The sequence below is a fragment of the Synechococcus sp. Lug-A genome, from assembly GCF_024345655.1.
Lineage (GTDB): Bacteria > Cyanobacteriota > Cyanobacteriia > PCC-6307 > Cyanobiaceae > MW101C3.
In genome coordinates, this window is record NZ_JAGQBN010000014.1 from 1 (window position 1) to 93,371 (window position 93,371).

A 93,371-nucleotide genomic window follows, 5' to 3' on the forward strand; every position below is an offset into this window, starting at 1 on the left:
GCCAGCAGGCGCTCGCCGGCGCGGTTGGCGGCCACCGACCCCAGCTGCAGCCCCTGGCCCCGCAGCAGCAGGCGGGGCCGCCACCCACGGGCGCGGAAGGCCAGCGCCAGCTCCACCGCCGCAGCGCCACCACCGCGCAGCACGGGGCCTTCCGCCGCTGCATAGCCGTCGGCCCAGGCCAGGAAGGGTTCGAGCGGCTTCACCGCCATGGCGCCGGCGCACGGCGCCGTGACAGCACCCACATCCAGGCTGAGCCGCGCAAAGCGCAGTGCCGGCCGGCCAGCCAGCAGCAGCGCCCGCTCGGCCAGATCCAGCCCGGTGATCTCCGCCTGCACGAAGGTGACGCCGGCCAGCCGGCAGAGGCGGCGCAGATCGATGGCGGCGGCGCCAGCGGGCACCAGACCCGCCACCACAGCGGGCACCAGGCCGGAATAAAGCGCCGTGCTGCCGCGGCTCACCAGTGTGATCAGGGCAGCGGCCGGGCGCTGGGCAGGCCGCATCACCCAGCGGCGCAGCAGCAGGGCATGGCTGTGGCCCCCTCCTGCCAGCACCAGGTGCAGCCGGGGCGGGGCAGAAAGCCCGGGCACGGGCGTCGTCGGGCGCAGATGGCGCCATTGTGGCCGCGCCCGGGCCGTGAACAAATCCCCTGCCGCCGCCTGACGGGTGGCAGGATTCGGCAAGTGGGGCCAGATTCGGTGAAATCACACCGCCATCCAGGATTGTCCTGCCTGCCTCGCCGCCCAGGCGGCCGTTCACAACCCTGCCGTCGCTGGCCGTCGCTGGCGTGGTGCACAGCCGCGTTGCTTGCCGCCTGGGTGTGGCCAGTCAACGCCCACGCCGAAACCGTGCTGGAGCGGGCGGCGCGCACCGGCGTGATCACCATGGGCGGCCGCACCGACCTGGTGCCTTACTCCTTCGTAGACGGCAAGGGCCAGCTGGTGGGCCTGTCGATTGATGTGGCCGAGCGGATCGCCGCCGAAGCCAGCACTTACCTGAACCGTCCGGTGCGGCTGGCGTTCACTGCCGCCCCCGACGCGAACACCCTGTTCAAACAGGTGCACACCGGCGAGACCGACCTGGCCTGCGGCGTCCAGTTCACCTGGGAGCGGGAGATGTTCGTCGACTATTCGATCCCCTTCAGCCTGTCGGGAATCCGCCTGCTCACCCGCAGTGGTGGGCTCGATGGCACGGCCGCCTCGTTGCAAGGCAAGCGGATCGGTGTGCTGGCCGGCTCGCTGGGTGATGCCACGATCAAGAGCTATGCGCCCAAGGCGGTGCGGGTGCCCCTCACCGAGATCGATGCCGCCGTTGCAGCGCTGCAGGCGGGCCGGGTGGAGGCACTGGCTGGCGATTCCATCCTGCTGGCAGGCGCCGTGGCGAAAACGGGCGCCAAGGGTCTGGCACTGGTGCCCGGGGTGGGACTGCAGCGCTATGCGGTGGGGTGCATCATTCCGGAGAACAATTCCACCTTCCGCAACCTGATGAACCTGGCGATAGCCAAGTTGCTTCAGGGCTATATCAATGGCAATCGTGATGCCACCGAGAGCGTGAATCGCTGGTTGGGCCCCAGTGGAATTCTGGAATTGCCGTCGCAAGTGATCAAAGATTATTTTCAGATGGTGCTGCTCACCAATGAGCAGATTCGCGTCCCAGCTGACACCACTCCGGAAGCAAAACCATGAGCATTCACTCCCGAGCCGGCGTGCTGGGTTTCCTGCTGGCGCTGGCGGCGCTCACCCTGCCAGTCGCCACCGCCGCGCCGGTTGCCTCCCATCCTGAGGCGTCAGTTGAGGACCGTCTGCGCCGCATAGCCACCGCCTTCCGCGCCCATGGCGGCCTGGACGCGGGCCTCGTCAGCCATGGGCACGGCACGGAGGATCCCACCCTGCTGGCAGCCGGCTTTGCCAATGGCGGACGGGGCGGCTTTGCCAACGCGGCCAACCGTGGAGGCTTCGTCAATGGGCACCCCTATTACGGCGGCGGCGGCGGCGGCTTCGTTAACGGCGGCGGCGGCTTCGTCAATGCCCGCTATGGCGGCGGCTTCGTCAACGGGGGCGGGGGCGGGGCTTTCCGCAACTGGTGATCGCCTGAACAAAGGATCGCCCTTCACAACTGCCGAACAATCGAAGGCCGCCGCTGCCGCGATTGGGGCCAACCCAGCGTCCTGGCCAATCAGTCCGACCCCAACACAGGCGCGGGAGAAGCCAGGGGAATCCGTTCCCGCTGGAGGCGGTCGAGCAGGCGCCGCTGCAGCTCACGGCTGCAGGCCCACTGCTGACCAGCCTGGGTGGTGAGCAGCATGCTCACGGTGATCCCGAGCGGGCCGGTGCCGGTGACACCGCGCAGGAAGGGGGCCGCCAGCAGCAGCGGCCCCCAGAGCGGATCGCGGCCGAGGGCGTCGAGTTCTTCGGCGATCACCGCCAGCACGGTGTTGATGTCGGCGATGCGATGGGAGAGCAGCACCTCCACCAACTTGCCGGAGCGGATCTTGGTGTGGTTCACCACCCGGTCGAAGGCACCGTTCTGAATCACAGCCACCCGCTGATCGAGGCAGCGCAGCTGGGTGCTCAGCACGCTCAGATCCACCACATCGCCTTCGATGTCGCCGATCTCGATCCAGTCGCCGATGGCGTAGCGATCCTCCAGCAGCACCGCCAGGCCGGCGGCGAAATCCCGCAGCAGCCCCTGGAACACAATCGCCAGGCCGCCCAGCACGGCGCCGCCGGCCAGCAGGAACGACGCAGAGGTTTCGCGCACGCCGGGGATGCCCACCACCACCCAGCCGGCGGCGATGGCGATGCAGGCCAGATCCACCAGCCGGTGGAAGATGCGCTCGAGGCTGTGGTGGCGCTGGTCGCGGCGGGCCAGCTGGTCGGCGGGCACCCGGCCACTGGCGGCCCACTGATCCAGCAGAAACGACACCAGCGCGCGGCCCAGCAGCGCCGTGAACGCGAACACCAGCACCTTGATCGCCACCAGCGCAGGCTGCAGCAGCACCTCCAGGGCCAGCGGCACGCCGCCGGGAATGGCCATCAGGCCCAGCGCCACCACCGTCATCAGTTGCAGCAGCACGAGCACCAGCAGCACGAGGCTCAGCGCCTCGAACAGCTGCAGGCGCAGCCCGCGCGTGGCAGCCGCCGCTGGGGCCGCTGACGCCACCGGAGCCGCCAGCGCGAACGCCGCCGGGGCCGCCACTTGCGCCTTGAGCGTGGCGATGGCCAGGCGGTTGCGGCGCCACAGCCAGAAGGTGCCAGCGGTGAGCAGCAGCACCAGGGCCATGGCCAGCAGGCAGAGCATCAACCGCTGGCGCAGGCTCTGCGGCAGCAGCGCCTGGCGGGCGTAGCGGAGGCGGCTCTGCAGCCGCTCCTGCCAACGCCGGCCCAGTTCCAGCGCAGTGGTGCCGTTCATGGTGGCGTCGGCAAAGGTCACGGTGAGCAGCGGCAGCGGCTGGGGCCGCTCCGGCACCGTGGCTTCGAGGATCACGGCGCCGGTGGGCAGCTGCCGCACCTCCACCGTGAGGTCGTCGGAGGCGGCACGCACGCCATCGGTCAGACCGCCCTCACAGGCGGGATCGTTGGCCCCCAGAGCCCGCAGCAGGCTCCACTCGGCCAGCCGTTCACTGTTGGTGCAGAGGGCGGTGGGGTTGTACAGCAAGCGGAGGTTGCCCTCGATCACCTGGGCGCGGCGCTCCGCATCGGGGCCGGTCTCCGCGTCACTGCCATGGCCGTTGCTGTTGCCAGTTCCGTTGCCGTTTCCCACCACCGGCGACGCCACCATCAGGGTGGGAATGCCGAGGATGCGCACGATCGCCACCTCGTAGCTGCCGGCCGCCACCATCGAGGTGGCGCGATCGAGGGAGGGCGGTGAGGCCGTGAAGGTGGGGCGCGCCGGTGAGGGGATCTGAACGGCCGCCGGGGTGGCCCGCAGCGGCGACCCCATGGCCAGCAGCACCACCACCAATGCCAGCGCCCCGAGCAGCCACGTGCGCGCCGGCTTCGTCAATCCGTCTTCCCTGTCATGTCCATGTTGCCTGCGCCATGCCCACCGGGGGACTTGAACCCCCACGACCGAAGCCACTGGTACCTAAAACCAGCGCGTCTACCAATTCCGCCAGGTGGGCAGCGGACCGACTGTAATCAGCGGCGCAGAATGGGGCCGCCCTGCTGCGACAGCCATGCTTGCCACCCTCGGTGGAACCCTGGCCCTGCTCGCCGGCCTCGCCCTGCTGCTCCTGCCGCTGCTGGTGCCGGAGCTGAGCCGCCCACGCGATGCCTTCTGGGGCGCGGTGGTGCTGCTGCTGGGCCTGGTGCTGGTCACCAGTGCCGAGCGGCTGAGTGGCGCGCCGATGCTGGCGGTGCTCTGCGGCGGGCTGCTGATCGGGCGGCTCAGCACCGAGGTGAGCCAGAGCCGCTGGCGTCAGCTGAGCGAGGAGGAACGCCAGAGCTTCTGGTCTGCAGCGCGGTGGCAGACGAGCCTGAACCAGTTGGGCACCACCGTGATCGCCCTCGGCGGGCTGCTGTTCTCTCGGGCCATGGCGCTGGGCGGCTGGCTCAAGCAACGCAGCGCCGCCGTCTCCGCGAGCCTCTCCAGCAGGACCACCACCGCCAAGCCATCCCAGACCACCAAGCGCTGGGTGCGACCCGAACCTGCCGGCGCAGAGACCCCCACGGCTCCCGCTCCGCCAGCGCCGGCCGCTGACGCCCCCGAAGCGCCGCTGGCGGTGGTGAGCGACTTCGCAGAGGTGGACGCCCGCGTGCGCGCAGCACTCGCCGCCGATCAGGACCCGCCGTCGGGGACGGAAACCGCGGAGACGGCAACGGCGCCGGATCCGGCAGGCACCACAGCGGTGAGTACTGCCGAGCCAAGTGCTGAAGAGCCCAGTGCTGCCCAGGAGAGTCCTGGGCCGGTGAGCCCTGCAGCGGGTGCTCCCGCAGGTTCCGCAGAGCCAGTTGCCGGCAACGAACCTTCAGCCGATCACGACCCAGAGACCACTCACCCCAGCCCAGCCCCGTACCAGTCAGACGCTCAGGGCATCCCCGCCGGCGACCTCAGCCTCAGCGCCACGGCGGCTGCAGACACCGAAACCTGCACCGACCACGAGCGGACGCCGGAGCCCATCGCCGAACCCGAGCCCCCGCATCTGGCTGGCGATCCTCCGACTGGACCCAGCGCCCGCTGAGCCTGCTCGCAGGATCAGAAGCGACCTCCACGCAACCACACCGCTGCCGCCGGGGAATGCCGGGGCCGATAATCCCGGTTGCTGCCCCAGGCGCCGTGACCGCCCCGCCGGTGTCCTACAAGGACACCCTCAACCTGCTGCAGACCCCCTTCGGGATGCGGGCCAACGCCAGGACGCGTGAACCCGAACTGCAGGCGTTCTGGGCCGAGCAGCGCCTCTACGAGCGGCTCAGCAGCAGCAACCCCGGGCTGGTGTTCACCCTGCACGACGGGCCGCCGTATGCCAACGGCGCCCTGCACGTGGGGCATGCGCTCAACAAGATCCTCAAGGACATCATCAACAAGTACGCCCTGCTGAAGGGGCGACGGGCGCGCTTCGTGCCCGGCTGGGACTGCCACGGGCTGCCGATCGAGCTCAAGGTGCTGCAGGGCATGGGCAGCGAGGAGCGTCGCGGGCTCACGCCGATCGAGCTGCGCCGCCGCGCCCACGCCTATGCGCTCGAGCAGGTGGCGGGCCAGAAGGCGGGCTTCCGCCGCTGGGGCATCTGGGCCGACTGGGACCAGCCTTATCTCACCCTGCAGAAGCACTACGAGGCCGCCCAGATCGGTGTCTTCGGCCAGATGGTGCTGGCGGGTCACATCTACCGGGGCCTCAAGCCGGTGCACTGGAGCCCCAGCTCCCGCACCGCCCTGGCTGAAGCGGAGCTGGAATACCCCGACGGCCACACCTCCCCGAGCGTCTACGTGGCGTTTCCGGTGGTGGAGCTGCCGGCGGGGCTGGGCGCACGCCTCACCGCCATCGGCCTCACCAGCGCGGAAGCGGCCACCACACCGGCTGCCGGTGCCCTGGCTGTGGCGATCTGGACCACCACCCCCTGGACCCTGCCCGCCAACCTGGCGGTGTCGGTGAACGGGGCGCTCGATTACGCGGTGTGCCGGGTGGAGCCGGGCCGCCACCTGATCGTGGCCACGGCATTGGTGGAGAGCCTGCGCGAGAGCCTGGCGCTGCCGCTGGAGCCGCTGCTGTCGTTGAAGGGGGCCGAGCTGGAAGGGGTCGTGTATCGCCATCCCCTGATGGAGCGCAGCAGCCCCGTGGTGATCGGCGGCGACTACATCACCACCGAAGCGGGAACGGGCCTGGTGCACACGGCGCCGGGCCATGGCGTCGACGACTTCAACACCGGCCGCAAGGCGGGCCTGCCTGTGCTCTGCCCGGTGGACGAAGGCGGCACGCTCACCGCCGAGGCGGGCCCGTTCGCCGGCCTGAACGTGCTGAAGGACGCCAACCCGGCGATCATCGCGGCCCTGGAGGGGGCCGGCGCCCTGCTCAAGCAGGAGAGCTACGCGCACCGCTACCCCTACGACTGGCGCACCAAGAAACCGACGATCTTCCGGGCCACCGAGCAGTGGTTCGCCTCGGTGGAGGGCTTTCGTGCCGAGGCGCTGGACGCCATCGCCGCCGTCGACTGGCTGCCGGCCAGTGGCCGCAACCGCATCGAGGCGATGGTGCGCGAACGGGGCGACTGGTGCATCTCGCGCCAGCGCACCTGGGGCGTACCGATCCCGGTGTTTTATCACCGCGAAACGGGCGAGGTGCTGCTCGATGCGGCCACCCTCGATCACATCCAGGCACTGATCGCCGCCCACGGCTCGGATGTGTGGTGGGAGAAGGAGGAAGCCGAGTTGCTGCCCCCTGCCCATGCCGCCGAGGCGCATCTGTGGCGCAAGGGCACCGACACCATGGACGTCTGGTTCGACTCCGGCTCTTCCTGGGCGGCGGTGCTGGGCGGCCTGCAGACCGGCGAAACCGCTGAGGCCACTGAAGCCAGCGAAACCGCTGATGGGTCCCAGGAGCCGCCTGCCACCCGCCTCAATTACCCCGCCGACCTGTATCTGGAGGGCTCGGATCAGCACCGCGGCTGGTTCCAGAGCAGCCTGCTCACCTCGGTGGCCGTGAACGGCTGTGCCCCCTACAAGCGGGTGCTCACCCATGGGTTCACCCTCGATGAGAAGGGCCGCAAGATGAGCAAATCGCTGGGCAATGTGGTGGATCCGGCGGTGCTGGTGGAGGGCGGCAAGAATGAGAAGCAGGAGCCGGCCTACGGCGCCGATGTGCTGCGGCTGTGGGTGAGTTCGGTGGATTATTCCGCCGATGTGCCACTGGGTCCGGGGATCGTCAAGCAGCTGGCGGATGTGAGCCGCAAGGTGCGCAACACGGCCCGCTATCTGCTCGGCAACCTGCACGATTTCGACCCACGACCCCGCGCTGAAGGAGGCGACGCGGTGCCGTTGGCGGAGCTTCCCCTGCTCGACCGCTGGATGCTGCACCGCACAGCTGCGCTGATTGAGGCGGTGAGCACCGATTTCGACAACTTCGCCTTCTATCGCTTCTTCCAGGCACTGCAGAATTTCTGCGTGGTGGACCTGTCGAACGTCTACTTCGACATCGCCAAGGACAGGCTGTACGTGAGCGCAGCCGGGTCCTTCCGCCGCCGCAGCTGCCAGACGGTGCTGCAGCTGGTGGTGGAGCGGCTGGCCGGGCTGATCGCCCCGGTGCTGTGCCACATGGCGGAGGACATCTGGCAGAACCTGCCCTATCCCGTGGCCGAAGCCTCGGTGTTCGAGCGTGGCTGGCCCACCGCCCCGGCCGCGTGGAGCGCGCCGGAGCTGCTGGCGCCGATGGAGCGCATCCTGGCCCTGCGGGCCCGGGTGAACCGGCAGCTGGAAAGCTGCCGCAGTGCCGGTGCCCTGGGCGCGTCGCTGGAGGCACAGGTGCAGCTGAGCGGCGTTGATGCCGCTCTGGCCGAGGCCCTGGAGCTGCTGGAGAGCAGCGCCCACCCGGAGGTCGACAACCTGGCCGACTGGCTGCTGGTGTCGGCGGTGCAGCTGGAGGGCGCGGCGCCGGCGGTGGTGCTGGCCGAAGACCATGGCGACACCCCCAGCGACGACAGCAACGACACCGGTGGCGGCTTCAGGCTGCGGCTCGCCCACGCCGACGGCGAGAAGTGCGAGCGTTGCTGGCACTACACCACCGATGTGGAGGAGCACACCCTGGCGCCAGGGGTGAGCGGTCGGATCTGTGGGCGCTGCCGGCAGATCCTTGCTGACTGACCAGTCACAGATGGCGGAATCAGCGGCTCCAGCCGCTAGCTTCACCGGCCGAATGGAGAGTGGGATCGATGGCGCGTCCCGCCGTGGGGCAAGGGGGAATGAAAATCGGGGCATTGGCGTCGCGCAGCGGCGTGCCGGTGAAAACCCTGCGGTATTACGAAGACCTGGGCCTGCTGCCGGCGATCGGCCGCAGCGAGGGTGGCTATCGCCTCTTCGATGAACACAGCCTGCGCCGTCTGGAGTTCATCCGGCGGCTGAAAACCCTGGGGCTCACGCTGGAGGAGATCCAGGCCTGCCTCAACGTCCACGACGCCGGCGCCCTGCCGTGCGACAGCATCCAGGCCCAGCTCCTGCACCAGATCGAGCGGATCGATCACCAGATCCGTGATCTGCGTCACCTCAAGACGGAGCTGAAGGAGCTGCTGGCCCGCTGGCAGCGCCATCCTGTCGACGACGGCAGCGAAATCTGCCCGAACCTGCACATCTGAGCGGCCTGCGGATCAGCCACTTGTGCACTGTGTCGGCGAGCAGCACCGCCACGGGAGCCAGGGCGATCGGGCCGAGGTAGCCAACCGGGAAGCGGGCCAGCTCAAACACAGCGGCGATCGGGGCCACCAGCACCAGGAGGCCCGCCACCACGGGCTCGCTGAAGAAGCCAAGCCACAGCAACGGATTGGGAATGGGCAGAAGGTCCCAGAAGGGGCGCCTGTCGCTGCGGCAGGCCAGCAGCGCGGCCATTTGGCCGGCCACAATCAGTGAGAAGGCCACGGTGGAGGCCTGGTGCTGAATCGCCAGCACCTCAACGGTGGCGCGGTGATGGAGCAGGTCTGGCGCCAGCTGCTGCAGGGCGGCCAGGTCCACGCCGTTGTTGCGCCACACCAGCAGGTACCCCGCCATCGCGCTCAGGCCTTCCACCAGACCCAGCACCAGATAGGCCCGCACCATCAGGGGCCGGTTGAGCAGGGGCAGGTCCCGGGGGCGGGGCGGCTGGCGCATCACCCCCGCCTCGGGGGTCTCGGAGCCCAACCCCAGGGCCGGCAGCAGGTCAGTGCCGAGATCCACCGCCAGGATCTGCAGCACGGTGAGGGCCGCCGGGATCCGCAGCACCACCATTGCCAGGAACGGCGCGACCTCGGGCACGTTCGAGGCCAGGATGTAAGTGATGAACTTGCCGATGTTCGCCACCACCGAGCGGCCGAAGCGGACCGCCTCCACGATCGTGGCGAAGTTGTCATCGAGCAGCACGATGTCGGCCGCCTCGCGGGCCACATCGGTGCCGGTAATGCCCATGGCCAGGCCCACATCAGCGGCACGCAGGGCCGGGGCGTCGTTGACGCCATCGCCGGTGACGGCCACCACCTCACCCAGGGCCTGGTAGGCCTGCACGAGCCGCAGCTTCTGCTCCGGGGCCATGCGGGCGAACACCAGTCGGTGGCGGTACTTGAGCAGCTGGCGCAGATGCACGTCGCTGATCTGGGCCAGGGTGGAGCCCTCGATCACCCGTACCGGGTCGGCGCCGGACAGCCGGTGCTGACCATTGCCCCGGTGGCTGTTGACTCCGCGACCATTGGGGGCGGGCGGCTCCAGCAGACCGATCTGGAGCGCGATCGCCTGGGCTGTGAGTCCGTAGTCACCGGTCACCATGGTCACCCGAATGCCGGCGTCGCGGCAGCGGCGGATGGCATCGGGCACTTCGGGGCGGGGCGGGTCGTACAGGCCCAGCAGGCCGAGCAGCGTCTGGCCCGTTTCCAGCAGGTCTCCTGGCGTCGCCTGCAGTTCTTCCGCCCCGGCGGCCCGCAGGGCAACGCCGATCACCCGAAAGCCCCTGGCGGCCAGGTCGTCGTTGGCGGCCACCACACTGAGGCGCCGACGCGCATCGAGCGGTTCGCTGCCGGCAGGGGTGAGCCAGGCGTCGCAGCGCTCCAGCACCTCCAGCGGCGCTCCCTTGGTGATCACCAGGCTGTCGCCAGTGGCGATGGCCAGGGGTGGGTCAGGCCAGCTCACCAGCACCGTCATGCGCCGCCGGTGCGAATCAAAGGGGATCTCGCGCTGGCGGGGGTGAAGGCGCTGCAGCTCCGCCGGATCGAGGCCCGCGGCCTGCGCCGCCTGCAGCAGCGCCGTCTCGGTGGGATCTCCCACGGCACCGCTGGCATCCAGGCGAGCGTTGCTGCAGAGGGCGGCCCCTTGCAGCAGCAGCTGATGCAGCTCCTCGCCGGGAACCGGCAGCCAGGTTTCCTCCACCGCCATGCGGTTGCAGGTGAGGGTGCCGGTCTTGTCGCTGCAGATCACACTGACGGAACCGAGCGTTTCCACCGCTGAGAGGCGACGCACCAGCGCCTTGCGCCGGCCCATCCGCTGCACGTTCAACGCCAGCGCCAGGGTGACGGTGGGCAGCAGACCCTCGGGCACGTTGGCCACGATGATGCCGATCGCGAAGACCAGGCTTTCGAGGGGCGTCATGCCCACGAACACCAGGCTCAAGGAGAAGGCGAGCAGGCCCATCGTGAGCGCGATCGTGCTGATCGTGTGCACGATGCGGGCCACCTGCTGCTCGAGGGTGCTGACGCTGCGCGGCGTGCCGGCCGTGAGATGGGCCACCTGGCCGAACTCGGTTTCAGAGCCGGTGGCGTACACGAACGCCTCGCCCCGGCCGGAGGCGATCGTGCTGCCCGCCAGCAACAGGTTGGGCCGCTCGCCGGTGGGCAGGCCCAGCTCGGCCTGGTGAGCCGGCAGGTCCATGGCCTGGCGGGCCACGGGCGCCGATTCGCCGGTCAGCACCGAAAGATCGACGCGAAGCTCATGGCTCACACTGATCCGGCAATCGGCCGGCACCCGGTCCCCTTCCTCCAGCAGCAGCCGGTCGCCGGCCACCAGCTCCTCGACGGAGCGGAAACCCAGCGTGCCGTCACGCCACAGCTGCACCTGGCGGGGCAGGGCACGGGTGAGGGCGGCCAGGGTGCGCTCGGCCTGGAACTCCTGCCAGAAGGAAAAGAGGCCGTTGATCAGTACCACCGCCCAGATCGCCCAACCCAGCTGCGGCGTACCCGCCACGAAGGCCAGCACCCCGGCGATCCAGAGAAGCAGGGCCATGAAGTGGACCATCTGGTCGAGCAAGCGCAGGGCCAGGGACCGGCGCTTCAGGGGCGGCAACCTGTTGGCGCCGTAACGCTCCAGCCGCTGCTGCGCCTCCGGCTGGCTGAGACCTTCTGGGGTGGTGCGCAACCCCGGGTACACCTTCTCCAGCGGCAGGGACCAGATCGGCTGTGAAGCAGAAAGCAGCACCGGCGCCAACAGGCTGTGATGCTTTCAGGATGACCCTGGCGAATTGAATGAAGTGTCAGTCCGCCATCAGCCGTTACTGCCGCTCGCAAACGTCGGAGATGGCAGTCGCCACCGCAACCCCAACCTTTCAACACGCCGCCTCAGATCTGGGCATGGCTGTGGCGCCGCCATTCAGTCCATGGCCCGAACCTCGAAACGGCGCCTTAACCACAACGACACATACACAAGTGCCACCAGCACCGGTACCTCGATCAGCGGACCGATCACACCGGCCAAGGCCTGACGGGAGCTGACCCCCCACACGCTGATGCTCACGGCGATGGCCAGCTCGAAGTTATTGCCGGCGGCGGTGAACGCAAGGGTTGCCGTTTTCGGATAGCTGAGCCCGCTGTGCCGGCCCATTGCAAAGGCCACACTCCACATGATCGCGAAGTAGAGCAGCAAAGGCACGGCCACGCCGGCCACTGCGAGCGGGTCGGAGGTGATCGCCTGGCCCTGCAGGGCGAACATCACCACGATCGTGAACAGCAGGCCGTAAAGCGCGAAGGGGCTGATGAACGGGATGAACCGCTGCTCATACCAGCGCGGTCCCTTGAGTCGGAGGCCGATGCGACGGCTGAGGTAGCCCGCCGCCAGCGGCAGCCCCAGAAACACCAGCACCGCCTTGGCAATCTCCGCCATCTGAAACGCCACGTCCTGAGTGGCCAGGCCCAACCAGCCGGGCAGGATCTTCAGGTAAAAGCCACCAAGCAAGGCATAGGCCAGAACCTGCACGATCGAATTGATCGCCACCAGCAGGGCAGCCGCCTCCCGGTCGCCCCTGGCCAGATCGATCCAGATCAAGACCATGGCGATGCAGGGGGCCAGGCCGATCAGGATCAGCCCCGTGCGGAACTCCGGCTGGTTCGGCAAGAACAGCCAGGCGAGCACGAACATCAGTGCCGGCCCCAGACCCCAGACCAACACCAAGGAGAGCCTCAGCAGGCGGCGATCCCGCGCCGCGCTGCCCAACTCCTCGTAGTGCACCTTCGCCAGCACCGGGTACATCATCAGCAGCAGCCCCAGAGCAATCGGCAGGGAGGTGTTGCCGATCCTCACGGCATCGAGCCAACCCTGGATGGCAGGAAAGAAGCGGCCCAGCAGCAGGCCGCCACCCATCGCCAGCAGGATCCAGAGCGGCAGGAAGCGGTCGAGCAACGACAGCTGGGCCAAGACGGCCTTGTCATCGGCAGCCCGTCTGCCATGGTCGTTGGATTCCGGGGCCATGCAAGAAAGGGCGATGGGAAGGACAAGGGAGCTGGCGAGCTGAACGGCCAAAGGACGCTCACGCCATCAAGGCCTGGACGAGCAGAGAGCGGACGACTTCAGCAGTGGATCAGGTCCTGGCGCGACGTCTCACCGATCGATCAGCGCCGATGGCACAAGGTTGATGCACGCCACCCACACACTCAGCCATCGCTCGAAGCTGCCCAGGGATCAGCAGCAGGGGGAAGCGGGAGCGGCGCAGTCTGCAGACAGGTCCGCCAACCAGTGCTGGAGCGCCACGAGGGCTTCGCTGCGCAGGCGGTAGTAGATCCAGCGACCCTCCTGGCGATCGGCGAGCAACCCGGCCTCCTTGAGCACCTTGAGGTGAAACGACAGCTTCGATTGCGCCAGGCCCAGATCCGTGGTGAGATCGCAGACGCAACGCTCGCCATGGCCGAGGGCCTCGATCACCTGCAGACGCAGCGGATCAGCGAGGGCTTTGAGCAGTTGGCGCGCCTGCTCCGTCGGCAGGCCCGTGGTGGCGACGCTCACGGGACCATTCCTGCATAGTTGATCAATTCTAGTTGATGCATTTGTGGCCCAGTGCACCGGCGCTGTTCTCAGGCAACACCCCAGCAGCACGGTCGCATCGTCGTCTCCAGCGCCATTGAGCCGGCCACCACAGAAGGCAAACCAATGGTGAGAACCAGCGATCAGCTCCGAAAGCCCGCATACGCCGCTGCCAGCATGGGCTTGCCGCCGGTTTCAACGATGGCGCCATGGGCAACGATCACGCGATCAAAGTCCCACGCCAACACCGCATCGATCGAGGCACGCACCCTACGCCGATCCGATGAGGCGAGGCGTTCGAGGATTGTGGGCTCCAGGCGATTGAAACCGCCGGCGATGCGGGTCGTGAAACGCGTGAGCCAGGGGAAAGAGGCGTCGAAATTGAACGCGCTGTCGGTGAGAAGAAGGGTCTGGCTGGGAACGTGGCACAAGGCAATTTCATCCAGAGGTACAGGACCGAGGGGGGCCATCGTGTTCAGGCCCTGCAGCTGGCACAGAAGCAGATCCGGCCAGGGGGAGGGCGCTTCAGCAGTCAGCAGCTGATCGATCATCAGGTCAGGACACTTGGCCTTGAGCGCGGCAGACCCCCAGAACCTGGCCTGCGGAAAGCAGAGCTTGAACGCATTGGCATACAGATGGTGGAAGGAATTCGGCGCCACGATATGGCCGATGCGGCCAAGTGTGGTCAGTGCGTCCACAAGCTCAGCCGTGGGCTCGATCGGAGAAAGAACGAGCAGGTTGCCGGTGTCCTGCAGGCGAATCACCGTCATCCTGGCGCCGATGCTCAGGCCGAAATACGTCTGCGCCTGTTCTGCCACCCATAGATCCGTAGCCACGAGGCGAAGCATGGAGGGGTGAGTAAAGATGCTGCAGAATAAGGATGATCGGGCGCAGCGGATGGTGGGGAGCCAGCTTCAGAAGGGCTCCGCCTGGGTCTTTCAGCACACAAACCATTCACTCCGCAGCGCAAACTGAGCACTGCGCCACTCAACGTTACACTCAAGCGCTGAACAAAGACACACAACCCACAACGGGGTACTCACGGCTCAGCCACACCAATCAGAACTCCAATCCTCGTTCTACGCAGCAATCTTCGCGCTACGCAGCAGTCTTCGTCGCTTCTCAGCACTCCTCTCCCTTCTCGGCACCTCTCTTTCCCCTCAACACTCAATCCAGGCCTTCGATTCAGCAGGCTGCGGCTCACACCTCGCCGCTACCATTCACTGCCGGTCCAGCGGGCACCCACTGCATCGATGGCGTCCGCCGCAGCGAAGAGCCCTGCCTGATGGCCATGATGCGCTGGCACCAGGCTCAGAGGGCCACCACCCTGTGGCGGCCGCCTGCTTTGGCGGCGTACATGTTGCGGTCGGCGCGCCTGAGGAACAGGGCCGCATCCTCTCCGGCGCCGTGCAGGGCCACGCCGATGGAGAACGAGGGGGTGATGCTGTGATCCCCCCAGGGGACCGGCCTGGAAATCGCCACTTGCAGCTTCTCTGCCACCGCGATCGCATGCTCCAACGCCCGAATCCCATCAAGGATCACCAGAAACTCATCGCCACCGATGCGGCCAGCATGGTCACGGTGGCGGATCACCTGCTGGATACGCCGCGCCACGCTCTGGAGCACCACATCGCCGCAGGCATGGCCGTAGCTGTCGTTGATGTCCTTGAACCCATCACAGTCACAGAACAGCAGGGCCAGCGGCTGGGCCCTGAGGGTCTTGTCATCCAGCAGGCGTTGCTCCAGCAGGCTGAGGATGGCGTCGCGGCTGTCAAGGCCGGTGAGGGGATCGTGGTTGGCCCGTTGCAGCAGTCGTTGTTCTTCGATCACCTTCTGATCCACAGGCTGCAGGGTGATCACATAGCCCTCGTGCAGATTCAGCGCAGCCGGCGATCCCGCGGGAGCGGCGCTGGACTCACCGCTGCGCCGCCCCTCCTCCTGCAGGCGCCTCACACTCAGATCCACCCAGCTCCAGCCTCCCTTGGGATCCGCCAGCCGCAGGCGTCCCTGGTGAATCGGGCCATGGGGCGTTAGCCAGGCATCGAGCTGCAGGGGCTCTGGCCGACCCTCGGCTGACACAAACAGCTCGCAGAAGGTCTTTCCCTTCCATTGGTCTTCTCGCCAGCCCGTCATCGGCTCCAGGGAAGGAGACACCCACACCACCTCCTCCTGCTGATTGAGCAGCATCACCACCTCCACGATGTTGTCGGTGAGCAAGCGATAGAGGGCTGCAGAATTCGCCAGGGTGCGTGCGGCCCTGAGGCGATCCGTCACGTCGCGCCAGCTCACCACAAGAAAGCCGCGTGTGGGCAGGATCTGTATGTCGTAGCAGCGGTGGGCCTGGATGAGGGTGTCATCCTTGTAGACGAAATCGTTGATGAACGTAGGGGTGCTGCGGGAGGCGGCATCGATGTGGATCTCCAGAAGGCCGTTCTGCTCCATCTGCGGAAAGATGGTCAGTAGGGTCTTGCCCACGATGGCCTCCCGTTCCTGCTGCATCGTGGCGCAGGCCGATTGATTCGCCTCCAGGATCAGAAAGTCGGTGATCGAATCCTCGTCCCCCTGGATCACCTGCAGCAGCATGAAGTAGTCGTCGGCCAGATCGAAGGCGGAACGCAGCAGTTCCAGTTGTTCAAACGTGCTGGGCACGGATGTGCTGTTTCCCTGCCGGTTGGGCTGCAGGCTCACCTGACTCTGCCAACGGCCGGTGTCATCTCCGCTCTTTGGGTTGGCGAGGCGATCACGGAGCAGGGTTTCAAAGGCGTCCAGCTCCAGAGGGCGTCCGCAGAGGTAGCCCTGGTAAAGGTTGCAGCCGAAGTCCTCGAGGATCTGGCGTTGCTCCTCTGTCTCGACCCCCTCAGCAATGCACTCCATCCCCAGGCCTTGCGCCAGGGTGATGGCGGCCTGCACAATCGTGCGATCACCGGCTGAGGCGGTGAGGCTCCTCACGAAGGTGCGGTCGATCTTGAGGCGGTGTGCCGGCAGGTCGCGCAGCAGCTCCAGCGAGGCATAGCCCGTGCCGAAGTCATCGATGGTGATGCGAAAGCCCTGATCGGCCAACACCCGCAGGTGTTCGCGGCAGGCAAGCGGATCCTGCAGCAGGGCCGACTCGGTGATCTCCAGCTCCAGCTGCGCCGGGCTGAGGTTGTGCTCCATCAGCCCATCCATCAGCGAGCTGATGTACTGCCGGCCAGGCAACTCCAGCTCCCGGGGCGAAACATTGAGCGCCAGCCGGGGCACCGGCAGGCCCGCTGCACGCCAGCGCACCAGGTGCTGCAGGGTCTGCTGAAACACCCAGCTGCCCAGCTGCAGGATGAGGCCACTCTGTTCAGCCAGAGGGATGAAATGGCTGGGCGCCACAGGAATCCCCTGGCTGTTGGTCCAACGCAGCAGAATTTCTGCGCCGACCAGGGCGCGGGAGCAGTGCACCTGCGGTTGCACCACCAGCCGGAACTGCTGCCGGTCAATGGCCTGGCCCAGCTCACCGCTCAGGTGGATGCGCTCCTGGATCTGGCGGCTGATCGTGCTGGAGTAGGCGCACACCTGGCTGCGACCCAGGCTCTTGGCCTTCGACAGCGCCGTGTTGGCGCATTGGATGAGCGTCTGCCCGGTCTGGGCGTGCTCGGGATAGGAAGCGAGGCCGATGCAGAGGCTGGGCAGCAAGGGCAGATCAGCCAGCAACTGGTTCTGGCGGCCCCAGCGCTGCTGAAGGTGACGGCAGGCCATCAGGCCATCGCCGAGAGAATGGATCGAATCCTCCAGCACGAGGAGGAAGTCGTCGCTGCTGAGGCGCGCCAGCCAGGCCTCCGATCCCATCAGCTCCTCAAGTCGCCGGGCCACTTCCTGCAGCACCTGATCGCCCACCTCGGAGCCGAACTGGTCGTTGATGTCCTGAAAGCCGTCGATGTCCAGGCTGAGCACGGCCATGGAGTTGTTGTAGCCGCGGCCCTGCAGGCGCCGGTTGAGCTCCTCAAGTGCGGCCAGCTTGTTGGGAAGGCCGGTGACCGGATCGTGGGTACGCTCCCCGATCTGGCGCTGCAGCAGGCTCTGCTCCCGGCTCAGGTCACGCAGGGTGCCCAGAGCGCGCAGGGGCTCCCCGCTGGTGTCGTAAGTGATCTGTGCATCCACCTGCATCAGCCTTTCGCTGCCATCGGCAAAGGCCAGGCGGTGGCGGCTGCACAACGCTTCGCCCAGATTGACCGCCCGCTGCAACTCCTTGTGCCAGCGGTTGCGGTCGGAGGGATGCACCAGGGCGCCATAGGCCAGGATCGTGGTGGCCGTTTCGTGGTCCGCCCACCGGCACAAGCGCCGCATCTGTGGCGACCCGCGCAGGGTGCCATCGGCAAAACGCAGCTCCCAGGAGCCGATGCCGCTGAAAGCCTCCCCGTCACTCAGCAGTTTGCAGGCGCTGGCCACGCTGGTGTCGCGCAGATGCGCCTCAGTGAGGTCGCGCACGGAGCTCAGCACCAGCTGCTCCCCCTGGAGCGTCAACACCCGGTGGCTCACCTCCACATCCAGAATTGTGTGGTTCTTGCAGCGGTGACGGGTCTGAAAACTCCCCCCACCAGCGGCCACCAGTTCCTGGAGCCGGGCCGCCACCCAGGCGACATCGTGGTCAGGGTCCGCCTGGATGGCGGCCGGGGTGAGAGTGAGCAGTTCGGCTCTGCTGTAGCCCAGCCGGGTGTGTGCGGAGTCATTGCAGGCCACGAAGCGGCCGCTGCTCAACGCGAGCACAAGCAGATCAGTGCCGGTGAGGTCGGCGATCAGGCAGAAGTCGGCAATCCGGCTGCGGGCTGCTTCCGAGAGCCCACTCGCCATGCCACTATCCCTCATCCTGAGTGATGCCCATTAAGGCATATCCAATCACACCGAAGCTCCCGGCCGACCACCGAATGACGTGCGTCATTGGGACCCCGCCCGGGCCGCTCTCTCGGCAGCTTCAGGCCCCCATCAGGGCCTGCGGCCTCCACCAACGCGCCGCCTGGAGCTGGGGCGCTGGAGTGCCGGACAGGCACAACGGCACCCGGCGTGTCCCACAACACGCATCCATCAACCAAACTTGATTTAACGTCGATCTGCTTGCGATCGCCTTGCGATGAAGATCGGCATCAACGGCTTTGGCCGGATCGGCCGCCTTGTGTTCCGCGCCCTCTGGGAACGCCCGGCCCACCGCAGTGCGGACGCCGGGGGCTACACGTTGGTCCATGTCAACGATCCTGCCGGTGACGCTGCGTCTGCTGCCCATCTGCTCGAATTCGATTCCGTGCACGGCCACTGGCCTCAGGCGGTGCAGGCCGAAGCCGACGGCTTCCGCATTGGCAATCATGCCGTGAGCTACAGCCGTCACAAGGATCCCACCGCCGTGCCCTGGGCCGACGCCGGCGTGGACCTGGTGCTCGAATGCAGCGGCAAGATCAAGACCCCCGACACCCTTGAGCCCTACTTCACTGTGCCGGGCCTCAGGCGGGTGATCGTGGCCTGCCCGGTGAAAGGCATGGTCGCCGGCGCAGAAGCTCTCAACGTGGTGTTCGGCATCAACCATCACCTCTATGAGCCCAGCCGCCACCGTCTGCTCACCGCCGCTTCCTGCACCACCAACTGCCTGGCGCCGGTGGTGAAGGTGGTGCACGAAAGCTTCGGCATTCGCCACGGCTCGATCACCACCCTGCACAACATCACCAACACCCAGGTGGTGATCGATGCCTTCAAATCCGACCTCCGCCGCGCCCGCTCCGCCGGCAGCTCGCTGATCCCCACCACCACCGGATCGGCCAAGGCAATTGGTCTGATCTTTCCCGAACTGCAGGGCAAGCTCAACGGCCACGCCGTGCGGGTGCCGCTCACGAATGCCTCGATCACCGATGCGGTGTTCGAACTGGAGCGCGCGGTGAGTGTGGAGGAGGTGAATGGGGCCTTTGCCGCCGCCGCCGCCGGCCCACTGCAGGGAATCCTGGGCTACGAAGAGCGGCCGCTGGTGTCGGTGGATTACCTCAACGACAGCCGCAGCTCGATCATCGATGCTCTCTCCACGATGGTGGTGAACGGCACCCAGCTCAAGGTGTTCGCCTGGTACGACAACGAGTGGGGCTACAGCTGCCGCATGGCCGATCTGGCCTGCCACGTGGCGGCGCTCGAAGCCGGTGTCGGGCCAGCGGTCCGCGAGCTTTCCGAATCATGAAGCAGCTCACTGCCCTGCAGCAATACGGCATCGTGACGGCCAACTACTGGGCCTTCACCCTCACCGACGGGGCGCTGCGCATGCTGGTGGTGTTCCACTTTCACCAGCTGGGTTACACCACCCTGGAAATCGCCTTTCTGTTTCTGTTCTACGAATTTTTCGGCATCGTCACCAACCTCTACGGCGGCTGGCTTGGGGCCCGTTTCGGGCTGCGGCTCACCCTCTGGGCCGGCACATTGCTGCAGGTGGGCGCCCTGCTGATGCTGATTCCGGTGGCTGACGACTGGCCCCGCTGGTGGAGCGTGGCCTACGTGATGGTGGCCCAGGCCATCAGCGGCATCGCCAAAGACCTCAACAAGATGAGCGCCAAAAGCGCCATCAAGACCGTGGTGGCGGAAACCCCTGACGACCACAGCCGGGGCGAGAGCCAGCTGTTCCAATGGGTGGCGATCCTCACCGGCTCCAAGAACGCCCTCAAGGGGGTGGGCTTCTTCCTCGGTGGGGTGCTGCTCGCCACGATCGGCTTCAGCGCCGCCGTGGGAGCGATGGCGGCCGGCCTGTTCCTGGCCTTTCTGCTCACCCTGGTGCTGCCCGGTGAGATCGGCCGCATGAAGGAGAAACCGGCGATCACCGCACTGTTCTCGAAATCAAAGGGCATCAATGTGCTCTCAACCGCCCGCTTCTTCCTGTTCGGTGCCCGTGATGTGTGGTTCGTGGTGGCCCTGCCGGTGTTTCTGCAATCGGTGCTGGGCTGGAAATACTGGGAGGCCGGTGGCTTCATGGGCCTGTGGGTGATCGGCTACGGGATCATTCAGGCCTCGGTGCCGGCCCTGCGGCGCAGCTGGGGCAGAAGCGGCCCACCAGGGGTGTCTGCGGTGCAGTTCTGGAGCGCCGTGCTCACCGCCATTCCCGCCCTGATCGCCATCAGCCTGTGGCGCGAGGTGGGCAATCCCAGCGTGGCCCTGGTGGTGGGGCTGGTCGCCTTCGGCGCCGTGTTCGCGATGAATTCCTCGATTCACAGCTACATGGTGCTGGCCTACACCGATGCCGAATCGGTGAGCCTCAACGTGGGCTTCTATTACATGGCCAATGCGGCCGGCCGGCTGGTGGGCACGTTGCTCTCGGGCGCCCTGTTCCTGGTGGGCGGCCTGCAGGCCTGCCTTTGGGCCTCGTGCCTGCTGGTGGCACTCGCCTTTCTCTCCGGGATCAGGCTGCCGCCGCCGCTGCGGCAGCAGCTAGAAGCCGCCTGAGGCTCCAGATGTTCAGCCGGTTCTGCCAGTACGAGTGTTCAATTGCCCGGTTGCGCGACACGATGGTGCCGGTCAGCGTGAAGTGGGTGCCGAGGCGCCGGTGGCGAACGGGCCACCGAACACGAGGAAGGGAGTAGTGATCGTGATGAACGGCTTGACCCGCTCATCCTCCAGCACTTATTGACAACCAACGCGCCGAGACTATCGACTCTTTCAGTGCATCAGTCCGGGCCAGCCGCCAGGGTAGCGCAGGGTTCGCCAGTCGCCGCGGGGTGTGCTCACCTCGATGCCGATCTCGATCGGTTGCTCCACTGCACAGGCCTGCTCTTCCCACCAGCTCAGGGCCGCTTCCCAGGCGGCATCCATCGACTCGAAGTGGTCGTCGAGCACCGGGTGAGGAGCGCACTGGCGGTCGACCAGGCGATACAGCCGCTGCGAACCGGCGGCGGGGGCAGAGCGACGAAAGGGGGAGAACGCCATGAACGTCGTAACGCAGAGGAACAGTGTCGGTCCTGTGCCAGCTGCTGACTGTCACGTCGACTACGTGATGTCGTGTTCGTTACCTGACGGCGGCCCCATCAGGCCTCAACCGAGCACCGCGATGCAGTCGATCTCCACCCGCGCGCCCCGCGGCAGGGCCGCCACTTCCACGCAGGCGCGGGCGGGGGGCACAGGCCCCTGGAAGGTTTCGGCGTAGATCGCGTTCACCCGGGCAAAATCGGCCAGGTCGGCCAGAAACACCGTGGTGCGCACCACCTGGTCCGGGCCGCTGCCTGCCGCCCGCAGCACCGCCACGAGGTTGCTGAGCACCTGTCGGGTCTCAGCCTCCACATCGCCGTCGCCCACCATCGCGCCGCTGACGGGATCCAAGGCGATCTGGCCGGAGCAGAACAGCCAGCCGCCCGCCAGCACGGCCTGGTTGTAGGGGCCCACCGGCTCAGGAGCGGCGGGAGTCTGGATCGCCTCGATGGACTGGCCGGCGCCCATGGCGTTGGAAGATGGGAAAAACGAGCTTAAGGGTGTCCTATCGCCAGCTCCACCGGGGTTTCCGCAGCGGCCGCTGCCCGTGCTGTCGCTGCAGCTGCTGCCAACGCTGCCACCGGGAACCGACCTGCAGCCGCTGAGTCCATGCCGGCCGATCCGGTGCGCCTCGATGGTGTCTGGCACCGCTACGGGCGCGGCGGCGCCCGTGGCGAGGCAAACGACTGGGCGCTGGAAGCGATCGACCTGCACCTGGGCCCGGGGGAACTGGTGGGCCTGCTTGGTCCCTCCGGCTGCGGCAAGACCACACTGCTGCGCCTGATCGCCGGCTTCGAACGGCCGTCGCGGGGGCAGGTGACAGTGCAGGGCCGGCAGGTGGCCGGTCCGGCCGTCTGGGTGCCGCCGGAGCGGCGCGGGGTGGGCATGGTCTTTCAGGACTACGCCCTGTTTCCCCACCTCGATGCCTGGCAGAACACCTGTTTCGGCCTGCGGCCCCGCCAGGACCGCAGCCGGGCCGCCTGGTTGCTGGAGTTGCTGGGGCTGGCGGGTCTGGAGCAGCGCTATCCGCACGAACTCTCCGGCGGCCAGCGGCAACGGCTGGCACTGGCCCGGGCGCTGGCGCCCGCACCGGAGCTGGTGCTGCTCGATGAACCCTTCTCCAACCTGGATGTGGACGTGCGGCTGCGGCTGCGTAGCGAACTGCCTGGCGTGCTCAGCCGCTGCGGCGCCAGCGGCCTGATCGTCACCCACGACCCGGAGGAGGCGCTGGCGATCTGCGACCGCGTGGCGGTACTCAAGGACGGGCGCCTGCACCAGTGCGCGGCGCCGCAGGAGCTGGTGGAGCATCCCGCCACCGCCTTCGTGGGCCACTTCGTGCTGCAACGCAACCTGCTGCCGGCCCAGTGGCGCAACGGCCAGGTGGTCACGCCACTGGGGGCCTTCGCGCCCCTCTCCGGCGCGGCGGCCTCCCCCTGCCCGGACGGGGCACCGGCTGAGGTGCTGCTGCAACCCGATGCCCTGGAGCTGACTCCCGATCCGGCTGGCACTGCCTGGGTGATGGGTCGGGAGTTTCTGGGGCGGGAATGGCTGCTGCAGGTGGAGCTGGAACAGCCCCAGGCGGCCCCGTTCCGCCTGCGGCTGCGCCTGCCGCTGGAGCGCACCTTCCAGCTCTCCGAACGTTGCCGCCTGGGCCTGCGGCCCCAGCAGCCGGCCCTGCTCTTTCCCCAGCGGCTGCCCCTGCTCCCCTGCCTCTGAGCCCCCTGACGCCTCAGCCCTGCCAGCCGTCCTTGTGCCGACGCAGCGCGGCGAGCGTGGCGGCGTTGCCGGCACGCAGGAACAAATTGGTGGCACGCTCCAGAGCAATCGTGCTGGGGATGGTGGCCTGTCCCTGGCTGCGGGCCAGCTCCACGGCCGCCAACCGTGCCGTGATCGCGCCCGCGGCAGCCTCTGGCTCTGCCGCCACCAGCGCAGCAGCCCAGCGAAGGTTAGCGCGGGTGTACTCGTGGGCGCACCACACGCGCGTGCTGTCCGGCAGCTGCGCAAGCTGCTGCAGCGAGTGGTGCATCTGCTCCGCCGAGCCCTCGAACAGCCGCCCGCAGCCGGCGGCGAACAGGGTGTCGCCGCAGAACAGCTCCCCGTGCCCGCCCGGCACCTCGGGCAGCACATAGGCCAGATGGGCGCGGGTGTGCCCCGGCACCTCCAGCACCTCCACGGCCCGGCCCAGCAGGGTCAGGCAGTCACCGCCCCGCACCGAGAGGGTCTGGAGCGGAATGCGGTCGCGATCGGCGGCGGCGGCGATCACCGCAGCGGCTGGCCAGTGCTCCAGCAGGCCGGCGGTGCCACCGATGTGATCGGAGTGGTGGTGGGTCTGCAGCACGGCCACCAGCTCCAGCCGGTGGGCCTCCAGCCAGGCGCGCACCGGCGCCGCCACGGCGGGATCTACCACCACCGCCCGGCCGGATGGCTCCTCCGCCTTGGGGGAATCGTGCAGCACGAACACGTAGTTGTCGTTCAGCACCGGGATCAGCGACACGGCCAGCGCCGGTGGCCGCCCGCCCGTTGCTGCCACGGCCGGCGGCTCGCTGCGGGAGGTCTGCATCGGTAAAGTCCAGGTTGCGGAGCACGCCCATGATCACCGTTGCTCTGGCCAAAGGGGCCCTGCTGAAGGATTCGGTGCGCTGCCTCGCCGCGGCCGGTCTTGATTTCTCCGCCCTGCTCGACAGCGACAACCGCCAGTTGATGGTGCCCAGCCCGTGCGGTATCGCCCGCGCCCTGCTGGTGCGCAACGCCGATGTGCCTGTCTACGTGGCCTACGGCCAGGCCCAGCTCGGCATTGTCGGCGAGGACGTGCTGCGGGAGCACCAGCTGCCGGTGGCCCCCCTGGTCGACCTTGGTTTCGGTGGCTGCCGCATGGCCGTGGCGGTGAAGGCGAGCAGCGGCTACCGCCGGGCCGCCGATCTGCCGGCCCACTGCCGCGTGGCCAGCAAGTTCGTGCGCTGCGCCGAAACCTTCTTCAACCAGCTCGACCTGCCGGTGGAGCTCATTCACCTCACCGGGTCAGTGGAGCTGGGACCGATCACCGGCATGTCTGAGGCGATCGTGGATCTGGTGGCCACCGGCCGCACCCTGCGCGACAACGGGCTGGTGGCCATTGAGGACCTGTTCCACAGCACTGCCCGGCTGATCGGCCATCCCCTGGCCCTGCGACTGGATCAGGGCCAGCTGCAGACGATCATCGACCGGGTGGCGGCGGCCCGTCTGGAGGTGCGCTGATGGCCGCCCGCGACCGTCAGCGGCTGCTCAACCTGATTCCCTACCTGGGCCGCGACCGCCGCCGGCTGCTGCTCACGCTGCTGCTGCTGATTCCCGTCGCCTTCTCGGCGGCCGTGCAGCCGCTGCTGGTGGGCCAGGCGATATCGGTGCTTCGCAACGAGCCCAGGGCCGCCTGGCTGGTGGGCCAGAGCGTGTCGGAGGCGATGCGCACCCTGGTGCTGTGCCTGCTGGCAGCGGTGCTGGTGCGCCTGGCGCTGCAGGGAGTTCAGAGCTACAGCGTGCAGGCCGTGGGGCAGCGCCTCACCGCCCGCATCCGCGACGACCTGTTCCGCCATGCGATGGCCCTGTCGCTGCGCTTCCACGACCGCACCCCGGTGGGCAAGCTGCTCACCCGCCTCACCAGCGATGTCGATGCCCTGGCCGAGGTGTTCGGCAGCGGCGCCATCGGTGTGCTCGCCGACCTGGTGACCCTGGTGGTGATCGCCGTCACCATGCTCTCGATCGAGTTCCGCCTCGGCGCCCTGCTGCTGGTGATCCAGATCCCGGTGGTGGTGGTGATCCTCTGGCTGCAGGGGCGGTACCGCAAGGCCAACTACCGCGTGCGCGAAGAGCTCAGCCAGCTCAACGCCGACCTGCAGGAGAACCTGCAGGGGCTGGATGTGGTGCAGATGTTCCGGCGTGAGGCTGTGAACAGCGCCCGATTCGGCGTCACCACCAACGCTTACCGCAAGGCGGTCGACGGCACGATCTTCTACGAAAGTGCGATCTCCGCCTTCATCGAATGGGTGGCCCTCACGGCCGTGGCGATCGTGCTGGCCCTGGGTGGCTGGATGGTCACCGACGGCACCATCGGCCTGGGCACCCTGACCACCTTCATCCTGTTCTCCCAGCGCCTGTTCGATCCGCTGCGTCAGCTGGCGGAGCGCTTCACCCAGATCCAGGGCGGCCTCACGGCCGTGCAGCGCATCGGTGAGCTGCTGGAGGAGCCGATCGAGATCAGCGATCTGGCCAACGAACAACGCACCGCCGCCGCCCGCCGCTCCGGCCGCGAACGGGCCAGCGAGGGCGAAGTGATCTTCGAGAACGTCTCGTTCGCCTACCGGCCCGACGATCCGATCCTCACCGAGCTCAGCTTCCGCATCGCCCCGGGCGAGCACGTGGCCCTGGTGGGCCCCACCGGCTCCGGCAAGACCACCGTGATCCGCCTGCTCTGCCGTCTCTACGAACCTCAGCAGGGGCGGATCCTGCTCGATGGCATCGACATCCGCGAGCTGCCCAGCCTCACGCTGCGCCAGCGGCTCGGCGTGGTGCTGCAGGACACCTTCCTGTTCAGCGGCAACGTGGCCGACAACCTGCGCCTCGATGCGGCGATCCCCGACGACGAGCTGCAGCGGATCTGCCGCGAGCTCGGTCTCGATGCCCTGCTGCGGCGCCTCCCCGATGGGCTGGCCACCGAACTGCGCGAGCGGGGCGGCAACCTGTCCTCGGGCGAGCGGCAGCTGCTGGCGGTGGCAAGGGTGGCGATCCGCGACCCATCCGTGCTGGTGATGGATGAGGCCACCGCTTTCATGGATCCCTCCACTGAAGCCACCTTGCAACGCGACCTCGACAAACTGCTGCATGCCCGCACCGCGATCGTGATCGCCCACCGCCTGGCCACCGTGGAGGCCGCCGACAGGATCCTGGTGTTGCGGCGCGGCCGCTTGATCGAGCAGGGCACACACCGCGAACTGCGCCAGGCCGGTGGGCTCTACGCCCAGCTGGCCGATCTTCAGGAGCGTGGCCTGGCCAGGCTCTGAACCCAACTCTCGATCACCTCGGCGAGCTGATGGGGCGACTGGCGCATCGGCAGATGGCCGCAGCCCTGCAGTTCGGCCAGCTCGTGGCGATCGGAGTAACCCGCCAGATGGCGTACGTAGCGGGGCTCCATCACCTGGTCACGGCTGCCCGCAATCCAGAGGCTCGGCACCTGGAGGCCGGCCACCAACGCCGGCAGCTGGCGCACGGCGCCGCGGTTGGTGCTGCAGGCCAGCAGGCTGCGGGCCGCCCGCTGCTCGGCGATCAGGGGGCTGCGGATGGCGCCGGTGCCCGGCAGCTCCGCCAGCCAGCTGGGGCGCCACTGCAGGAACAGCCGACCACCATTGCGCAACTGGCTGAAGGCGCGCGGCTGGTACACCCCGCCCCCCGCCGCGATCTGAATCACCCCCAGGAGCCGATCGCCCAGCAGCGGCGCCGCATGCAGCGCCACGCTGCCGCCGAGCGAGTGGCCCACCAGCACCACGCGCCGCTCTTCCAGGCTGAGGCACTGGTCAGCCACCCAACGGCCGTAGCTGGCCAGGGTGGGGTGGAGGGAACGGGGACGGGGCGTGCCACCGAAGCCGGGCAGGTCAGGGGTCCAGAGCCGCTGGCGCCCGTCCAGTGCCAGGCGCAGCGGGTCCCAGAGGCGACCGGCCAGCAGCCAGCCGTGCAGGCACACCAGCAGTGGCCGCTCTTCCCCGGCAGCGGCGGGAGGGGGGGCGACGCCCTGGTCAGCCGGAACGGAACGGGGCAATCCAGGGGCGAAGCAGGCCTCCAGCCTGCAACGGAACCCCCCCGATCGGGCAGGATCGTCCCATTGCGTTGCCTCGGCCCTCAGGATTGGACTCCGACCCCCTTCTCTCCAGCTTCTACGGCGTCGGATTCCGCCTTTGCCCCACGCCCAATCCGCAGCTGCAGCTGGTGTTGAGCGAAGACCGGGACATCGATCTGGTGGAGCTCGAAAAACTCTGTGATGCGGTGGGCTGGAGCCGCCGGCCGCTGCGGCGGGTGCGCAAGGCGCTGCAGCACAGCCTGCTGCGCGTTGGGCTGTGGCGTCACGATCCACGCGTGCCGCGGCTGGTGGGCTTCGCCCGCTGCACCGGTGATGGCGTGCTGGAAGCCACGGTGTGGGATGTGGCGGTGCACCCGCTTTATCAGGGAGCGGGGATGGGGCGGCAGCTGATGGCCTACGTGCTCGATCGCCTGCGCACCATGGAGGTGGAGCGGGTGAGCCTGTTCGCCGACCCCGACGTGGTGGGCTTCTACCAGTCGCAGGGCTGGGAACTGGAGCCGCGTCAGCGGCGCTGCGCCTTCTGGTATTCCCCCTGAACCATCACCCGACCATTCGCTCTCAAAGCTGGTAGTAGCGGCGGGCGAGCTCGCCGGCCTCGGTGCCGTGGCGCCAGGCACGCCTGAGCCGCGCGTTGTGCCAGGTGGTGCGCCACACCCCCAGCCGCCGCCAGCGCCTGCCTTCCACCCACACCACAGGTCCCAGGCAGCGGACCGGCGCCCACCGGCGCAGGCGCAACACCAGATCGAGGTCCTCCATCAGGGGCAGAGGACGCAGCCCACCGGCCCGCTCCAGCAGGCGCCGCGGCAGCAGCAGCCCCTGGTCGCCGTAGGGCGTGCACGCCCAGCGGCTACGCAGCTCCACGGCCGCCTCCATCAGCCGCAGGGCCAGGCCCGGCTCCTGCACCCGCAGACGGAAGTACCAGGCGGCTTCGGCCTGCCCCAGCGCCGCCCGCACCGACTCCCACCAGCGCGGCGGCAGACGCAGATCGCCATGCAGCAGCAGCAGCCAGGGGGCTTCCGTGGCGGCCACCCCCGCCACCAGCTGGGCACCCCGGCCCCCGGCGGCCTGCCGCAGCGCCGCACCGGCCAGCCGCGCCAGCCCGGCGCTGCCATCGGAGCTGCCTCCATCCACCACCAGCAGTTCGCTGATCAGCCCCGGTGGCGCCAGCGACAGATCGGCCAGCAGCAGAGGCAGATGGGCCGCCTCATTGCGTACGGGGATCACCACGGCGATCCCCCCCGGCGGCGCGGCGGCCGTCAGCTGTGCCATGGCGCCAGGTCGCCGACGCGGTCGAGGTCGCTGCGCAGCGGCAGCAGAGTGGGTTCCAGACGGCATTGGCGGGCCAGATGCAGGGTCTGATCCAGTACCGCCGACGAGCCCCAGTCGATGCCACAGAACAGCGCCGGTTCAGGCCGGCGCAGACCGATCAGCCAGTAACCGCCATCGGTGGCGGGGCCCAGCACCAGGGGGCTGTGCTCCAGCGCCACGAAAGCAGCGGCCAGATCCGCGCCCTCCAGCAGGGGCAGGTCTGTGCCGATCAGCACCACCCGGTGGGCCCCGGCGCGAAAGGCGCGGTGAAACTGGCGGGCCATGCGCACGCCCAGGTTGCCCTTCCCCTGCAGCACCACCGCCTCAAGGCCTGCGCCGCGCCCCCAACGCCCTGCCGCCCGCCTGCCCAGCCCCTCCACGGCCAGCAGCTTGGAGCAGCGGCCGGCAGCGGCCAGAGCCCCGGCCACCACGAGGGTGTGGGCGGTGAGTAGGCGCTGGATCCGGGCCGCCGAAACGGCGCCGATGCTGGCCCCCAGGCGCCGCTTGCAGCGGCCCGGGGCGGGCCAGCGCGCCATCACCACCAGAACACGCTGCCCCCTGGGTGAGGGAGCCGGCTCAGCCTCGCTCATCCAGGAGTCTTGAGCTCCGCCGGTCGCATGTTGAGCGTGAGGGTCTGGCTGCCACGGCGCACCCTGATGGTCATGTCGCTGCCGACCCGCACCTGATCCACCGCCACCTGCACCTCGGAAGGACTGCGCACGGCCTTGTCGTCCACCTGTTCGATCAGGTCGCAGGGCTTGAGCCCCCCCTGCTCGGCGGGGCTGCGGGGCAGCACCTCCACCACCACCACACCCTGGACTTCCGGCAGCTCGCACTCGGAGGAGGTGGCGTTGATCTCGCGCGCCAGCTGGGGCGTGAGCGCCTGCAGGCGCACGCCGATGTAGGGGTGAGAGGCCCGTCCCTTCTCCAGGATCTGGGCGGCGATCTGACGGGCCAGGTTGACCGGGATCGCAAAGCTGAGGCCGGCACCGGGCGCCTGGCGGATGGCGGTGTTCACGCCGATCACCTGTCCCCGGTCGTTGATCAGCGGCCCACCGCTGTTGCCGGGGTTCACGGCCGCGTCGGTCTGGATGTAGGGCACCCGCTGGCCTTCGCCGATGGCATTGGTGCGCTGGATGGCGCTGATGATCCCTGCGGTGACGGTGTTGTCGAGCCCGAGCGGGTTGCCGATCGCGATCGCCCACTCCCCGGGCCGCACGCGGGCGGAATCCCCCAGCGGCGCCACAGGCAGACCCTGGGCCACCACCTTCACCACGGCGATGTCGGTGAGCGGATCACTGCCGAGCACCTTGCCGGTGAAGCTGCGCCCGTCGGGCAGCGTGATCGACACCTCGTTGGCCCCCTCCACCACGTGGGCGTTGGTGATGATCACCCCGTCGGAGCGGGTGATGAAGCCCGAGCCCTGCCCCTGCTGCTGCTGAATCGCCGGGCCACGCCCGAACAGGCCACCCAGCGGGTTGATCACCCGCTTGACCGTGTCGATGCGCACGACGGCCGGACCCACCTTTTCGACCGCATTGACGATGAAGCTGTTGCCGGTCTGCAGCGGCCCCGCCGGCGGCGCATCGCTCACCTTCGGCAGGGCGGGAGCACGGTCGCTCCGGGGCAGCTGCGGCAGCCGGGGCAAGCCGGGCAGGTCCGGCAGGCTCACCGCGCAGCCGCTCATGGCGATCCCCAGCAGTCCGGCAGTGAGGCCAGCCCGTGGAAACCGGCGCGGACGGGGGAGGCGGACAGGGGACATCGCGGGCGGGCAAGCCAGGTCAGGATGCGCCTCAACGGAGGCCGCCCGCCTGGAAGGTCTCTGCCTATATTCGGCCCCCGGGCGTTGGGGTGGTGGTGCAGCAGGGTGATCAGCTGTGGCACCGGGTTCAGGATTCGCTTCAGGCCAATCTGAGCAAGCCCACCTTCGAAACCTGGATCCGTCCAGCCCGCTGTGCCGGCTTCAGCAACGGGGTGCTGCAGCTGGAAGCGCCGAACAGCTTCGCCTGCGGCTGGCTGCGCAAGAACTACCTCACCACCATTGCCGCCGTCGCCTCCGAGCTCGCCGGGCACGGTGTCGCCGTAGAGGTATCCACCGCCCAGACGGTCGCTGAACAAAGCCCTGATGGGCTGCCGGAGGCCATGGCCGGCGAAGGGGGGCCGGTGGCGGCCGGTGCCAGGGCGATGGCGGGCCCGTCCTCCGGCGCCCCGGTGCTGGCGGCGACCGCCAGCGGTGAAACACCCAGGCGGCCGGCGCCGGGGCTCAACCCCCGCTATGTGTTCAACCGCTTTGTGGTGGGGCCCAACAGCCGCATGGCCCATGCGGCGTCGCTGGCGGTGGCGGAGGCGCCGGGGCGGGAGTTCAACCCCCTGTTCCTGTGCGGTGGGGTCGGGCTGGGCAAGACCCACCTGATGCAGGCGATCGGCCACTACCGCGTCGAGATCGACCCGGACGCGCGCGTGTTCTACGTATCCACAGAGTCGTTCACCAACGACCTGATCCAGGCGATCCGCAAGGACGGCATGCAGAAATTCCGCGACCGCTACCGGGCCGCCGATCTGATCCTGGTGGACGACATCCAGTTCATCGAAGGCAAGGAGTACACCCAGGAGGAGTTCTTCCACACCTTCAACGCCCTGCATGAGGCGGGGCGCCAGATCGTGATCGCCAGCGATCGCCCCCCCAGCCAGATTCCCCGCCTGCAGGAGCGCCTGATCTCACGCTTCTCGATGGGCCTGATCGCCGACATCCAGACCCCGGACCTGGAGACCCGCATGGCGATCCTGCACAAGAAGGCGGAGCAGGAACGCATGACCCTGCCGCGCGACCTGATCCAGTACCTGGCGGGCCGCTTCACCTCCAACATCCGGGAGCTGGAGGGGGCGCTCACCCGGGCCGTGGCCTTCGCCTCGATCACCGGTCTGCCGATGACGGTGGAATCGGTGGCGCCGATGCTCGATCCGGTGGGCAACGAGGTGGTGGTGACGCCGCAGCAGGTGGTGGAGAAGGTGGCCGAGGTGTTCGGTGTCAGCATCGACGAGATGCGCAGCAGCAGCCGCAAACGGGCCGTGAGCCAGGCGCGCCAGGTGGGCATGTATCTGATGCGCCAGACCACCGATCTGAGCCTGCCCCGCATCGGCGATGTGTTCGGCGGCAAGGACCACAGCACCGTGATGTATGCCGTGGAGCAGGTGGAGAAGAAGCTGGCCAGCGATCCTTCCCTGGCCCGCCAGCTGCAGCAGGTGCGTGATCTCTTGCAGATCGACGGCCGCCGCCGACGCTAGAAGCTGGTGGTGATCTGCAGCCGCCAATCCGCATCCACTGATCGGCCCTTGGCTCAGGTGAGCGGCAGGCTGCGATCGAGGCCTTCGACGCGGCCCTGGAACACACTGCTGGCGGTGATGTCTTCCGCCTCGATCGTGATCAGATCCCGCTTGGTGAGGCCGCGCCCCATGTGGTTGAACAGCCGGTTCGCCTGGCGCATGCGGGCCCGATCGATGGCATTGCGGATCGAGCGGGCATTGGCGAAGAACGGCAGCAACATACGCCGCTGGATATAATCAGAAAAAGCGATGCTGGCCTCATCGCTGAAGCGATAGCTTTCACCGGCAAGAATCAACTTGGCGATGGCCAGCAACTCCGGAGCAGTGTAATCCGGGAAGTCGATATGGTTGGCTACACGGGAAGACAGGCCGGGATTCGATTGATAGAAGACATCCATCTTGTCTTTGTAGCCCGCAAAGATCACCACCAGATCATCACGGTTATTCTCCATCACCTGCAGCAGGATCTCGATCGCCTCAGCGCCATAATCGCGCTCATTCTCAGGGCGGTAGAGGTAGTAGGCCTCATCGATGAACAGCACGCCACCCATGGCCCGCTTGAGCATCTCCCGCGTCTTGGGGGCGGTATGGCCGATGTACTGGCCCACCAGATCATCACGGGTGGCCGTGACCAGATGGCCTTTGCGCACATACCCCAGCCGGTGCAGGATTTCGGAAATCCTCTCGGCCACAGTCGTTTTGCCCGTGCCTGGATGGCCCGTGAACGACATGTGCAAGCTGGGGGCCGCCGTGGCCAGCCCCACCTGCTTGCGGGCCCGCTCCACCACCAGCAGGGCGGCAATCTCACGGATCCGCATCTTCACCGGCTTGAGCCCGATCAGTTCACGGTCGAGCTGATCAAGCACATCACCCACGCCGGTGCCTTCGTAGGCGGCCCGCAGATCCACCGGGGTGTCATCCGCCATCACCGGATCGGAGCTGGGGCCGACGGTGGAGGGGGCCATCAGGGCACGAGACGATCGATGGCCTCGGCGAACGCGGTTTCTGGTTCACCGATCGGGCCGTCCTCTGTTTCGCTGCGCAGGGTGAGATTCACGTAGGTGCGTCCGAAGCTGATGTCCGGAAAGCGGCCGCTCCGCTCGGACAGATCGTTGAGCTGCTCGAGGAAGACGCGGGTGGTTTCGTAGTCGCCGAATTCCAGCCGCCGCTCCAGACGTTCGGGTCGCTGCCGATGGGTCCAGGGTTGCTCCATCTGGGAAACCTACTGCAGGGAAATCATCCAGCCGCGGCGGCCAATCGGTCAGGCAGGCAGTCGATGCGCGCCACCCGCAACCGCTCGATCCAGGCCATCGCATAGGCCCGGTTGGCCTGTTGTTCGCTCGGGTCACTGCTGGAGAGCGGATGGGGAAAGGTGCCGTCGATCGCCGCATTGGTGACGCAGAACATCGCCTTCTGAAAACTGGCGCAGATCTTCACGCGTAGATCACCCTCCCCCCGGCCCCGGCTGCGGTACACCTGCAGCAACGCCGCCGGCAGATGGCGGCTCATGTCCTGCATCAGCAGGCTGGGCGGAATGCCCGCACCCATGGTTGGCAGTGGATCGGCATAGAGCGCGCCGTACTGGAAACAGGCCTGATCGATCGGGATCTGGCGCGCCTGCGCGTTGAACGACACCGTGCCGAGGAACGGACTGCCCCGCAGGAACACCGCCTCCACGTAGGGCACCGCCACATCACTCAGGAAGGTGAGGCCGGCGGCAGGCGGCAGGATCTCGAACGGCACACCATCGAGCTCCACCGTGTAGCAGATGGGCTGGCCGGCAGCTGCCACCAGCCCCTCGCGGATGAAGGCCACCACAGCGGCGATCGTGGCGACCTCACCGCGGCGGTGGGAGGCGGCGAGATCCAGGAACAGATCGCTCATCACCCGCCAGAACTGGCCCAGCGCGCTGGCGGTGGCCGCCGAGCGGATCAGCTCAGGCAGGAACTCCGGGAACAGAGGATCCAGCAGGGCCAGCAGCGGATCACGGCGGCGCTTGTGGCCGATCACCACGGCGCAATGCTGCCGGAAGGCAGGCGAATCGAGGTAGGCATCAAGGCCGCCGGTGCCATGCCAGAGCATCAGGCGCTGGCAATATTCGGCGTATTCGAAGTTGATGCGGTCGTGGATCAGGTGGCGCCAGAGCCGCTGCGGGGTGACCTCCCCGTTGAGGAAGCGCAGCACCGGGAAGGGATTGAGAAACTCGCGCTGGGCCTGGTGGATGAGGTTGCGGCTGTAGGCATCGAGCACCTCCCCATAGCTCTCCAGCACCGCCACCACCTCCAGCAGATGCTCGGCGGAGTGATCGAGCAGCGGCACCCCTGCGAGCAGGCGCTCCAGCATCGCTGCCGCTTCAGGCTGACGGGTCATCGCCCCCTCCCCCCGGCGACCAGGCCATCAGGCACCACCGGGGCAGGCAGAGCCGCAAGGCTGTGCGGCGCCCGGCTCATCGCCGTCGTGGTGGCCGTGGCAAGGGTGCCCAGTCCCTGCGGCGCCACCCCGAGCAGCAGCACCGCCACCGTGAGCGCAAGTGCAGGGATCTGCCGGGCCAGGGGCACCGCCGGCAAGGGCGTGTCGACGTCGTCGGCCGGAGGGGAAAGGCGACCGAAGAACACCCGGTTCACCAGCAGCAGGAAGTAGACCGCCGTGAGGCCCGAGCCCACCATGCACAGGACGGTGGCCAGCGGGAAGGGCACCAGGCTGCCGCGGAACACCAGAAATTCGGAGATGAAGCCCGCCATGCCGGGGATGCCCGCACTGGCCATCACCCCGGCGATCATCAGTGAACCGGTGATCGGCAGACCCCGCTCCGGGTTGAGCAGGCCACGCAGCACGTTCAGGTCGCGGGTGCCGGTGGTGGCGTACACCACCCCCACCAGCAGGAACAGCAGCGCGGAGATCAGGCCGTGGCTCACCATCTGAAAGAGCGCGCCCAGCAGACTCACCGGAGTGGCAGCGGCAGCTGCCAGCAGCACGTAGCCCATGTGGCCCACGGAGCTGTAGGCCACCATCCGTTTCATGTCCTGCTGCTGAATCGCAGCCAGCGAGCCGAACAGAACCGACACCGCCGCCCAGCCCGCCAACCAGGGAGACATCAACTGCCAGGCATCGGGGAAGAGGCCAAGGCAGAAGCGCAACAGTCCATAGGTTCCGAGCTTCAGCAGCACCCCGGCCAGCAGCAGGGACACGGGCGTGGAGGCCTCGGTGTGGGCATCAGGCAGCCAGGTGTGGAACGGAAACAGCGGGATCTTGATGCCGAACCCCACCAGCAGGGCCCCCATCAGCAGCAGCTGAAGGCCCATACCCAGCTGTTGGCCCAGCAGCGGCTGCAGGCTGAAATCGGCCGTGCCGGTGGCCAGCGCCAGTCCGAAGAAGGCGCCAAGGATCAGCACACCGGACACGGCGGTGAACAGCAGGAACTTCGTGGCCGCATAGGCCCTGTTGCTGCCACCCCAGATGGCGATCAGCAACCAGAGCGGAATCAGCTCCAGCTCATAGAAGAGGAAGAACAACAGCAGATTCTGGGCGAGGAAGGCGCCGTTCACCGCCCCGCTGATCAGCAGCAGCAGGGCGTAGTAGAGGCGGGGTCGCGGCGTGGAGGTGGACGTGACCAGCGCCGCTGCCAGCGAGAGCGCCCCATTGATCAGCACCAGAGGCAGCGAAAGGCCGTCGATGCCGAGCCGGTAGTCGAGGCCAAGGCTGCCCACCCAGGGCGCCATCTCCTCGAGCTGCAGGCCGGGAATGGCGGGGTCGAACTGCCACAGCACCCGCAGCGACCAGGCCACCTGCAACACCAGCAGCGCCAGGCAGGTGCGACGCAGACGCTCGCCGCTCACCTCACCGGGCCAGAGCAGCAGGGCGATGGCGCCGAGCAGCGGGATCAGCAGCAGACCGCTCAACATGGCGGCACCTGTTCGGAAGGAAGGGTCATCGCACCACCCAGGAGAGCGAGGTGAGCAACAGCACGATCGCCACGGTCCCGGTAAGCACGTAGGTCTGGGTGTGACCGTTGACGCTCAGCTTGAGGCCTTCGGCACTGGCCAACGACAGGCTGCCCACCCGGTTCACCAGAGCGTTGACCACATCGCGGTCGAAGCGGGCGGCGGCACGCGAGAGCCCCGCCACCAGCGCCACGATCGTGACCCGGTAGATCCGATCGGTGTAGAAGTCGTAGGCGAGCAGATCCTGCAGCAGGCGCAGCGGCCGCAGGATCGTGACCGACCAGCCCTTGCGCAGCGGCAGCAGGCAGCCGGCCACCAGGGCGCCGGCACTGGTAAGCAGCAGCGAGAGCGCCACCGGCAGCGAGAACGAGGCCAGGCCGGGCACCGGGTCGATCACCACCATGATCAGCGGTGTGACCAGCACCAGCACGGTGAGGCTCACCATCGGCAGGGCCATCTGCCAGTTCACCTCAGGGGTGCGGCGCGTCTTGGGCTGGGCCGCGCCGAGGAACACCAGCCGGAACACCCGCGTGAGGTTGAGCACGGTGAGCGCGTTGGCGAGCAGCACGATCGCCGCCAGCCAGGGAGCGCTGCGCAGCATCGCCTGCACATCCAGACCCAGCGCCCAGAAGCAGCCGAGGGGAACCAGGCCGGTGGTACCTGCCGCCCCCACCAGGAACGCGCAGGTGGTGGCGGGCATGCGCCGACCCAGACCGCCCAGTTCGCTGAGGTCCTGGCAGTTGGTGGTGGCGATCACACAACCGATGCTCATGAACAGCAGTGCCTTGCCGACGGCATGGGCGAACAGCAACAGCAGGGCAATACCTGGCTGCTGCATGGCGATGGCAATGAACACCAACCCCATCGAGGCGCTGGTGGAATAGGAGAGCGTGCGCTTGATATCCACCTGAGCGATGGCCACGAGCGAACCGCCGATGGCGGTGACGGAGCCGAGCGCCACCAACGCCGCCAGGCTCAGGGGTGAAAGCTGCAGGATCGGCATCAGGCGCAGCAGCACGAGCGCGCCGCAGGTGACCACCACCGAGTTGCGCAGGATCGAAGCTGGATTCGGCCCCTCCATCGCCTCATCGAGCCACAGGTGCATCGGAAAAAGGGCGCACTTGCCCAGTGGCCCGGAGATCAGCGCCAGGCCGAGCAGATTGCCCGCCAGCGGGCTGATCTGTGCCCCTGCCGCCCAGCTGTAAAGGTCGTCGAAGCGCATCACCCCCGCCCACGCCGACAACGCCACCACCCCCATCAGCAGCAGCACGTCGCCCACCCGTTTGGTGAGGAAGGCATCGCGTGCGGCCGTCACCACCAGCGGCTGGGCATACCAGAAGCCCACCAACAGGTAGGTGGAGAGGGTGAGCATCTCCAGCAGGAAGTAGGTGAGAAACAGCGAACTGCTGAGCACCACCCCCGCCATCGCCCCCTCGAAAAATCCCACCAGGGCGTAGAAGCGCGCCAGCGACCACTCCTTGTCGAGGTAACCGAGCGCGAAGAACTGCGCCAGCAGGCTCAGCCCTGTCACCAGCTCCAGGCTGGCCAGGCTGGTGAGCGAGAGATCGAAGCTGAGCGAGAGGGTGAGGTCGGCGGCCTGAAACCAGGGCACCGTGATCGCGAAGGGGCCTTCACGCAGCACGACGGCCAGCACGGCGCTGCCATGCAGGAAGGCAACCAGCGAGACGAGAATGTTCAGGTACGCGGCCGGCCTGGGGCCATCGCGGCGAATCCAGCCGCAGGCCCACGGCAGCGACAGCACGACGCCGACGAAGCCATACAGAGGAATCAGCCAGGCCAGCTGAATGATCAGGGGCGGAGCGGCGACCGTGAGCAAGGTGGCGCGACGGGTGGGTTGGGACGTGGACCGTTCAGCAGTCTTGTTGTGCCAAGCCCGCCTGGGGGCCGAACACTCAGAAAGTGGCGCGTTGATTCACGAAAGCGCGCTGGTCGCCCAGCAACTGGTGGAGCCAGTCGTGCAGTTGCTCACCATGCAGGCGTTCTTCCGTCCAGAGGCGGTGGAAGAAATGGCCGTTGGCGGTATCGCCGATCAAGGCGCAGAAACGGCTGGCTTCCCCGTAGTGATCAACCAGGCGCTGCTCGAGCTCGGCATTGCGCCGCAGCAGACCGACCAGGTCGCCGGCAACGCTCACGGGCGTGAGCTGCGAAGCGGCGGGAGCCACGCCAAGCAGGAGCATGTGCTCCACGAGGCGCTGGGCATGCTGCATCTCCTCGGCGGTGTCGAGCCTGAAGCGCGCTGCCGCCTCCTCCTGGCCCCAGAGGCTCAGCAGTGACGCCTGGGTCATGTACTGCTGAACCGCGGAGAGCTCCAGGCTGAGGGCCCGGCCGAGATAGCCGAGCACCCGGGGATGGGTACCGGCCTGCATGATCAGCTCCTGCGCAGGGCGCCGCTGAAGGTCAGCACGGGCTCCAGTTCGGAGTGGGGGCGGGCAATGATGTGGGCCGCCACCAGGCCATCGCCCACCCGTTCGCAGGCATCGGCACCGGCGCGCACGGCAGCGTTCACAGCGCCGGTTTCACCACGCACCATCACGGTCACATAGCCGCCGCCCACGAATTCGCGGGAGATCAGGGTGACTTCAGCTGCTTTGGTCATGGCGTCAGCGGCTTCGATCGCCGGCACCAGGCCGCGGGTTTCAATCATGCCGAGGGCGATGCCGGTCGGTGTGGAGGCCATGGCTGTGCTCTCAGTAGGGGATGGGGTGGGGGGGGTGCCGCTGCCGCCGCGGGAGGAGCCGCGGCTGGCAGAGGAGGGGGTGGCGGCGCGGGAGGGGGTCGCTCGCCGGGGGGTGGGTGTGGACGGCGCCCTGCGCCGGCTGGTGGAGCGGACCGGCGCCGAACGGGCCGGGCTGCTGGTGGCGATCGCCTTCGCCGGGACGGTGATCGGCGGGGACGCTTCTCCAGCCGGGACGGAGGAAACAGCCGACGGCGAAGCCGCGGCAGCCACCGTTGGAGCAGCGCTGCTGGACGCAGGGGTGCTGCTGGCGGCTGGGGCCGCTGCCTGGGGTGTGGGTGCGGGGGCTGCAGTGGCCGCTGAAGCCGATGGCGCGGCCGCCGCAGGGGTGACGGCAGGCAAGGCCTTGGCCGGATCCGCTGACGCCGTTGTCGTGGAGGGAGGGGTCACGGCAGCGGCGGGCGATGTGCGGCGGGACGAGGGCTGGCGGGAGGAGGGGGTGGCCATGGGGCAGCAGGAACGGACGGTATGGAAGTTGGAGAGGGAAGGGTCAACCGTCCGGGTCCCACAGGTCGATGATCCCGCCGATGGTCAGATCGGTCTGGATGTCGGGATTACCGGTGGCGAAGCGGGCTGCAGAGCCGCTGGCGGTGAACACCCAGTTGCCGGGCAGGGCGCCGATGGGATCGACCGCCACGCTGAGCTTGCCCTTGGTGTTGCGCAGCACCCGCAGGTGGCAGTGACGCAGACCTTCGATCCGCTGGGTGCAGACAAGCGATCCGGTGACCTGCATGATCTCCATCAGGCAGATCTCCGTTCGGCCGATCCAGATTCAGGATCCCAGTGGTCAATGATGCCCACAATTGTGAGATCGCTGGGATACGACTTACTGCCGGCTGCTTCCCGGGCAGCAGAGCTACCCACGCAGATCACCCAGTCGCCGGGAATGCAGCCAACGGCATCGACCGCCACTTTCTGGGAACTGCCATCCAGCACCACCTGAAGATGCTTGTGCTCGAACTCAGCGATGCGATTGGTGGCCACCAGAGGCTTGAGCACTTTGCAGATCAACATCTCAGTGCCCTCCTCCCGTGCCGAAGCTGATCGAAGACCCTACGGCTTCGGCTGGGGCATGCTGATCACGGTCGCGCACGGTCAGCAGGGTTTGCAGCAATCCCTCCGCACACAGCTGGCTGTAGCGGCTGCGAATGGCCGCATCCGTGCGGCGGCAATGCTGGATGGCCCGATCCCGAGCCCCCGGCACGCTGCCGTGATAATCAAAACGCACCACCACTGGCACCGGCAGTCCGCGTGACACATTCAGTCCCTTGAAGATCTTCACGCCCACATCCATGTCTGCGGAGCCTTCCTCCAGGGTGTCCATGTGAGCGAAGTAAGTGAGATTACGCAAATGAATCTCCTTAAAACCGATGCCAACACCGATGAAGCGTTCGGCATGGCCAGCGTCCACATAGGCACCCTCGTGATAAGTGCGCACATAATCAATCTGGGAAAGATTGTGCTCTAGAAGCCGGGCCACCAGTGCCACCATGCCGTCATCGGGTTCACCGGGAGCCGCCTGGCGCACCAGTGAGAGCAGCTTGTGGCGGGCAGCCTCAGGAGTCAGGGCCTGGGTGTCGTCGTAGGCCTGGCGGGCATCCAGCCAGCGCTCCAGATCCGTGGTCCCATCCTGAGCCGGAACGTGTACGCGGATGGCATCGGTGTCGGTGTCCATGCCGATCAGCAGCAGATCCACCGAAGCGCCGCAACAGAAGCTGTTCTCCACCGCCTGCTGGAAGTCACGGAGGCGGGCAAGGGCAGAGGCGGCGGCCAGCACATCATTGGAGCCGTGGGCGGCGCAGCCTTCGTGCAGCGGATCGCGGGAACTGAAGTGATACATCGCCACCTTGAGGTAGCGGGTGGCCTCGTGGGCGGGATTCGGCCGGCCCTCGCGGTAACGCAGGTGCTCAGTCTTCACCCAGCGATCCACCGTGTTCTCCACATCAAGCAGGGCGCCGGCGTGGGGCCGGCGGCGCACGGAGCTGAACGGCAGGCGCAGCGCGTAGGTGATGGCGTGGGCCAGACGCCCATCAGCGCAGGGAGTGACATCGAGCAGATGGAACCCACACGCCAGCAGAAAGGCATTGAAGGCCTCAGCCGCGGCGGTTCCATCCTGGGCTTCGAGTGGGTCTTCACGGAAGAAAGCCCCACTGACCTGTTCATAGGTTTCGAACACGCACCAAGCGAACAGAGTGCGCATGTCGAGCTGCTGCACCCAGGCCGATTCCAGGATGGGCAGGGGCAGCTCAAAGCCCAGCTCGGCGGCAGCGTGCTGCTGGGCCTGGGCGATGAAATCGGGTTCGTGCTGAAGCGCCGAGAGCCGTTTGAGCACCGGCACGATGCGGTCGAAGGCCCCCTTCACCTGGGCGTCGTAGGCGTGCAGGCGTTCGTTGGCAGCGGAATCGGTGAGCGGGTGAAGCGCCCCCTCCGGCAGTGGACGGCGGCCGCGCATGGGCCGGGTGGGACGGAACGGGCCGCGGGCACCCGCCTTGGCGCGGGCCAGAGACAGCGGATCGGCAGCCCGGAGGATGGGTTCGGGAGCGAGCGAGCGCAACTCCTGTGGAGCCGCCCGCATGAGTGACTCGGGCGCGATCGCCTGGATACCGGTCTGGTCCTGACGGCGCCGCGGAGCCGTGGGAGCCAGAGGCCTCTCAACGGAGGGATAGCGGCGCGAAGAAGCCAACGTCAGCAGTCGAGCGAAGGGACGAAACGAAGCATCAACCGCGGGCACCACCGGAAACGGTGATCAGGGAGCCCTTGTCCGTGCCACCGCTGGAGCCGGTCACGCGGCTCACCGGCTGGGCAATCTCATCGTTGCGCTTCGGCTGAACAGGAGCCATGGCGGACATCGGGCCGGTGCGGGTGGGATTGCGGCGGCGTGCCGAGGCTCCCTCCGTGCCGGTGACACGCTTGCCCCGGTCCCAGTCATCGCCGGTGATGTGCAGCCCGGCAGAGATACCTTCGCCAGTCACCCGTGAGAGCGGGCGCTCGCCTTCTGCCGGTTCAGCGAGCGGGGGAGCAGAAACCACCGCAGGGCCGGGGGCCATGCGCCGGGCCATCGGGATGGTGGCGGCGACGCTGGGGCTGGTGGGACGGTCGAAGCGGAACTGTTCGGTGCCGGTGACTTTGTCACCGGCCAGATCAAAAGGGCCGGTGATCCTGGCGCTGGTTTCGTAGCGGGTTCCCGTCACAGCATGGCTTCGTTCCCGCTGCTGATGGGCGGCGCGGGCCGGCGACTGAACGCTGAACTGTTGCCAGGGCTGGGTGTCGAGCGGCTGAGGGAAATCGGCCTCATGGCCCTCGGCGGCACCGCAGGCCTCGTTGAACTGGTCGGCGCCCACGTACGGGGTGCCGGTGACTGGCTCACAGGCACCCTTGGAGGCGCCGGTCATGATGCCGCCGATGCCGGGTTGAAGGCCACTGAGGCGCGGTCCTGGGGTGCCCATGCCGACGGGGACTCTCTGGCGGATCGTGCGGACCGCTTCGGGTGCACACCAGCCGGAAGCCTGCTCAAGGCCGGCATAGGGAGTGCCGGTGACGGCCTTGCAGGTGCCGGGCTCATCGCCAGTGACCTTGGAGGAGCGGCCGGTGTTGGTGCCGGAGACGATCTGCTGCTTGCCGGTGAGGCTGAAGCCCACCTTGGCCGCTTCCGGCTCGGGGCGCGCCCCGCAGAAACCTTCGTACTGCTGGCTGCCGATGTATTCATCACCGGTGACCCGGCGGCAGGTGCCCGGCTCGTTGCCGGTGACCTTTTCGGAGCGGCCCACGAGAGTGCCGGTGATGCCCGTGCCCCTGAGGGTGTGCACCTGGCCCACCTTCGGTGGCGCCTGACCGGGGCTGGCGATCGAGTCGTTGCCGACGTACTGGGTGCCGGTGGTGCGTACCGAGGCGCCGTGCTCATCACCGGTGACCTTCTCGGAACGACCCACCATCACACCGGAGACCGGGCGGCCACCGAGGGTCTGGCTGAGGCCCACCTTGCGGGGACTGGGGGAACCGGTGGTGCCGCAGTAAGCCGCCGCCTGGTTAGCGGAGATGTATTCGGTGCCAGTGATCGACTTGCAGGTACCGGGCTCGTCGCCGGTGACCTTCTCAGAGCGGCCGACTTCGTTGCCGGTGACGCGGTTGCCATGGGTGGTGGCGGTGACGCGCACCTTGGCTGGCTGCAGGGGGGTAGGTTCGTTCTGGCAGAACAGGCGGAAGACGTCGGCGCCCATGTATTCGGTGCCGGTGACCGGCCGGCAGGTGCTGGCCTCGTTACCGGTGGTCTTCTCGGAACGATTGGCCTGCGTGCCGGTGACCACCTGACCTCGGGTGGTTTCACTGGCGCCCACCTTCCAGGTGGCGTCCTGAGCGCCGACGGGCCGGTTGGCACCACGACGGGGACCGCAGGGCCGCGAGGTGCCACCGCAAGGACCCACGGCGCCGGCACCGTTCTTGCTCTTGAGGTCGCGAAGGCGCTGGGCGAGTTCGCGGCTGCTCATCTCGGGGTTGCCTTGCCGCACGACGGCGGCTGTGCCGTTGGAGCCATTGGTGGCGGCGGATTTTCCGTGCTTGGAGAGAGCTTCGCGGCGGGCCAGGCCCCGGGCACGGCTGGGGTTGTGCTGGGCCACCCGGCGGTTGCCGGAAAGGCGGCGATCGTCGCTGCGGCTGGCAGAGCTAGTGGAACCAAGGCCGGCGGTGCGGCCGCTGCCGAGTGACCACTGGTCTGAAGCCGCAGGGCGTTCAACAGCAGCAGCGGCGGCGTCTGTCTTGCCCTTGCACTTGCAATCGGATGGCTTGGCGGCAGCAGAGGTGGAAGGCGCTTCCTTGCGGGTGCGATCGCGGCTGGTGTCGGCGCGCTTTCCCTTCTTGCTGAGGGCTTCGCGGCGGGCCAGCACCAGATCCCGGCTGGGGTTGGCGATGCGCGACGGAATCGAGCGCTGGCTGGATCCACTGGGAGCGGCGCCGAGCTGTTCAAAGCGAGGCGAGCGGCGCTCGGGAGCGGAGACAACGGCAGCAGGTTTGGGAGGGGCCGCTTCCACAGTGCGGGCTGGGCGAGCTTCGGCAGCACCACGCACCCGGTTGGGGCTGGAGGAATAACGCTTCTCAGCAGACTTTCCGGCGGTGGAAAGTGCCAATCGACGTGCCAGTGCCGCTTCGCGACTGGATTGAGTTGCCATATCCGCCCGGTAAGGAAAGTGCCAGTGAACGTTCGTTGCGCGCAGCGTCAGACCGATCGACCGAGCGATGCGGTACTGAACAGAACTGGGAGCGTTTGGAGTGAAAGGAATGGGAGGAGGTCCCGCCGAAGCGGGACCCACACCGCTTCAGCGCGCTTCGAAAACCACGAAGCAGGAACCCTGGCTCTGGGTGTAGGCGTCGTAGCCCACCAGACGCACGTGGTGATCGGGGTAGGCACGATGGCAGGCCTCGAGCTCACTCACGATCACGCCCAGATCCTTCTCGCCGAAGAAGGGGAGCTTCCAGTACGACCAGTAGGTGGCCATGGAACGGCTGGGGTGGACATGCTCAACGAGCGGGCTCCAACCCTGGGCAATGATGTAAGCGATCTGGTCGTAGATCTCGTCCTGGGACATCGGCGGAAGAAAGCCGAAGGTCTCCAGGGTGGCGACTGTTTGATAGTCACCCACGGTGCTCTTGAAGGGCATGGGGGTCCTTGAAGTGGAGGGGAAGGTTCAGAGGAGCTCCGCAGTGGCGGTGAAACAGGTTCACCGCCAGAACGGACTGGGGAAAATCAGCCGACGTCGAGCTTGTCGACGGTGTCGAACTCGAATTTGATTTCCTTCCAGGTTTCGAGAGCGATGGCCAGCTCAGGGCTGTGCTTGGCGGCTTCCATGAGGATGTCGCGGCTCTCCTTCTCGATCTCGCGACCGGCGTTGCGGGCCTTGACGCAGGCCTCGAGGGCCACACGGTTGGCGGCGGCGCCAGCGGCGGAACCCCAGGGGTGGCCGTGGGTGCCACCACCGAACTGCAGCACGGAATCGTCGCCGAAGATCGCCACCAGTGCGGGCATGTGCCACACGTGGATACCGCCGGAGGCCACGGCGAAGACGCCGGGCATGGAGCCCCAGTCCTGGTCGAAGAAGTTGCCGCGGCTGCGATCTTCAGGAACGAAGGATTCACGCAGCTGGTCGATGAAGCCCAGGGTGGTCTGGCGATCACCTTCAAGCTTGCCCACCACGGTGCCGGTGTGCAGCTGGTCACCACCGGAGAGACGCAGGCACTTCGCCAGCACCCGGAAGTGGATGCCGTGCTTGGGATGGCGGTCGATCACCGCGTGCATGGCGCGGTGAATGTGCAGCAGCATGCCGTTCTTACGGCACCACTTCGACAGACCGGTGTTGGCAGTGAAGCCACCGGTGATGTAGTCGTGCATGATGATCGGCTGACCCAGTTCTTTGGCGAACTCGGCCCGCTCGTACATCTCTTCAGGAGTGGCGGCGGTGCAGTTGAGGTAGTGACCTTTGCGCTCGCCGGTTTCCTGTTCCGCCGATTTCACGGCTTCTGCCACGAACTCGAAACGGTTCTGCCAGCGCTGGAAGGGCTGGGAGTTGATGTTTTCGTCGTCCTTGGTGAAGTCAAGACCGCCGCGGAGGCACTCATAGACCACCCGGCCGTAGTTCTTGCCGGAAAGGCCGAGCTTGGGCTTGATGGTGCAACCGAGCAGAGGACGGCCGTACTTGTTCATCCGGTCGCGCTCGACGCAGATGCCGTTCGGCGGGCCGGGGCAGGTCTTGATGAAGGCCATCGGGAAGCGGATGTCTTCCAGACGCAGGTGGCGCAGGGCCTTGAAGCCGAACACGTTGCCCACCAGGGAGGTGAGCACGTTGGTGATCGAACCTTCCTCGAACAGATCGAGGGGATAGGCAATGAAGGCATAGAAGGATTCCTTGTCGCCAGGAACGTCTTCGATGCGGTAGCAACGGCCCTTGTAGAAGTCGAGATCGGTGAGGAGCTCGGACCACACGGTGGACCAGGTGCCGGTGGAAGATTCAGCGGCCACGGCGGCAGCCACTTCTTCTTTGGGAACGCCTTCCTGGCCGGTGACCTTGAAGCAGGCCAGCAGGTCGGTGTCGAGGGGAACGTAGTCGGGAGTCCAGTACGTATCTCTGTACTCCTTGACCCCGGCGTCGTACTTCTTGCTCATGGGGGAAATCTCGTGGTGGGTCGGGTGGGAAGGGGAAAGCTGGGCAGCCCTCGATTCAGGGGCGGTTCAGCTCTCAGTCCTTGGAGCCCAGACCAAAGCTGCTGTTGAGCGCCGGTTCGACTTCACGGTGCGGGCGGGCAATGATGTGGGCTGCCACGAGGCCGTCGCCGACACGCTCGCAGGCGTCAGCGCCAGCGCGAACAGCAGCGTTGACAGCGCCGGTTTCACCGCGCACCAGCACGGTGACGTAGCCGCCGCCGACGAACTCACGACCGATGAGACGCACTTCTGCGGCTTTGGTCATCGCGTCGGCCGCTTCGATCGCGGGCACCAGGCCGCGGGTCTCGATCATGCCGAGGGCGATGCCCATGGTTTCATTCGCCATTGACGACTCCGGAACTGTGAGGAGGAGGTTCGCTAGGAACACTGCTCTTCGGGGTACCCCTGCGTCAAGCGATTTGGGTGGCCCTTCCCATCACCGTCCATGGTGAACCCGATAAGCGCTGCTCATGGGTTCCAGGTCGTTACGCCCTGTGAAGGAAACCGCTGATGTGGCCAGCTTTCCTCTCTCTTTGACGCCGGACGGATTAACCAGGAAGGGACCAACACCCGTGCCCATGGCCTCGACGCCAACCCTGCCGCCCTTGTTGCGTGAAAGCGGCCAGCGGGAGGTCTTTTGTGGTCTCACCTCGATCGTGTGGCTGCACCGCCGCATGCCGGATGCCTTCTTTCTGGTGGTGGGCTCCCGCACCTGCGCGCACCTGGTGCAGTCGGCGGCAGGGGTGATGATCTTTGCTGAACCCCGCTTCGGCACAGCGATCCTGGGGGAAAGGGATCTGGCTGGCCTGGCCGATGCCAATGAAGAGCTCGACCGGGTGGTGAACGACCTGCTGGAGCGCCGGCCCGAAATCCGCACCCTGTTCCTGGTGGGCTCCTGCCCGTCGGAAGTGATCAAGCTTGACCTGGCCAAGGCGGCGGAGCGGATCAACACCCGCATGCGCGGCCGTGTCCGGGTGGTGAACTACTCAGGCAGCGGCATCGAAACCACCTTCACTCAGGGCGAAGACGGCGCCCTGAGTGCGCTGGTTCCCTTGCTGCCCAGCACCGATGAAAGCCAGCTGCTGCTGGTGGGAACCCTGGCCGATGGCGTCGAGGACCGCTTCCTCACCCTGTTCGAGCGCCTGGGTGTCGGTCCGGTTCGCAGCCTGCCGCCACGCCAGTCGACAGATCTCCCCGCCGTTGGCCCGGGCACCAAGCTGTTGCTCGCCCAGCCCTTTCTCAGCGACACGGTTCGGGCACTGGAGCGCCGCGGCGCCACCCGCCTCGCCAGCCCTTACCCCCTGGGAGTGGAGGGCAGCCGCGCCTGGATGGCCGCCGCCGCCGCCGCCTTCGGTGTCGACCCCGGCCTCGTGGCGGATGTGCTTGATCCGCTGGTGGAGCGGGGCCGCCGGGCGCTGGCTCCACTGCGGCAGCAACTCGAAGGCAAGCGTCTCTTCCTGATGCCCGACTCCCAGCTGGAGATCCCGTTGGCCCGCTTCCTCAGCCGCGAATGCGGCATGGAGCTGGTGGAGGTGGGCACCCCCTATCTCGATCGCCCCCTGATGGCGGAAGAGCTGGCCCTGCTGCCGGAGGGCACGCAGCTCAGTGAAGGCCAGGACCTGGAACGGCAGCTGGAGCGGGTGCGCGCCGCCCGTCCCGATCTTGTGGTCTGCGGGCTGGGGATCGCCAATCCGCTGGAAGCGGAGGGCATCGCCACGAAGTGGTCGATCGAGCTCGTCTTCAGCCCCATCCACGGCATCGACCAGGCCGCCGATCTCGCCGAATTGTTTGCCCGTCCGCTGCACCGCCGCCAACTCCTGAAATGGAACTGACCCTCTGGACCTACGAAGGCCCCCCTCATGTGGGCGCGATGCGGATCGCCGCCTCGATGGAAGGGCTGCACTACGTGCTGCATGCGCCCCAGGGCGACACCTACGCCGACCTTCTGTTCACGATGATCGAGCGGCGAGATCGCCGTCCCCCCGTCACGTACACCACCTTCCAGGCCCGCGACCTCGGCGGTGACACCGCTGAACTGGTCAAGCGTTCGATCCAGCAGGCGGTGGATCGCTTCCAGCCCGAAGCCCTGCTGGTGGGCGAGAGCTGCACGGCGGAACTGATCCAGGACCAGCCGGGTGCACTTGCCGGTGGGATGAATCTCGGCGTGCCGGTGGTGAACCTGGAACTGCCCGCCTATTCAAAGAAAGAGAACTGGGGGGCAGCCGAAACCCTCTATCAGCTCTGCCGCAGCCTGCTGCGCGAGCAGGTGCCGGCGCCCGGAACTCCGCGGCCCTCACCCGATCGCTGGCGGGCCGAAGGCCGTCGGCCGCGGGTGAATCTGCTCGGACCGAGCCTGCTGGGGTTCCGCTGCCGCGACGACATCAAGGAGATCCGCGGCCTGCTGAGCGAACACGGCATCGATGTGAACGTCGTGGCACCGATGGGCGCCAGGCCTGCCGATCTGTTGCGCTTACCGGAAGCTGACGCCAATGTCTGCCTGTATCCGGAAGTGGCCGGGCCACTCTGCAGCTGGCTGGACCGCCAGTTCGGCACGCCGGTGGTGCGCACCGTGCCCATCGGTGTGGGAGCCACGCGGCGGTTTCTTGACGAACTGAGCACCGTGCTCGATCTGGAAGCGCCCGAAGCCAACGAGGCCGACCTGCGCTCCAGGATGCCGTGGTACTCGCGCTCGGTGGATTCCACTTACCTCACCGGCAAGCGGGTGTTCATCTTTGCCGATGCCACCCACGCGATCGCCGCTGCGCGCATCGCCGCCGATGAGCTCGGCTTCACGGTGGTGGGCCTGGGCACCTACAGCCGCGAGCTGGCCCGCGAGGTGCGGGCCGCAGCCAAGGACCTGGGGCTGGAAGCCCTGATCACTGATGACTACCTCGCCGTGGAGAAGGCGATGGGAGAGGCCGCACCGGAGCTGGTGCTGGGCACCCAGATGGAACGCCACAGCGCCAAACGGCTGGGCATTCCCTGTGCGGTGATCAGCGCTCCGCTGCACGTGCAGGACGTGCCGGCCCGTTACGCCCCGCAGATGGGCTGGGAAGGGGCGAACGTGATCTTTGATTCCTGGGTGCACCCGCTGATGATGGGTCTGGAGGAACACCTGATCGGCATGTTCCGCCACGACTTCGAATTCGTCGAAGGGCACCGCAGCCATCTGGCTGAGGGAGCGCCTCCCCGTCAGGCTGCGGCAACCGAGCCTGTCCTGGCCGCGCTGGCCGGGCCGTCCCTGGCAGTGGCGACCAACGGCGCCGCAGCAGCGGGCGCCACGGCCACACTGGCACCTCCCTCAGTGACCGAAGGCGTCGCGGTCTGGAGCGCCGACGGCGAAGCCGCCCTGCGCAAGATCCCCTTTTTCGTGCGTGGCAAGGTGAAAACCAACACCGAAACCTTCGCCCGTGAACACGGGTTGGTGGCGATCACCGAAGAGGTCCTCTATGACGCCAAGGCGCATTACAGCAAGTGAGGGATTGAGCGCAGAGCAGCCGGGAGATGTTTCGGTTTGCACCATGCGCGAACACGCTTGGCCGTGCTGACCTTGCATGGAACCAAGCCATTGTTCGGCCCCGTTTCAAGGCAAGGATCGCGCTGATGACAGCCACGCTCACGACTCCCACCAATCGCGTTGAAGACGGCGAAGGCAGCCTGCAGGTGCACCAGGACGCCTCGATGAACATCGAGACCGGCGCCCTGGTGATTGCGGTGTACGGCAAGGGGGGGATCGGAAAATCCACCACCTCCTCCAACCTCTCGGCCGCCTTTTCGAAGCTCGGCAAGCGGGTGCTGCAGATCGGCTGCGATCCCAAGCACGACAGCACCTTCACCCTCACCAAGAAGATGGTGCCCACGGTGATCGACATCCTCGAAACCGTGGACTTCCACAGTGAGGAGTTGCGGCCTGAAGATTTCGTCTTCGAGGGCTACAACGGCGTGATGTGCGTGGAGTCGGGTGGGCCGCCGGCTGGCACCGGCTGCGGGGGTTACGTCACCGGCCAGACGGTGAAACTGCTCAAAGAGCACCACCTGCTGGAAGACACCGATGTGGTGATCTTCGACGTACTGGGCGATGTGGTCTGCGGTGGGTTTGCCGCGCCCCTTCAGCATGCCCATTACTGCCTGATCGTCACGGCGAACGACTTCGACTCGATCTTCGCCATGAACCGGATCATGCAGGCGATCAATGCCAAAGCCAAGAACTACAAGGTGCGGCTCGGTGGTGTGATTGCCAACCGCTCGGAGGAAACCGACCAGATCGATAAGTTCAACGAGCGCACGGGCCTGCGCACGATGGCCCACTTCAAAACCGTTGATGCCATCAGGAAATCACGCCTGAAGAAGTGCACCATCTTTGAGATGGAACCCAGCCCGGAAGTGGAGGCGGTGCAACAGGAGTACCTGAGCCTTGCTCAGAAGATGCTCAGCGATGTGGAACCGCTGGAGGCCGAATCCCTCAAGGATCGGGACATCTTCGATCTGCTGGGCTTCGACTGAGCACGGATCGCCGGCGGCACACCCCCCGTCGCCGGCATGACACGTTCCCGCAGCGATGACTCCGCCGGTTCAGACCCGGTTCACACTTCGGCAGCCGCCCGTTCCACCAGGCGGCGGGCCACTGCCTGCACACCCGTGTGGGCATAGGTGTCGGTAAAGGCGTCCAGGAACACGGCGAACTGATCCAGTCGCCCCTGCCACGGTCCCAGCGTTGATTCCATCGCCCGCACGGCAGATTGGCCGGTGAGGGCGAGTTCAGCCGTGAATCCGCCGGCCCAGCCCAGCCACTGGTCCACGCCCCGGCGCAGAAAGCTGAGGTGGGCCTGATCGCCGCGCCCCGGAATCAGACCGGCCATCTGCCGGTAGGAGGGCAGCCGCTGCAGATCTTTCTGGCCAGCCGCCCCCAGCAGGCCATCCAGGCGTTGCAGGGCCTGATCACCGAGCGGCAGCAGGGCGTCGAAGCAGATCAAGGCAGCCATCCGCACCCTCGCTTCACCGGCGTAGTCGGCCAGGGCAGCGCCGAAGGCGCCGAAGCTGTCGCCGGGCAGGCCATTGACCTGGGTGAAGGCCAGGAGCTCCGCCGCCACCTTCAGGCTCAGATCCACCGCCTGCAGGGTGTCGCCAGGCGGCGTCAGATCGGCCAGGCGCTTGAGCAAGGGCAGACCAGCGCTCACGTTGGCGAGCAGCCGCACCCCACCGGCCGCGTGCTGGGAACGGTTCACGGCGTCGTACAGGCTGAGCGCACGGCCATAGCCCTCGGCGCGGGCACGGCTCAGCAGATCGGCACGGGAACGGATGCGGGCGATCAGGGCAGGATCGTCGTCGCCGATCACCTCCTTGATCAGATCCTCAGCGCTGCGGAGGTTGGTCCACCCCCCGGGCACCAGGGTGCTGATGCCCTGGAGCGCCAGCACGGTGAGGCCCCGGCGGGGCAGACGCTCAAGGCGCTCAAGCACAGTGGGGCGGGCCATCAGCGCACCAGAGCAAGGGATGGGACCGTGGCGGCAGGCCCTGTCGACGGGCCGAGCCGCCTGGGCCGCACGGAAGCGAGGGCCTTGAGGTCAAAGCTCTCCAGCAGCTCATGGCGCTCCTGCGCATCAAGGCCAACGCCCTGGCCGATCACCTTCACCTGAAAGCGGCCACCCACCAGCACGGCGCTGGCCTGGCTGCCCTGCTCCACCAGGGGCCAGCCGGCCAGGGTGTCAGCGGCGGCGGCGAACTTCTCGCGGGCCTCGGGGGCGGTGGTGGTGTCGGAGATCGCCAACAGCGCCACCACTTCGCCACTGCGCTTCAGCCTGGCCTCGCTGAAGCCACGCTTCTCCTGGCTGAACACCAGCTCTTCGCCCGGCGAGGCCGCCGGGAACAGGCGGTTGAAGGCCGTGCCGTTGACCACCTGCTGGGCGGGCACATCGCCCACCGTGCCGCCGGGGAGCCAGTCGGAGAAGGGGAGCAGCACCACAGCCCCCACGACCAGGGCGGCAGCGAGGCCAAGGGCAAGGATCCAGCGCAGGAAGCGGGGCATCGACAGGCTGGGCGAAGAACAGAGAAGGGGAGAATCTGGGAAAGAAAGCGAAGAGGGGCTGGCCGGCGACGACTCAGCTCAGGCCCACCAGTTGCAGGGAAAGGTCCCAGGTCTGGGCAGCGATGGCGGGATCGCTGGCTTTCTCCGAGAGCTCCTGCACGAACTGCTTGCCGCCCTGCTTCTGCCGGTTGCCCCAGCTCCAGTGGGCACCGGACACGGCGAAGGCTGGATCGGCCACCACTTGCGCCACCCTGACGCCGGCCAGCTCCTGGCTGACATAGCCGCCGGTGATGTTCTTCTGAAACCAGGGGAAGATCTTCTGAAAAAGGGGATAGCTGTTGCGGAACAGCGGCGTATCCGCCACACACCCCGGATAGAGCGAACTGAACACGATGCCGGTGCGTTCGTGCAAGCGCCGGTGCAGCTCCTGCGTGGTGATCATGTTGCAGAGCTTGCTGTCCTTGTAGGCCTTGCCCGGCTTGAATGGCTTGCCGCTGGCCATGGTGATCGGGGCCTTGAACCCTGCCTTGAAGCCGGAGAGATCGCCCAGATCGGCGGGCGCCGGGATCGGGATCTTGCCGCCCAGCTCCTTGGAGTTCGCCGTGACCGTGCCCAGGATCACCAGGCGGCGCGACGGATGGGTGGAGCGCTGCAGATCCTCGAGCAACAGCTGTATCAGCAGGAAGTGGCCCAGATGGTTGGTGGCCATCGACAGCTCGTAACCCTGGGGCGAACGCAGCGGCTGCTTGAGCAGTGGCAGGTACACCGCCGCATTGCATACCAGCGCATCGAGCGGCCGCCCGGTGGCACGGAACGCCTGCACCAGCCCCCGGACGCTGTCGAGATCGCCGAGGTCCACCTGCAGGTGGGTGACGCTGGCCTCCGGAAGGCCCAGAGCCGTGGCGGCCGCGCGGGCCTTGGCGGTGTCGCGGCAGGCCATCACCACATGCCAGCCGCAGCCCACCAATGCCTTGGCGGCATAAAGACCCACGCCCGACGACGCACCTGTGACCATCACCGTGCCGGGCTGGCCGGTGGTGACTGCGGTGCCGGCCGTTGAAGAGGCGGAGGTCTGCTCTGTCGCCATGGGTTGAAGGGACGCGGTGCGCCTCAACCTAAGGAGGGAGCCTCAGGTCTCCGGGGCTTTACCGGCGAGATTCAACAGAAGGAAACGCGCAACGAGCGCCCCAGGGGAAGGGAGGAAGCAGGGTCAACCGCCTGCTGGAGCGGGCTTCGACGCCGGTGTGGACTGGGCGGCTGATGAATTCTTGAGCTGGGAATCTTCCCAGACGATCCGCAGCCGATTGGGAGCGATCCATTGATCCTGCTCACGAATCAAACGCTGTTCGCCGTCCTTGGAAAAGAGCTGATCGAAGCGTTGCTGAACTTTGCGGAGTTTATTTTTTTCGATATCGAGAATGGCACTGATTTCGCCGTGGCTGTCAAGCCGCTGCTGGTAAGCCCCAGCCAGGTGCACCAGGCTCACAGAGGCGAGCAGGCCAAAGCCGAGCTTCACGGCCAGGCCGATCACGCTGCAGAGAAGTTCCTGGCGTTCACTCGAGGCCTGCCAGCCGTCGGGGTGCAGGTCTGCGGTGGTGCTGGAGGCGGCGGAGCTCAGGCGGGTGACAACCCCGGCTGGGGCGGCAGATCGTCCGTGGCCAATGCGAGGGAGATCTTTTCCCCCTGCAGGAGGCTTGGCACGGCTGGCCCGGCGCGGGCTATCGGTGGGAGCCTGACGGGAGCGCAGGGCGGAAGCCAATGGGGGCGGCGCAGGGGTTGCCGTCTTGTAGCAGGCGGAACGCCCCCTGCCAAGGCCTGAAGCTTCAGGAGTTGTAGAGGCTGACGCTCAGACGGATGGCCAGCACGCCGGCGTGGGCCGCCACAACCAGCGCGATCAGAACTTCAACCTGGCTCAGAGAGGTGACCATGGCCGACGAAAACAAGCGTTTGACGCCACCATTGTTGGCTCAACCCTGCCATGGGCCCGACCCAACCGTTGGGCTGTCACAGCTCTTGATCTCCTCCGTTCCCTCCCTGCTGCCCATCTCCGCCGATCAGATCCGGGCCCTCGACACCTCACCCCTGATGGCCTGGAGTTCGCTCTCCGCCGCCCAGCTGATCGAGCAGGCGGGCAGCCTGCAGCTCAGCTTTGAGTGGCCCCGTCCCCAGGAAGATCCGCGCGAGCTGTCGGAAGTGCCGGATGTGCGGCTCTGGAACCTGCGGGCCGACGCCCTGCATCCCTGGCTGCCGTTCGTGCTTGATCGCGGCAGCGGCCAGCTGTGCCGGCACGTGGCCATGCTGTTGCCCCACGGCTTCAGCCGCAACGAGGGGATTCGCTTCGCGCCGGAGAGCCTGGAGCTCTGGATCACGCACCGGCTTTTTCTGCTCGACGACTGGAGCCGCCGGCACGACCTGCACTGCCGCCAGGGTCTGGGGCAGATGGCGGCAGTGCTCGGCTTTGATCTCGACCCAGCCTTCTGGGCCGCACTGCCGGAGCACTGAAGCCTCAGGCGAGCAGCAACTGCAAGCCGCGCCGTCCGCTGTCCAGTGCCAGCGCCACCGTGATCGTGCGCAGCATCAGCACCAGGCGGGCCTCGCTCACCGTGTCCAGCCGCGCCGCCGACCAGCGGGCGGCCATGGCGGCTGAGCCCCCAAGCGACAGGGCCATCACCGCATCGGCACGCCCACCGGAGAGCAACTCCACCGAGGCGGCCGAGGCGGAGCAGAGCACCGCCAGGGTGCTGAGCCGGATGGCCGCATGCAACGGCATCCTCAGGCCCTTCACCATCAGCGGCACCATCATCAGCCCGCCGCCCACACCGAGCAGGCCCCCGGCAAAGCCAGCCAGCCCTCCCACCGCCACCAGCCCTGGCAGGGGAACGGGTGGCTCCTCTGCGCCGGCAGCCGCCCCCCGACGGGGTTCGATCGTGAGGGCCAGCACGGCGTACATCAGCGCCTGCAGGGCCAGCAGGTGCCAGCCCTGCAGCAGCCCGCCCAGGCGGCTGAACGCGACGCCGCTGACGGCCGCCGCCACGCCGATCGCCAGGCAGGGCCGCACGGCGAGATGGCCCTGCCGCAGATGCGACCAGGTGCCACCCAAGGTGGTGGGCACGATCGCCACGGTGCTGGTGGCCAGGGCCTCATGCGGCGGCAGACCGTTCAGCAGCAGCATCGGAGCGAATACCAGCCCGCCACCGATGCCGAGCAGGCCCGACAGCAATCCGGCCACCACCCCCATCAGCAGCAGGGGCAGAAGTGGCAGCAGGTCGATCAGCATGGTGACGCCCTGACGCCCAGCCACTGGCCCCTGCATCTTCCCTGACGCCCACCCTGCCCACGCATTGGCGCTGGATCCCGCCCCTGACCAGCAGCGGTGATCGCCAGATGGCTATCGATGATCTGCTGCTCGACGGCCTGGTGCAGGGTTCTGGCCAGGGGGTGCTGCGTCTGTACCACTGGGACCGGCCGACCTTGTCCTTGGGGCACCACCAGCACCGGCTGGAACCCCACTGGCAGGCGCTGGTGGATGCCGGCCGCCTGTCCATGGTGCGCCGCCCCAGCGGCGGGAGAGCCGTGCTGCATGACGGCTGCCTCACCTACGCGCTGCACTGGCCAGCGGCCAGCGGAAGCCGCGCCCAGACCTACTGTCGCGCCGTCCAGTGGTTGCGGCAGGCACTGGCGGGGTGGGGCCATCCCCTTCACCCTGGGCAGCAGGCCGCCAGCCGTCAGCGCAGCAGCTGTTTCGCCACGAGCACGGCGGCCGACCTGGTGGAGGCGACTGGGGCCAAGCGGGTGGGCAGCGCCCAGCTCTGGCGGCGTGGGCACCTGCTGCAGCACGGCACGCTGCTGCTGCGGCCCTCAAGCACCCGCTGGCAGGAGGTGTTCGGGCTGGAGCCCCCGGCCGCGCTGGCCCCACTGCCGGTGGAGGGTGAGGCGCTGATCGAGGGCCTGCGGCAAGCCGCCCAGCAGGATCTGGGCGGCAGCTGGAGCAGCCGGCCGCTCAGCGGCAGGGAATGGGACGAGGTGGAGCAGCGCCGCGGCAACTTCGCCGTGCGCAGCGGCGGCAGCGGTCGGATGGCGGCTGAGGCGAAGGGGGCGGAGGTGGCCGTGGTGGTGAGGGATGGGCCTCAGCGCGGCACGTCACCGCCGGCCGATTCCAACGCCATGCCGCGGGCCACCTGAGCGATGGCCATACCGAGCGGGTAAGTGCCCTGGCGACGGGCCGCCTCAAGCAGCGCCGGAGGCAGGCGTACCCCCAGACGCTTGAGCACGACTTCAGAAAGCTCAGGCCGCTCGATCGTGCCAGTGGGCAGGCCGGAGACCCCCAGCACCAGCAAGCGATCGACGCCGGGCTCATCCAGTTGGACGGCGGCCTGCCAGAGGGGAGCGTCCTCCCGGATCGAGGGGAGCGTGGAGAGTGGCTGCTGGTGGTCGCCCACCCGTTCCTGATCCCAGCGCTGAACAGGCAACGACTGGAGGGGGTCGTCGTTGATCACGCCCTGCCAACGGCCCTGCTCACAGATCAGGACCCAATCGGCCGGTTGGATCGTTTCCTCCTTGCGGCGCAGCTGGCTGAGCTCCCGCAACGAGCAGCTGGACTCGAGCACCCGAAAACGACGCCGGGCGGCTTCACTCACCTTGAGATCGCGCAGGGCCTGCTGCAACGAGAGCAACTGCAGCTGATTGCGGGAGGCACCAAGACCAAACCAGCCCAGCACAATCAACCAGAACGCCCCGAAACCTCCCCCTCGCAGCACCAGCAGGGTGCCCATGCCCACCGCCATCAGGGAGAGGAAACGGCCGATCGCCGCCGCCACCTGAATGCCGCGCCGCTGGCTGCCGGTGAACTGCCACACCAGCGCCTTGACGATCAGGCCGCCGTCCAGCGGCAGCCCAGGCAGCAGATTGAACAGCGCCAGGATCAGGTTGAGCACCCCGAGCTGGGTGACCATCTCGCCCAGCAGGGGCGACAGATGGGCAGCCGGATGGGCCCCCGCCAGCAGCAGCCCCGCCAGGATCAGACTCACGAACGGTCCGGCAGCCGCCACCTGAAGCGCACCGATCGCGGTGCTGCATTCCCGCTCCACGGTGGCCACCCCACCGAGCAAGAAGAGTGTGATGCTGCGCACCTTGACGCCGTGAGCGATCGCCACCAGCGAATGCCCCAGCTCGTGGAGCAGCACCGATACGAACAGCAGCACGGCCGTTGCAGAGGCCAGCAGCCACAACGCCACTGGGGAGGCGCGCCCCACCAGGGAGACGGAATACTGTTGTTGGAAGCCTGCCGTGGCCAGACCCAGCACGATGAACCAGCTGGGATGGATCCGCAGCGGGATGCCGCGGATCTTGAACAACATCCAACCCTCGCCCACGCCGTTATCCAGTAGTGCCCCAGGGCTGACCCAAGGCCGTCGAAGCCCGATCCTAGAAACCTGGCGGATGGGCAGGCTGCGATGACCCCACTTCTCAAGATCTGCGGACTTCGCAGCCCGGACCAGGCGTACGCCGTGGCGGCGTTGGGGGTGGAGGCGATCGGCGTGATCGCGGTGCCAGGGTCACCACGGTGGCTGGAGCCCCAGCAGCGCGCTGCGGTGTTCAGCGCCGCACGCCAGGCCAATCCCGCCTGCCTGGGGGTGCTGGTGGTGGCCGATCCCGAGGACGCGATCCAGGAGCAGCTGGATCCCCTCATCGGTGGGCATCAGTTGCTGCAGCTGCACGGCAACGAGACACCCGAGCGCTGCCGGATGCTCAGCGAAACGCTGGGGTGCCAGGTGTGGAAGGCGCTGCGGATTCGCAGCCCGGAGGATCTCCAGCGGGCCGAGGACTACCGCGAGGTGGTGGCCGCCCTGCTGCTCGATGCCTGGGTGCCGGATCAACTGGGCGGCAGCGGCCGCCGCCTGCCGATTGCCTGGCTGGAAGGGTTTGCCCCCGGCTGCCCCTGGTGGTTGGCGGGGGGGCTGAGTCCGGGCAACGTGGGTGAGGTGCTGGAGCAGCTTCAGCCCGACGGTCTTGATGCGTCCAGTGGGGTGGAACTCGCACCGGGGGACAAGGACCTGGCCCGGGTGGCAGCTCTGGTGGAGGCCGTAAAGGGAAGCGGAAACGCAGCAGGCGGGAGCTGATGCTGGCGGTTGGCCCCAAAGCGGGCGAGCATCACGGGGTAGCCATCCCCCCTTCCCCTTGAGACCCATTCCATCGTTTTCACTGGCCCCGCTGCTGCTGCTGACGGCCCTGACCGGGAGTCAGGCGGCCGTGGCACAGGGCATGATCGCTGGCTGCCGGTTGGTGGGCGCCGACCTGCAGTGCGTGCCTGGGCTGACCACAACACCTGAACAGCAGATCCGGATCATGCAGGGTCAGATCAGCGCCGACACGGCCATGGAAGGGCTTGTGGATCAGCAGATCACAGGACTCAGCCAGTTGCTGCTGCAGGGGGAAACCGCCATTGGCTCCGTGCTGACTGCCCAGCTGATTGCCACCACCCTGGCCACCCTCAGCACCCCGGAGTTCCACTGGTACGTGAAGCGGCCGGGGGAGAGCACCTGGATCCTGATTCCCGGAGCGCAGGGAGGCGCTTACACCATCAAGCCGGCTGATGCCGGCAGCTTGCTGATGGTGGTAGCTGTAACCACGGAAAACGGGCAGGTGAAGCGCGAAGCGTCGCCCCCACTCGGCCCCTTGGGCCAATGATCTGAGCTCAGCTGGTGAGCATTGACTCCTGCTGCTTCACCAGCTCAAAGAATTCCTGCTTCAAGCTGGGATCGTGGCGAAAATCGCCGCGCACCACGGAGTTCACCATGCTGGTCTGGGGCTCCTTGACGCCGCGCCACTTCATGCAGTAGTGCTGTGCCTTGACCAGGATCGCCAGACCCTGGGGCTGGCAGAGACGCTCGATCTCATCGGCCAGGATCATGACGGCCTCCTCCTGGATGTGGGGACGGGAGAACACCCAATCGGCCACACGAGCGAATTTGGAGAGGCCGATCACCCGATCGCCTGGCTTGATGCCGATCCAGCAACTGCCAAGAATCGGAACCAGGTGATGGGAGCAAGCCGAACGCACCGAGATCGGACCGACGGTGTAGATCTCGTCGAGCTTTTTGACGTTGGGGAAGCTGGCAATCTTGGGCTGCTTGTGATAGCGGCCCTTGAACACCTCGTGTAGGTACATGCGAGCGACACGCTCTGCCGTTTCCTCGGTGTTGTGGTCGTTATCGATATCGATCACCAGACTGCGCAACATCTCGCGCACTTTTCCTGCCACCTCGATCTCGAGCTGCTCGAGCTCCCCCTCTTGGAGATGATCGGCCAGGTTGTCATTAGCGAAGAAGGAGACCCCGGCCTGCTGCAGGCGCTCACGAATGCGCAAGCTGACAGGTGCCGGACCCACTTCAGGCGTAAGGGCACGATCCAGCGGGGTGGAGGAAAATGTGGAGGTCATGGAAGACTCAAAGAACACCAGTTGCGGGCATCAGGGTGAGATCCTCCACCAGTTGAGACGGAGGCTGCTGGGCCAGATACAGCAGAGCTTCAGCGGCCTGATCTGCTGAAAGCATGGCACGCCGATCGAAGGACGCGTGGACGGTTTCCGTCCCCCACAGGGGGGTATCCACGGCACCGAGGGTGAGCGTGCTCACCCGGATGCCATGGCTACGTTCCTCTTCGGCGAGGCAGCGGCTGAACGATTCAAGCGCTGCCTTGGTGGCGCAATAAGCGCCCCACTCGGGGAAGGCGCGGCGGGCTGCGTGGCTGCTCACGTTGATGATCTGTCCCCCACCGATCTGACGCATGGCGGGAAGCACCGACTGGCAGACCTGGAAGACGCTGGTGAGATTCAACTGCCACAACCATTGCCAGTGCTCCAGTGTCATGGCGGCAAGCTCGCCGGTGTAAGCCGCGCCAGCGTTGTTGATCAATACGTTCGGCGCCGCATGGCTTGCCAGCAGTGCGGCGATGGCCGGCGCGATGGCGCTGGGATCAGCAAAATCCACGGTGGCGATCCCCACCTGCCTTCCCCTTTGCCGGAAGGGTTCAGCCACGGCTTCCAGATCCTGGAGCGTGCGTGCCATCAGCAGCAGATCCCAGCCAGCGCCGGCAAAGGAGCGAGCTGCAGCAGCTCCGATGCCCCTGGAGGCACCCGTGATCAAAACCGACGGCAAACCGAAACCGCTCCTGCTGAAACCCTAAGAACCCACGGTGGAATCCGTGGTACCGGCACCGAGCACCCGGCCCATGCGACGGAACTTGTCGTAGCGCTGCTGCAGAAGCTCCGCCTCGCTGAGCTGGCCCAGTACGGCCAACTGCTCGATCAAGGCGCTGCGGAGTGTGTCCGCCGCCTGCATCGGCCCCCAGTGATTGCCGCCTGAGGGCTCATTGAGCACAACATCGATCAACCCGAGTTGCAGCAGATCCGCTGCCGTGATCTTCAAGGCGGTGGCAGCGACAGGGGCTTTGGCCGCATCACGCCAGAGGATGGACGCGCAGGCCTCAGGGCTAGCCACGGTATAGACGCTGTGCTCGAACATCAGCAGCCGATCGGCCACGCCGATGCCCAACGCACCACCGGAGCCACCTTCACCGATCACGGTGGCGATCACCGGCACCCGCAGCCGGAACATCTCGCGCAGATTGACGGCGATCGCTTCCCCCTGGCCGAGCTCCTCGGCCAGAACCCCTGCATAGGCGCCCGGAGTGTCGATGAAGGTGAGGATCGGCAGCCGGAAACGATCGGCGTGCTCCATCAGCCGCATCGCCTTGCGATAGCCGCCAGGGGAAGCCATCCCGAAGTTGCGGGCCACGTTCTCCTTGGTGTCGCGGCCCTTCTGATGGCCGATCAGCACCACGGGCTGATCGCCGATGCGGCCGACTCCACCCACCAGAGCCTGGTCGTCGGAGCCTCGGCGATCGCCATGCAGCTCCAGCCACTCATCGGTGATCACCTGGATGTAATCCAGGGTGCTGGGACGCTGCGGGTGGCGGGCCACCTGGATCTTCTGCGCCGGAGTGAGGGCGCTGAAGATGTCCTCGCGGCGTCGGGCGGCAAGGGTTTCCAACTGAAGAAGTTGCTGGCTGACATCCACTTCGGAATCCTTTGCCAGCTGCCGGATCTGCTCGATCTGCTCCTCGAGCTCCACGAGCGGCTTCTCGAAATCAAGCAGGGGGCGTCGGGCCATGGGGTGGGGGGAGGCGGGAGTAGCGAGCCGAAAGGGTCAGGCGACGGCGGCGGCCAGCGGCTGCGGAACCACCGGCTCCAGGCCGAGCGGTTGGAAGCCATGGCGGAGGGACGCGTTGCCAATCTGTTCCATCGACTCGACGCTGATGTTGTTGCGGCCCCAGCTGAAGTTGGTATGCCAGCCTTCGAATTCCAGCAGCATCGCCTCTGCGAAACAGGCAAACATCTGGCGCTTGGGATTCTCCATTTCGGCAACTTCCATCATCTGCCAGTCGATGTCGTTGAAGAACTCCACCACGCCACCTTTTAGCACGTGCACACCATCACCGGCCGCCTTGGTGTCGAGGTTCTTTGGGTAGCCGCCATCGATCATTAGGCAGGGGTGCTGCAGACGCTCACGATCGATCGTGAGCGTCTGCGGCAGGCTGGCAACCCAGACCACCACATTCGCCTCTGCTAGGGCGTCTTCAAGCGGAAGAATGCGGCCGCCTCCGAGCTCGCTCTGCAGATCCAGCAGGCGTTGGCGCTGCCGGGCGACCAGCAGGAGCTCACCCACGCCGGTGCGCTGGCTCAGCCAGCGGCACACCCCACTGCCGATGTCGCCGGTGGCGCCCACCACCGCCACCTTGGCGGTGGAGAGATCAATGCCGAGATGCGGAGCGTTGGTTTCAACCTGGCGGCAGATCACCCAGGCGGTGTGGGTGTTTCCAGTGGTGAAACGCTCCCACTCCAGGGTGGTGGAGCGAATCTGCTGAAACTTGGAGAGATCGAAGTTCTCGAAAATGATCGAGGTGAAGCCGCCCAGCGCCGTGATCGCAATGCCGCTCTTCTGGGCGAGCTCCATGGCGTTCTGAACTTTGCGCGTGGCCGTCTTGAAGCGGCTCAGCATCTCCGGCACGAAGCAGGAGTCGATGTAGACCCCTTGGATGGTTTTGCCCGTGAGGCTAGTGACACTGACCGTTTCCAGCAGCTGAGGCGGCGCGCTGCACCACACGTCCAGATCGCCGGCGGCGAACTCGTCGTAGCCGAGAGCTCCGGCCTTGCGACGCGCCTCTTCGAAGCTGCTGGAGTGACCGATCAGACCGAACATGGGAGATGCGTACCCTCAGGCTGAGGGGAAGGTGGCGGGGGCCACAGGGTTGCGCACGCTACATCGGCGGTTGCGAACCGAGGCAGCTGCAGGGTCCATGTACAGACGGAGGGCCGAACCCCGATCCAGCCACCAGACCCCCTCCTTGAATCAGCCGATCAGGGCGGCAGCGGCCATGCGGGCGATCTCGCGGGTGGAGAAGCCGATCTCGGTGAGCGCTTCCTGGTAGGCGATCAGGAAATCTTCGATCAGGCTTTCTTTCTCCATGCCGAGCACGGCTGCATCACCAGCAACCTCTTCGAGCATGCGGCGCACGAGAGGGAGATTGTCGCGGTTGGCTTGCTCAAGCTCAGCGCGGGAGGCTTCAAGGTTGGCTTTCAGCCACTCCTGGCCGTAGTTCAGGTGGGTGTATTCATCACGAACCACACCCTCAGTGATCTTGCGGGCGAAAGGATCAGCGACCGGAATGTAAATGTGATAGGCCGAGATAGCGAAGGCTTCAATCAGCAGGGCCTGAATCAGCAGACAGGTCACCACCTTGCCTTCAGCCAGGGCCGCCTGGAAGTTGCCGTGCAGCGGCAGGAAGAAGCTCTTGGCGAAGGGCATGTCTGCCGTGACGCTCAGATTGCGAGCACAGGCCTGGAAGCCCTTCATGTGCTTCAGCTCCATCCGCGCCAGGCGGGCCAGTTCCTCCGCCTCATCGGGAAGCAGGGTCCCAAGGGAGATGTAGTTGTCGTGGGCTTCCTGCTCACCCTCGATCACAATCGCGTTGATGCGGCTGTAGGCGTCTTTGTAGAGGTCGGTGGTGAAGTCCGGCAGTCCGGCAAGATCGGCCCCGGCCTCCTCGCCGGCTCCAAGGGATGACGTCTGAACGTCAAGGCTGGCCGCCGGAGTGTCGAGCGCAGGCATCGAGGACAAATCGTGAAGGCTTCGACTGTAACCACCGCCGGCCATCTCTGGTCTGCCGCCGTTCAATCGCTGCGTAAGCGCCCACGCGGTGGCCACGGGCTGGCCAGCAGGGATTCCAGCCGCTGACACCAGCCCGCCACCAGCCGCTCGAACAGTTGCTCGCCGAGGGCGGCGCTGGCGCCGCGTGCATCGCCCACCACCCCCGTGGCCGACACATCCGCCGTGAGCCAGGCGTACGGCACGGCGCCCTCCAGGCTCCAGCCGCTGGGGGGTGGGGGCTGCAACTGACCGTCGCAGGGGCGCTCGGGCCCCACCCACTGCGGCTGCAGGTGCAGCATGAGGCTGGTTTCAGCCAGGCCGGCGTGCAGACCATCGCTGCGTTCGGGTTCAGGCAGCAGGGCGCCGATCCCTTCCGGACCGCTCCAGAGAAAACAGGGCAGCACCGCCAGTGCCGGATGGGCGGCGCGCAGCTGGCGGGCAGCCACCTGCAGCAGGGCGATCTGGCCGCCGTGGGCGTTGAAGAGCACAAGGCGCTGAAAACCGGCGGCCGCCAGCTGGGCACCGATCGTCATCACCTGGGCGATCAGCAGCTCAGCCGGCAGGCTGCAGGTGCCGGGGAAGGCAGCGTGTTCAGGTGAGAAGCCGAACCAGGACACCGGCAGCCGCCAGATCGGCAGATCGTCGTCCGCCAGGCGGGCAAGCACGGCATCGGCCACCCGATCGGCGAAGAGAGCATCGGTGCCGAGCGGCAGGTGAGGACCGTGCTGCTCGACGGCGCCGAAGGGCCAGAGCACGGTGCTTCCCGGGCGACTCGCCGCCGCACGCACCTGAGGCCAGCTGAGCCGTTCCAGCGCTCGCTCCATGACCCAACCCTTGTGTTCGGCCCTGATCCTTACAGTGGGCAACTGTCTGCTCCCTTGGACCATGGCCGGCTCCGGCAACCAGCAGCCGCGACAGCCCCGGGAAGGAAGCCGGCGTCCCGTGCCCCCGACGGCGCCGCGGCAACCTGCAGGCGCTCCGGTGCGCAAGCCTCCGCAGGTGTTGCACATCAGCCGCAAGGACGACGAGCCGGTGGCCGACACCAGTGCCCCGATCGCCGCTGATCCGCCCACACCGGTGGCTGCTCCCATGGCCGTGCGGCCGGCGCCCCAGGCCCCTGAAGCCGCCGCCATCTCCGACGACGACCGCTTCGAGACCGCCAGCCTCGAAGGCCTGACGATGGCCGATCTGCTGGGACCCGCCCCGGAAACCGGCCGCAAAGCGGCACGCAAAACAGCACCTGCGGCAGCAGCGGCATCCGGCCAGCCGGCGGCGCCGGCCCGTCAGGTGGACGATTTCGATTTCGACGAAGAAGCCTTCCTTGCCGCGCTTGACGAAAACGAGCCGGTGGGCGTTTCCGGCGAGGTGGTGCCCGGGGTTGTGATCGGCGTCGAAAGCGATGGGGTGTATGTGGACATCGGCGGTAAGGCGCCGGGTTTCATGCCCAAGAGCGAATGCGGCCTCGGTGTGATCACCAACATCAAGGAACGCTTCCCCAAAGGCCTGGCGGTGGAGGTGCTCGTCACCCGCGAGCAGAACGCCGATGGCATGGTCACGATCAGCGCCCGCGCCCTCGCTCTGCGCCAGAGCTGGGAAAAGGTGCGCCAGATGGAGAAGGAGGGCAAGGTCGTGCAGGTCAAGGTGACCGGCTTCAACCGCGGCGGTGTCACCTGCGACCTCGAGGGCCTGCGTGCCTTCATCCCCCGCTCCCAGCTCCAGGACGGCGAAAACCACGAGCAGCTGGTGGGCAAGACCCTCGGCGCCGCCTTCCTGGAGGTGAGTCCCGACAACCGCAAGCTGGTGCTCTCCGAGAAGCGCGCCTCCACAGCGGCCCGCTTCTCCGAAATCGAAGTGGGCCAGCTGGTGGAGGGTCAGGTGGTGGCCGTCAAGCCCTATGGCCTGTTCGTGGATCTCGGCGGGGTGAGCGGCCTGCTGCACCAGTCGTGCATCACCGGCGGCACCCTGCGCGAACTGCGCGAGGTGTTCGATCAGGGCGATCGGGTCCAGGCGATCATCACCTCCGTGGACCCCGGCCGCGGCCGCATAGCCCTCAACACCGCCCTGCTGGAAAACCAGCCGGGTGAACTGCTGATCAACAAGGAACAGGTGCTGCTGGAAGCAGGCGATCGAGCCAACCGGGCCCGCCTCACCCTGCGGCAGCAGGAGCAGGCGCCGGAATGAGCGGTCCTGCCACCGCAGCACCCAGCGCCGACTGGGAACTCGACTACTACTCCAGGCCCGTGCTCGAGGCCGATGGCAAGAAGCGCTGGGAGTTGCTGATCTGCAGCACCCCAGCCTTTGGGAACTCCCGGTCGGCGTTCCGGTGGGTCAAGGTCTGTCCGGCCACCAGCGTGAATTCGATCTGGCTGCAGGAGGCGCTGGCCGAGGCCCTCACCGCCGCCGCCGCCGAGGGCCTGGCAGCGCCGCGCCGGTTGCGGTGCTGGCGCGCCTCGATGCGCACCATGGTGCAGCGTGCCGCCGACGCCATCGGCCTTGAAACCGTGCCGAGCCGGCGTTGCTACGCGCTGATCGAGTGGCTGCAGGAGCGGGAGCAGCAGGTGTATGCCATGGAGGAGGGCTTCATGGCAGGTCCGCTGGCGCCTGCCCCGCTGCCGCCCCAGGCGCCGGCCATGCTGCTGCCGGAAGCGGTGCGCGGCGACAGCTGGAGCTGGGCCACCCTCAGCGTGGCCGACCTGCGCGAAGCCGCCGGCTGGGACGTGGGCTTCGATGGGCTGGTGCCCCTGCCCGCCCAGCTCAGCGACACGGCATCCGTACCTGGCATCCGGGTGTTCAGTGCCCGACGCTCCCTGGCGATCGCCGGCTGGGTGGCCGGGCTTGAGCCCGTGCGCCTGCGTCTCGATGCGGGCGCACTGGTGCTGGAGGCGGGGCTGGAGAACAGCTGGCTGCTGGGTCGCCTGGACCCCGCCGAGGCGGAAGCCGCCCAACAGGCCTTCGTGGCCGCCCGGGACGAGGCCGGTGGGTTGCAGTTCCTCGCCATCCAGAGCGACGAGCGCTCAGAGCGGTTCGAAGGCTTCTGGCTGCTGCGCGATCTCCCTGCCGGCTGAGCGCCACTCCATGGCCGAAGCCACCACGCCCCCCTTTGATCGCACAGACCTGGGCTTCAATGCCCTCGCCGGCTGGACGTGGGTGGGCACCTACGGGGGCTATTACCTTCAGGCCGATCTGCTCTCCGGCTTCGAGCACGGCTTCTTCAGCCGCCAGTGGAGTGGCCGGGGGCCCCACGAATTGGCCGGCTTCATCAGCGCCGGGGTCAGCGTTCACCGCACCCGTCAGATTCACGGCGCAGCGGTGGTGCCTGCCGCGGCGGCCATCGCCGAGCCCTGGCCCGAGGCTGATGGGCTGGTGAGCGATGCGGGCGGCCAGAGCCTGTGGGTGTGCGGCGCCGATTGCACGCCCGTGCTGATCGCCGATCTGGGCAGCGGTCAGGTGGCAGCCTGCCACGCCGGCTGGCGGGGGGTGGCGGGGCGGATCGTGCCGGCGGCGATCGAGCGGCTTGAAGCCGGCGGCAGCCGGTGCCACGACCTGCGGGTGGCCCTGGGCCCGGCCATCAGCGGCCCGGCTTACCAGGTGCACCGCTCCGTCTCCCTGCAGGTGGCCGCAGCGGTCTCTCCTGCTCCCTTGCCCAGCGAGACAGCCCTTGAGCAGCTGGCGCAAGCCGGTGCCCGCCAGGCCGATGCCCACCCCGATCACGACCGCCTCGACATCCGCCGCGCCACCGCTGCCCAGTTGCGTGCGGCCGGACTGCATGACGAGCAGATCAGTGTCTGCCCGCTCTGCACCAGCTCGGAGCCGCTGCTGTTTCACTCCTGGCGCCGGGACCAGGTCAAGGCGGTGCAGTGGAGCGGCATCGTGTCCCAGGGCTACGGCCACAGCTCCAGCTGATCGGGATTGACCCGGCCGCTCGAGCCACGCCGGTGGCGCGACGCAGCCGCCGGGCGCGTGGGGCCCGGCCGCACCCCAGGGCGAAACCAGCTCTCGAGCGCAACCTGCGCTGGTGGGTCGAGTGCGGCGAGCTCCAGCTGTGGCGGGAACAGCTCGGCCCGCTCCTGCTGGGCCCAGGCCACCACCGCCGCAGGGAGGCGGTCGGCCCCGAAGGGCACCGGCTGGCCCGGCATCGCCGCCATCTGTCGGGCGGGGTTCAAGGCCGGATCCGCCGCCTCGCGCCGTGCCGCCAGCTGGCGGATCCGCTCGCGACGGGCCTGCTCGTAGCTCAGGATCGGGGCAGGGTAAGCCGCCATCGGCGGCGGACAGGCCAGCTGGTCATTGGTGAGCTCGGCCAGCTCGGGCAGCCAGCGGCGGATGAACAGCCCCTGGGGATCGCAGCGCTGCACCGCCACCGCCCCCGGGTGATAGATGCGGGTCCAGGCCTGCGCCTCCCGCTGGGTGACACCGGCCTGCATCGCCCACTGGTAGTGATCGATCGGGCAATCGCCATCGATCAGGTGGCGCATGAAGTGCAGGGCCCCGAAGCGCCAGTCGATGCCGCAGAGATTGGCCAGGAAGCTGGCATAGATCGCCCGGCTGCGGAAGTTCAGCTCCTGCCAGCCGCCTGAACCGCGCAGGCAGCGGGCAGCGGCGTCAACCATGGGAAAACCGGTGCGCCCCTCTTTCCAGGCGGCATAAAGCTCCTCGTTGAACGGCCAGGGTTCCTGATCGAAGCAGCGCCAGAGGGAGCGCAGCTCCAGCTGAGGCAGGTAGCGGAAGCGTTGGGCCATCGATGTGCCCCAGCGCAGGCGGCTGATCAGCTGCCGGGCACTGCGCTGCCGGCGATCGTCAGGGTGATCGACCAGGGGGGCCAGCCGGGCCACCACCTGGCGCGGGCTCAGCACGCCGAACTTGAGATGGGGACTGAGGCCGGTGGTGACCCTGGCCGAGGGCACGCTCAGCTCCCAGTAGTAGGTCTGAGCCGCCGGACCTTCGAGGAAGGTGCGGAGCAGGGACTGGGCCGCCGCGCTGCCGGCCGGCGGCAGCGGTTTGCCATCGGGCTGCAGCCCCAGCGCTTCAAGGCTGGGTACCGGCAGATCCGCGAGCGGATCGGCGGGATCGGTAGGCCGGTCGGGATCGGCTGGAGCCGGCACCATCAACTGCCTGGGCGCCGGTAGGGGCGTGCGGGCCACTGCCTGCTGCCAGAGCTGGCGATAGCGGGGATAGGGAACCAAGGCGTCCACTGCTCCCACCGGCTCGACCCAGCGGATCGGCACAGCGGCGGCGGCCAGCAGGCGATTGACCCGGGCGTCACGCACACGCCCCACGATCCGCTCGCTGTCGGTGTGGGCCATCACACCAGTGGCTCCGCCCTCCCGAACCAGCCGCAGCAGCTCAGCGGCCGGATCACCGAAACGCACCAGCAAGCGGCCGCCCCGTCGCCGCAGGTCTTGGTCGAAGGCCTGCAGCGTGGCCAGCAGGAAAGCAACGCGGGCCACACCGGTTTCCGGATGAAACAGGAGCTGACGGTCCAGAACGAACAACGGCAGCACCGTGCCGAGGCGGCTGGCCTCCAGCAGCGGCTGGTGATCGCTGCAACGCAGATCACGGCGGAACCAGATGATCGTGCGGGTCAAACTCGAGGGGGAAACGACAAGCCACAGCGTGGGGCATGGGAACCACCAGCCGCGAATCCTCACGGTGCATGGGCGAGATAGCGATGAGCATGACCAGATGAGGTGGTCGATGCGCCCTGAAGGACCGCAAAAACCCTTGCATCAAACAAACGTTTATCAGATAATGAGAAGGTTCTGGGTGAAAGGCCAATGTTGAGTGGCGCCGACCTTCTCGCCAAAGTCAAGGAGATGGGGGATGCAAGCAAATCCGACATCGTGCGGGCCTGCGGCTATGTCTCCACAAAGAAGAACGATAGTGAGCGCCTGAATTTCACAGCCTTCTACGAGGCACTGCTCAATGCCAAGGGGGTGGATTTCGGAGCCAATCCAAAGGTAGGAAAAGGCGGTCGCAAGCTGAGTTTCACCACAAAGGTTCAGTTCAACGGCAACCTGATGGTGGGCAAGGCCTATACCGCCCTGCTCGACCTGAAACCGGGGGATGATTTCGAGATCAAGCTGGGGCGCAAGCAGATCCGACTCATCCCGCTGGGCTCCGACGACGAAGACGAGTGAGCGCAACGGCTTCGGCCACTTTGATGCCGTCGATTGCCGCAGAGAGGATCCCCCCGGCGTAACCAGCCCCTTCCCCTGCCGGGAAGAGCCCCGCAATGTTGAGGCTCTGGAAATCATCCAATCGGGGAATTCGAACCGGCGATGAGGTGCGCGTTTCCACTCCGGTCATGACGGCCTCGGGTGCCGCAAAGCCGGGAATGGAACGCTCGAACGCCGGCAGGGCCTCCATCAGCGCCTGCACGGCGAACGGGGGCAGGCAGGCGCGCAGATCGCCGTAGCGCACCCCCGGCGCGTAGGAGGGCTGGGGGGCCGTCGCCGACAGGCCAGACGCCGGGCCAGGCGGGTGAGAATCCGGGGCAGAAGGAGCAACGGCCAGGTCGATCTCGTCCGCTCCGCTGGCCAGGAAATCGCCCAGGCGCTGGGCGGGGGCGTGGTAAGTAGAGCCCGCCGCGTGGAAGGCCGCCGCCTCCCAGTGGCGCTGAAACGCGACCCCCGCCAGGGGGTCGCCGGGCGCCTTGCCATAGGGCGCCAGGTCTTCGAGGCCTACCGTCACAACGATGGCGCTGTTGGCGTTCCGTTCGTTGCGGGAGTGCTGGCTCATGCCGTTGGTCACCACGTGGCCCGGCTCCGAGGCGGCGGCCACCACGAGCCCGCCGGGGCACATGCAGAAGCTGTAGACGCTGCGGCCGGCGCTGCCGTGATGCACCAGCTTGTATTCGGCTGGTCCAAGACGCCGGTGACCGGCGAAGGGCCCCCAGCGGGCCCGATCGATCAGCTCCTGGGGGTGCTCGATCCGCACGCCGATCGAAAAAGGCTTGGCTTCGATCGCCACCCCCACAGCCTCCAGCATCGCGAAGGTGTCCCGGGCGCTGTGTCCCACCGCCAGCACCACGTGGTGGGCCGGCAGCACGGAACCATCGGCCAGCACCACCCCAGAGATGCGCTGCTGCCTGCCACCCTCACCGTCACAGGGCTCCAGCACGAGGCGATCGACGCGGCTCTGGAAGCGGATCTCACCCCCGAGCGCCTCAATGCGGGCCCGCAGCCCACGCACCACGGTGGCCAGCTTGAAGGTGCCGATATGGGGGCGCTGCAGGGTGAGAATCTCCGCATTCGCTCCGCAGGCCACCAGCTCCTCCAGCACCTTGCGCCCGTGGTGCAGGGGATCACGCACCTGGCTGTAGAGCTTGCCGTCGGAGAAGGTGCCGGCGCCACCCTCGCCGAACTGCACATTGGATTCCGGGTCGAACGGACGCTGATGGCGCCAGAAGCCGAAGGCATCGGCAGTGCGTTCCTTCACCGGTTTGCCGCGCTCCAGCAGCAGCGGCCGAAAGCCCATCTGGGCCAGCAGCAGGGCCGCGAAATAGCCACAGGGACCGGCGCCGATCACGATCGGGCGATCCTGGGGGTCGGCGGCGTCAGCCTTGCCCACGAAGCGGTAGGTGGTGTCCGGGGTGGGCCGCAGGTGCGGATCGTTGCGGAAGCGGCGCAGCAGCGGTTTCTCGTCGGCCAGCTCAAGATCCACGCTGTAGCTGAAGCGGATCTCCGCCTTGCTGCGGGCATCCACGCTGCGCTTCACCACGCGGTGGCCGAGCAGAGCGGCCGCGGGAAGCCCCAGCCGCCGCAGGATCGCCTGGCGCAGATCCTCCTCCCCGTGATCGAGAGGGAGCTTGACTTCGCTAAGCCGCAACACAGGATCTGTCACCGCGCCTGGCGCGGCCTGACGCACCCCCTCATTCCAACAGTCCGTGCCCCGCTCGCACAGGCCGAGTCGCGCCGGCCGGGCCGGCCGGTTGCCGCCGGAAGGGTTGCAAAGCTGTGCGCCCCAACCCATCCACCACCAACCGAGACCAAGCGGTGCCAGGGTGGGGGGACTTCCCGCTTTCGCATGGGACTCACCCACTGCCCCCTCTGCGTCGCTCTGGCGGTGTTCAGCGCGGTGCGCTTCAGCGCCCATGCCGTGCTGCTGTGGCAACTGGTCCGCCCCGCTCCCGCGGCATCTGGTGGGCGCCCCTCGCGCCTGCGCTGGCAAGGCGTCTAGCGTCCGGGGCCAGCCGCTCGCCCGCCTCCATGGCCCTGCATGCCACCTATCTCGGTGCCAATGGCTGGTTGCTCGAGTTCGGTGCCCTGCGCGTGCTGGTGGATCCCTGGCTCACCGGCCCCCTGGAGTTTCCACCTGGCCCCTGGTTTTTCCGTGGCAAGTTGCCACAGGAGCGTCCCGCTCCCTTGCCGGTCGATCTGCTGGTGCTCACCCAGGGGCTGCCCGACCATTGCCATCCCGCCAGCCTGGCGCTGCTCCCGCCGACCACTCCGGTGGTGGGGTCTCCCGCGGCGGTGGCCCGGGCGCGTGCGCTTGGCTTCACCCAGCTCACCGCCCTGGCGCACGGCGAAAGCCACTGCCACGAGCAGCTGCGCCTCACGGCTTCGCAGGGGGCTCCGGTGCCGCAGCCGGAAAACGGCTACCTGTTCGACCATCCAGGCGGCCGTCTCTACCTGGAACCGCATGGGTTCCTTGATCCCAGCCTGCCGGAGCAGCCGCTGGACGCCGTGATCACGCCTGTGGTGGATCTGGGTGTGCCGCTGGTGGGGGCGTTCGTGAAGGGCCAGCAGGTGCTGCCCCAGCTGGTGGAGCGCTTCAAGCCCCTCACCGTGCTGGTGAGCACCACCGGCGGGGATGTGCGCTTTGAGGGTGCCCTCAACCGGCTGCTCTGGCTATGGGGATCGCTGCAGGCCGCGGCGGCGATGCTGCCCGAGGGGTGCCGGCTGATCGATTCAAGGGCCGGCGAGCGCTACCGCCTGGAGCAACGCCAGCCAGCCGCCGCCGTGGCCCATGCTGGTGGCGCCAGTTCAGGCACCGCCGCCAGCTGACGCGACCAGTGAGCTCATCCGGCGGTGCTGAGCAGCATTTCCGCCAGCAGCGCGGTGCAGGCTCCCAGCAGGAGGCAACGAAACCCCTTGCCGAGCAGGCTGTTGAGCAGGATCGCTTGCATCGGGATCATGGTGGGGCCTCGAAGGGAAAGGGGGCGGGCGCGGGGATCAGGCGGCAGCGGCGCGCAGGCTGATCACAGCGGCAATCGGCACAGCGAACGGGGGCGAGCCGCTGCGGGTGAGCGGCCAGCGGCGCACCCAGCAGCGGTCGTCGATGTCATCGACGCTCACCACCTGGAAGCTGGTGCCGGCCTGGCTGGCCAGAAGCACAAATTCACCGGGTTGAACAGACATCAGCAGAAGAGGGGAACGGGAACGCAGGCCTCGCTGGTGAGCGACGGCGTGGGCCAACACAGAAGGGAGAAGGTTGACCCCCGAAATGTATCGGAAGATTGCGAGCAATTGACAGCCAGTCACATCGCAGTCGCATGAGTCGGCAAATGCGGATCATGACTGTCGGCCGATCGCGGCGCTGACACACTGGCGCTTGACCCAGTGCCTGCCCAGCCCAAGCAAGGCCAGCGGCTGCAGATGCGCCTGTCCAGCCTTGCCGGCACCCGGCAGTCAGCGTTCGGGTCAGCTGTCTGGCTCGTCTTCCAGCAGCAGCGAATGGAACTCGCGATACAGCTGCTCGTGCTCCTTTATGGCGGCGGCAGCGGGGGCGCCCGCCAGGGGGGTCCGGGGCGTTCGGGCGGGGCCAAGGCCCCCAGGAACCGCCGGTGCTGCTGCTGCTCCAGCAGGCGCACCCGCCGGCGGCGGCTGGCGCTGACGCTCCCGCCTGGCGGTCTCGAGCGTCGCAAGACGCTCCATCAGATGGGGGGGCACCAAGCCATCGGGGCTCGCTTTGATCAGCTCATGAAACAGCTTGTCCGGGTCCTGCTCGGTTTCCACCGCATGCAGCCGCTGCTGCGGCGCGGCAGCGGGGCGGGCCTGCGGGGCCGGCAAGGGCTGGGGAAGCTGGCGGCCCAGCTCGCGAAGCCGCTCAAGGCTGCGTGGATCAAAGCTCATGGCACGGAAGGAGGACCATCAGACGCAGCCGAGGCTGGCGCGGGTGGAGCGGCCGGTGACGGGGTTGGTGCCGGTGGCATCGAGGCAGAGCTTCTTCAGCACATCGGCCCGGAAGGGAACATTGGTGAAATCAGCGCCATCGATCTTCACCGCGTTGAACTTGGTGTTGAACGCGAAGGCATCTTCCAGTAAGGCGTCGCGCAGGTCGGTGCCATCGAGCACCGCGGAGTCAAGAGTCGCCTCACGCAGGTCGGCACCGTGCAGATCCGCATCCTGCAATTTCGCACCGAACAGGGTGGCCCCCCGCAGATCGGCACCGGAAAGATCGGCCTCGCGCAGGTTGGTGAGGCTGAAGGTGACCCCGCGCAGATCGCTGCCATGAAAATCGGCGCCGATCAGCACCTGCTTGGCATAGTCCATCGCCGCCTGGGCCGGCGCCGCCGGCAATAGCGCCACGCCCAGCGCCAGCACCAGCAGCAGCGAAGCAAGCCAGGAACGGCAAGGAAGTCCGGCGCGGCAGCGCAGCGGGGAGGCCATGGCAGCAGGGGACAGAGAGGGAACCCTAGGAACACACGCCTTGGCCCTTCGTGAAAGGAGCCCGACCGCAACAGAGCGCCGACCGGGCGCGCAGCCGTTGCACCGTGCCCGGCCGCTGGGCGGAGCAGCGGGCGCTGCGGCTGCTGCAGACGCGCGGCTGGCGGCTGCTCTCTCAGCGGTGGCAGTGCCGATGGGGCGAACTCGACCTCGTGCTGCTGAAGCCGGGCCGGTTGCTGCTGGTGGAGGTGAAGGGCCGGCGCCGCAGCGGTGCCGATGGCTGGGGCAGGGCCAGCGTGAATCGACGCAAACGGCAGCGGCTGGCGGCCGCCTGGTCGTGCTGGCTGTGCGAACACCCCTGTTGGAGGCACCTGCCGGTGGAAGCGGTGTGCGCGCTGGTGCCGCTGCCACCGGCCCGGGCACCGGTGTGCTGGCTGCGGCTCGAATGGTGAGCGCGGGTGGTCCGCTCAGGGGCTGGACAGGCCAGCGGGGGCGGGCGTGCTCGTGCCGGGAACCGACGGATCGGGAACGGTGAACTCCACCGTGCAGCGGTAGCGGGTGTTGTCCATTCCCACCGAAAAGTCTTCGCAGCGCGTGCTGGTGACCGTGGCGCCCGCCGGCACCTGCTGCATGGCCCTTTGTTTGGCGTTGTCACGGTCCCAGACGGAATCGGCGGTGGCGCTGCCAGCCAGCGCCGGACCACTCAGCAGGGGCATGGCCAAAGCGCCGATCCAGCCGACCCAGGCCAGTGAATGACGGCCAGGGTGCGCTGTTTGCCGCGCCCGGCTTCGAATGAGCGCTGCAGGGCTCACGGCAGCCGGCGGGACGCCAGCGGACCTTGAGGTCAGCGGAATCACAACGGCCTCAGGGAAGCCAGCCGTGGCCGAAGCCGCCGATGCCACTGGCTCCACCCGCTCTGCGGGCTCAGCGTGTTCAACGGGTGCCATGGGTTCAACGCGTACCAATGCAGCCATCGCCCGGTCCCCGTCACTGCACCTTCTCTAGCCGCACCGGAAGGCAATGTGGGAGATCTCACGCCCAGGGTCATGACCTTCAGCGGCCACCGGGCCCGCAAACGCTTCGGCCAGCACTGGCTCACCGATGCCGGCGTGCTCGATCGCATCGTGCAGGCGGCCGAACTCGACGTCCACGACCGGGTGCTGGAGGTGGGGCCGGGCCGGGGGGCGCTGACCGAACGGCTTCTGCAAACCCCCCTGGCCAGCCTCACGGCAGTGGAACTCGACCGCGACCTGGTGGTCGGCTTGCGCCAGCAGTTTGGCGGCGATCCCCGCTTCTGCCTGCTGGAGGGGGATGTGCTTGAGCTTGAGCTGCCGTTGGCCACCAAGGTGGTGGCCAACATCCCGTACAACATCACCGGTCCGCTGCTGGAGCGGCTGGTGGGCCGGCTCGACCGCCCTGCCACTACGGCGTACTCGCGGCTGGTGCTGCTGGTGCAGCAGGAGGTGGGGGAACGCATCCGCTGCCGTGCAGGCAGCAGCGCCTACAGCGCCCTGAGCGTGCGCATGCAGTTGATGGCCCGCTGCAAGGGCGTGTGCGCCGTGCCCCCTCGCTGCTTTCAGCCGCCGCCCCGGGTGCACTCGGAGGTGATCGTGATCGAGCCCTTGCCACTGGCGGAGCGGCTGCCCGTTTCCGTGGCCGCCACGGTGGAGCGGCTGCTGCGGCGCTGCTTCGCAGCCCGGCGCAAGATGCTGCGCAACACCCTGGCGGGCCTGCTGCCGGCGGAGGCGCTCAGTGCCCTGGCCGCTGGTGCCGGCATCGATCTGCAGCAGCGCCCCCAGGACCTGGAGCCCCAGCGCTGGGTGGCGTTGGCGGAGGGCTTGAATCAGGCCGAAGCCTCGGCGCCAGCCGCCCCTCTCAGCGCAGACAAGGCGAGCCTCCATCCCGATCCGTAGCCCAACGCAACCCATGGCAGCACTGAGCCGCAGCCTCACCGTTCTTGCTCCCGCCAAGATCAACCTGCACCTCGAAGTGCTCGGGTTGCGGCCGGATGGCTTCCACGAGCTGGCGATGCTGATGCAGAGCATCGATCTGGAAGACCGGCTGATCCTGCACGAACGGGACGATGGCCGCCTCCAACTGAGCTGTGACTGCCCGGGACTGCCCACGGACGGCACGAACCTGATCAGCCGCGCCGCCCTGCTGCTGCAGCAGCGGCTGGAGGGGCCGCTGCGGGGCGCCGACATCCACCTGGAAAAACGCATCCCGATCGGAGCCGGGCTGGCGGGAGGGTCGAGCGATGCGGCTGCCGCCCTGGTGGGCCTGCACCAACTCTGGAACATGAATCTCCCCCCGGCGACCCTGCTGGAACTGGCGGCGGAGCTGGGCTCCGATGTGCCGTTCTGCCTCGCCGGGGGGGGCCAGCTGTGTTTCGGGCGGGGAGAGCAGCTGGAGCCGGTGCCGGCGGCAGACGATCCCCTGGCCGTACTGCTGATCAAGGATCCAGCGGTGAGTGTGTCGACGCCGTGGGCCTATGGGCGCTGCCGGGAGTTGCGCGGCGACTTCTACCTCGACTGCGAGGCCGACTTCGAGCAACGCCGGGAGCACCTGCGCGGCGGCCCGCTGCTGGCCGCCCTGCGGGGGGAGCGCGGATTGCCGCCCCTGCGCAACGATCTGCAGGCCGTGGTGGAGCCGGAGCAGGCCAGCGTGCGCGAGGGCCTGGCTCTGCTGCGCGGCCTGGCCGGCACCCTCGGCGTGGCGATGAGCGGATCCGGGCCCAGCCTGTTCGCTCTGTTCAGCAGCGCCGCTGAAGCCGCTGCGGCCCAGCAGCAGCTCGCTCCGGCCCTGCAGGCCGCGGGGTTCGACGCCTGGTGCTGCCGCTTCACGCCGGCAGGTGCCAGGGTCATCAGCGATCAGGCCATGCCCCCGGCCGGCTCCGTCCCCGATCCCGACGCCCCACGATGAGCGACCCCCAGCAGACCGACCCCGGCAGCACCTCCGGCAACAGCTCCAGCAGCGGCATGCCAGCGGCCGCCGCCTCACCCACCGCTCCGCCCCGCAAGGGGCCGCTCAGTTTCCTCTCCGGTGCCGTCACCAGCGGCGCCCTGGCCTGGGTGAGCCTGCTGCTCAGCCAACGGGTGGTGACCTACTTCGCCCTCCATCCGCCGAACTACAGCAAACCGTTCGCCCAGAGCATCGGCACCGCCATGAAGACCCTGATCGTGGGCATGAGCTTCCTGGCCACCTTCAGCTTCGCCTTCGTGGGCCTGGGCCTGTTCCTGGTGTTCATTCGCAGCCTCTTGCCCGCCAGCTCCACCGAGCCTTCCTAAGGTTGCTGCCACCACCGGTTCCCCCACCGCTGCGATGACCCCTCACGATCTCGGCCTGCTGGCCCTGCTGCTCTCGCCGGGGATGATCCTGTCGGTGCTCCTGCTCGCCACCTTCGCGGCCGGCGGCTGAGCGGCACCGGCTTCACCCTGGCAGCCCTCAGACCAGCGAGCCTGCACCTCCCCTCCAACGCAGCGAGGCTGCGACTGGCGGGCCTGAGATAAGTTGGCCCCACTTCCGGCACCTGCGCCGGGTCCGCATCTCCCCTGTGGCAGAAACCCTTCTGTTCAACGCCCTGCGCGACGCCATCGACGAGGAGATGGCAAAAGACCCCACCGTCTGCGTGTTCGGCGAAGACGTGGGTCAGTACGGCGGCTCCTACAAAGTCACCAAGGACCTCTACGAGAAATACGGCGAGCTGCGCGTGCTCGACACCCCGATCGCGGAAAACAGTTTCACGGGCATGGCCGTGGGTGCAGCCATGACCGGCCTGCGGCCGATCGTGGAGGGCATGAACATGGGCTTCCTCCTGCTCGCCTTCAACCAGATCTCCAACAACATGGGGATGCTGCGTTACACCAGCGGCGGCAACTACACGATCCCCACGGTGGTGCGCGGCCCCGGCGGAGTGGGGCGTCAGCTCGGGGCTGAACACAGCCAGCGGCTTGAAGCCTATTTCCATGCCGTGCCCGGCATCAAGATCGTTGCCGTCAGCACCCCCACCAACGCCAAGGGCCTGATGAAGGCCGCTATCCGCGATAACAACCCCGTGCTCTTCTTCGAGCACGTGCTGCTGTACAACCTCAGCGAGGAGATCCCTGAAGGCGATTACATCTGCGCCCTTGATCAGGCCGATGTGGTGCGTGAAGGCAAGGACGTAACCATCCTCACGTATTCCCGCATGCGCCACCACTGCCTCAAGGCAGTGCAGCAACTCGAAGCCGAGGGTGTTGATGTGGAGCTGATCGATCTGATCAGCCTCAAACCCTTCGACATGGAGACGATCAGCCGATCGATCCGCAAGACCCATCGGGTGATCGTGGTGGAGGAGTGCATGAAAACCGGTGGCATCGGCGCCGAGCTGATCGCCCTGATCACCGAACACTGCTTCGACGATCTCGACGCTCGTCCCCTGCGCCTCTCCAGTCAGGACATCCCCACCCCCTACAACGGCGGTCTGGAGAACCTCACGATCATTCAGCCCAGCCAGATCGTGGAGGCCGCCCGGCGCCTCAAAGCAGGCACCCTCTGAGATGGCACGCCAGCAAGGATGGGTGGCCCTGATCCTGGCCCTGGCGATTGCCGCCGGGGTGGTCCTGGTCACATTTCCGCTTCAGCTCGGCCTCGATCTGCGCGGCGGCAGCCAGCTCACCCTCCAGGTGATGCCGGCCGGCGCGATTCGGCAGGTGCAGGCCGAGCAGCTCGAAGCGGTGCAGGAGGTGCTTGATCGCCGCATCAACAGCCTCGGGGTGGCCGAATCCACCCTGCAGCGCGTCGGCGATGACCAACTGCTGCTGCAGCTGCCCGGTGAGCAGGATCCCAGCCGCGCCGCCAGGGTGCTGGGCACCACGGCCCTGCTGGAGTTCCGGGTCCAGAAACCCGGCACAGAGCAGCAAATGCAAGGGTTGCTGCGCCTGAAAACCCAGGCCTCCGCCGTGCTCGGCCGGCTGAAGAACAGGCGCCCGGCTGATCCTTCCACCCCCGGGCTCCCTCCGGGCGCCACGCCCCCGCCAGCCCCCAGCTTCCCCGCTGAGGAAATGGCCAAGGCCTTCAGCGCCCTGGGCCTGGAAGTGCCGGCGGGAGCCAGCGAAGCCGACCAGCTCGAACTGCTCCTGGCCGAAGTGAACAAGCGGATCGTGGCTCTCTATGAACCGGCCGCCTTCACGGGCCGTGATCTCACAGGAGCCGGTCGCCAACAGCAGACCAATGGCCCCGGCTGGGATGTGACGTTGAACTTCAACCGCGCCGGAGGGGAAGCCTTCGCACGCCTCACCCAATCGATCGCGGGCACCAACCGACTGCTCGGCATCGTGCTCGATGGACGCTCGATCAGCGAGGCCAGCGTGGGCGAACAGTTCAAGGCGGCTGGGATCACCGGTGGCGCCGCGAGCATTTCCGGCAACTTCACCGCCGAAGAAGCCCGGGATCTGGAGGTGCAACTGCGCGGTGGCTCCCTGCCCCTGCCGATCAAGATCATCGAAGTGCGCACCGTGGGGCCCACGCTCGGGGCCGAGAACATCCGCTCCAGCCTGGTGGCGGCTCTGGGCGGCCTGGCGCTGGTGGCGGTGTTCATGGTGGTGGTCTATCGCCTGCCCGGCTTCGTCTCGGTGCTGGCCCTGCTCCTCTATGCCCTGTTCAACCTCGCGGCCTACGCCCTGATTCCGGTCACGCTGTCGTTGCCGGGCATCGCCGGCTTCATCCTCAGCGTGGGCATGGCGGTGGATGCCAACGTGCTGATCTTCGAGCGGGTGAAGGAGGAGCTGCGCGGCGGCAACACCCTCATCCGCTCGATCGACACGGGTTTCTCGCTGGCCTTCTCCTCAATCATCGATGGCCACGCCACCGGCCTGATCAGTTGCGTGGCCCTGTTCGCCCTCGGCACGGGCCTGGTGAAAGGCTTCGCCGTCACCCTGGCGATCGGCCTGGTGCTGAGCCTGTTCACCGCACTCACCTGCACCCGCACCCTGCTGCGGCTGCTGATGAGCTACCCCTCGCTGCGACGCCCCACCTACTTCCTCCCGGGCAGCGAGCTTCCCTCCCCTGCCGCCTGAATTCCCATGAGCCCCACAGCCGCGGATTCAGTTCCGGCGATCCGTTACTTCCGCATCAATCGCCATCGCCGTCTCGCCTGGGCCGCCTCAGGAGCGGCTTGCCTGCTGAGCCTGATTGGCTTGCTGCTCAGCTGGCTGAATCCGTCGATCGGCCTGCCGCTGAGGCCAGGCCTCGACTTCACCGGTGGCACCCGCATCCAGCTGGAGAGGGCCTGTGGTTCCAGCTGCACTCCGCTCACGGCGCCGCAGGTGGAAGAGCAGCTTGCCCGGGTGAAGCTGCCCGAGGAGGCCGGGGTGGCCGCACCCCAGCTCGAGCGCGCCCCTCTGCAGGTGCTTGATGGCGGCCGCTCGATCGACCTGCGCATGCCCACCCTCAGTGCCGATCAGAGCACGGCCCTGATCGACCAGCTCAGCAGCCGGATTGGCCCGTTCCTTCCGGGAGACACCTCGGTGGAAACGATCGGTCCCACCCTGGGTGTCCAGCTGCTGAGGAGCAGTCTGGTGTCCCTGCTGGTGAGTTTCGCGGCCATCGCCGTCTACATCAGCTTCCGCTACGACCGCCTGTTCGCCTCCCTGGCCATCCTCTGCCTCGGCCACGATGTTCTGATCACGGCCGGGCTGTTCGCCTGGCTGGGCCTGGTGCTGGGCGTGGAGGTGGACTCGCTGTTCGCGGTTTCGCTGATCACGGTGGCTGGCTATTCCGTCAACGACACCGTGGTGGTGTTCGATCGCATCAGGGAGCAGAAATCCCTGCTCGGCCACCTTCCCATCGAGGATCAGGTGGATGTGGCCGTGGATGCCACGCTCACCCGTTCGCTCTACACCTCGCTCACCACCCTGTTGCCGCTGCTGGGCATGATCTTCTTTGGCGGCAGCAGCCTGTTCTGGTTTGCCGTGGCGCTCGCCACTGGAATCGCCGTCGGGAGTTGGTCGAGCATCGGCGTGGCGCCCACCCTGCTCAGCCTGATCACAGCATCGAACCGGGCGCGCAGCCCGCTGGCATGAGCCGCATTCCCTTTGTGCCGGTGGTGCTCGTGCTGCTGGCGCTGCTTGAACTCAGGACCGAATTCCTGCTGCTCAGTGATCACTTCACCATGGCCGCCGTGATCGCCGCGGTGAGCCGCCATCCCCTGCCGATCGGCGTGCTGGTGCTGGCGCCTGAGCTGTTCAACCGCTTCCGCTGAACGCAGCAAGCGTGTGGATCGCAGCGATCCGTGGGTTGGGCAGCGATCACAGCCACACTTCGCCCCCTGCCTGGGAAACCAGCTAAGGCGCTTCCAGCGTCCAGCGGTCCATCACCTGTTCCACCAGCACCTTCTGGCAGATCACCTGCAGCACCACCACCAGCGGCAGGGCCAGCAGCACCCCGGGCAGGCCCAGCAGGGCGCCCATGCAGAGCTGGGCCATCAGTGCCACTGTGGGCAGCATGTTGACCGTACGGCTGAGCAGCACGGGCGTGAGCACGAAGGCTTCCAGGTTCTGAAGCAGCAGGCGCAGCAGCAGCACCTGCAGCACCTTGGCCGGGGAAATCAGCAGGGCCACCGCCAGTGGCAGCAAGGTGGCGGCCGTGGGACCGATCGTGGGCACAAAGGTGAGCAGGCCACACACCAAGGCGCTGAGCAGGGCCAGCGGCACCCTCAGCAGCGCCAGGCCGGCCCAGGTGAGCAGAAAAACGGTGACGGCGGAGATCGTCATGCCAGCCAGCCAGCCGCCCATGGCCTGACGGCAATCGTGCAGCAGGCTCTCCATGCCGGGGCGGGCAAAGCGCGGGGAAACGGCAAGCAGCAGGCGCTGGTGGCTGCGGGGATCGAGCGCGAGCAGCAAAGCCAGCAGCACCATCAGCAGCACCTGGATGGTGGTATTGGCGGTGCTCCCTGCCACCCCCAGCAACTGGGTGCCGAGCGGTTGCAGCCTGTCCAACGTGGTGAAACTGGCGAACTGCTGCTCGAGGCTCTGGAACCCCTTGATCCCACCGGCCAGTTCCCCCAAGCGCTGCACCAGCTCCGGCACCAGGCGCGTGAATTCACCGGCCTGCTCCACCAGCTCGGGCAACAGCAGCTCCGACACCTTCCAGCCCAGCAGCACCAACACCAAGAGCACCGACAACAGGGCGGTGGGCCGGTTGATCGGCAGCCGCCGGCGCAGCTGGGTGACCGGCACATCGAGCGCTACGGCCAGCACCACGGCTCCGAACAGCACCAACAGCACCCAGCGGAGCTCCCAGAGGAGCAGCCCCAGCACCACGAGGCCCAGGAGTCCGAGCACAGCGCGAGGCTTCATGAAAGCCGACGCTGAAGCTGCCAGGGGTTGAGCACGTCGTGGATCAGTACTTCACGAATGATCACCTGTAGACACACCGCCAACGGCAGCGCCAGCAACAATCCGATCGGTCCGAACATCACCGTGAACAGGAACTGGGCGCACAGGGTGAGGCCGGGCAGCAACTTGAGCTGGTGATGCATCACCGAAGGAGTGATCACATAGCTCTCCAGATGCTGGATGACCAGATAGAGGCCAAGCACCGCCACCGCTTTCCAGGGGGCATCGAGCAGCGCCACCGACATCGGAAAGATGGTGCTCAAGGTGGGTCCCACATTGGGGATCACGTTCAGCAGGCCGGCCAGCAACGCATTGGCCACCACAAGATTCACCCCCAGCAGCCAGAGGCCGATGCCTGAGAGCAGCGCCACGAAGCAGGAGCTGATCAACACCCCCACCATCCAGTCGCTGAGGGCGGTGCCGCAGAGTTCGAGCACGCGGCGGAAGCGGCGACGGTAGAAGGAGGGCACCAGCAATACCGCCACTTCCCTGTAGGCGGTGGGTTGCACCGCCACCATCAGGCTCACGGCCACCACGAACAGCAGCTGCACAGCGCCGCTGCCGAGATTTCCCGCCAGACCCAGGAGCCGCATTGCCCCCTGGCCGATCCCGCCGGCCAGGGCGGCGGTGCTGTCCCCGCCGGCCGGCAACAGGGAGGTCAGCCACCCGAAATCAAGGCGGGTGTCCTGCTGGCCATAGATTATCGTCCCCCCCCAGGAGAGGGTTTCGCGGCCCATCTTCAGCAGCAGCGCGGCGGCGGCGGGCACCTTGGTGAGCAGCAGTCCGAACTGCTCGGCGAAGGGGGGGATGAGCACCGCGATGGCCACGGACAGCACCACCACCAGCCCGAGCACGCTCACCAACAGCGCCAGCGAGCGGTTGCAGCGCAACCGTTGCTGCACGAATCCCACCAGGGTGCAGATCGCCATGGCCAGCACCACGGCGGCAAAGACCTGAATCACCACACCGCGCAGGCTCCAGAGCAGTGCGGCAGCGGCGATGGTGGCGGCGAACCCAAGCCAGTTCCCGAAGTTCAAGCCGGATCCGACTCCGCAGCAGGGTCTCCAGCGTCAGCCTCGTCGTCCTGGCCGGCGAAGCCAAGGCCGTGGCCCGCGGCATAGCGCTCCGCGAAACGCATGAAGCGCTCGAAATCTTCTTCGTTCTTCCAGGTGTAGGTGGCTTCGATGGCGCTGGCGCGGCCGTTCACGAAGCGAGCCTTCACCTCACGGGTCACGAGCTCCCCCTCTTCATCAAGGAGGAACATGCCGGTGATGTCACCAATGCTTTCGGGGGCCAGTGCTTCCGGCTCCTCGAACACGAACATCGCCTGGCCGGTGCGGCCGTCGCGGGAGCGGGTCAGCCGGATGTCGGGAATCACGGGTTCGTCCACCCCGCGGAAGAACTGAATAGCCGTCATCGCAGAGGGGTGGAAAATTCGATCCTAGGCAGAGCCGGATCGGCGCTTCACGGTGCGTCGTCTCCGACCCGTAGGGCTCGGCTGACATAGTGGGCAACACGCTGGCCCTGCTCTGGCTGGCTGAACGCCATGCTTTCCGGACCACCCGCCTCTGCCACGGTCACAGCCGATCAGCTGCTGGAGCGGTTCCTCAGCGCTTCCCCACGGCAGCAGCGCAGCCTGCTGGCCCAGCTGGAGGCACGTCGCACCGAGCTGCGCCCTCTGCTGATCGATCGCTTAGCGGGGCTTGATGCCAGCGGCGACGACTGGGTGCCGGGCGCCTTGATCCACTGGCTGTTGAGCGAGACCGACCCCCTGGCTGCCGATTTCCGCGGCCGGTACCCCCAGGGGTGGCTGGAAACCCCTAGCGGCAGCGGCATCGACTACCAGCCTCTGCAGGCGGCCCTGAGCGAGCAGGCCTTCGAGCTGGCCGATCGCTGCACGAGCTCGATCCTGCGCCAGCTGGCCGGGCCCGCCGCCGAGGCCCGCGGGTACGTCTATTTCAGCGAGGTGCCACCGATCAGCGGCATCGATCTGCAGACCCTCGACCGGCTCTGGCTCTGCTATTCGCGCGGACGCTTCGGCTTCTCCGTACAGGGGCGCCTGCTGCAGGCCTGCGGCGGCCGCTGGGAGCGGTTGTGGCCCAAGCTCGGCTGGAAGGAGGAGGGCCTCTGGACCCGCTACCCCAAGGCTTTCACCTGGTCGTTGGAGGCACCGGATGGGCATATGCCCCTGATCAACCAGCTCCGGGGCGTGCGGCTGATGGATGCGCTGCTCAGCCATCCGGCGCTGCAACAGCGCGTGAAGGGTGTCGCTGAGGGCAACGGCGCACGGCGTTAGGGTCAAGCCAGAGCGGAAAGCGGAGTCGATGCCCCGGCCATTGGTCCCATCCCTGCGCTGGACCGATTTCATCACCCCTTCCACCCTGCAACTGGCGCCGCTCCTGGAGCTGCTGTTGGAGCCGATGCGCAGGGCCCACAACCTGGCCCAGCTTCAGCTCGGCTTGCAGGAAGCCCTGGTGAACGCCGTCCGCCATGGCAACGGCGGCGATCCGGGCAAGTGCCTGCGCATCCGTCGCATCCAGACCCCGCGCTGGATGATCTGGCAGATCCAGGACGAAGGCACGGGCGTGCCGACAGCGCGGCGCACCAGCGCCCTGCCGGAGGAACCCGGCTCCTGCTGCGGCCGTGGATTCTTCCTCATCCACCACTGCTTCGACGACGTGCGCTGGAGCGACCGGGGCAACCGCCTGCAGCTGGCGGTGCAGATCCGGCCCGAACGGGGCTGAGTGCTCAGCAGGGTCCTCGGTTGGTGCCCACGACCTGAGGATCACTGCCTGCGGATCGCTGCCGGATCAACACGACCGGATGATCCCTACCGGGAGCCGTGCCCATGGCTCGGGCAGCCGGGGTCGCTTCGCTCCCCTTTCAGCCAGCCCAGGCCGTGCTCCAGCAAGGCGATCGCCTCTGCATGGGCGACAGGGTCGCGGCGGTGGGCCGGACTGGCCTCGCTGAGCAGATGCACCAGCGCCGAGGCGATCTGCTCGGCCGCGCGCCTGGGCTTCTGGCTCTTGTGCGCATGCCAGTCGCGGCCATCGATCACCAGCAGACGCTGCAGCTGCTCGGCCAGCTCACGGCTGCCCGGCGGCCATCCGGTTGCGGGGCCAGTGCCGGAGGAGGGCTCTGTGCTGGTGGCGGGGTTGGTGCCGGTGCCGGTGGAGGGGCCGGTGGAGAGGGCAGAGCTGCCGGAGGGCATCGGCACTGGACGAAACCAAGGGGAGGGATCCATCCTGGCGGCATGACCAGCGGTTTGACCCCTCGCAGCCGTCCCTCCAGTCGCCAGGCGGGGGGATGGCTGCACAGCCTCTCACGCATGCTGGCAGTGGCCGCCCGGGCCGAGCGGCTCAAGCCGGACGACAACAGCAGCGGCGCCCGGCGCCTGCGCCAGCGGCTTGAACTGGGCCAACGCCTGCTCGACCCGCTGCCCAAGGCCTTGCGCACCTCCAACTGGCAGGAGGAAGTGGTGTGGAAAGCCCTGCGCTGGGGGGGAGCCGGAATGCTGCTGGCACTGTGGTTGAAGCGCTGAGCAGCCGTCTCAGGCCGTCACCGCTGCCTCGCGAGGGCGTGTGGCGCACCAGACCCGGGTCATGAAATGCGTCTGGGCCGTGACCGCCTCGAAACCGGCCTGTTGCAGCCGGGCCTCGATGTCGTCGCCCACGTAATCGCGGTAATAGGGCTCGTGGAACACACGGCGGAAGTTCTCCATCGCTGCAGAGAACTGGGGCGAGTCGGCCAGCTGGATCGAGTCGGCCAGCAGTAGGACCCCTCCCGGCTCGAGCACCTTGAAGCAGGCGTTGATCACGTTCTGCCGCGCCTCGGCGGGAAGTTCATGGAGCAGGAACACGCAGGTGACGGCCTGGAAGGAGCCATCGGCGAACGGAAGGGCCTCAGCATTGCCCTGCACCAGCTGGGGCAGCTCACCCGGCAGCTGGCTCAGGCAGCGGTTGGCTTCACGGAGATAGGCGGCCGAGAGGTCGAGGCCCACCAGCTGCACCCCGGGCAGGGCCCCGCGCAGCTGGCGCAGGGTGCGGCCCGTGCCGGCGGCCACATCAAGCACCCGCAGCTGACCCGGACGACGATCGGCGAAGGCCCGCAGGCCCCGCTGAAGCGGCGCCAGCAGACGGCGACGCATCGGATCGGCGGTGCCGTTGAACAGGATCTCCACCTGCAGGTCGTAGAGCGCGGCGGAGTGGTCGCTCAGGTAACCGTCGGTCTGGTGGTGGAAGTTCTGCAGGTAATAGCCGGGGTAGTTCTCCGGCTCCACATCCCGCGGCAGGTCGCGGACATTGCGCTGGCTGCGCCGGCTCCAGATGTTGGGCAGGTCGAGCCAGACCAAGGGGTAGCGGGTGGCCCAGTCAAGCCAGGGGGCATCGAACAACAGCGAGGCGGGATACACCCCCCGCTCCGCTTCCTGCCAGTCGAGTTCCAGCAAGCGGTCCATGGAGGCGCGCAGCTGGTTGAGCATCTCCGGTGGCACCGGTACGGTCTTCGGGCCCCCGTCGGCGGCCAGCAGCTGCCCCAGACGGGTGCTCAGCTCCTTGTGCGCCACTCCCACCAAGCTCTTGCCTTGCTGGAGGGTCTGGTACGCGAGCTTGCTCACGGCATCGGGCATGGCGGCGCGGGAACATCCCTTCACATCGGCTTCATTCCAGCGGATCGCCGCGGAGGTCGCGAGCCCCACGCGCCCGAATCTTCCGGCGAAACCGGTCCGATCGCGGGCTCAGACCGACCGGAACGGCTCCCCTTGAGGTGGGGCCAGCGGCAGTCGCCGCCGCTGTCGCTCGATCCAGAAGGCAATCCAGGCACTGCTGAACACGTCACCCTCCAGCAGGAAGGCATGGTCCGTGGCCAGAGCCTCCAGCGCGGCGAGCGGGTGCGTGGGCAGCGGCGGGAACGGGTCTGGCTGGGCCTCCGCCGGCGGATGGGAGGGATCGAGCACCTGGATCCCGCCGGGATCGATCTGGCGGCGGATGCCATCGAGGCCCGCCAGCAGCAGGGCGCTCCAGGAGACGTAGGGATTGGCAGCGGCCTCAATGGCCACGAACGCCAGTCGCTGGCTGGCCGGCGTGGGCCGGGCCACCGGCAGACCTACCACGGTGCTGCCAACCCCTGGCGCGTAGGCCCGGCGCAGTGGCGCAGCGCTGCCTGCGCCCCCCCAACCGCCATCGATCGACGCACCGGTGCCGGTGAGGGCAAGCAGGGCCGGGGCATGCAGCAACAGCCCACCGATGTACCAGCGGGCCGTCTGGGAGAGATCGGCGCGGGTGCCTTCGCCGTAGAACAACGGCAGACGGGCCTTGCGAAGGCTCTGGCTCACCGGCAGGCAGCCGGCCGCCTCCGCCGGCCGCTCCGCCGCCACCAGGGCCGCTGACAGTCCGCAACAGGCGGCCAGATGATGGGCGGTGTAGCCGAGCCGCATCAGGCCATCGGCAGCGGGAAGCAGCTCCGCGGCCTGCAGGGGGGCAGGCGTGCCCAGCAGCGAGAGCAGTTCGCTGCGGAAGGCCAGCGACCGCTCCGGCAACGCTGCTGCCTGTCCGTGCTCCCCCAGGGGGATGCGGCCGGCGGAGCGTTCACCGGCGCCACGCAGCAGCAGATGCGGAGCCACCTGGAACAGGGCCGTGTCCGCCAGGCCAGAGCTGGCCAGCGCCTCGGTGGCGCGGCTGGCCAGCGAGCGGGCGCAGCCGGGATGGCCATCGGAGCGGCAGCGCATCCAGCCGAACAGGCTGAGCGGTGCGGTGGGGAGGAACGGATCACGCCAGGCACTGGCGGCATCGAGCACCACCGCCGCTTCCTGCAGATCCCCTGCCGCGAGCGACTCCCCGCCGAAGCCAGCGGCGGGCAGGGCTGCAACGGACACACCTTCGCTGAAACCGGACGGCTGGATCAGCTCGGCGGCCACGGTGAGGTGATGCCAGCGGCCGGACAGGTCGCAGAGGCCGAGATCGACCCGTTCAATCGCCTGATCGCGCAGCCGGCGCAGGACGTCATCGACGGTCAGAGCCATGGGCGAAGGGGAAGGAAGAGGAGCGCAAGTGGGGACCAGCAGACCAGCATGACCCCGGCCCCCGTAGGGCCGGCGGGGCTGAAACAGGCCGAACGGCCTGCGTAACCGTTTCTGTCAGATTCGGCAGATCCCTCAGCTGGACAGGGTTCTGGGCATTTCACAGTGCTAGCTTCCAGCCCAGGTGCGTCGATTTCAACGTCATGCGCGATGCCATCACCGGTCTGATCGGCCGGTATGACCAGCTGGGGCGCTATTTCGATCGGAACGCGATCGATCGCATCTCCGCCTACCTGGCGGAAGGCGAACAACGGCTCATGGCGGTGGAAATCATCAACCAGGGAGCCACCGACATCGTGCGGGAAGCCAGCCGGCGCCTGTTCGAGCAGGATCCCGAGCTGCTGCTGCCCGGCGGCAATGCCTACACCACCCGGCGCCTGGCGGCCTGCCTGCGGGACATGGACTATTTCCTGCGCTACGCCAGCTACGCCCTGATCGCCGACGACGCCACGATTCTCAACGAGCGGGTGTTGAACGGTCTCGACGACACCTACAAGAGCCTGGGAGTTCCCACGGGCCCCACGGTGCGCAGCATCACGCTGCTGGCCGATGTGGTGATGGAGCGGCTGGCCGAAGCCGGTTTTGATCCGGCTCCGCTCGTGCGGGTCCCCTTCGATCACATGGCCCGTGGCCTGTCTGCGCTCGACGTGCGCTGCCGCTGAATCCGCTCCAAGCCGTGTCTGCCCAGGGCCAGCTCTGGCCTCTGGGTAGGCTGCAACCCACTTCTTCGACGCCCTGCTGGCCTTGGTCACACAGTCTTCCGATCTCCCGGTGAACGATCGTCATCGGCTCCCCCTGGAACCGATCGCCACCCCCGATCGCCTGCTGCTGGGCCCAGGGCCGTCGAATGCCCATCCCACGGTGCTGGCTGCGCTGGCACGCACACCGATCGGTCACCTCGATCCGATCTACATCGAGCTGATGGGCGAGGTGCAGGAACTGCTGCGTTACGCCTGGCAGACCGACAACCGCCTCACCATCCCGATGAGCGGCACCGGCAGTGCCGCCATGGAAGCCACCCTGGCCAACACCATCGAACCGGGTGACAAGGTTCTCGTGGCCGTGAAGGGCTATTTCGGCCTGCGGCTCGTCGACATGGCCCAGCGCTACCGCGCTGAGGTGGTCACGATCGAGCGCCCCTGGGGGGAAGCCTTCAGCCTCGAAGAGCTCGAAGCGGCGATGGCGCTCCACAAGCCGAAGACCCTGGCGCTTGTTCATGCCGAAACCTCCACCGGTGTGTGCCAGCCGATGGAAGGCATCGGCGATCTCTGCCGCCAACACGACTGCCTGCTGCTGCTCGATACGGTCACATCGCTCGGCGCCGTGCCGGTGCATCTCGACGCCTGGGGCGTGGATCTCGCCTACAGCTGCAGCCAGAAAGGGTTGAGCTGCCCTCCCGGCCTCGGTCCGTTCACCATGGGCCCTCGGGCTGAAGCCAAGCTGGCTGCCCGCAGCGGCAAGGTGCCCAACTGGTACCTGGATGTGTCACTGCTCAACCAGTACTGGGGGAGCAACCGGGTGTACCACCACACGGCACCGGTGAACATGAACTTCGGCATGCGCGAAGCGTTGCGCCTGCTGGCCGAGGAAGGCCTGGAGCACGCCTGGGCCCGCCATCGCAGCAACGCCGAGCGCCTCTGGAGCGGCCTGGAGCGGCTCGGCCTTGAGCTGCTTGTGCCACAGCCCCTGCGCCTGCCCACGCTCACCACGGTGCGCATTCCCGAGGGTGTGGATGGAAAGGCCTTCAGCCTCCATCTGCTCAACCGCCACGGCATCGAAGTGGGCGGCGGGCTCGGCGCGCTGGCCGGCTCGGTGTGGCGCATCGGCCTGATGGGCTACAACAGCCGCGCCGAAAACGTCGATCTGCTGCTCAATCTGCTGGAGACGGAGCTGCCGGCGTTCCAGTCGGGCCGCACGGCCGTCGCTGTCGCCGCTGCCTGAACCAATCCGCCAGGAGCAGGGTGGCCTGCACCTCCAGCAAGCCACCCTCCACCTCCATGCGGTGGTGAGCGCTCGGGTGCCGGGCCAGGTCCACGGTGCCACCCAACCCTCCGCGTTTGGCGTCTCCGGCGGCGAACAGCACCCGCCCCATACGGGCCTGCACCAGGGCGCCGGCGCACATCGGGCAGGGTTCGAGCGTCACGATCAAGCTGCAGTCGTTGAAACGCCAGCTGCCACGCATGGCCGCGGCCTGGCTCAACGCCACCAGCTCGGCATGGCCGAGCGGATCCTGATCCAGCTGGCGGCGGTTGCTGCCCCAGCCGAGGCAGCGCCCTTCCCCATCCAGCACCACCGCCGCCACAGGGATTTCTCCCCTGTCACCGGCGCGGCGGGCCTGGCGCAGCAACCGCTCCATCCACAGGCGCTGCTGGGCGGCAGGAACGGGCGGAGGGCTCAGCACAGCGCAGCGGTGGCCGGGTCGGGCACCCAGCGTGTCAGTGCCTCCATGCTGAGGGACGGCAAGGGAGAATGAAGCCCCTTCCTGCACCGCCGTTGGCCGTCACGCCACACCTGCACCAGGCGCTTGAGCCGTTGCCGTTCGCAGCGCCAGGGCAGGCCGATCCGCTGCTGGAAGCGTTTCTCAACGGGGCGGTGCAGCAGCTCTGCCAGTGGCTGGGCACAGCCACCAGCCGCCCGCCACTGCCCGGGCTGAGCCTGTTGCCGGAACTGGAGCCCCGCCGCCACGGCCTGGATGGCACCACGCTGCTGGCCGACCTGCAGGTGCTGATGGACGGGGCCTACAACCCCAACCACCCCGGCGCCCTGGCCCACCTCGATCCGCCGCCGCTCACCGCTTCGCTGGTGGGCGACCTCGTCTGCGCCGGCCTGAACAACAACCTGCTCTCCGAAGAGCTGTCCCCCTCACTCAGCCGCCTGGAGCGGGGCCTGTGCGGCTGGCTGGCCCGTCGCCTCGGGCTGGGAGACGCCGCTGGCGGCATCCCTGCCAGCGGCGGCAGCCTCAGCAACCTGATGGCGCTGGTCACGGCGCGCCAGAGCCGCGGCCTGCAGCACCGCCCAGACGTGGTGGTGCTGACCAGCACCGACGCCCATGTATCGCTCGACAAGGCGGTGCTGGTGATGGGACTGGCGCCTGAGGCCTTGCTGCGGCTGCCCACCGATGCAGAGGGACGGCTGGATCCGCAGCGGCTGGAGCAGGCGCTCACTGACCTGCAGCGGGCCGGCCGGCCCGTGCTGGCCGTGGTGGCCACCGCCGGCACCACGGTGCGCGGCGCCGTGGATCCGCTGGAGCCCCTGGCCGAGCTGTGCCAGCGCCATGGCCTCTGGCTGCACGTGGACGGGGCGATCGGTGGCGTGCTCGGCCTCAGCACCGTGCACTGCGGGGGTGTCGCAGGGCTGGGCCGGGCCGATTCGGTCACGTTGAACCCCCAGAAGCTGCTTGGGATCACCAAAACCTCTTCGCTGCTACTGCTGGCCGAGCCCGACGCCCTGCACCAGACCTTCGGCACCGGGCTTCCCTACATGGAACCCAGCTGGGGAGGCGCCCATGGCGGCGAGTGCGGGCTACAGGGAAGCCGCAGCGCTGAGATCCTCAAGCTCTGGCTTGGCCTGCGTCAGCTCGGGCTCGAGGGGATCGACCAGCTGGTGGGCGAGGCGATCGCCCGCCGCCAGCGGCTGGAGCAGCTGCTGCACGCCGCGGCCCCGGCCGGGGCCCTCAGCCTGGTGAGTGGCCCGTTGCACCTGCTGGCCTTCCGGCCCAGCGGCGCCGATGCCCAGGCCTGCGCCCAGTGGTCGCAGCAGTGCCGTGCGGCGCTGCTGGCGGAGGAGTTGATGCTGTCCCGGCCGCTGCATCAGGGCCACCATCACCTCAAAGCGGTGCTGGGCAACCCCCACACCCAGGGCGAACATCTGGAGCGGCTGGCCGCCGTGGTGGCCCGCTCGCTGCCCGTGCCTTCCGCGCTGCTGGTGCCTTCCCATGGCTGATTCCGACAAGCGCGGCCGCTGGGTGGCCATCCTCACCGGGGCGATCTCGATTCTGATCGGGGTGCTCTACCTCGGGCTGATCACGGTGCTCGACGCCCGCGGCCCCCTGCTTCCCCCTCCCCCCGAGGCCCTGGGCGTGGCGGCAGCTGGGGGTCCTTCCGCCGCTGCAACGGCTCCACCACCCGGTTGAAGGCCGCCTGCAGGAAGTCCTTGAGGGCCCCCTCGCGGCGGTTGAGGTCGTAGAGGCGGCGCACCACCTCCTGCATGCCGCCATCACCCCAGTCCTGCCCCTGCTCGAAGTAGGTGAGAAAGCTCTGACCGGCAATGCGGGTGAACCAGGCCGCACTCACCCCCTGCACCGCCTTGCTCACGATCAGCGCCGGCAGGTTGAGGGTGAGGGCGGAGCCGATCAGGGCCAGCCCGCCCTTGATCACGCCAAGACCGGCCAGCGTGCGCCCCACCGACAGGGCCAGATCCTGGCCGGCCTCCCGCGTGAGGGTGACGCCATAGACCTTGCCAAGCTCCACCACCATCTGGGCGTTCACCGCCGCGGTGCCAAGCAGATCCACCACGGGCAGGGGCGTCACCACGAGCACCCCGGCACCGATCCACATGTAGCGATCCACGATGCGTTCGCCGTCGCTGCGGCGCTGGGCGCTGAGCAGGGCCCGGCTGGCCTCGCTCAGCCGGCGGCTCTGCAACAGGATGTTGTCCGCCAGCAGCTCCTCACCGTCCTGATGCAGCACGGTGGCGATCCGTCGCAGCAGGGCATCGATCTCCGGCAGCGGCTGGTGCGGGCGGCCCCCGGGCAGCGGTACCGACTGGGGGGCGGCGCTGGCAGGCAGCACGTCCTCGTCGGCGAGGCGGCCGGAACAGCGGCGGCGCAGCAGCTCAAGCAGGCGGCGCTCCTCCTCCTGGCCGCGCAGATCGCACTTGTTGAGCACCAGCAACAGGCGCTTGCCGAGGCTGGCGAGCGCCTCGAACACCTCCAGTTCAGCGGCGCGCAGGTCGCCGTCGACCACGAAGAGCAGCAGATCGGCGCGGGCGGCCCGTTCCCGCGCCGTGATCTCCCGTTGGCGGCCATCACTGCCTGCTTCCAGAATGCCGGGGGTGTCCACCAGCCGCAGACCGCGGCGCAGTCCCTTGAGCCGCAGGCGGTAGACGCGGCAGTCGCCGGTGGAGCCCATCGCGGCACCCACCTCCCCCACCACTTCATCCAGCAGGGCACGGATCAGGGAGGTCTTGCCGGTGGAGCCGGTGCCGAACACCACCAGCTCGAGATCACCACGGGCCAGCTCCGCCTCCACCCGTTCCCGCTCCTGCCGCAACGCCACGCGCGCCACGTCGTCCCGGACCCGTTCGAGCACCTGATCGATCGCCTGCAGCTGCCGTTCGGCCGCCTCCTGGCGGTTGCCGGGCGCCACGGCCGGCGGTGGCGGCGCTGCCGGCGGGGGGCGGCGGCGACAGG

The 93,371-nt window shown here is 67.6% G+C and carries 93 protein-coding genes, 1 tRNA gene and 1 pseudogene; 39 read left to right on the forward strand and 56 right to left on the reverse strand.

Annotated features, from left to right (window positions below; translation table 11 throughout):
• Positions 1-587, reverse strand: a pseudogene (locus KBY86_RS11080) (bifunctional NADH dehydrogenase FAD-containing subunit/selenide, water dikinase SelD); the annotation flags it as partial.
• Positions 588-800: 213 nt separating this feature from the next.
• Here KBY86_RS11080 and grrP point away from each other — a divergent pair.
• Together grrP and grrA are read left to right on the forward strand one after the other, a co-directional pair.
• A complete protein-coding gene (gene grrP / locus KBY86_RS11085; RefSeq protein WP_255141114.1) occupies positions 801-1,682 on the forward strand; it encodes an extracellular substrate binding-like orphan protein GrrP in 882 nt (293 codons plus the stop codon).
• On the forward strand, positions 1,679-2,083 hold the full coding sequence (gene grrA, locus KBY86_RS11090) for a GrrA/OscA1 family cyclophane-containing rSAM-modified RiPP (RefSeq protein ID WP_094513327.1): 405 nt from the start codon (positions 1,679-1,681) through the stop codon (positions 2,081-2,083). The genes grrP and grrA overlap by 4 nt, the downstream gene beginning before the upstream one ends.
• A gap of 89 nt (positions 2,084-2,172) precedes the next feature.
• On the opposite strand, the gene KBY86_RS11095 is transcribed toward grrA, so the two are convergent.
• Both KBY86_RS11095 and KBY86_RS11100 read right to left on the reverse strand, forming a co-directional pair.
• Positions 2,173-4,002, reverse strand: coding sequence for a mechanosensitive ion channel family protein (locus KBY86_RS11095; protein ID WP_255141115.1), 1,830 nt, complete (start codon positions 4,000-4,002; stop codon positions 2,173-2,175).
• Between the two features lie 36 nt (positions 4,003-4,038).
• Positions 4,039-4,120 (reverse strand) — tRNA-Leu (locus KBY86_RS11100).
• A 54-nt stretch (positions 4,121-4,174) separates the two neighbouring features.
• Here KBY86_RS11100 and KBY86_RS11105 point away from each other — a divergent pair.
• From KBY86_RS11105 to KBY86_RS11115, 3 genes are all read left to right on the forward strand, one after another.
• Entirely contained in the window at positions 4,175-5,179 is a 1,005-nt protein-coding gene (locus KBY86_RS11105; protein ID WP_255141116.1) for a Ycf66 family protein, read from the forward strand.
• A 56-nt stretch (positions 5,180-5,235) separates the two neighbouring features.
• Positions 5,236-8,289 (forward strand): isoleucine--tRNA ligase, encoded by a 3,054-nt coding sequence (ileS, locus tag KBY86_RS11110; protein ID WP_255141117.1) that lies wholly within the window; start codon positions 5,236-5,238, stop codon positions 8,287-8,289.
• A 68-nt stretch (positions 8,290-8,357) separates the two neighbouring features.
• The gene (locus KBY86_RS11115) at positions 8,358-8,777 is read left to right on the forward strand and encodes a heavy metal-responsive transcriptional regulator (protein WP_233133043.1); all 420 of its coding nucleotides are present in this window, start codon (positions 8,358-8,360) and stop codon (positions 8,775-8,777) included.
• Here KBY86_RS11115 and KBY86_RS11120 read toward each other — a convergent pair.
• The 5 genes from KBY86_RS11120 to KBY86_RS11140 form a co-directional block, all read right to left on the reverse strand.
• Positions 8,689-11,571, reverse strand: a complete 2,883-nt coding sequence (locus KBY86_RS11120; protein WP_255141159.1) for a cation-transporting P-type ATPase — start codon at positions 11,569-11,571, stop codon at positions 8,689-8,691. The genes KBY86_RS11115 and KBY86_RS11120 overlap by 89 nt on opposite strands.
• Before the next feature lie 171 nt (positions 11,572-11,742).
• Positions 11,743-12,837, reverse strand: coding sequence for an ACR3 family arsenite efflux transporter (arsB, locus tag KBY86_RS11125; RefSeq protein ID WP_315855860.1), 1,095 nt, complete (start codon positions 12,835-12,837; stop codon positions 11,743-11,745).
• Between the two features lie 210 nt (positions 12,838-13,047).
• Positions 13,048-13,368, reverse strand: coding sequence for a helix-turn-helix transcriptional regulator (locus tag KBY86_RS11130; RefSeq protein ID WP_094513310.1), 321 nt, complete (start codon positions 13,366-13,368; stop codon positions 13,048-13,050).
• A 161-nt stretch (positions 13,369-13,529) separates the two neighbouring features.
• Entirely contained in the window at positions 13,530-14,234 is a 705-nt protein-coding gene (locus KBY86_RS11135) for a DUF4336 domain-containing protein (protein WP_255141118.1), read from the reverse strand.
• Positions 14,235-14,697: 463 nt separating this feature from the next.
• Positions 14,698-18,204 (reverse strand): diguanylate cyclase domain-containing protein, encoded by a 3,507-nt coding sequence (locus tag KBY86_RS11140; protein WP_255141119.1) that lies wholly within the window; start codon positions 18,202-18,204, stop codon positions 14,698-14,700.
• A 277-nt stretch (positions 18,205-18,481) separates the two neighbouring features.
• On the opposite strand from KBY86_RS11140, the gene KBY86_RS11145 reads away from it, so the two are divergent.
• Positions 18,482-19,564, forward strand: a complete 1,083-nt coding sequence (locus KBY86_RS11145) for an ArsJ-associated glyceraldehyde-3-phosphate dehydrogenase (protein WP_255141120.1) — start codon at positions 18,482-18,484, stop codon at positions 19,562-19,564.
• Positions 19,561-20,814 carry an organoarsenical effux MFS transporter ArsJ gene (gene arsJ, locus KBY86_RS11150; protein WP_094513290.1) on the forward strand — a complete coding sequence of 418 codons (1,254 nt, stop codon included), beginning with the start codon at positions 19,561-19,563 and terminating at the stop codon, positions 20,812-20,814. The genes KBY86_RS11145 and arsJ overlap by 4 nt, the downstream gene beginning before the upstream one ends.
• Before the next feature lie 213 nt (positions 20,815-21,027).
• Here arsJ and KBY86_RS11155 read toward each other — a convergent pair whose 3' ends face one another.
• A complete protein-coding gene (locus KBY86_RS11155; protein WP_094513287.1) occupies positions 21,028-21,294 on the reverse strand; it encodes a hypothetical protein in 267 nt (88 codons plus the stop codon).
• A gap of 105 nt (positions 21,295-21,399) precedes the next feature.
• The gene (locus tag KBY86_RS11160) at positions 21,400-21,801 is read right to left on the reverse strand and encodes a Rid family detoxifying hydrolase (protein ID WP_255101220.1); all 402 of its coding nucleotides are present in this window, start codon (positions 21,799-21,801) and stop codon (positions 21,400-21,402) included.
• 141 nt (positions 21,802-21,942) lie between these two features.
• Here KBY86_RS11160 and KBY86_RS11165 point away from each other — a divergent pair, with 141 nt between their 5' ends.
• Positions 21,943-23,049: an ABC transporter ATP-binding protein gene (locus tag KBY86_RS11165; RefSeq protein ID WP_255141121.1), complete on the forward strand. Its 1,107-nt coding sequence runs from the start codon at positions 21,943-21,945 to the stop codon at positions 23,047-23,049.
• 13 nt (positions 23,050-23,062) lie between these two features.
• On the opposite strand, the gene gloB is transcribed toward KBY86_RS11165, so the two are convergent.
• A complete protein-coding gene (gene gloB, locus KBY86_RS11170; protein WP_255141122.1) occupies positions 23,063-23,893 on the reverse strand; it encodes a hydroxyacylglutathione hydrolase in 831 nt (276 codons plus the stop codon).
• Between the two features lie 29 nt (positions 23,894-23,922).
• Between gloB and hisG the strand changes: the two genes are divergently transcribed.
• Together hisG and KBY86_RS11180 are read left to right on the forward strand one after the other, a co-directional pair.
• Complete coding sequence (gene hisG, locus KBY86_RS11175; protein ID WP_255141123.1) at positions 23,923-24,567, forward strand: ATP phosphoribosyltransferase; 645 nt, start codon at positions 23,923-23,925, stop codon at positions 24,565-24,567.
• Entirely contained in the window at positions 24,567-26,366 is a 1,800-nt protein-coding gene (locus tag KBY86_RS11180; RefSeq protein WP_255141124.1) for an ABC transporter ATP-binding protein, read from the forward strand. The genes hisG and KBY86_RS11180 overlap by 1 nt, the downstream gene beginning before the upstream one ends.
• Here the strand turns inward: KBY86_RS11180 and KBY86_RS11185 are convergent.
• Positions 26,339-27,118: an alpha/beta fold hydrolase gene (locus KBY86_RS11185; RefSeq protein WP_094513273.1), complete on the reverse strand. Its 780-nt coding sequence runs from the start codon at positions 27,116-27,118 to the stop codon at positions 26,339-26,341. The two genes, KBY86_RS11180 and KBY86_RS11185, sit on opposite strands and share 28 nt — an antisense overlap.
• Before the next feature lie 86 nt (positions 27,119-27,204).
• Here KBY86_RS11185 and KBY86_RS11190 point away from each other — a divergent pair, with 86 nt between their 5' ends.
• The gene (locus KBY86_RS11190) at positions 27,205-27,693 is read left to right on the forward strand and encodes a GNAT family N-acetyltransferase (protein WP_094513270.1); all 489 of its coding nucleotides are present in this window, start codon (positions 27,205-27,207) and stop codon (positions 27,691-27,693) included.
• A gap of 22 nt (positions 27,694-27,715) precedes the next feature.
• Here the strand turns inward: KBY86_RS11190 and KBY86_RS11195 are convergent, their stop codons facing one another.
• The 3 genes from KBY86_RS11195 to KBY86_RS11205 are packed head-to-tail and all read right to left on the reverse strand — an operon-like array spanning position 27,716 to position 30,227.
• Positions 27,716-28,426: a TIGR04283 family arsenosugar biosynthesis glycosyltransferase gene (locus tag KBY86_RS11195; protein WP_255141125.1), complete on the reverse strand. Its 711-nt coding sequence runs from the start codon at positions 28,424-28,426 to the stop codon at positions 27,716-27,718.
• Entirely contained in the window at positions 28,414-29,055 is a 642-nt protein-coding gene (locus KBY86_RS11200; RefSeq protein WP_255141126.1) for a TIGR04282 family arsenosugar biosynthesis glycosyltransferase, read from the reverse strand. The genes KBY86_RS11195 and KBY86_RS11200 overlap by 13 nt, the downstream gene beginning before the upstream one ends.
• A complete protein-coding gene (locus KBY86_RS11205) occupies positions 29,052-30,227 on the reverse strand; it encodes a trypsin-like peptidase domain-containing protein (protein ID WP_233133042.1) in 1,176 nt (391 codons plus the stop codon). The genes KBY86_RS11200 and KBY86_RS11205 overlap by 4 nt, the downstream gene beginning before the upstream one ends.
• 95 nt (positions 30,228-30,322) lie before the next feature.
• On the opposite strand from KBY86_RS11205, the gene dnaA reads away from it, so the two are divergent.
• Positions 30,323-31,750: a chromosomal replication initiator protein DnaA gene (gene dnaA / locus KBY86_RS11210; RefSeq protein WP_369803048.1), complete on the forward strand. Its 1,428-nt coding sequence runs from the start codon at positions 30,323-30,325 to the stop codon at positions 31,748-31,750.
• A gap of 53 nt (positions 31,751-31,803) precedes the next feature.
• On the opposite strand, the gene cbbX is transcribed toward dnaA, so the two are convergent.
• The 14 genes from cbbX to KBY86_RS11280 form a co-directional block, all read right to left on the reverse strand.
• Positions 31,804-32,754 carry a CbbX protein gene (gene cbbX / locus KBY86_RS11215; protein ID WP_233133041.1) on the reverse strand — a complete coding sequence of 317 codons (951 nt, stop codon included), beginning with the start codon at positions 32,752-32,754 and terminating at the stop codon, positions 31,804-31,806.
• A complete protein-coding gene (locus tag KBY86_RS11220; protein ID WP_094513256.1) occupies positions 32,754-33,002 on the reverse strand; it encodes a 4a-hydroxytetrahydrobiopterin dehydratase in 249 nt (82 codons plus the stop codon). The genes cbbX and KBY86_RS11220 overlap by 1 nt, the downstream gene beginning before the upstream one ends.
• 23 nt (positions 33,003-33,025) lie before the next feature.
• The gene (locus KBY86_RS11225) at positions 33,026-34,159 is read right to left on the reverse strand and encodes a CO2 hydration protein (protein WP_255141127.1); all 1,134 of its coding nucleotides are present in this window, start codon (positions 34,157-34,159) and stop codon (positions 33,026-33,028) included.
• A complete protein-coding gene (locus KBY86_RS11230; protein WP_255101228.1) occupies positions 34,156-35,691 on the reverse strand; it encodes an NADH-quinone oxidoreductase subunit M in 1,536 nt (511 codons plus the stop codon). The genes KBY86_RS11225 and KBY86_RS11230 overlap by 4 nt, the downstream gene beginning before the upstream one ends.
• Before the next feature lie 25 nt (positions 35,692-35,716).
• Positions 35,717-37,567: an NAD(P)H-quinone oxidoreductase subunit F gene (locus tag KBY86_RS11235; protein WP_198948300.1), complete on the reverse strand. Its 1,851-nt coding sequence runs from the start codon at positions 37,565-37,567 to the stop codon at positions 35,717-35,719.
• 76 nt (positions 37,568-37,643) lie between these two features.
• Positions 37,644-38,117, reverse strand: coding sequence for a bacterioferritin (locus tag KBY86_RS11240; protein ID WP_255101229.1), 474 nt, complete (start codon positions 38,115-38,117; stop codon positions 37,644-37,646).
• Positions 38,118-38,119: 2 nt separating this feature from the next.
• Positions 38,120-38,698, reverse strand: coding sequence for a BMC domain-containing protein (locus tag KBY86_RS15245; RefSeq protein ID WP_399221461.1), 579 nt, complete (start codon positions 38,696-38,698; stop codon positions 38,120-38,122).
• A gap of 277 nt (positions 38,699-38,975) precedes the next feature.
• Positions 38,976-39,227, reverse strand: coding sequence for a carboxysome peptide B (locus KBY86_RS11250; RefSeq protein WP_094513240.1), 252 nt, complete (start codon positions 39,225-39,227; stop codon positions 38,976-38,978).
• Positions 39,227-39,499, reverse strand: coding sequence for a carboxysome peptide A (locus tag KBY86_RS11255; RefSeq protein ID WP_094513236.1), 273 nt, complete (start codon positions 39,497-39,499; stop codon positions 39,227-39,229). Before KBY86_RS11255 ends, KBY86_RS11250 begins: the two co-directional genes overlap by 1 nt.
• A 1-nt stretch (position 39,500) precedes the next feature.
• The gene (locus KBY86_RS11260; RefSeq protein ID WP_399221463.1) at positions 39,501-40,937 is read right to left on the reverse strand and encodes a carboxysome shell carbonic anhydrase; all 1,437 of its coding nucleotides are present in this window, start codon (positions 40,935-40,937) and stop codon (positions 39,501-39,503) included.
• A 265-nt stretch (positions 40,938-41,202) separates the two neighbouring features.
• Positions 41,203-43,647: a CsoS2 family carboxysome shell protein gene (locus KBY86_RS11265; RefSeq protein ID WP_255141129.1), complete on the reverse strand. Its 2,445-nt coding sequence runs from the start codon at positions 43,645-43,647 to the stop codon at positions 41,203-41,205.
• A 147-nt stretch (positions 43,648-43,794) separates the two neighbouring features.
• Positions 43,795-44,136, reverse strand: a complete 342-nt coding sequence (locus KBY86_RS11270; protein ID WP_094513225.1) for a ribulose bisphosphate carboxylase small subunit — start codon at positions 44,134-44,136, stop codon at positions 43,795-43,797.
• 86 nt (positions 44,137-44,222) lie between these two features.
• A complete protein-coding gene (locus KBY86_RS11275) occupies positions 44,223-45,635 on the reverse strand; it encodes a form I ribulose bisphosphate carboxylase large subunit (protein WP_094513223.1) in 1,413 nt (470 codons plus the stop codon).
• 73 nt (positions 45,636-45,708) lie between these two features.
• Positions 45,709-46,020, reverse strand: coding sequence for a BMC domain-containing protein (locus tag KBY86_RS11280; RefSeq protein WP_015107695.1), 312 nt, complete (start codon positions 46,018-46,020; stop codon positions 45,709-45,711).
• Positions 46,021-46,252: 232 nt separating this feature from the next.
• On the opposite strand from KBY86_RS11280, the gene KBY86_RS11285 reads away from it, so the two are divergent.
• From KBY86_RS11285 to bchL, 3 genes are all read left to right on the forward strand, one after another.
• On the forward strand, positions 46,253-47,506 hold the full coding sequence (locus KBY86_RS11285) for a ferredoxin:protochlorophyllide reductase (ATP-dependent) subunit N (RefSeq protein ID WP_255141130.1): 1,254 nt from the start codon (positions 46,253-46,255) through the stop codon (positions 47,504-47,506).
• A complete protein-coding gene (locus tag KBY86_RS11290; RefSeq protein WP_255141131.1) occupies positions 47,497-49,152 on the forward strand; it encodes a ferredoxin:protochlorophyllide reductase (ATP-dependent) subunit B in 1,656 nt (551 codons plus the stop codon). The genes KBY86_RS11285 and KBY86_RS11290 overlap by 10 nt, the downstream gene beginning before the upstream one ends.
• 125 nt (positions 49,153-49,277) lie before the next feature.
• On the forward strand, positions 49,278-50,177 hold the full coding sequence (gene bchL, locus KBY86_RS11295) for a ferredoxin:protochlorophyllide reductase (ATP-dependent) iron-sulfur ATP-binding protein (protein WP_094513214.1): 900 nt from the start codon (positions 49,278-49,280) through the stop codon (positions 50,175-50,177).
• 80 nt (positions 50,178-50,257) lie between these two features.
• Here the strand turns inward: bchL and KBY86_RS11300 are convergent, their stop codons facing one another.
• The 5 genes from KBY86_RS11300 to psaM all read right to left on the reverse strand — a co-directional run bounded on the left by KBY86_RS11300 (position 50,258) and on the right by psaM (position 53,627).
• Positions 50,258-51,148: a hypothetical protein gene (locus KBY86_RS11300; RefSeq protein ID WP_255141132.1), complete on the reverse strand. Its 891-nt coding sequence runs from the start codon at positions 51,146-51,148 to the stop codon at positions 50,258-50,260.
• Positions 51,148-51,699, reverse strand: coding sequence for a hypothetical protein (locus KBY86_RS11305; RefSeq protein WP_255141133.1), 552 nt, complete (start codon positions 51,697-51,699; stop codon positions 51,148-51,150). The genes KBY86_RS11300 and KBY86_RS11305 overlap by 1 nt, the downstream gene beginning before the upstream one ends.
• 73 nt (positions 51,700-51,772) lie before the next feature.
• Positions 51,773-52,786, reverse strand: coding sequence for a protochlorophyllide reductase (locus KBY86_RS11310; RefSeq protein ID WP_094513208.1), 1,014 nt, complete (start codon positions 52,784-52,786; stop codon positions 51,773-51,775).
• Between the two features lie 123 nt (positions 52,787-52,909).
• A complete protein-coding gene (locus tag KBY86_RS11315; RefSeq protein ID WP_233133039.1) occupies positions 52,910-53,230 on the reverse strand; it encodes a hypothetical protein in 321 nt (106 codons plus the stop codon).
• A 292-nt stretch (positions 53,231-53,522) separates the two neighbouring features.
• A complete protein-coding gene (gene psaM / locus KBY86_RS11320; protein WP_094513206.1) occupies positions 53,523-53,627 on the reverse strand; it encodes a photosystem I reaction center subunit XII in 105 nt (34 codons plus the stop codon).
• Between the two features lie 85 nt (positions 53,628-53,712).
• Here psaM and KBY86_RS11325 point away from each other — a divergent pair, with 85 nt between their 5' ends.
• Complete coding sequence (locus tag KBY86_RS11325; protein ID WP_261347572.1) at positions 53,713-54,201, forward strand: CRR6 family NdhI maturation factor; 489 nt, start codon at positions 53,713-53,715, stop codon at positions 54,199-54,201.
• Positions 54,202-54,205: 4 nt separating this feature from the next.
• Here KBY86_RS11325 and KBY86_RS11330 read toward each other — a convergent pair whose 3' ends face one another.
• Positions 54,206-54,976, reverse strand: coding sequence for a sulfite exporter TauE/SafE family protein (locus KBY86_RS11330; RefSeq protein WP_255141162.1), 771 nt, complete (start codon positions 54,974-54,976; stop codon positions 54,206-54,208).
• Between the two features lie 107 nt (positions 54,977-55,083).
• Between KBY86_RS11330 and KBY86_RS11335 the strand changes: the two genes are divergently transcribed.
• Positions 55,084-55,881 carry a lipoyl protein ligase domain-containing protein gene (locus KBY86_RS11335; protein ID WP_255141134.1) on the forward strand — a complete coding sequence of 266 codons (798 nt, stop codon included), beginning with the start codon at positions 55,084-55,086 and terminating at the stop codon, positions 55,879-55,881.
• Here KBY86_RS11335 and KBY86_RS11340 read toward each other — a convergent pair.
• A complete protein-coding gene (locus tag KBY86_RS11340; protein ID WP_094513196.1) occupies positions 55,827-57,071 on the reverse strand; it encodes a site-2 protease family protein in 1,245 nt (414 codons plus the stop codon). The two genes, KBY86_RS11335 and KBY86_RS11340, sit on opposite strands and share 55 nt — an antisense overlap.
• 81 nt (positions 57,072-57,152) lie before the next feature.
• Here KBY86_RS11340 and KBY86_RS11345 point away from each other — a divergent pair, with 81 nt between their 5' ends.
• Both KBY86_RS11345 and KBY86_RS11350 read left to right on the forward strand, forming a co-directional pair.
• Positions 57,153-57,818 carry a phosphoribosylanthranilate isomerase gene (locus KBY86_RS11345; RefSeq protein WP_255141135.1) on the forward strand — a complete coding sequence of 222 codons (666 nt, stop codon included), beginning with the start codon at positions 57,153-57,155 and terminating at the stop codon, positions 57,816-57,818.
• Positions 57,819-57,876: 58 nt separating this feature from the next.
• Positions 57,877-58,386, forward strand: coding sequence for a hypothetical protein (locus KBY86_RS11350; protein ID WP_255141136.1), 510 nt, complete (start codon positions 57,877-57,879; stop codon positions 58,384-58,386).
• A 7-nt stretch (positions 58,387-58,393) separates the two neighbouring features.
• Here KBY86_RS11350 and folE read toward each other — a convergent pair whose 3' ends face one another.
• From folE to KBY86_RS11380, 6 genes are all read right to left on the reverse strand, one after another.
• On the reverse strand, positions 58,394-59,137 hold the full coding sequence (folE, locus tag KBY86_RS11355; RefSeq protein WP_094513189.1) for a GTP cyclohydrolase I: 744 nt from the start codon (positions 59,135-59,137) through the stop codon (positions 58,394-58,396).
• Between the two features lie 7 nt (positions 59,138-59,144).
• Positions 59,145-59,855 carry an SDR family oxidoreductase gene (locus KBY86_RS11360; protein ID WP_255141137.1) on the reverse strand — a complete coding sequence of 237 codons (711 nt, stop codon included), beginning with the start codon at positions 59,853-59,855 and terminating at the stop codon, positions 59,145-59,147.
• A 24-nt stretch (positions 59,856-59,879) separates the two neighbouring features.
• The gene (locus KBY86_RS11365) at positions 59,880-60,869 is read right to left on the reverse strand and encodes an acetyl-CoA carboxylase carboxyltransferase subunit alpha (protein ID WP_094513184.1); all 990 of its coding nucleotides are present in this window, start codon (positions 60,867-60,869) and stop codon (positions 59,880-59,882) included.
• A gap of 36 nt (positions 60,870-60,905) precedes the next feature.
• Positions 60,906-61,958, reverse strand: coding sequence for a long-chain acyl-[acyl-carrier-protein] reductase (locus tag KBY86_RS11370; RefSeq protein WP_255141138.1), 1,053 nt, complete (start codon positions 61,956-61,958; stop codon positions 60,906-60,908).
• Positions 61,959-62,108: 150 nt separating this feature from the next.
• Complete coding sequence (locus tag KBY86_RS11375) at positions 62,109-62,867, reverse strand: aldehyde oxygenase (deformylating) (RefSeq protein ID WP_094513179.1); 759 nt, start codon at positions 62,865-62,867, stop codon at positions 62,109-62,111.
• A gap of 62 nt (positions 62,868-62,929) precedes the next feature.
• On the reverse strand, positions 62,930-63,730 hold the full coding sequence (locus KBY86_RS11380; protein WP_255141139.1) for a creatininase family protein: 801 nt from the start codon (positions 63,728-63,730) through the stop codon (positions 62,930-62,932).
• A gap of 61 nt (positions 63,731-63,791) precedes the next feature.
• Between KBY86_RS11380 and KBY86_RS11385 the strand changes: the two genes are divergently transcribed.
• The 3 genes from KBY86_RS11385 to pgeF are packed head-to-tail and all read left to right on the forward strand — an operon-like array spanning position 63,792 to position 66,809.
• Positions 63,792-65,087: a S1 RNA-binding domain-containing protein gene (locus KBY86_RS11385; RefSeq protein WP_255141140.1), complete on the forward strand. Its 1,296-nt coding sequence runs from the start codon at positions 63,792-63,794 to the stop codon at positions 65,085-65,087.
• Positions 65,084-65,971 carry a Tab2 family RNA-binding protein gene (locus KBY86_RS11390; protein WP_094513170.1) on the forward strand — a complete coding sequence of 296 codons (888 nt, stop codon included), beginning with the start codon at positions 65,084-65,086 and terminating at the stop codon, positions 65,969-65,971. Before KBY86_RS11385 ends, KBY86_RS11390 begins: the two co-directional genes overlap by 4 nt.
• A gap of 10 nt (positions 65,972-65,981) precedes the next feature.
• The gene (gene pgeF, locus KBY86_RS11395) at positions 65,982-66,809 is read left to right on the forward strand and encodes a peptidoglycan editing factor PgeF (protein ID WP_255141141.1); all 828 of its coding nucleotides are present in this window, start codon (positions 65,982-65,984) and stop codon (positions 66,807-66,809) included.
• On the opposite strand, the gene KBY86_RS11400 is transcribed toward pgeF, so the two are convergent.
• A complete protein-coding gene (locus KBY86_RS11400; RefSeq protein ID WP_255141142.1) occupies positions 66,788-68,488 on the reverse strand; it encodes an FAD-binding domain-containing protein in 1,701 nt (566 codons plus the stop codon). The two genes, pgeF and KBY86_RS11400, sit on opposite strands and share 22 nt — an antisense overlap.
• 189 nt (positions 68,489-68,677) lie before the next feature.
• Between KBY86_RS11400 and KBY86_RS11405 the strand changes: the two genes are divergently transcribed.
• Positions 68,678-69,040 (forward strand): AbrB family transcriptional regulator, encoded by a 363-nt coding sequence (locus KBY86_RS11405; protein ID WP_094513159.1) that lies wholly within the window; start codon positions 68,678-68,680, stop codon positions 69,038-69,040.
• Here KBY86_RS11405 and KBY86_RS11410 read toward each other — a convergent pair.
• Positions 69,006-70,733, reverse strand: coding sequence for an NAD(P)/FAD-dependent oxidoreductase (locus KBY86_RS11410; protein ID WP_255141164.1), 1,728 nt, complete (start codon positions 70,731-70,733; stop codon positions 69,006-69,008). The two genes, KBY86_RS11405 and KBY86_RS11410, sit on opposite strands and share 35 nt — an antisense overlap.
• Positions 70,734-70,928: 195 nt before the next feature.
• On the opposite strand from KBY86_RS11410, the gene KBY86_RS11415 reads away from it, so the two are divergent.
• The gene (locus KBY86_RS11415) at positions 70,929-71,081 is read left to right on the forward strand and encodes a hypothetical protein (protein ID WP_198948298.1); all 153 of its coding nucleotides are present in this window, start codon (positions 70,929-70,931) and stop codon (positions 71,079-71,081) included.
• Between the two features lie 29 nt (positions 71,082-71,110).
• Complete coding sequence (locus tag KBY86_RS11420) at positions 71,111-71,908, forward strand: MBL fold metallo-hydrolase (RefSeq protein WP_255141143.1); 798 nt, start codon at positions 71,111-71,113, stop codon at positions 71,906-71,908.
• A gap of 168 nt (positions 71,909-72,076) precedes the next feature.
• Here the strand turns inward: KBY86_RS11420 and KBY86_RS11425 are convergent, their stop codons facing one another.
• The 3 genes from KBY86_RS11425 to KBY86_RS11435 all read right to left on the reverse strand — a co-directional run bounded on the left by KBY86_RS11425 (position 72,077) and on the right by KBY86_RS11435 (position 73,513).
• Positions 72,077-72,262: a hypothetical protein gene (locus tag KBY86_RS11425; protein WP_094513153.1), complete on the reverse strand. Its 186-nt coding sequence runs from the start codon at positions 72,260-72,262 to the stop codon at positions 72,077-72,079.
• Between the two features lie 282 nt (positions 72,263-72,544).
• On the reverse strand, positions 72,545-72,976 hold the full coding sequence (locus KBY86_RS11430) for a hypothetical protein (RefSeq protein ID WP_255141144.1): 432 nt from the start codon (positions 72,974-72,976) through the stop codon (positions 72,545-72,547).
• An 18-nt stretch (positions 72,977-72,994) separates the two neighbouring features.
• Entirely contained in the window at positions 72,995-73,513 is a 519-nt protein-coding gene (locus KBY86_RS11435) for a pentapeptide repeat-containing protein (RefSeq protein WP_255141145.1), read from the reverse strand.
• Between the two features lie 50 nt (positions 73,514-73,563).
• On the opposite strand from KBY86_RS11435, the gene KBY86_RS11440 reads away from it, so the two are divergent.
• Positions 73,564-73,962 (forward strand): YraN family protein, encoded by a 399-nt coding sequence (locus tag KBY86_RS11440; protein WP_255141146.1) that lies wholly within the window; start codon positions 73,564-73,566, stop codon positions 73,960-73,962.
• A gap of 15 nt (positions 73,963-73,977) precedes the next feature.
• Here the strand turns inward: KBY86_RS11440 and KBY86_RS11445 are convergent, their stop codons facing one another.
• Positions 73,978-74,226: a hypothetical protein gene (locus KBY86_RS11445; protein ID WP_198948297.1), complete on the reverse strand. Its 249-nt coding sequence runs from the start codon at positions 74,224-74,226 to the stop codon at positions 73,978-73,980.
• A gap of 330 nt (positions 74,227-74,556) precedes the next feature.
• On the opposite strand from KBY86_RS11445, the gene rsmA reads away from it, so the two are divergent.
• The 7 genes from rsmA (at position 74,557) to KBY86_RS11480 (ending at position 80,750) form a co-directional block, all read left to right on the forward strand.
• Positions 74,557-75,423: a 16S rRNA (adenine(1518)-N(6)/adenine(1519)-N(6))-dimethyltransferase RsmA gene (rsmA, locus tag KBY86_RS11450; protein ID WP_255141147.1), complete on the forward strand. Its 867-nt coding sequence runs from the start codon at positions 74,557-74,559 to the stop codon at positions 75,421-75,423.
• 13 nt (positions 75,424-75,436) lie between these two features.
• Positions 75,437-76,432 carry a 4-(cytidine 5'-diphospho)-2-C-methyl-D-erythritol kinase gene (gene ispE, locus KBY86_RS11455; RefSeq protein ID WP_255141148.1) on the forward strand — a complete coding sequence of 332 codons (996 nt, stop codon included), beginning with the start codon at positions 75,437-75,439 and terminating at the stop codon, positions 76,430-76,432.
• A gap of 56 nt (positions 76,433-76,488) precedes the next feature.
• Positions 76,489-76,797: a DUF3082 domain-containing protein gene (locus KBY86_RS11460; RefSeq protein WP_255141165.1), complete on the forward strand. Its 309-nt coding sequence runs from the start codon at positions 76,489-76,491 to the stop codon at positions 76,795-76,797.
• A 266-nt stretch (positions 76,798-77,063) separates the two neighbouring features.
• Positions 77,064-78,047, forward strand: a complete 984-nt coding sequence (locus tag KBY86_RS11465; protein ID WP_255101252.1) for a pyruvate dehydrogenase complex E1 component subunit beta — start codon at positions 77,064-77,066, stop codon at positions 78,045-78,047.
• 1 nt (position 78,048) lies between these two features.
• Positions 78,049-79,566: a protein translocase subunit SecD gene (gene secD, locus KBY86_RS11470; protein WP_255141149.1), complete on the forward strand. Its 1,518-nt coding sequence runs from the start codon at positions 78,049-78,051 to the stop codon at positions 79,564-79,566.
• Between the two features lie 6 nt (positions 79,567-79,572).
• Positions 79,573-80,571, forward strand: a complete 999-nt coding sequence (secF, locus tag KBY86_RS11475; RefSeq protein ID WP_255141150.1) for a protein translocase subunit SecF — start codon at positions 79,573-79,575, stop codon at positions 80,569-80,571.
• A complete protein-coding gene (locus KBY86_RS11480) occupies positions 80,568-80,750 on the forward strand; it encodes a hypothetical protein (RefSeq protein ID WP_255101255.1) in 183 nt (60 codons plus the stop codon). Before secF ends, KBY86_RS11480 begins: the two co-directional genes overlap by 4 nt.
• 82 nt (positions 80,751-80,832) lie before the next feature.
• Here the strand turns inward: KBY86_RS11480 and KBY86_RS11485 are convergent, their stop codons facing one another.
• Genes KBY86_RS11485 through psb28 form a run of 3 tightly spaced genes read right to left on the reverse strand, consistent with a single transcriptional unit; the run spans position 80,833 to position 83,302 of the window.
• Complete coding sequence (locus tag KBY86_RS11485; RefSeq protein WP_255141151.1) at positions 80,833-81,846, reverse strand: AI-2E family transporter; 1,014 nt, start codon at positions 81,844-81,846, stop codon at positions 80,833-80,835.
• Positions 81,843-82,922, reverse strand: a complete 1,080-nt coding sequence (locus tag KBY86_RS11490; RefSeq protein WP_255141152.1) for an AI-2E family transporter — start codon at positions 82,920-82,922, stop codon at positions 81,843-81,845. Before KBY86_RS11490 ends, KBY86_RS11485 begins: the two co-directional genes overlap by 4 nt.
• The gene (gene psb28 / locus KBY86_RS11495; protein WP_255141153.1) at positions 82,919-83,302 is read right to left on the reverse strand and encodes a photosystem II reaction center protein Psb28; all 384 of its coding nucleotides are present in this window, start codon (positions 83,300-83,302) and stop codon (positions 82,919-82,921) included. Before psb28 ends, KBY86_RS11490 begins: the two co-directional genes overlap by 4 nt.
• A 129-nt stretch (positions 83,303-83,431) precedes the next feature.
• On the opposite strand from psb28, the gene KBY86_RS11500 reads away from it, so the two are divergent.
• Positions 83,432-84,181: a GUN4 domain-containing protein gene (locus KBY86_RS11500; RefSeq protein WP_255141154.1), complete on the forward strand. Its 750-nt coding sequence runs from the start codon at positions 83,432-83,434 to the stop codon at positions 84,179-84,181.
• A 28-nt stretch (positions 84,182-84,209) separates the two neighbouring features.
• A complete protein-coding gene (locus KBY86_RS11505) occupies positions 84,210-84,629 on the forward strand; it encodes an ATP-binding protein (protein WP_255101259.1) in 420 nt (139 codons plus the stop codon).
• Between the two features lie 86 nt (positions 84,630-84,715).
• Here KBY86_RS11505 and KBY86_RS11510 read toward each other — a convergent pair whose 3' ends face one another.
• Entirely contained in the window at positions 84,716-85,129 is a 414-nt protein-coding gene (locus KBY86_RS11510) for a DUF6439 family protein (protein ID WP_094513134.1), read from the reverse strand.
• Between the two features lie 9 nt (positions 85,130-85,138).
• Here KBY86_RS11510 and KBY86_RS11515 point away from each other — a divergent pair, with 9 nt between their 5' ends.
• Entirely contained in the window at positions 85,139-85,426 is a 288-nt protein-coding gene (locus tag KBY86_RS11515; RefSeq protein WP_094513133.1) for a hypothetical protein, read from the forward strand.
• Positions 85,427-85,435: 9 nt separating this feature from the next.
• Here KBY86_RS11515 and KBY86_RS11520 read toward each other — a convergent pair whose 3' ends face one another.
• Complete coding sequence (locus KBY86_RS11520) at positions 85,436-86,512, reverse strand: class I SAM-dependent methyltransferase (protein ID WP_094513476.1); 1,077 nt, start codon at positions 86,510-86,512, stop codon at positions 85,436-85,438.
• Between the two features lie 108 nt (positions 86,513-86,620).
• Positions 86,621-87,904 carry a hypothetical protein gene (locus KBY86_RS11525; RefSeq protein WP_255141155.1) on the reverse strand — a complete coding sequence of 428 codons (1,284 nt, stop codon included), beginning with the start codon at positions 87,902-87,904 and terminating at the stop codon, positions 86,621-86,623.
• Between the two features lie 200 nt (positions 87,905-88,104).
• Here KBY86_RS11525 and KBY86_RS11530 point away from each other — a divergent pair, with 200 nt between their 5' ends.
• Positions 88,105-88,623: an allophycocyanin subunit beta gene (locus KBY86_RS11530; protein ID WP_094513131.1), complete on the forward strand. Its 519-nt coding sequence runs from the start codon at positions 88,105-88,107 to the stop codon at positions 88,621-88,623.
• Positions 88,624-88,732: 109 nt separating this feature from the next.
• Positions 88,733-89,902 carry an alanine--glyoxylate aminotransferase family protein gene (locus tag KBY86_RS11535; protein WP_255141156.1) on the forward strand — a complete coding sequence of 390 codons (1,170 nt, stop codon included), beginning with the start codon at positions 88,733-88,735 and terminating at the stop codon, positions 89,900-89,902.
• Here KBY86_RS11535 and KBY86_RS11540 read toward each other — a convergent pair.
• A complete protein-coding gene (locus KBY86_RS11540; protein ID WP_399221456.1) occupies positions 89,832-90,362 on the reverse strand; it encodes a nucleoside deaminase in 531 nt (176 codons plus the stop codon). The genes KBY86_RS11535 and KBY86_RS11540 overlap by 71 nt on opposite strands.
• 68 nt (positions 90,363-90,430) lie before the next feature.
• On the opposite strand from KBY86_RS11540, the gene KBY86_RS11545 reads away from it, so the two are divergent.
• Positions 90,431-91,903 carry a pyridoxal phosphate-dependent decarboxylase family protein gene (locus KBY86_RS11545; protein WP_399221458.1) on the forward strand — a complete coding sequence of 491 codons (1,473 nt, stop codon included), beginning with the start codon at positions 90,431-90,433 and terminating at the stop codon, positions 91,901-91,903.
• 80 nt (positions 91,904-91,983) lie between these two features.
• Here KBY86_RS11545 and KBY86_RS11550 read toward each other — a convergent pair.
• On the reverse strand, positions 91,984-93,371 hold a 1,388-nt coding region (locus KBY86_RS11550; protein WP_255141158.1), incomplete at its 5' end, for a YcjF family protein.

Excerpts from the sequence above, each read along its gene's own strand:
- grrA (WP_094513327.1), top strand. The coding sequence starts at position 1,679 with ATGAGCATTCACTCCCGAGCCGGCGTGCTGGGTTTCCTGCTGGCGCTG.
- KBY86_RS11105 (WP_255141116.1), top strand. The coding sequence starts at position 4,175 with ATGCTTGCCACCCTCGGTGGAACCCTGGCCCTGCTCGCCGGCCTCGCC.
- ileS (WP_255141117.1), top strand. The coding sequence starts at position 5,236 with ATGCCGGGGCCGATAATCCCGGTTGCTGCCCCAGGCGCCGTGACCGCC.
- KBY86_RS11115 (WP_233133043.1), top strand. The coding sequence starts at position 8,358 with ATGGCGCGTCCCGCCGTGGGGCAAGGGGGAATGAAAATCGGGGCATTG.
- arsB (WP_315855860.1), bottom strand. The coding sequence starts at position 12,837 with ATGGCCCCGGAATCCAACGACCATGGCAGACGGGCTGCCGATGACAAG.
- KBY86_RS11135 (WP_255141118.1), bottom strand. The coding sequence starts at position 14,234 with ATGCTTCGCCTCGTGGCTACGGATCTATGGGTGGCAGAACAGGCGCAG.
- KBY86_RS11140 (WP_255141119.1), bottom strand. The coding sequence starts at position 18,204 with ATGGCGAGTGGGCTCTCGGAAGCAGCCCGCAGCCGGATTGCCGACTTC.
- KBY86_RS11145 (WP_255141120.1), top strand. The coding sequence starts at position 18,482 with ATGAAGATCGGCATCAACGGCTTTGGCCGGATCGGCCGCCTTGTGTTC.
- arsJ (WP_094513290.1), top strand. The coding sequence starts at position 19,561 with ATGAAGCAGCTCACTGCCCTGCAGCAATACGGCATCGTGACGGCCAAC.
- KBY86_RS11155 (WP_094513287.1), bottom strand. The coding sequence starts at position 21,294 with ATGGCGTTCTCCCCCTTTCGTCGCTCTGCCCCCGCCGCCGGTTCGCAG.
- KBY86_RS11160 (WP_255101220.1), bottom strand. The coding sequence starts at position 21,801 with ATGGGCGCCGGCCAGTCCATCGAGGCGATCCAGACTCCCGCCGCTCCT.
- KBY86_RS11165 (WP_255141121.1), top strand. The coding sequence starts at position 21,943 with ATGCCGGCCGATCCGGTGCGCCTCGATGGTGTCTGGCACCGCTACGGG.
- gloB (WP_255141122.1), bottom strand. The coding sequence starts at position 23,893 with ATGCAGACCTCCCGCAGCGAGCCGCCGGCCGTGGCAGCAACGGGCGGG.
- hisG (WP_255141123.1), top strand. The coding sequence starts at position 23,923 with ATGATCACCGTTGCTCTGGCCAAAGGGGCCCTGCTGAAGGATTCGGTG.
- KBY86_RS11180 (WP_255141124.1), top strand. The coding sequence starts at position 24,567 with ATGGCCGCCCGCGACCGTCAGCGGCTGCTCAACCTGATTCCCTACCTG.
- KBY86_RS11195 (WP_255141125.1), bottom strand. The coding sequence starts at position 28,426 with ATGGCACAGCTGACGGCCGCCGCGCCGCCGGGGGGGATCGCCGTGGTG.
- KBY86_RS11200 (WP_255141126.1), bottom strand. The coding sequence starts at position 29,055 with ATGAGCGAGGCTGAGCCGGCTCCCTCACCCAGGGGGCAGCGTGTTCTG.
- KBY86_RS11205 (WP_233133042.1), bottom strand. The coding sequence starts at position 30,227 with ATGTCCCCTGTCCGCCTCCCCCGTCCGCGCCGGTTTCCACGGGCTGGC.
- cbbX (WP_233133041.1), bottom strand. The coding sequence starts at position 32,754 with ATGGCCCCCTCCACCGTCGGCCCCAGCTCCGATCCGGTGATGGCGGAT.
- KBY86_RS11220 (WP_094513256.1), bottom strand. The coding sequence starts at position 33,002 with ATGGAGCAACCCTGGACCCATCGGCAGCGACCCGAACGTCTGGAGCGG.
- KBY86_RS11225 (WP_255141127.1), bottom strand. The coding sequence starts at position 34,159 with ATGACCCGTCAGCCTGAAGCGGCAGCGATGCTGGAGCGCCTGCTCGCA.
- KBY86_RS11230 (WP_255101228.1), bottom strand. The coding sequence starts at position 35,691 with ATGTTGAGCGGTCTGCTGCTGATCCCGCTGCTCGGCGCCATCGCCCTG.
- KBY86_RS11240 (WP_255101229.1), bottom strand. The coding sequence starts at position 38,117 with ATGCAGGCCGGTACCCATCCCCGGGTGCTCGGCTATCTCGGCCGGGCC.
- KBY86_RS11250 (WP_094513240.1), bottom strand. The coding sequence starts at position 39,227 with ATGGAGATCATGCAGGTCACCGGATCGCTTGTCTGCACCCAGCGGATC.
- KBY86_RS11255 (WP_094513236.1), bottom strand. The coding sequence starts at position 39,499 with ATGTTGATCTGCAAAGTGCTCAAGCCTCTGGTGGCCACCAATCGCATC.
- KBY86_RS11260 (WP_399221463.1), bottom strand. The coding sequence starts at position 40,937 with ATGCGCGGCCGCCGTCCACTGCCGGAGGGGGCGCTTCACCCGCTCACC.
- KBY86_RS11265 (WP_255141129.1), bottom strand. The coding sequence starts at position 43,647 with ATGGCAACTCAATCCAGTCGCGAAGCGGCACTGGCACGTCGATTGGCA.
- KBY86_RS11270 (WP_094513225.1), bottom strand. The coding sequence starts at position 44,136 with ATGCCCTTCAAGAGCACCGTGGGTGACTATCAAACAGTCGCCACCCTG.
- KBY86_RS11275 (WP_094513223.1), bottom strand. The coding sequence starts at position 45,635 with ATGAGCAAGAAGTACGACGCCGGGGTCAAGGAGTACAGAGATACGTAC.
- KBY86_RS11280 (WP_015107695.1), bottom strand. The coding sequence starts at position 46,020 with ATGGCGAATGAAACCATGGGCATCGCCCTCGGCATGATCGAGACCCGC.
- KBY86_RS11285 (WP_255141130.1), top strand. The coding sequence starts at position 46,253 with ATGGCCTCGACGCCAACCCTGCCGCCCTTGTTGCGTGAAAGCGGCCAG.
- KBY86_RS11290 (WP_255141131.1), top strand. The coding sequence starts at position 47,497 with ATGGAACTGACCCTCTGGACCTACGAAGGCCCCCCTCATGTGGGCGCG.
- bchL (WP_094513214.1), top strand. The coding sequence starts at position 49,278 with ATGACAGCCACGCTCACGACTCCCACCAATCGCGTTGAAGACGGCGAA.
- KBY86_RS11300 (WP_255141132.1), bottom strand. The coding sequence starts at position 51,148 with ATGGCCCGCCCCACTGTGCTTGAGCGCCTTGAGCGTCTGCCCCGCCGG.
- KBY86_RS11305 (WP_255141133.1), bottom strand. The coding sequence starts at position 51,699 with ATGCCCCGCTTCCTGCGCTGGATCCTTGCCCTTGGCCTCGCTGCCGCC.
- KBY86_RS11310 (WP_094513208.1), bottom strand. The coding sequence starts at position 52,786 with ATGGCGACAGAGCAGACCTCCGCCTCTTCAACGGCCGGCACCGCAGTC.
- psaM (WP_094513206.1), bottom strand. The coding sequence starts at position 53,627 with ATGGTCACCTCTCTGAGCCAGGTTGAAGTTCTGATCGCGCTGGTTGTG.
- KBY86_RS11330 (WP_255141162.1), bottom strand. The coding sequence starts at position 54,976 with ATGCTGATCGACCTGCTGCCACTTCTGCCCCTGCTGCTGATGGGGGTG.
- KBY86_RS11335 (WP_255141134.1), top strand. The coding sequence starts at position 55,084 with ATGGCTATCGATGATCTGCTGCTCGACGGCCTGGTGCAGGGTTCTGGC.
- KBY86_RS11345 (WP_255141135.1), top strand. The coding sequence starts at position 57,153 with ATGACCCCACTTCTCAAGATCTGCGGACTTCGCAGCCCGGACCAGGCG.
- folE (WP_094513189.1), bottom strand. The coding sequence starts at position 59,137 with ATGACCTCCACATTTTCCTCCACCCCGCTGGATCGTGCCCTTACGCCT.
- KBY86_RS11365 (WP_094513184.1), bottom strand. The coding sequence starts at position 60,869 with ATGGCCCGACGCCCCCTGCTTGATTTCGAGAAGCCGCTCGTGGAGCTC.
- KBY86_RS11370 (WP_255141138.1), bottom strand. The coding sequence starts at position 61,958 with ATGTTCGGTCTGATCGGTCACTCCAGCAGCTTCGAAGAGGCGCGTCGC.
- KBY86_RS11375 (WP_094513179.1), bottom strand. The coding sequence starts at position 62,867 with ATGCCTGCGCTCGACACTCCGGCGGCCAGCCTTGACGTTCAGACGTCA.
- KBY86_RS11380 (WP_255141139.1), bottom strand. The coding sequence starts at position 63,730 with ATGGAGCGAGCGCTGGAACGGCTCAGCTGGCCTCAGGTGCGTGCGGCG.
- KBY86_RS11385 (WP_255141140.1), top strand. The coding sequence starts at position 63,792 with ATGGCCGGCTCCGGCAACCAGCAGCCGCGACAGCCCCGGGAAGGAAGC.
- KBY86_RS11390 (WP_094513170.1), top strand. The coding sequence starts at position 65,084 with ATGAGCGGTCCTGCCACCGCAGCACCCAGCGCCGACTGGGAACTCGAC.
- pgeF (WP_255141141.1), top strand. The coding sequence starts at position 65,982 with ATGGCCGAAGCCACCACGCCCCCCTTTGATCGCACAGACCTGGGCTTC.
- KBY86_RS11405 (WP_094513159.1), top strand. The coding sequence starts at position 68,678 with ATGTTGAGTGGCGCCGACCTTCTCGCCAAAGTCAAGGAGATGGGGGAT.
- KBY86_RS11415 (WP_198948298.1), top strand. The coding sequence starts at position 70,929 with ATGGGACTCACCCACTGCCCCCTCTGCGTCGCTCTGGCGGTGTTCAGC.
- KBY86_RS11420 (WP_255141143.1), top strand. The coding sequence starts at position 71,111 with ATGGCCCTGCATGCCACCTATCTCGGTGCCAATGGCTGGTTGCTCGAG.
- KBY86_RS11425 (WP_094513153.1), bottom strand. The coding sequence starts at position 72,262 with ATGTCTGTTCAACCCGGTGAATTTGTGCTTCTGGCCAGCCAGGCCGGC.
- KBY86_RS11430 (WP_255141144.1), bottom strand. The coding sequence starts at position 72,976 with ATGAGCTTTGATCCACGCAGCCTTGAGCGGCTTCGCGAGCTGGGCCGC.
- KBY86_RS11435 (WP_255141145.1), bottom strand. The coding sequence starts at position 73,513 with ATGGCCTCCCCGCTGCGCTGCCGCGCCGGACTTCCTTGCCGTTCCTGG.
- KBY86_RS11445 (WP_198948297.1), bottom strand. The coding sequence starts at position 74,226 with ATGCCCCTGCTGAGTGGTCCGGCGCTGGCTGGCAGCGCCACCGCCGAT.
- rsmA (WP_255141147.1), top strand. The coding sequence starts at position 74,557 with ATGACCTTCAGCGGCCACCGGGCCCGCAAACGCTTCGGCCAGCACTGG.
- ispE (WP_255141148.1), top strand. The coding sequence starts at position 75,437 with ATGGCAGCACTGAGCCGCAGCCTCACCGTTCTTGCTCCCGCCAAGATC.
- KBY86_RS11460 (WP_255141165.1), top strand. The coding sequence starts at position 76,489 with ATGCCAGCGGCCGCCGCCTCACCCACCGCTCCGCCCCGCAAGGGGCCG.
- secD (WP_255141149.1), top strand. The coding sequence starts at position 78,049 with ATGGCACGCCAGCAAGGATGGGTGGCCCTGATCCTGGCCCTGGCGATT.
- secF (WP_255141150.1), top strand. The coding sequence starts at position 79,573 with ATGAGCCCCACAGCCGCGGATTCAGTTCCGGCGATCCGTTACTTCCGC.
- KBY86_RS11480 (WP_255101255.1), top strand. The coding sequence starts at position 80,568 with ATGAGCCGCATTCCCTTTGTGCCGGTGGTGCTCGTGCTGCTGGCGCTG.
- KBY86_RS11485 (WP_255141151.1), bottom strand. The coding sequence starts at position 81,846 with ATGAAGCCTCGCGCTGTGCTCGGACTCCTGGGCCTCGTGGTGCTGGGG.
- psb28 (WP_255141153.1), bottom strand. The coding sequence starts at position 83,302 with ATGACGGCTATTCAGTTCTTCCGCGGGGTGGACGAACCCGTGATTCCC.
- KBY86_RS11500 (WP_255141154.1), top strand. The coding sequence starts at position 83,432 with ATGCTTTCCGGACCACCCGCCTCTGCCACGGTCACAGCCGATCAGCTG.
- KBY86_RS11505 (WP_255101259.1), top strand. The coding sequence starts at position 84,210 with ATGCCCCGGCCATTGGTCCCATCCCTGCGCTGGACCGATTTCATCACC.
- KBY86_RS11510 (WP_094513134.1), bottom strand. The coding sequence starts at position 85,129 with ATGGATCCCTCCCCTTGGTTTCGTCCAGTGCCGATGCCCTCCGGCAGC.
- KBY86_RS11515 (WP_094513133.1), top strand. The coding sequence starts at position 85,139 with ATGACCAGCGGTTTGACCCCTCGCAGCCGTCCCTCCAGTCGCCAGGCG.
- KBY86_RS11520 (WP_094513476.1), bottom strand. The coding sequence starts at position 86,512 with ATGCCCGATGCCGTGAGCAAGCTCGCGTACCAGACCCTCCAGCAAGGC.
- KBY86_RS11525 (WP_255141155.1), bottom strand. The coding sequence starts at position 87,904 with ATGGCTCTGACCGTCGATGACGTCCTGCGCCGGCTGCGCGATCAGGCG.
- KBY86_RS11530 (WP_094513131.1), top strand. The coding sequence starts at position 88,105 with ATGCGCGATGCCATCACCGGTCTGATCGGCCGGTATGACCAGCTGGGG.
- KBY86_RS11545 (WP_399221458.1), top strand. The coding sequence starts at position 90,431 with ATGAAGCCCCTTCCTGCACCGCCGTTGGCCGTCACGCCACACCTGCAC.